We start from the raw sequence: 115,343 nt of genomic DNA on the forward strand, positions 1-115,343 counted from the left end.
TCTTTTTTAGTCTAAATCATTCCTTACGATATCCTCATAGGTTTCCCTTTTAACAACTAACCTTGAATTACCAGCCTTTAGCATTATCACTGCTGGTCTCGGTAATCTATTGTAATTACTGGACATCGAGTAGTTATAGGCTCCTGTAGTAAGCATTGCAAGTATATCACCTGTTTCCATTTTAGGAAGCTTTATATCGTGGATCAGCATATCACCCGATTCACAGCATCTTCCTGCAATAGTTACAAGGTCTTCATTTTCTTTATCAGCCTTATTCGCAACAATAGCTTCGTTTTCAGCTTGATATAGGGCAGGTCTTGGATTATCTGCCATACCACCATCTACACTAACATATTTTCTTATTCCCTCAATTTCTTTTATAGCTCCTATTGTATAAAGGGTTATACCGTTTTCTCCGACTAACCATCTTCCTGGTTCAATGAGAACTCTAGGAGTTTCTAATGAATATTTCTTGCAATCTCCATATATATTACCCATTATTACTTCTATAAACTCACTCATTTCAAGAGGTTTATCGCCATTAGAATAGTAGATTCCAAAGCCACCGCCCATATTTAGCTCTTCTGTTTTAAGGCCTAAGTTGTTCTTTAAATCAAGCATAAATTTTGTCATTATATGAACAGCTTCTTTATAAACATCCTTGTTAAACATTTGTGAACCTATATGACAATGTATACCGCTATATTTTATGTTTTCACATTTGCTTACCATTTCTATAGCCTCAAAAGCAACATTACCCTGTATAGGGAAGCCAAATTTTGAATCTAACTGTCCAGTAGAAATGTATTCATGTGTGTGACCTGAAATGCCAGGGGATATTCTTAAAATAGCCCTTACTACAACACCTTTCTTTTGGGCTATTTTTTGTAAAAGTTTCACTTCGTGAAAGCTATCGATAACAAAGCAGCCAACATTATTATCTATACCAAGTTCAATCTCTTCTTGCGATTTATTGTTGCCATGAAAATATACTTTTTCCATTGGAAAGCCAGATTTACATGCGGTATATAATTCGCCGCCTGATACAACATCTATGCCAAGACCTTCTTCTTTTATTATTTTGCACATGGCAATGTTGCTGAAAGCTTTGCTGGCATATAAAGCAAGCGTATTGGGGTATTTATCCATAAAATGCTCGCGCACCTGTTTACAACTCTGTCTTATTCCGTCTTCACTCATAACATAAAGAGGCGTCTTGAATTCTCCTGCCAATTTTACCGTATCGCATCCAAAAAACTCTAGATGTCCTTTTTCATTTACATTTATATAATTTCTTTTCATGAAAACACCTCCTGGTTGATTTTGTGAAATTACTTTATTATCGATTTAAAGTGTTATTGTATTTATAAATTAGCAATTATCATGCCAATACAGGAAAGTTATATAAATCAAAGATTTAGTTTGTTAATGCGTCCAAAATATTGGAAAAAAATCTGTTCTAAATTTTTGTGAACTCCGAAAAGTGTTATTTTCAGAATGAGTCCAATATTTTGGACTGATTCCACAGTTTTGGACTTGATTTGTTTATAAGTATGTTGTTCAAAATAAAATCAATGATCCATATCAATCATTGATTTTATTTTGAAGATTATACCTCTTAAGTTTTTCGTAAAAACCTGATTTGCTTATGTTAAGTATCCTCATAGCTTCGGTTTTATCTCCAGCTGTGATTTTTAGTGCATTTTCAATAGCTTTTCGCTCTGCAATTTCGATTGCACCCTTGAGAGAATATCCAAAGCTACAGCTTTCTGAGCCTTTCGCTGAGGTTATGATGCTTATATCCTTCGTAAAAATTGTATGCTCATCAGATACGTTTATTGCTCTTTCAAGAACATTTTCAACCTCTCTGACGTTTCCTGGCCAATCGTACATAAGCATTTTTTTTATAACACCCGCCGATATTCTTTTCTCTTCGCAGCCCGCTCTTTTGCAAATCTTAGGAGTCAAGTACATAATCAACGTATAAATATCTTCTTTTCTTAATCTTAACGGCGGTATAAAAATAGGGAAAACGTTAATCCTATAATATAAATCTCTTCTGAATTCTCCCTGATTGACAGCTATATCTAAATCCTTATTAGTTGCAGCTATAATTTTTACGTCAACTTCTATGTAGTGTGTACCACCGACTCTATTAAATCGTTTGCTTTGCAAGACGTGTAGTAGCTTTGCTTGCATATATAAAGGTATATCCCCTATTTCATCGAGAAAAATAGTCCCCTCATGAGCAACCTCAAATAGACCCTTTTTACCTTCTTTTTTTGAACCGGTGAACGCGCCACCTTCATATCCAAAGAGCTCACTTTCTATTAATTCCTTGGGTATAGAAGCGCAATTTACATATATGAATGGCTTATTAGTTCTTCTACTACCTTTATGTATGCACTCTGCTACGAGTCCCTTTCCTGTACCACTATCGCCTAACAGAAGTACTGTAGAATCTATTTCTGATGCCTTTCTGGCAAGCTTTCTTACAGCCTTTATGCTGTCACTTTGTCCAATAATCCTTCTGAATTCGTCATAATCTTTAAGTTTATTTTCAGCATCATTAAGAGATGCTATGGCATAGTCTCTTTCTTTAATTATATTTTCAAGCTCAGTTATGTCTTGAACCTTTAATAAGGCACCTATAATTTTGTTGTCATCTTTTAGCTGAACTAAAGAGCATCTTGTAGACCGGCCATTTATGTCCTTAACCTGATTAGTATAAGAAATATATTTACCGTTTGCGGCTTCTACAAAATCTACAATATTTATATTCGTTTCTTTAGGGTGAACATCAAAAATACTGTGTCCAACCACATCAATTGTATAGTTATAATCTCCCTTTGAAGCAAATATGGTTCCATTAAGGAGCTTTTTTATATCATCTCGCCTACTGGTGTAGCCTCTAGCCTGATAAAATTTTACCTTACCTGTATTGCCGCATAAAACTACCATATGTCCTATGGACCTCGTATAATTAAGTGTATATTTAATATCATTTATAGATATAATCGCCACCCTGTTACAAAAATCAATAGCTGCAGTTAGTTTATTTTTAGAATATATGTTTTCAAGATACAAAGTACTTTCTCTAGAAGAAGTGCATTCTATTACACCATTGTATGATTTATCTCCCATAATACCTATTGAAACAAAGGCATCTCCTTGTTTCAATTTTTGAGAGGATACCCCTATATTTTTTAAGTCTTCAAGAGTTAGCCCCCCATCATCCTCACCAAGCATTGTATCAGCGATTATTACAATATCATTTTCTACGATACTGCCAGCAGAATGCCCTATGCCCTGGTTATATATAATTCCAAAGATCTCTTTAGCCATTCTGTTATAACATTTAATTACTCCATTTGGGTCGACTACTATGAGGCCTTCCGAGACCTCATCAAATATAATATTAAAAGGATCCTTCATATTATTACCACCATTCTATACTCTTATTCTAGTATTTTTGCTTGGGTATACTAGATTATTTTGTATCGTTTATTTATTGTCATTCATAGCATTTCTTGCAATATGTTTTAGAAACATTATACCACTCTAATAAAAAGATAAAAATATATTACCTCTTTAAAGATACATTATAGAGTAGATAAATAAAAAAAAATCTACATTGAAGGGTAATTTTATGTATAATAAAGAAAAAAAGGAATAGTGAAAATTATTATTAATAATAATTTAAAGGAGGAAGATCATGAATAAACCTAAAATATACATTGCTCAGCGTATACCTAGAGAAGTAGAAAATTATATTGCACGATTTTGTGATTATGAAAAATGGGAGGGAGAAAAAGAAATTTCAAGAAGTGAACTATTAGATAAACTCTCTGATAAAGACGGTGTATTATTATCCGATTTTTGTATTAACCAAGAACTATTAAATAGGGCTCCTAAATTAAGAGCTATTAGCAATGTTACAGTTGGATATAATAACTTTGATTTACAAGTAATGAAAGAGAGGAACATTATAGGTACGAATACTCCAGGTGTTTTAGATGATACTGTTGCAGATTTAATATTTGGACTGATGTTATCTTGTGCAAGGAGAATTGCGAAATTAGACAGATATGTAAAGGAAGGTAAATGGACTAGAGATGATAACGAAACACTCTATGGAACAGATGTACACCACTCAACAGTAGGCATAATTGGTATGGGTAGAATAGGAGAAGCAGTAGCTAAAAGGGCAAAGCTTGGATTTGATATGGAAGTTTGCTACTACAACAGAAACAGAAAAAAAGATGTAGAAGAAAGACTAGGCATTAAATATTGCGATTTTAAATCACTTCTAGCTAAATCTGATTTCATTGTATTAATGACTCCACTTAATGATGAAACGCGCCACCTTATAGATTTTGAGGAATTCAATATAATGAAGAATACTGCTATATTTATCAATGCCTCTAGGGGTCAAACAGTAAATGAACAGGCCTTAATTGAAGCACTTCAAAGTAAAAAGATTTATGGCGCAGGTATGGATGTGTATGAAAAAGAGCCAGTTAATCCTGAAAATATACTGCTTAAAATGTCAAATGTAGTTACGGTTCCACACATAGGATCAGCAACGCAAAAGACCCGTTTTGATATGGCTATGATGGCTGCTCAAAATCTTGTTAAAGCACTGCAAGGAGAAATACCACCTAATATTGTACCAGAATTACAAAAATAGAAAATGTATTATAATTTGATCAGCAGCCAGTTTATAGTTTTTTATATATAAATTGGCTGCTATAATTTTTTGTGATAAGTGTAATTATTTTAGTACATTAGCTCATACAATTATATGTATTAGTATACTTTTAAGACATTCTCAATAAATAAAGTTATAAGTAGAAATTACTTTTTAGAAAGGGTAGATGAAAATGTTAAATGAGGTTATGGACTATTTACTAAGCCACATTGATAAATACTATGAAGCAGTGAGGATTCATATTAATATTAGTGTTACAGCAGTTTTAATAAGTATAATAATAGCGGTACCTTTGGGAATTATATGTGCTAAATTCACAAAAGCAACACAGCCTATAATGAATATATTTAATCTTTTTAGGATTATTCCAAGCCTTGCAATCTTAGTGCTAGTTATGCCAATACTTGGGACTGGATACTTGCCAGCACTATTGGCACTTGTGATTTTAGCTATACCACCAATACTTATAAATACATATTTAGGGATAAAAAATATTGATGCATCTGTTCTAGAAAGTGCTGAAGGTATGGGAATGGATTACAAGAAAATGCTTTATAAAATTGAAATTCCATTAGCACTTCCATTAATAATTACGGGAGTTAGAACATCTGCGGTTGAAGTAATTGCTAGTGCGACTTTAGCATCTTATATAGGAGCTGGAGGACTAGGAGATTTCATTTTCACGGGTCTTGGTATGAATGATTTTAGAATATTAATAATAGGGGGAGCAACAGTTGCACTGCTTTCGGTAATCGCAGAAATGTTGTTATTTATGTTAGAACAAAGTATAACAAAGTATCAAAGAGACTAAAGAATACTATGTAGGAGAGTGAGTAGTTATGAATAAGAGATTAAAAAGCTTAGTCGTAGTTTCTGTATTAACAGCCTTGGTTACAGTTTCAGTTTTAACTGGCTGTTCTAAAAAGAGTGTTTCATCTGGGGATATAAATACATCCCAAACTAAAAGTAAACCTACAATAAAAGTTGGATCTAAAGATTTTACAGAATCTTTAATTTTATCTGAATTATATGCAGTTGCTTTAGAAAAAGAAGGTTATAAAGTTTACAGAAAATTTAATCTTGGTAGTGCTGTGGTTCATACTTCACTTGTAAATGGAGATATTGATGTTTACCCTGAGTATACTGGTACAGGATTATTATCTGTTTTAAAGCAGCAGCCAAAGTTTGATTCAAAGGAAGTTTATAATGAGGTTTCAACGAAATACAAGGAGAAATTTAAATTGATTTGGCTTGATCCATCTTCTGCAAATGATGGGCAGGGATTAGTGATTTCCAAAAGGGCCTCTGATAAATATAATATACACACTATAACCGATCTTCAAAAAAGAGCAGGAAGTATAAGATTTGCATCGCAAGGTCAATTTGATGAAAGATTAGATGGACTGCAAGCTTTGACAATGGCTTATGGGGATTTTAAATTTAAAGATGAAAAGATCTATGATAATGGAATTAAATATGATGTGCTTCATAATGATAAAGCAGATGTTGCTGTAGCATATACAACAGAAGGACAATTAAGTAAAACTGAGTTTGCGATTCTCGAAGATGATAAGAATGCATGGCCACCGTACAACATAGCCCCAGTTATAAAGCAAGACCTTCTTGAAAAGAATCCTCAAATAAAAGATATTTTAAATAAGGTTACAAGCAAAATTGACAACGTGTCAATAATAAAATTAAATTCAGAAGTAGACATAGATAAAAAAGAATACTCAGAGGTAGCTAAGAATTTTTTTGAAAAGGAATTAGCAAAATAGAAAATGGATATACACGGAAGGAGGTAAATCTTTTGAAAAGGGTAGCGATTGAATTTGTAAAAGTAAGCAAAAAATTTAAGGGTTCAGAGCAATATGCTGTAACAGATGTAAGTGCCAGTATTGAAGAAGGTAGTTTTATAACAATACTGGGAACTTCGGGTTCAGGTAAAACTACATTTTTGAAAATGATAAATAGAATATATGAATCAACCTCAGGGGAAATATTATTTTTCAAAGAAAACATTAAAAATATTCCCGCTGAAAAACATAGGCAGAAAATTGGATATGTCATTCAACAAATTGGGCTATTTCCTCATATGACTGTGGAGGAAAATATTGCTACAGTTCCGAATATTTTAAGGTGGAAAAAGAAAGACATAGCGCAAAGAGTTGATATATTGTTAGATTTAGTGAGTATTCCTTCTAAGGATTTCAAAAAAAGATATCCAAGGCAATTATCAGGAGGCCAGCAGCAAAGGGTTGGAATAGCAAGAGCTATGGCTGCTGATCCTGAAATAATGCTTATGGATGAGCCTTTTGGAGCGATAGATGCTATAACTAGACTAAATCTTCAAGAGGAACTCCTAAGAATTCAAAAAAAGCTTAATAAGACAATTCTCTTTGTAACTCATGATGTTAATGAAGCTTTCAAATTGGGGGATAAAGTAATAATCATGGATAAAGGAAAAATTCAACAGTTCGATACACCGTACAATATATTATTTCATCCAGAAAATGAATTTGTTACCCGTTTGGTCTCTTCAGAGAATGTTATTCAAAAACTTAAGTTTGTACGTGCGAGTTCTGTAATGATTCCTTTGGATTCAAAAACAATGGAAGATGACACAAGAGTTAATGAAAATGAGGATTTGCAACATTTGTTAGCATATTTTCTTAAAAAAAATATCGATCATTTGATTGTTGAGAAGGATAATCATGAAGCTGTTGGCAAAATAACACTTGAGCAATTAAAAATAAGTCAGTGAACAGGGGGGATAGTGCATGATAGAGTATTTATATAAGTATCATGATAATATGTTAACTTTGCTGCTACAGCATCTTCAAATTGTATCACTAAGTATTTCAATATCACTCGTGATTGCAATCCCTCTATCACTTTTGATTTTAAGGTCAAAAGTTTTATCTGTAGTAGTTTTATCCTCTTTAGGGGTTATTTATTCTGTGCCTAGTCTAGCATTATTTGCTTTATTAATACCTCTATTAGGCCTTGGAAAAGGAACAGCGATTTTCGTTTTAGTAATTTATAATCAGTATATTTTAGTTAGAAATATATTCGCAGCATTTAAGTCCATAGATTCATCCATTATAGAAGCCGGGAAAGGGATGGGTTTTAACCCTTTTCAGTTATTTTTGAAAGTACAAATGCCGTTAGCTCTTCCAATAATAATTGGGGGAATAAGAATTGCTACTGTAACTACCATTTCCATAGCGACTATTGCCTCGGTAATAAACGCTGGTGGGTTAGGAGTTATTTTGTTTGATGGACTTAGGATGAATTACCTTCCTAAAATATTATGGGGAACTATAATGTCTGCAGGACTTGCAATAGTTGCAAATGAAATATTATTATATTTGGAAAAGTTGGCTAGTTTTAAAGCCAGTGGTAAATGCGAAGTTTGATGTTCTTATATTAAAATATATAGCTAGAAGTTTTATAGCAAAAGTTACCAAGGTGATATATTATAAAATACATTTGTATTTTTTGAATTTACAAGGGGGAGAAAAATGAATACAATATTTGATTATAGTAAGCTAGATACTATATTAGAAAATCATAAATTTAAATCTAGTAATATTATTGCAATATTGCAGGACACCCAAGAATGCTATAGGTATTTACCCAAGGAGGTATTCTCGTATCTTTCAGAAAAGCTTGGTATGAGCAGAGCAAAAATATATAGTGTGGCAACTTTTTATGAAAATTTTTCTTTACAACCTAAAGGTAAGTTTATAATAAAAATATGTGATGGTACTGCTTGTCACGTTAGAAAATCTGCTCCTATATTAGAAAAGCTAAGAGAACATTTAAAACTTTCGGAAACTAAAACTACAACAGATGATTTAACATTTACTTTAGAAACAGTTTCTTGTCTAGGTGTTTGTGGACTTGCACCAGCTATGAGTATTAATGATAAAGTACATGGTTCTATGACCCCAGAAAAAGCAATGGAGCTTTTAAATACTCTTAAGGAGGAAAAATAATATGCTTCATAATAGAAATGATCTAATTAATGCAAGAAATATTTATATAAATAGTTTTACAAAAGAAAAAAAGAAAATTCTTGTATGTGCTGGTACTGGCTGCGTTGCAGGTGGATCCCTAGATATTTATGATGAATTAATAAGGATTATAAAGGAAAAGGGCATAAATTGTGAAGTAAGCCTTGAGAAAGAGCCACATGAGGAAACTATTGGAGTGAAAAAAAGCGGATGTCATGGATTTTGTGAAATGGGTCCTCTTATAAGAATAGAACCATTTGGATATTTATATTTAAAAGTAAAGATGGAAGATTGCGCAGAAATCGTGGATAAAACTATAGTTAAAGATGAATGTGTTGAAAGACTTGTATATACCAAAAATGGACATATATTTAGGAAGCAGAATGAAATTTCTTTTTATAAAAAACAAACTAGAGTTGCACTTGAACATTGTGGACACATTGATGCAACTTCAATAGCAGAATATATCGCTATAGGCGGATATTCTGCATTTGAAAAAGTACTATTTGATATGAATTCAGATGAGGTTATTAACCAAATAAATGAATCAAATTTAAGAGGCCGTGGAGGCGGTGGATTCCCTACTGGTAGTAAATGGGGGCAGGTACAGCGCCAAAAGGAAAAGATAAAATATATTGTATGTAACGGTGACGAGGGTGACCCAGGGGCATTCATGGATAGGAGTCTAATGGAGGGAGACCCTCATAGGGTTATTGAAGGAATGATAATCGCCGCTGTTGCTTGTGGTGCACAAAAAGGTTTTTTATATGTTCGTGCAGAATATCCTATTGCTGTAGATAGACTTTCGAGTGCTATTAAACAAGCAAAAGAATATGGAATTATTGGGGAAAACATTCTTGGGACAAATTTTAGTTTTGATATCCAGATTAATAGAGGTGCAGGTGCTTTTGTATGTGGTGAGGGAAGTGCACTAACAGCTTCCATTGAAGGGAAAAGAGGTATGCCAAGGGTAAAACCTCCAAGAACTGTTGAGAATGGACTTTTTGGCAAGCCAACAGTTCTTAATAATGTTGAAACTTTTGCTAATGTGCCTGTAATAATTAATAAAGGCGTAGAATGGTATAAATCAATTGGAACTAAAAATAGTCCTGGTACAAAAGCGTTTGCTTTAACAGGAAATATTGAAAACACAGGACTTATTGAGGTGCCAATGGGCACAACTCTAAGAGAAATAATATTTGATATTGGTGGAGGAATAAAAAACGGCAAAAAGTTTAAGGCTGTACAAATAGGCGGGCCATCTGGTGGATGTCTTACAATAGATGATCTTGATTTGCCACTAGATTTCGACTCACTTAAAAAAGCAGGGGCAATGATAGGGTCGGGTGGACTTGTAGTTATGGATGAAGATACTTGTATGGTTGAGATTGCAAGATTCTTTATGAACTTTACAAAAAATGAATCCTGTGGCAAATGTGTTCCTTGCCGCGAAGGTACTAAAAGAATGCTTGAAATTCTTGAAGGAATAGTTGCAGGTAAAGGAAAGCTTGAAGATATAGATATGCTCTTAGAACTTGCAGATACCATATCTTCAACATCACTATGTGGACTTGGAAAGACAGCGCCATTACCAGTTGTCAGTACTATTAAGAATTTTCGTGATGAGTATGAAGCTCATATTACTTATAAAAAATGTCAATCTAAAACATGTCAGAAGCTTAAGACAATATTTATTGATTCAAAAATTTGCAAGGGATGTTCAAAGTGTTCAAAAATTTGTCCAGTTGGAGCAATCTCAGGTAAGATTAAAGGAACATTTACAATTGATAAAGACAAGTGCATAAGATGTGGTAGTTGTGTTGATACTTGTGCATTTAAAGCTATAAAGGAGGAGTAATAGAATGAATGGACAGTTTATGACTATAGATAATGTACCTGTAGAAATAAAGGGCGAAAAAAATATTCTTGAACTAGTTAGAAAAGCTGGTATCGAATTACCTACATTATGCTTCTATTCAGAGCTTTCAGTTTATGGAGCTTGTCGTATGTGTATGGTTGAAAACAAACATGGAGGCATTGAGGCCGCATGCTCTACTCCTCCTAAAGCTGGCATGGATATATATACAAATACGCCAAGACTTAGAAAGTATAGAAAGAATATTCTTGAGTTACTGCTTGCAAATCACTGCAGAGATTGTACAACCTGTGAAAAAAATACTTCATGTAAGCTACAGGAGTTAGCAAAACGTTTCGGAATAAAGAAAGTAAGATTTGAAAATACTGCTAAAGAACCTGAACCAGACAATTCATCTGTATGCATAGTAAGAAATCCAAGCAAGTGTATCTTATGTGGTGATTGTGTAAGAGTGTGTGCAGAAGTACAAAACGTTGGAGCAATTGATTTTGTTGGCAGAGGATCTAAAATGACTGTTTCAACGGCATTTAATGAACCTATAGGAGACTCTAATTGTGTTGGTTGCGGGCAGTGTGCAGCAGTATGTCCTACTGGTGCTATTGTAGTAAGGAGTACTACAGATAAACTTTGGAAGGAACTTAGTGATAAGAATACACAGGTGGTAGTTCAAATTGCTCCTGCTGTAAGGGTATCTATGAGCAAGGAATTAGGACAAGAAGATGGCAAAAATGCAATGGGAAAAATAGTAACTGTCCTTAGAAAAATGGGATTTGATAAGGTATTTGATACCTCAGTAGGGGCAGACCTTACAATTATAGAGGAAACAAATGAATTTATTTCAAAATTTAAAAATAATGAGAGCTTACCTCTATTCTCATCTTGCTGCCCTGCCTGGGTAAATTATGTTCAAAATACTTATCCAGATTTAATGAAAAATGTTTCCACTTGTAAATCTCCTATGCAAATGTTTGCTTCTGTATTGAAGGAACATTACAAAGATGATGATAAAAAACTTGTGAGCGTAGCAATTATGCCTTGTTCATCAAAAAAATTCGAAGCAAATAGGGATGAATTTAAAAAGAATGGTGTTCCTAATGTAGATTATGTAGTAACGACGCAAGAACTTATTAATATGATAAAAGAATCAGGAATTGCGTTCTCAGAATTAGAACCTGGGGCACTAGATATGCCATTTGAAATTAGTAGTGGAGCTGGGGTTATATTTGGAGTAACGGGTGGTGTTAGTGAAGCTGTTATACGTAAAGTTTTAGGGGATCAACCGATTGCAATATTACGTGCACTTGCTTTTGATGGTGTTAGAGGTATGAACGGCGTTAAAGAAGCCAGTATTAATGTAAATGAGCGCGTAATAAAATTCGCCATAGTAAGTGGACTCAAAAATGCAGATTACGTTATAAAGAAGATAAAATCCGGTGAAGCTCATTATGATTTTGTAGAAGTTATGGCATGCCCCGGTGGATGCGTTAGTGGCGCAGGACAACCATTCGTAAAAGCAGAAGGGAAATCTAAGCGTGGTACTGGATTATATAAAGCAGATAAAATGAATAGTATAAGTCGTACAGATGACAACCCATTAATGAATTCGTTATATTCAGGATTGTTAAAAGGCAAGGTTCATGAACTATTACATGTACACTACAATAAAAAAAGTTGAGTAATCAACACCCATCCATATACGGATGGTTTTTTTTTGTAAAATTGTATCATTATACATTTAAAATACATATTCTATGTTGACAACGTTAAAGTTCTAGTGTACTATTAGCATATGTCACTAGGACGTTAATGTACTTTCAGAAAGGAGATGAAATCATGGATTTGAAATTTAATGACAAAATGCCTATATATTTACAAATTATGGATCTTATAAAAATGGACATCGTTACAGGAAAGCTAAGATCAAAGGATAAATTACCATCAGTACGAGAAATGGCAACAAATTTGAAGGTGAACCCAAATACGCTTCAAAGATCTTATCAAGAGCTTGAAAGACTTGGAATTGTGTATACACAAAGAGGCACTGGAACATTTGTGGGGGAGGGAGAAAATATGGTAGATGATTTAAAAAAGGAAATGGCAAAGGAAGTTATAGATTTATTTATACTTAGAATGAAAAGCTTAGGATTTACTGCTAAGGAAATAATTAAATCTGTTTCAAAGGAAACTATGGAGGTGAAACAAGATGAATAGTATATTAAAATCAGAAAAAATATGTAAGTCATATTTAAATAAAAAGGCCCTACGGGGAGTAGACCTAGATATAATGCCAGGAAAAATTGTAGGACTTCTTGGTCCTAATGGTAGCGGTAAAACTACATTCTTAAAAATAGCAGCTGGAATACTGCATTCATCGAAAGGAGAAATACTAATAGATGGTCAAAAGCCTGGTGTTTATACAAAGTCCATAGTTTCATATTTACCTGATAATGAGTATCTTCTAAATTGGATGAAAATAAAGGATGCGGTGAAGTATTTCAAAGACTTTTATTCTGATTTTGATGAAAAAAAGTCAAAGGAAATGCTCCAGTTTATGAAACTTGATGAAAATAGCACTGTGAAAAGCCTATCAAAGGGAATGAAGGAAAAGTTAAAGCTTACATTGGTACTCTCAAGATCCGCAAAGCTTTATATACTTGACGAACCACTTGGTGGAGTAGACCCTACTACTAGAGAACAGATATTAAATGCTATAGTTAATAACTTTAGTGAAAATAGTTCCATGATAATTACTACACATCTTGTAAATGATATAGAACGAATTTTTGATGATGTAGTATTTATATCTGATGGAGAGATAGTACTTAAGGGTAACGCAGAAGAATTACGAATTAGTAAGAAAAAGTCAATCGATGAATTGTATAGGGAGGTATTTAAGTAATGTTTAAGCTTATAAAATATGAATTAAGATCAACTTTTTTAACCATAATTGGAATATGTATATCGGTTATAATTGCTAACTTATTTCTTATGACAAAGAAAGATACCTGGGGTGGTAATACAGTAACTGCATTATCTACATGCTTAATTATTGGCGCCATGATAGTAATATTTATATCTTCATTAAAAATTATGAGCAAATACTTATATGGAGATTCAGGCTACCTGTTGTTTACACTTCCGCAATCTGGGAGCGCGATAATGACTTCAAGGCTGATAAGTGCCTTAATTCAAATATCCATTGTTGCGTTTGTATCCATTTTGATGCTCTATTTGACTTCAATAGACAAAATAGATTTAAGTTTTTTTAAATATTTCAAGCTCAGTGTAGTATTATTTTTTATAATTCAATATATATGGGGCATTGTTTATTTATTAACATTTATATACTTTTGTATGGTTATTGGCAAAGTAGCCTTAAGAGGTAAAAAACTAGGTAAAATAGGTTCTTTTATAATTTTTATAATATTATCAATAGCAATTGGCTGGCTGTCAACTAAAATTACAACGCTATTACCTCAAAACTTGAACTTGAATAAATTTTCAATAAATACGACTAATAGTATATTAAATTCTGATTTAATGGGTTCAGGTGGAGAACTTAATCTTAATATTGCAGATACCATATTTCAGATAATTACTTTTGTAGGATTATTCATTAGCACTACCTATCTAATAGATAAAAAATTAGATTTATCATAAGATTTAATAATTTAAAACTCATATAAGGAGGTTCAACATGGAAACTATAGTACAAATCAAGAATGTTACAAAAAAAATCGGTAAAAAGGTAATAATAGATGATCTTACTTTTGACGTGCGTTCAGGGGAGGTGTTTGGATTCCTCGGACCAAATGGCGCAGGTAAAACTACTACTATTAAAATGCTTTTAGGACTGATGTCTATTACTAAAGGTGAAATGTATATTGATGGATTAAATGTTGAGAAGGATTTTGAAAAAGCCATTGTTAAAGTCGGTGGAATTATTGAAAATCCAGATTTATATAAATATTTAACTGGGTATCAAAATCTTGTTCATTTTTGGAGGATGTATCCAGACTTAAAGAAGGAACGTATTGATGAGGTTATAAAAATTGTGGGTCTTGAAAAAAGAATAAATGACAAAATAAAGACATATTCACTAGGTATGCGTCAAAGACTAGGGGTTGCACAAGCGCTCCTTAACTCTCCAAAGTTATTGGTATTAGATGAACCTACTAATGGATTAGATCCTGCTGGTATTCATGAATTGCGTAATCATTTACGGACACTTGCAAGAGAAGAAAATGTTGCAGTAATAGTATCAAGCCACTTGCTTTCAGAAATGGAGCTTATGTGCGATAGGGTAGGAATTCTGCAAAATGGAAAATTGGTTAGAATTCAGGATATGAAAGAAATGCTTGAGGATGAGTCGGATTCAGTTATAGCTCTAGATGTTTCGCCGATTGAAAGTGCAAAAGCATATTTAGAAAGTCTTAGTAGTAAATATAAACCAGAAATAAATGAAAAAGAAATTGAAATTAAGGAAAATATAGAAAATGTTCCTGGGTTAGTTGAAAAGCTTGTGCAGCAGGGAATTAAAATTTACGGTGTTCGTAAGGTGCAACAAAGCTTAGAGAAAAAATTCTTAGAAATGACAGGGGGTAATGGAATTGCGTAAAATAATAAATCTAGTTCGTAATGAAAATATGAAACTTGCTCATAGCGTTAGCACATGGATAATGATGGGTATATTAGTTCTTATTATAGTAGCAGTTGGGCTCTTATTTAGATTTACAGGTACCCAAGCGCCTAAAAGTGATTGGAAATCAGACATAACAATTCAAAACCAGGAAATTAAAAAATCATTAGCTAGGCCAGGGATATCTAAAATGGAAAAGGACGGAATTACAAAGCAGTTACAAACTAATGAATATCGTCTTAAAAATGACATACAACCTATACAGGATAAATCGTTATGGGGATTTGTAGAAGGAGCAAGTAGCCTAATATTTTTAATTTCTCTTTTTGCTATTATAATGGGTGGTGGAATAGTAGCCAATGAGTTTTCAGGAGGCACAATTAAACTATTACTAATTAGACCTTCAAAACGGTGGAAAATTCTACTTTCAAAATATATTTCTGTTTTAGGATACACTCTTTTCATGCTTTTAGTGCTTTTAGTAGTTTCATTTCTTATTGGAGGAACATTGTTTAGCTTTAAAGGGTCAGGTACACCATTCCTTACAAATGTTGCTGGCAAAATTACTGAAGTTAATATGATAGCACATATTGTGGAGGTTTATGGACTTCAGTGTATAAGCTTAGTTATGATGGTTACTTTAGCATTTATGATTTCTACAGTTTTCCGTAATAGTGCAATGGCCATAGGTATTGGAGTTTTTCTTTTAACTGTAGGGAATACCGTAACAATGCTACTCACTAGATTTAATTGGTCAAAATATATTCTATTTGCAAATACGAATTTGAATCAATATATTGATGGACAGCCATTGGTTAAAGGAATGACAATGAACTTTTCAATTACTGTACTGATAGCTTATTTTATAATTTTCAATGTTATTGCATACGCAGCTTTTATAAAAAGAGATATAGTAGCATAATATTATAAATAAAATATAGACCACCTGGATAAATATAAAATTTATCTAGGTGGTCTATATTTTCATATTGACACGATTAATGTTGCAGTGTACTATTAACATATGTCACTAGGAAATCGATGTATTTTCTGAAAGGAGATGGAATAATGAATTTAGAATTTAATGATAAAATGCCTATATATCTACAAATCATGGACCTTATAAAAATGGATATTGTTACAGGAAAGCTAAAATCAAAGGATAAGCTGCCCTCAGTACGAGAAATGGCAATGAATTTAAATGTGAATCCAAATACGCTTCAAAGATCCTATCAAGAGCTCGAAAGACTTGGAATTGTTTATACACAAAGAGGAACTGGAACATTTGTGGAGGAGAATGAAAATATGGTGGATAATTTAAAAAATGAAATGGCAAAGGAAGTTATAGATTCTTTTATACTTAGAATGAAAAGCTTAGGATTTACTACTAATGAAATAATTAAATCTGTTTCAAAGGAAACTATGGAGGTAATGCAAGATGAATAATATATTAAAATCAAAAAAAATATGCAAGTCGTATTTAACTAAAAAAGCCTTGCGCGGTGTAGACCTAGATATAATGCCAGGGAAAATTGTAGGACTTCTTGGTCCTAATGGTAGTGGTAAAACTACATTCTTAAAAATAGCAGCAGGAATACTTCATCCATCGAAAGGAGAAATACGCATAAATGGTCAAAAGCCTGGTGTTTATACAAAGTCTATAGTTTCATATTTGCCTGACAATGAGTATCTTCTAAAGTGGATGAAGGTAAAGGATACAGTGAAATATTTTAAGGACTTTTATTCTGATTTTGATGAAAAAAAAGCAAAGGAAATGCTCGTATTTATGAACCTTGATGAAAATAGCGCTGTGAAAAGCCTGTCAAAAGGAATGAAAGAAAAGTTAAAGCTTACATTGGTACTTTCGAGAGCTGCAAAGCTTTATATACTTGACGAACCGCTTGGGGGAGTAGATCCTACTACTAGAGAAAAGATATTAAATGCTATAGTTAATAACTTTAGTGAAAATAGTTCTATGATAATTACTACACACCTTGTAAATGATATAGAACGGATTTTTGATGATGTAGCATTTATATCTGATGGAGAGATAGTGCTTCAAGGTAATGCAGAAGAATTACGAACTAGTAAGAAAAAGTCAATCGATGAATTGTATAGGGAGGTATTTCAATAATGTTTAAGCTTATAAAATATGAATTAAGATCAACTTTTTTAACCATAATTGGAGTTTGTATATCTGTTATAATTGCTAACCTATTTCTTATGACAAAGAAAGATACCTGGGACGGTAATACAGTAATGGGATTATCTATATGCTTAATTATTGGCGCCATAATAGTAATATTTATATCTTCGTTAAAGATTATGAGTAAATACTTACACGGAGACTCAGGCTACCTATTATTTACACTTCCACAATCTGGAGTATCGATAATGGCATCCAGGCTGATAACCGCTTTAATACAAATATCCATTGTTGCTTTTGTATCCATTTTAATGTTCTATTTGACAATACCTGAAGAAATGGATTTAAACTTTTTAAAAGATATTAAGAGTGGTCTAATATTATTTTCTATAATTCAATATATATGGCGCATTGTTTATTCCCTAACAGTTATATACTTCTGTATGCTTATTGGCAAAGTAGCCTTAAAAGGCAAAAAACTAGGTAAAATAGGCTCTTTTATAAATTTTATAATACTAACAGTTGCAATAGGCTGGCTGTCAACTAAAATTACAACGCAATTCCCTCAAACAATTAACTTGAGCAATTTTTCAATAAATACGACTAATAATATATTGAATTCTGATTTCACGGTTTCAAGTGGAGCATTTAATATTAATATTGCGAGTGCCATATTTCAGGTAATTACTTTTGTAGGATTATTCATAACCTCTACCTATCTAATAGATAAAAAATTGGATCTATCATAGGGAAAATAATTAAAACCACCTGGATAAATATGAAATTTATCCAGGTGGTTTTAAAATACTTTTCTAAATTCTTTTTTTTCTTCTAAATATTTTATTTATATTTGAGAATAACCCTAAAAGAACTCCAATTAGCATAGATTGAATCGCATATGTAAAAGTGCTAGATATATGAAAAAGCATTGCTAAGGTTGCAACTATAAATGTGCTAAGCACCAAGGTTATTAATATGAAAAGATATAGTCCTAAAAAGTTATTTATCTTAAACTTTGTTTGTATTTTACTGCTAATTAATAGCTTTTTATCAAAGTATATAAATAGACCTGCTGGAACTAAGAGTAGTATTGCTATTAGTATATTCGTATCCATGATTCATCATCTCCTCTGATAATTGTACTTTCAGTTGTATACATATTGTTTTCCTATGATTTAAATACATGGTAAAATTATAACACATTTTTAGTGCTACTTTATTAGGTTATCTTACAAAATTGTAAGATAACCTTTTTTATTTGTAAGTGTAGAGATATGGAGTATGAGCGGTTACCACGGTATAATATGGTTATGGCGGTATAATATGTATACCGTGATGAGGAAAAGAGAAAAGGAGAGATATAAATGGAAATTTTAAAGGTTGAAAATTTAAATAAAACTTATGGTAAAGGCGAAAACAAGGTGGATGCACTTAAAAATATAAATTTATCAGTTGATAAGGGTGAGTTTGTAGCAATTGTGGGAGCATCAGGTTCTGGAAAAAGTACACTTCTTCATTTGCTCGGAGGACTAGATAGACCAACATCTGGCAATGTAGTTATTGATGGAGAAAGCATTTACGATTACAAGGAAGAAAAACTTGCAGTGTTTAGAAGAAGAAAAATAGGTTTTGTATTTCAGTTTTATAACTTACTACCTATTTTAGATGTACAGGAAAATATAGCACTTCCAGCACTTCTTGATAATGAGAAGGTGGATAAAATCTATTTAGAAGAGCTTATTAAAGTATTAGGACTTAGCAAGCGGAAAAATCATCTTCCATCAGAATTATCAGGGGGGCAACAGCAAAGGATATCAATTGGTAGAGCGGTATTTAATAAGCCGTCAATAATACTTGCAGATGAACCAACAGGAAATCTTGATACTAAGAATTCAAAAGATGTTATGGAATTATTAAAATTTACGACTAAAAAATATAACCAAACATTAATACTTATTACCCATGACGTTAATATAGCAAACATGGCAGATAGAGTTATCACCATTTACGATGGTGAAATAACTTCGAACAAAAACTTAAAAGTAAACTAGGAGGGAAAGAGATGATAACTAGTTATAAACAGCTCACAGGGAAATATTTAAAGAAAAATAAAAAAAGAACCACACTTACGATTATTGGAATAATGTTAGCAGTTGCACTTATAGCAACAATAGGACTTTTCCTTAAAGGAATTCAGGATACGAAGATACAGGATGCTAAAAATATGTATGGTTCTTCTCATTTAATTTTTACAAAAACCAATGAAAAGTTAATATCTAAAATAATTAATAATCCTAAAGTATCTAGAAGTGGATTGTATAATGAAAGCGAAAAAACAAAGCTAGGGGATAAATTGGCTGGTAAAATTATAACAGCAACAGACAAGGCTTTAGAACTTTTGCCATATAAAGCAAAGATAGGGAGATTGCCGGAAAAAGAAAATGAAGTAGCGATGGAAAAGTGGATATTACCATCTATTGATAAAAACGCTAAAGTAGGGAATAAAATTAAAGTTAGTAATAAGGAGTATACTCTTGTAGGAATACTTAAGGATAGTGTAATAAATCAAATAAATGGTAATGGAGTAATTTTATCTAAAAATAATAATATTGATAAACAAAATGCACAGTTACTTGTAGAAATAAGCTCAAAAACAAACTTAAAAACTGCCGTAGGCGAATTAAAGAAGTTAGGTGAGAAAGATACCGTTGAGGAAAACAGTTATTTGCTAAAAATGCAGGGAGCAGGAGATTCTGGTTCAGGTCTTAAAGGATTATATGTATCCTTAGCAATAACAATTGGAATAGTTTTAATAGCCACTGTAGCCGTAATATATAATTCATTTCAAATAAGTGTTGTGGAAAGGATTAAACAGTTTGGACTTTTAAGAGCAGTGGGAACTACTCCAATTCAAATTAGAAAAATTGTCCTAAGAGAGGCAACAATCCTCGCGGCAATAGCTATTCCATTAGGATTACTATGCAGCATTATAATTATATATGGAATAAATATTGCATTTAAATTAATTGGAGCAGATTCAGTTATACTTATGAAAATTTCTATATCACCTATGGTTTTATGCATAAGCGCAGCAGTAGGTCTTATAGCAATATACCTATCATCACTAGTGCCAGCATTCTTCGCAGGAAGAATTTCACCACTGAATGCTATAAGTGGTAGAACATCTATAACAAAGGAGAAAATAAAAAGAAGAAAGAATAGAGTTATTCAAAAAATATTTGGGTTTGAGGGAGCATTAGCAGCTAAAAATATTAAGCGAAATAGAAAAAGATATAGATTAACTATTTTTTCTATAGTAATAAGTGTGGTGTTATTTGTTGCTTTTAAATCTTTGATGGATATGTCACTCAAGATATCATCAAATCTTAATGAATCAAAAAACAGTCACTTCACAGTTTTTCAAAATACTGTTGGAGGTAACCCCGAAAACACAACTATAGATAATATTAAAGCATTAAAGTCTGTAGATAAGGTATATAAAGAATATAATCAATATTCTTTTGACATGGCAGTAAACAAAAATAGTGAAGTTAAAGAAATTCAGGACATGAAAAATATATATAAAAAAACAACTTTAGGTGGAGTGGAGAAAACCCTTATAGCGAGTTCTATCGCTATATATGACAAGGAGTCTCTAGAAGTTTCTAAAAAATATTTAAAGTCAGGAAATATTAATATAGAAAAACTAAATAGTGAAAATGGAGTAATCTTAATTAATAAAAATAGAATACATGACGAAGCTACAAAGAAAGATTATTTCGGACCAATAGCAAATATAAAAGTAGGAGATGAAATAGCTCTTCAATATGATGCTTCTGAGGAAGGGGAAGCCGCTAAGGCAAAGACTGTATTTGGTAAAGGCAAAGTTAATAAAGTAAAGGTTATGGCAATTCTTGAGAGTGAGCCTTTTGATTATTGGGGAACCTCTAATGGATTGAAAATAATCACAACAGAAGAAATGGGAAAGAAATTAACCGAGGGCAAGGACATTAAACCTGTAAACTTAAATATAGTTCTTAAAGATGTAAAAAATGAAGAAGCAGGAAAAATAGGAATAAAAAATGCCATAAAATCAAACCCCGCTTTAATGGTAATAAATAATATAGATAATAATAGAACTGAAAAATCCGGAATGTTAATGATCCAAATATTATTGTATGGATTTATACTAGTAGTGTCCTTAATAGGTAGTGTTAATATTGTAAATACATTAACAACAAATATTATTCTTAGAAAAAGAGAGTTTGCTACATTAAAGTCCATAGGGCTAACTCAGAAGGGTATAAAGAAAATGATTGTACTAGAAGGTCTTCTCTATGGAATTATTGGTACTATATATGGATCAATAATAGGCTGCGGCATATCATTTCTACTGTTCAAATCAATGAGTGCCTTTAGAGAGATGAGATGGATTATGCCATGGGAGGCAATAGCTATTGCGGGAATCGCCTCTATAGCAATAAGCTATATTTCAGTATTATCACCACTTTCAAGAATTAAAAAAGAGAATTTAATTGAAGCAGTTAGAGAAGATTATTAATCAAAATACGACTAATATTATATTGAATTCTGTTTTCACGGTTTCAGGTGGAGCATTTAATATTAATGGCTGTCGGCATTGGAGTTTTTATTTTAACTGTGGGGAATATCGTAGCAATGGTACTCGCTACATTTAATTGGTCAAAATATATGCATATTTGGCCTTTGTTAAAAGAGATATAGCATAATAGTATAAATAAAATATAAAACACCAGGTTGAATATGAAATTTATTCAGGTGTTTTTGTTTTTTGAGTTATTGGTTTTATTAGACTATCTTACGGTACTGTAAGATAACTTTTTTATTTGTAAGTTGAGTGACATGGAGTGAAAGTGGTGAGTGAAGTATAATATGGTTATAGTGATGAGAAAAGAAAAAAGGAGAGATATAAATGGAAATTTTAAAGGTTGAAAATTTAAATAAAACTTATGGAAAAGGCGAAAACAAGGTGGATGCACTTAAAAATATAAATTTATCAGTTGATAAGGGTGAGTTTGTAGCAATTGTGGGAGCATCAGGTTCTGGAAAAAGTACACTTCTTCATTTGCTCGGAGGACTAGATAGACCAACATCTGGCAATGTAGTTATTGATGGAGAAAGCATTTATGATTACAAGGAAGAAAAACTTGCAGTGTTTAGAAGAAGAAAAATAGGTTTTGTATTTCAGTTTTATAACTTACTACCTATTTTAGATGTAGAGGAAAATATAGCACTTCCAGCCTTACTTGATAATGATAAGGTGGATAAAATCTATTTAGAAGAGCTTATTAAAGTATTAGGACTTAGCGAGCGGAAAAATCATCTTCCATCAGAATTATCAGGGGGTCAACAGCAAAGGATATCAATTGGTAGAGCTGTATTTAATAAGCCGTCAATAATACTTGCAGATGAACCAACAGGAAATCTTGATACTAAGAATTCAAAAGATGTTATGGAATTATTAAAGTTTACTGCTAAAAAATATAATCAAACACTAATACTTATTACCCATGATGTTAATATAGCAAACATGGCAGATAGAGTTATTACCATTTACGATGGTGAAATAACTTCGGACAAAAACTTAAAAGTAAACTAGGGGAGGGAAAGAGATGATAACTAGTTATAAACAGCTCACAGGTAAATATTTAAAGAAAAACAAAAAAAGAACCGCACTTACGATTATTGGAATAATGCTATCAGTTGCACTTATATCAACAATAGGTCTTTTCTTTAAAGGAATGCAAGATGCGAAGATACAGGAGGCTATAAACAGGGGAGGTGCTTATCATTTAGCATTTCAAAAAACGAATGAAAAGTTAATCTCTAAAATAGTTAATAACCCTAAAGTGGCGAGGTCTGGATTGTATATTAAAAGTAAAGAAATAAAGATAGGTGATAAATTAGTTGTTAACGTAATAACAGCAACAGATAAGGCTTTAGAACTTTTTCCTTATAAAACAAAGATAGGGAGATTGCCAGAAAAAGAAAATGAAGTAGCAATGGAAAAGTGGGTTTTGTCACATATTGATAAGGATGTTAAAGTAGGAAATAAAATTAAAGTTGACAAGAAAGAATATACTCTTGTAGGAATACTCGGGGATAATGTACAAAATCAGTTAGATGGTAATGGATCAATTTTATCTAAAAATAATAATATTAACAAGCAAAATGCGGCGTTACTGGTAGAAATAAGCTCAAAAACAAACTTAAAAACTGCCGTGAATGAATTAAAGCAGTTAGGGGAGAAAGATACCGTTACGGAAAACGATAATTTGCTACGAATGCAAGGAGCGGGTGATTCAAATTCTAGAGAATTATTTGAAACCTTAGCAATAATAATTGGAATAGTTTTAATTTCAACAATAGCCGTAATATATAATTCATTTCAAATAAGCGTTGTGGAAAGAATTAAACAGTTTGGACTTTTAAGAGCAGTGGGAACTACTCCAATACAAATTAGAAAGATTGTCCTAAGAGAAGCAACAATCCTCGCAGTAATAGCTATTCCACTAGGTCTCATATGCAGTATTATAGCTATATATGGAATAAGCATTGCATTTAAATTAATTGATGTAGGTTCACTTATGCCTATGAAAATTTCTATATCACCTATGATTTTATGCATAAGTGTAGCTGTAGGTCTTATAGCGATATACCTATCAGCACTCGTGCCAGCATATTTCGCAGGCAGAATTTCACCACTGAATGATATAAGTGGTAGAACTTCTATAACAAAGGAGAAAATAAAAAGAAGAAAGAATAGAGTTATTCAAAAAATATTTGGGTTTGAAGGAGCATTGGCTGCTAAAAATATAAAGAGAAATAGAAAAAGATATAGGATAACTGTTTTTTCAATAGTAATAAGTGTGGTGTTATTTGTCACTTTTAAATCCTTCATGGATATGTCACTTAATATATCATCCGATCTTAATGAATTAAAAAACATTCATTTCACAGTTATAAGTAATAGGGATGCAACAGAAAACTTCATAAATAGTAAAATAGAAGATGATATTAAAGCACTGAATTCAGTTGATAAGGTATATGGATCGTTCAGTACCTATAATTTCGATATGACAATAAGTAAAAACAGTGAAGTTAAGAAAATTCAAGATATGAAAAATATATACAAAAAATCAACTTTAGATGGAGTGGAGAAAACCCTTATAGAAAGTTCCATTTCAATTTATGATAAGGATTCACTAGAAGTTTCTAAAAAATATCTAAAGTCAGGAAATATTGATATAGAAAAACTAAATAGTGAAAATGGAGTAATCTTAATTAACAAAAATACAGTATATGATGAAAATACAAAGAAAGTGTATGTTGGACCACTAGCAGATGTAAAAGTAGGAGATGAAATAGACCTACAATATGATGCTTCTTTTAATGAGCGTTTTTCTAATAAAGCAACAAAGGTTGAATTTGGCAAGGGCAAAGTTAATAAAGTAAAGGTTATGGCAATTATTAATGAACCTTTTGATTATTGGAGATCTTCAAATGGATTAAAAATAATCACAACAGAAGAAATGGGAAAGAAATTAACAGATATTAAGGAGATTAAACCTAAAAACTTAAAAATAGTTCTTAAAGATGTAAAAAATGAAGATGCAGCGAAAATATCAATAGAAGCTGCCATAAAATCAAATAATTCTTTAACGGTAATAAATAATATAAATGAAAATAGACAAGATAAATCTTCAATATTAATGATCAAAATATTATTGTATGGATTTGTACTAGTGGTTTCATTAATAGGAAGTGTTAATATTATAAATACATTAACAACAAATATTATCCTCAGAAAAAGAGAGTTTGCTACATTAAAATCCATAGGGCTAACTCAAAAGGGTTTAAAGAAAATGATTGTGCTAGAAGGACTTCTCTACGGCATTGTTGGTGCTATATATGGCTGTATAATAGGCTGCGGCATATCCTTTATGTTGTTCAAAGCAATGGGTGGATTTAGAGTGATGCGATGGATGGTGCCATGGGAGGCAATAGCTATTGCGGGAACTTTCTCTATAGTAATAAGTTATATTTCAGTATTATCACCACTTTCAAGAATTAAAAAAGAAAACTTAATAGAGGCAGTTAGAGAAGATTATTAATAATCTTCTCTGTTTTTTATTATATAGTAAATCATGAATTTTTTTTAACATGCCTTAAATTTGTACCGTAATATTATATAAGTACTTGTTTAATTATAGTTTATTTATATGTTAATTGTAACATGAATTCCAATGAAATAAGACAAGTTGGTAAGAAATTCTATATACATTAGCTTTAACTTAAGACATAATTGAGGTATTATTAATGTGTTACTTAACAATATTTAGGATGAGGTGAACGAGATGAATAGATTATTATTAGTTGAAGATGATGAATCACTAGCCCTTGGCATAGAGTTTTCTCTAAAAGATGGTGGCTACGAAGTTTCTAGAGCCGCAACAGTAGAAGGTGGAAAAAAATTATTCCATTTAGAAAAGTTTGATTTGATTTTATTAGATGTTAATTTACCTGATGGAAATGGATATGAATTATGTAAGTACATAAGGAGCAAAAGTGATGTGCTAATAATATTTTTAACAGCCTGTGATGATGAGGTTAATATAGTTCAGGGACTTGAAATAGGTGGGGATGATTATATAACAAAGCCATTTCGCGTAAGAGAACTTTTATCAAGAATAAAGGCACTAATAAGGCGCAACTCTAAAAATATATCTATAAAAAGTACAATGAAAAGTGAAAATATATTAGTTGATAATATAAAATCAGCAGTGTGGAAAAATGGTGAAGTCATAAATCTTACGGCGCAAGAATATAAACTTTTATTAATATTTATGAATAAACCTAATGTTCTAATGAAGAGGGATGAGATATTGTGTGAATTATTAGAAGGGGAAGATCCTTTCTTTGATGAAAATACACTATCTGTTTATATTAAGAGAATAAGAGATAAAATAGAAGATAACCCGAGGGAACCACAATATATAGTCAATAAACGTGGGCTAGGGTACAAGTGGAATAAGGAGATTATTAAGGGGTAGATTAGTATGAGAAGATATTTTGTTAATTCTGAGCTAAAAATAAGTACGGCGGTTCTTTTGTTTTTAATGACTTTATTTTTGATCATTACATCATTATGTTTAAAAGTGCATCATGATAACTTAAAGGCTGATTATATAAAAAGTTTAGGAGTAATTAGCGAAAGAATGATAGAGAAAAATCCGGAAATGGAAAAGGAAATTATACCTCTTATTACAAAAGAAATTTCTAGGAAAGAAGCTATAAAAGGAAGTGCTTTTTTAAGAGAGTATGGGTTAAGCGAGGATTTAGAGAATGAACTTTTCCCATATGTGAGCACAACTATTATAAAGAATAACTACACAGTTATTTTAATTTTTATTCTTATGGGTGCTATAGTACTTATACTTAATTATGTTCAATATAGTTTTTTTTATAAAAGGATAAGAAGAGTAACCTACGCCGCAAAGAGGGTAGTTGAAGGCGATTACGACATAGATATTAATGAAAACAGAGAAGGAGATTTTTCAAAATTAGCAATTTCTTTTAACTCTATGAGGGAAATCATTAGGAGTAATTTAAGCGATCTTAGGCGGGAGAAACAATTTCTAGTGGATTTATTATCAGATATATCCCACCAGCTAAAAACTCCACTTTCATCTGTAATTTTATATAATGATATTATGGGTACAAAGGAGCTACCTCGAGAGCAAAATGAGGCATTTTTATTAAATAATCAAAATCAACTAGAAAAGATGAATTGGCTCATAAAGAATATACTTAAGCTTGCTAAACTGGACGCTAAAGCAATAGAAATTGTAAAAGAAAAACAAAGCTTAAATGAAACATTGCAAGATTCAATAGAGGCTTTAGAAAGTAAGGCAAATGATTGCCAGGTTAAGATTATTTTTAATGAAAAAGAAGAGATAAATTTTGCACATGATAGGTTGTGGCTTCAAGAGGCACTTATTAATATTATTAAGAATGCTATAGAACACACTCAACCTGGCGGAATCATAAACTTGGAGCTTATGGAAAATGCTTTGTATGCAAGAATTATAATAGAAGATACAGGCGAAGGTATAAGTGATACGGATTTGCCTAATATATTTAAAAGGTTTTATAAAGCAAAAAACTCTAAGAAAAGCGAGTCTATTGGAATTGGGCTAGCCCTTTCAAAATCGATAGTTGAAGCACATAATGGAATAATAGAAGTTCGAAGTAAGGTTGACATAGGAACCAGATTTATTATTACATTTATTAAATGGTGAATACAAAGCAACAAAAAGTGGTAATGCCCATCATTATCCAGTGTTTTATGATATAATAATTTTTATTGGTATTTTGAGTCTTGGAGGATTAAAATGAAAAAGCTATATACAGACATATATGATAATATAAAAAAAAATATTGTTAAAGGTATTTATACACCAGGGGAAAAACTTCCCTCAGAGAATGATTTTTGCAAAGAGTATGGGGTAAGTCGTGGTACTGTTAGAAAAGCTTTGGAGATGCTTGCTGAGGAAGGCTTTGTTAATAGTCTTCATGGTAAAGGGGTATTTGTTTTAGAAAATAATTTTATTTCATTTTCTGTTGGTGGTCTAGTTAGTTTTAAGGAAGCTAGTGCAAGCAGTAACCAAAATTTTATTACTACAGTGCCTAAATTCCAGGAAGTTATAATAGATGAAGTAATAAATAAAAAAAGCAATTTAAATGTAGGAAAAGAAGCTTTTCAATTATATAGAGTGCGTAGTTTAGAAGGTGAACGAATAATTTTCGATATTAATTATTTCTTAAAAGATGAAGTGCAAGGATTAACAAAAAAAATTGCAGAGAAATCCATTTATGAATATATTGAAGAAAGCTTAAATTTAAAAATAGGTTTTGCTAATAAAATTATACAAGTTGAAACTGCTAATTCAAGAGATAAATTAAATTTAGATATGAAATCTTATAATTTTGTTGTTGTTGTTAAAAATTATGTATATTTAGCTGATGGAAATCAATTTGAATATACAGAATCTCGTCATCGCCCAGACCGTTTTGTATTTACTGATTTTGCACGTCGCCGATAGGGCGATTTTTTTTGCGATTTAATAATTCAAAACCGTTTACATTTTTTTCGCTTAAATCTATTGACTAACTTGTATATATAAGTTAATATAAGAACAAGAGAAACTTGTATAGACAAGCTGAGATGGAAATATAAAGAACTGGTGTATATAAGTTATAATGAATTCTTTAGGAGAGAAGTGAATTAAAGTTAAGGAATTATAATTGTAGGAGGAATTTATATGAGTAAATATACAGAAGATTCAAAACGATTATTAGAATACATCGGTGGGAAAGAAAATATTGTAGCGGTATCCCATTGTGCAACTCGAATGAGATTTGTATTAAAGGATGATAAAAAAGCAGATGGCAAAAAGATTAAAAGTATTAAATTAGTAAAAGGTACTTTTATGCAGGCTGGACAATTTCAGGTTATTATAGGAAATGAAGTACCTGATTTTTACAATGAATTTGTAAACGTTTCGGGAGTGGACGGGGTTAGTAAAGATAAGGCAAAGATAGAAGCAAAAGGTAATATGAATTTTATTCAAAGAATGCTTGCTAATTTGGCAGAAATATTTACACCTCTTATTCCAGCGCTTATAGTTGGAGGTTTGATATTGGGTTTTCGCAACGTAATAGGGGATATTAAATTTCTTGAAAATGGTACTAAAACAATAACTCAGATGTATCCATTTTGGGCTGGAGTTTATTCTTTCTTGTGGTTAATTGGTGAAGCTATATTTAACTTTTTACCAGTAGGAATAACCTGGGCTATTTCTAAAAAGATGGGAACGACTCAAATACTCGGAATTGTATTAGGTCTTACTCTAGTATCACCTCAACTATTAAATGCTTATGATGTAGCAGGTGCTGCTGCAGATAAGATTCCATTTTGGAATTTTGGAGCTTTTCACATTCAAATGATAGGTTATCAAGCACAAGTTATTCCAGCAATTATGGCAGGATTTCTTTTAGCGATATTCGAAAAAAATGTACGAAAAATTGTTCCAGAGTATATATCGATGATAGTGGTACCTTTTCTAGCGTTGGTGCCAACGGTAATAATAGCTCATACTGTTTTAGGCCCAATAGGTTGGGCAATAGGTTCAGTTATATCAAGTGTAGTATACACTGGGTTAACTTCTGCTTTTGGGTGGTTATTTGCGGCAGTGTTTGGATTCTTTTATGCACCACTCGTAATTACTGGATTACATCATATGTCAAATGCTATTGATCTACAACTTATGGCTGAATTTGGTGGAACAAATTTATGGCCAATGATTGCACTGTCAAATATAGCTCAAGGTTCTGCAGTTATGGCAATAATACGTATAAATAAAAAGGCTAAACCAGAAGAAGAACAAGTATCAATTCCGGCAGCTATTTCCTGTTACCTTGGAGTAACTGAGCCGGCTATATTTGGTATTAACTTAAAATACGTATATCCATTCTTAGCAGCTATGGTAGGTTCAGCAATTGCAGGCGTAATATCAGTTAGTTCAGGAGTCATGGCAAATTCAATTGGCGTTGGGGGAATTCCTGGTATACTATCTATTAAACCTAAATATATGTTGATTTTTTCATTGGCAATGATAGTGGCAATTGTGGTTTCATTTACATTAACGCTTATACTTTCTAAAACAAAATTTGCAGCAAAATTTGCACCAGAGGATTAATCGTGAATAACTAAAAAAATATAAAGTGATGATTTAATATAAATTCGTTTATATGCATTCATTTAAAGGAGTATTAAGAAGTATGAAAGATTTTAAAAAGAGTGTGGTTTATCAAATATATCCTAGATCATTTAAGGATTCAAATGGAGATGGAATTGGTGATTTAAAAGGTGTTACGCAAAAATTAAATTATTTAAAAGTCTTAGGAGTGGACTATATATGGATAACTCCATTTTATAGTTCTCCCCAAATAGACAATGGGTATGATGTAGCAGATTATTGTAGTATTGATAGTAGTTTTGGTACTATGGAAGATTTTGAGGAGATGGTTTTAGAAGCTAAAAAATTAGGAATCGACATTATGTTAGATATGGTATTTAACCATACGTCTACAGAGCATGAATGGTTTAAAAAGGCAATGAATGGTGATGAAAAGTATAAAAATTACTATATATTCAAAGAACCTAAGAATGGAAATGAGCCAACAAATTGGGTTTCAAAGTTTGGTGGTACGGCTTGGGAATATGTAAGAGAATTTGATGAGTATTATTTGCATTTGTTTGATAAAACTCAAGCAGATCTTAATTGGAAAAATGAAGAGTTAAAACAAGAAGTGTTTGATGTGGTTAATTTTTGGATGGAAAAAGGAGTAAATGGGTTTCGATTTGATGTGATTAATTTAATTTCGAAACCAGAAAAATATGAAGATGATTATAAAGGTGATGGTCGCCGTTTTTATACAGATGGTCCTAAAATTCACGAATATTTAAAGCAGCTTAACAAAGAAACATTTGGAAAATACGAAGATATTATTACAGTTGGAGAAATGTCATCCACGACTATAGAAAATTGTATCAAATATTCAAATCCGCATGAAAAAGAACTATCAATGGTATTTAATTTTCACCATCTTAAAGTTGATTATAAAAATGGCGATAAGTGGAGTTTAATGGATTTTGATTTTAAAAAGTTAAAACAGATTCTTGCTGAGTGGCAGGTTGGAATTGAGGAAAGTAATGGATGGAATGCTTTGTTTTGGTGTAATCATGATCAGCCACGTATTGTGTCTCGCTTTGGAGATGATAAAAAATACCATAGTAAATCTGCAAAAATGCTGGCAACAACAGTGCATTTATTAAGAGGAACACCTTATATTTATCAAGGGGAAGAGCTGGGCATGACAAACCCATACTTTGATAAAATTGAATTATATAAAGATGTAGAGTCAATTAATTATTACAATATCTTAAAAGAGAAAGGTATAGATGATAAAGAAATAATTAAAATATTGCAATCAAAATCAAGAGATAACGCGCGTACTCCGGTGCAATGGAATGATAATATGAATGCTGGTTTTACAACAGGCTCGCCACATATATCAATATGTAACAATTACAAAGAAATAAATGCCCAGAAGGCTTTGAAGGATGAAGATTCTATTTTTTATCACTATAAGAAACTTATACAACTTAGAAAAGAATATGATGTAATTGCTTATGGTGATTTCAAGATTATAATAAAGGATGATTCTCAGATATTCGCTTATATGCGTTCATGGAAGGCTGAGAAAATTTTAGTTATAAATAATTTTTATGGGAAAGAAACTACTTTTAATTTACCAGAAGATTTATTGCTTAAAGGGAAATCAACTATTTTGATATCTAACTATAAAGATACAATAAATAACATCAATGAATTAACTTTAAGACCATATGAATCTATTGTTTTTTATATAAAATAGAAGTTTAAAAAATAGAGAATTTTTAAAACGCTTTGCTCCATACATGGGCAAAGCGTTTATATTTTTATGTCGTGTTTACTGCAATTATTTATACTAAGAGAAGAACTAGTCGGCTAGTAGGACACCTAAAATGGGTGTGTGTTGTTTTGTAGTGTGTTTACTGCATTTATTCTCAGCATACTTGAGGCTGTAAGCGCTTGTGGTACTTCAGGAGTAGCTGGTGGTTCTATACTACTGGTTCCTCTAGCGGCTAGCTTATTTTCTTCTTTCTGTAAAGGAAATAAGAGTTGTACGTGTATAATTGTAACTGAGATGTGAAATATTAGTATGAAAATGTTAATAAGTTAGATGCATATAAAAGTGATTTATTGAGGTGACATATATATATAAAACGAAACCCTAAGACAGATTGGGATAACTGTGTAATATTAAGAGCAAATGATGAAAAACTTAAAAGCGAAGGCAAGAAGAGTGATACAAAAGATAATGGTGGCTATGGCCAAGATTGGTAAAAGGATGTATATTAGTATTATATAGCTCGCTATTATATAATGGAAGGAAAGTGGTAATTTGAAGGATTTTAAAATTCTTTTGGTGGAAGATGTCAAAACAATAGTAGGTTTAATGACAATAATTTTAGCAAGATTTATTCCCATAATTAGGACGTTCGCACCTTTTGTAGCTGGTATTTCAGAAATGAATTATTCGAAATTAGTTATAGCGTTCATAAAAGAAAATAGAAAAACAAGGAGAAATGCTGAAAATGATGAAAATAATATCTTTAATGCAGAAATTTGATAGTTCCATATTATTGTATATAAAAGGCAATATGCATGGAACTATTATGGATAAAGTAATGGTCGCTATTACATCACTAGGTGATAATGGAGCTATATGGATTATAATGGCAATTGCATTGATGGTTAACAAAAAATATAGGAAAATAGGTTTCATGGCTTTATTAGCGTTATTGCTAAGCGCAATTTTAGGAGAAGTAATATTAAAAAACGTAGTTCAACGTATAAGACCATCAGTAGATATACCAGCAGTTGACCTTTTAATTGTAAAGCCTTTATCCTATTCATTTCCTTCAGGGCACACTACGTCTTCATTTGCGGTTGCAGGTGTATTAGCAAAATATTTTAAAAATTATGCACTTGAGATTTTTAGTTTAGCTGCTTTAATAGCTTTTTCAAGATTATATTTATATGTTCATTATCCTACAGATGTTTTAGGGGGCGTACTTTTAGGGCTCATATGCAGTGGAATAATAGTTTACTTGTTTAACGGCATTTCAGAGGGGAAGTCTCCCACCTCTATAAGTTAAAGTCCAATATTATAACAAAGCGATTTAATTTATATCAGTAAGTAGAAAAAAATGGAGAGCTTGATCAACTTAAAACACCTTCATTATTTCCCGTTTTCTGGTGTGGTTCTGAATCAATTAAAATAGTCTTAATTTTGTAATCAATCATGGAGGTACTTTTCAATGTCTTTCTCAAGGGGTGTTCCTGTATCACTTTGTATTGGAATTAAATCTTCTAGAGTATTTTTAATTTTGGTTTCAGAGTCTTTCATTAGCATACTTATCATGGGTAAAACCTTCAATTATAATAGTTAAGATTCGCAATATTCTATACGTATATAGTCGAATCAAGAACTATTATACAGTATAATTCTATAAATCCATATTAAGTATAGTGACTAAGGGTTTATAAGATGAAATGAAAAAAAGGCAGCTAAGCGGTAGGGTTTATCCTATACTTATGCTGCGGTCTTCCTACCTTACCATACTCAATTAACATGTGTACTTTTCCTTCTTTATTCATATAGTCTAAATATTTTCTGCAAGTTACCCTTGCAATTCCTAATATTTCTCCTAGTTCTTCTGGTGTAGTATATATTTCTCCTATTTGCTGAACTTGTTGCCATATTGTTTTATATGTATACTTATTTAATCCCTTTGTTAAATCTAGATTCCTATTATTTTCTTCTTCCACTAAATCTTTGCTACTTAAAATATACTTGTCCAATTCGCTTTGCTCAATTTCATTTGCTTTTTTAAAATGATAATATCTATCTTTAAATTTAAGTAAAGATTCTTTAAACCTCTCCAAGGTGAAAGGTTTAATTAAATAATCTCTGGCCCCATAGCGAAAAGCCTCTTGAACCCTATTAATGGTTTTATCTGCAGTAATCAAAATAACATCCACTTCTATTTCTTTGGCTCGAAGTAACTTTAAAAAGTCAATTCCATTTTCCTTAGGAAGATAGATATCAAGTAAAATTAAATCTGGTTTTTGTTTTTCTATAAATCTCTGCGCCTGGGTAAGATTACTGACGGCCTTAGTTAACTGAAAGCCTTCCACTTTTTGCAAAAACTTTGTGTTGATATCACGTACCATAGGGTCATCTTCGATAATCATTACTTTAATCATTGATTTCAACTCCTTTTCATCGGTATACTTATATCCCACCAGGTTCCGTTTTCTACACTAAATTCAATTTTCCCATGCATATCATCAATAATTTTTTTAACAATATACATACCAATTCCACGCTGACCGATTTTCGTAGTGGCCCCAATTTCATATATTGTATTTTTTATTTCACATGAAATTCCAGGACCATTGTCGTTTATTTGAATTTTCAAATGATCATCTGCCTCAAAAATTTTAAAGTGTACGGTTCCGCTTCCATCTATGCTTACTTCCTCAAAAGAATTTTCAATCAAATTTCCAATGATAGACCCTAATTCATCTTCATTCATATATTGTGGCAATTCATTTAATTGACAATCTGCTGCAATTTCAAATACTATTCTAGATTCCTCTGCTTTATTATATTTTGAGAATAGCAATGCCGCAATAGATACATTCTTAATTTGATCTGTAAGGATACTATTGATTCCATTTCGATTTTTAGCAATATGTGATATGAATTTTACAGCTTCCACGTATTCTTCCAGCTGTATCATTCCGGATATAGTATGAAGTTTATTCATAAATTCATGATTTTGTGCTCTAAGTGACCAAGTCATTTTTTTTATTCCGGTGAGCTCTTCTGCCATTTTTTTAAATTCTGTTAAATCTCTAAAATTTATTACCCATCCAATTACTTCATCTTTATCATTTTTAAGGGGATTATATTTGCATAAGATTGTTAGACCTGGTCTTACTTTCATTTCTATATTTTCATAATACTTGCCTACTTTTAGGACTTCAGAAATTTTACTCCCATAAGAAAGGGTTGTGATTTGCTTACCGACATCTTCTTCTAATAGTTCCAAAATCTCTCCCGCTTCTTTATTAAATAAGGTGATTTTATCGTTCTTATCTACGGCTAAAATTCCTTCTTTCACACTTTCTATTACAGCTTCCTTTTCTTTTAAAATTAACGCTATTTCTTTTGGTTCTAAACCAAAGATGGTTTTTTTTATATTTGAGGACAAAAGAGTTGCGGCTATTGCTCCCAAAAACAATCCTAATACTATAAAGGGTAGAAAGTTACCTATCTTTGAATATATCTCATTATAAACTTCATTGATAGGACTTCCTACAGTCACTGCTCCAATTTGTTTCCCGTTTTTTAATATGGGTGTAAATGCTCTAAGGGAGACACCTAAGCTGCCCGTTGCTTCTGAAACATACTCTTCTCCATTTGTGAGAACGCGTTTTTCATCTGAACCCTGAATCTTTTCACCTATCTTTTCTTTTGTAGGATGGGAATGTCTTATTCCAGTCATATCCATTACTACTATAAATTCAACTTTAGTCTTACTTCGTATACTTTCTATTTCATCATTTAAGGTTTGTTCATTAATTTCATTGGTTCCTTGCAAGTAATTCTGTAAAATATAACTCGTGGAGACAGAATTGGCTATATCCAAAAGGTTACGTCCAGCTTGGTCTTTAAGCATTATCTTCATTTGATTAAAGGAAAGCAATGATATACTTCCAATGGTCAAAAGTAAAATTACTATTACAAAGCTTGTGATTTTTGTTTTCAATTTCATGTTTTTCGCCTTTTAAACCTTTCAAATTTCAGGATAACTTACATAAATTATACCATAGTTTTTTTTAACAATTGAATTGTTAAAAAAAATACAAAGTTTTCTTAATGACCACAAAACATTTTAAAGTTTCAGAATATTTAAAAATATCCAAGTTGTTGCTATAATAATGAAATAGAATATATTTTATTACAGTAGGGCAATTCTTCTATGTTTGAGGTCTTCATACATTATTTTATTTGCATCAGCATGAAAACGGTATCTTTTTCCTTGATTGCCTCAATAAATAATTGTTTCTAGGTTAGGTTTTGAATAAATAATTAAATATCATTAATATTAGAGGGGGATAATTATGTTAGCTGAGAAGAGGGTTAGTATGTTAAATGAAAAGAAAACACCTGAAATAATGGGTATTAAGGTTCAGTATTTTGCAATTATTACTATGGTCATGTTTGTAGGTGCATATATGGATGTGCTTCCACCTGGAATAGTAAGCGTATTGCCTTTAATGCTAGTTATTGGTACTGTTCTTTACCTTATTGGAGACAATCTACCTATAGTAAAAGATTATTTTGGAGGTGGTGCTATTGTAGTTATCTTTGGATCTTCTGCTTTAGCAACCTATAAGATTTTACCAGAGGGAGTAATAACTTCAGCTACTGCTTTTATGACCAGTGGTGGATTTTTAGATCTATTTATATGTGGTCTTATTGCTGGAAGCCTTTTAGGAATTAACAGAAAATTACTTCTGCAAGCTGTTGTTAGATATCTTCCATGTCTTTTAGGTGGAATCATAGCAGCTCTTGGATTAGTAGGATTATTTGGAATTATTTTAGGGTATGGCGCAAAGGAAGCTATTTTTTATATAGGAATACCTATTATGGGTGGTGGAATGGGTGCTGGTGCTGTTCCATTAGCTAAGATATTTGGTGCTACGCTTAATCAAGATCCTAAAATTATTATGTCTATAATGACTCCGGCAGTAGCTTTAGGTAATGCTTTTGCGATTGTGGCTGCGGGTATTTTAAATAAAATAGGTAAAGTTAAGCCGAGTTTAACAGGAAATGGAGAATTGATAATACCTAATTCAAAGACTAAGCTCGATGCGGAAAATGAGGTAGAAGATAAATCTAATGACTTGGAATTATATGCAATTGGTATATTATTATCTGGTGCATTTTTGACTGCAGGTTATATTGTAGGAAAATTTTTACCAACTATTCATGCTTATGCCTGGATGATTCTTATTGTCATTCTTGTTAAAATGACGGGTGCACTACCTGCTAAATGTGAATATGCTTGTAGTGTGTGGTACTCATTTGTAATGAAAAATTTTACGGTTGTTGTTTTGGTAGGTGTAGGAATTGCATACACTGATCTTAATGCGGTTATTTCAGCTTTAACATTTAAGTATATAATACTTGTTGGTATTACTATAATTGGTGCGGTAATTGGGTCTGGAGTTGTAGCTAGATTTGTTGGCTTCTACCCGGTAGAAACTTCTATTTCTGCTGGATTGTGTATGGCTAATATGGGTGGTTCAGGGGATGTTGCCGTATTAACTGCAGCTAAAAGAATGAAACTGATGCCCTTTGCTGCTATTTCATCACGCTTAGGAGGGGCACTTATTCTTATAATTGCTAGCGTTTTACTTAGATTGTTTTAACGACATTTCAAAAGGAAAGTCTACCTCTTCTATAAGAGGGGGTATCAGACTATAACAAAGAGAAAACTTCAGTGGGAGTTTAAATTTCCTTCTGAAGTCGTTAAGATTGCAACACCGCAGGTGATGATTTAACGACATTTAAATAATCCATAGTTAATTCTCAATTGTTGAAAATTAACTTTGCGTACTTTTGGCATAGTATATAAGAAAGAGAACAATTGATTTTATCTTACTGTTTTGTTAATACAGATATAAAACATTTTCGTAAATAAAACCCAGTGAATGTGGTTACTGGGTTTTGTTTTATTCTATATTTCAAATTTGAGGGGTGATTTATGACATTGGATGAAAAAATATTGCAAGAGAAGGAAGTTGGATATATAGAAATAGATTTACTAATAAAAAATGTTCAGGTAATGACGGCAGCTATCTATGAAATAGCAAATTAATAGATAGGAGCTAACGTTAAGTAATCTCCTACTACCACGGGTATTTATTTTACTTGGTTTAAAAATGCGGTAATAAGCATATTATATATAGTGTACCAATTTTAAGTAATTAATAAAACCAAAGCAACACAAGGGGGATTTATATGGATGGTTATGACTTAAAATCAAAAAGTAATAAGGAAATACGGCAAGAAGCAAGGGAGGATTTATCAGGTAATTGGATTGTAGCTATAATAGTTTGTGTATTAGCCTGGATTTTCACAGAAATGTTTATACAGGGACCGGATATTAAAGAAAGGGTAAATTGGGTTATTAATAATCCTATACATGAAATATTTAAATATAGCACTACAATTAGTGATGGTAGAATTCAAAATATATGGGGAGTTATAGTACTGATTATCGGAGGACCCATAACTTTTGGCGCTTCAATGTTTTTTCTAAATTTAATACGAAAGACTAATGCTAAAATCGAGGACGTTTTTATGGGGTTTAAGTATTTTGGGAAGACATTTTTGTTGAACTTATTAATGGGTATATTTATATTGTTATGGACTTTATTGCTTATAATACCGGGAATAATCGCTAGTTTTAGTTATTCTATGGCATACTATATACTAATCGATAATCCCGAATTAACCTCTTTGGAGGCTATAAACCGTAGCAAAGAGATGATGAATGGATATAAAGGGAAATTATTTTGTCTGTATCTAAGCTTTGCAGGGTGGTTTATATTATGTTTAGTCACTTTAGGAATAGGGTTCATATGGCTTGAACCGTATATACAGACATCCACAGCAGTTTTCTATCAAGGGTTAAAGAGTGATTCTAATGAAAAAAAACTACTTTAGTAGAAAAGATAGATAAATTAAGTGATTAATTCTAATGTATTTATATAATGAAATGGTTAGTAAACAGAAGTTGGAACAATGGGATATATTGAAATGAAATAACTAATTTCTGATTAATATGAAAGGAGCCAACAATTGTTGGCTCCTTTCATATAAAACTTTTAACGCTTTCATTGCTTTTCATCTTATACATACCAATTAGGAAAAATGCTAATGCGAAGGCTACAAGTATTCCAAGTAATGGCATAATTTCTAAAAAGGTTTTACCGTTTTGGAGCTGCCTAATAGCCTCTAATGCCCAAGTTTGTGGTAAAAAATTGGCTATCTGCTGCATAGTTTTAGACATAAGCTCAATTGGCCAAAAACACCCTGAAAGCATACATGTCGGCGTTATTATTAAGGTAGCCATCACCCCTACTTGATTTGTTGTCTTTGAAAAAGCAACTAATAGAATACCTAGTGTTACACAAACAAATCCAAATAAAGTGAGTATTGCAAGTAGCTGCAAATCAGGTACTCCAGTAGTCAGTTTTAAAATATACTTAGAAAAAAATATTACTAAAATTGATTGTGCTACCATTATACACATATTAGCCATTATATTGGCCCCAATATATATTCTACTGTTTACAGGAGTCGTAAATATTCTAAAGTAGGTTTTCTCTTTCTTCTCCTTTAAAATAAGCCCTGAAGTGGTAGTTGCGCCTTGAAGCATAAACATTATTAAAAATCCTATACTTTGAACAGTTTTTAATTTATCAAGGGATTCATCTTTAACTACATTTTTATGAAGAGTAAGAGTTTGAATCTTAAATCCTTCATAAAGTTTATTAAATATAACGTTATCCCCACCTGATGCTTTTCCTAGCATCATGAGACTTTTAACATAATAATTTACATAGTTTTGAACCCAAGTCGTAACTTCTTGCCCTTTAATTGCAGTAATCTGTATTTTACTTATTGCTCCATTATGAACACTTTCATCAAAGTTTGCAGGTATTGTAATTACACAATCAACCTTACCTTCTGCAACTAAATTATTTATTTCTTCATCTTTAATTTCTTGAATTTTAAATTTATCCTGTTTATTTAAAGCAGCAACAAAATCTTTAGCTATTACTCCGTTTGCAGCTTTATTGTTTATTCCTACTTTAATCTTTGAATCCATTGAGGAATAAACGGACATAACAAATATAACAATTACAACTGGAAGAATTAAGTATACTATAATATTAGACTTCTTTCTAAAAGTGATTTTTAATGTATTAAGTGCAAGCAAAAATAAATTTCTCATATTATGCATTCTCCTTTCTAAACAACAAGGAAGATATAGCAAGAAATATTACAGCTACGCCTATATTAATCAAAATTGCTGTGGAAACCTTGCTGTAATTATTATTATTATAAACCACGTCAAATATAGATCTATTAACCCATCTTACAGGTGATAAATAGGTTATTGATTGAAAAGTTTTGCTTCCAAAACCATCTACAGGCATATAACTTCCTCCAAGGAATACCATTACCGGTATTATAAAATTTAAAACTCCATTTGCCACATTTTCATTTTTGAAAATAAATCCAAGCCCAACACCTATGCTTATTGCCATGATTATTTGAGATGTAAATATTAGTAATACAGTAAAAATATCATTCCCCCAATTTGCATGAAGCACATATTTACTAAACAAAATAACAATAGCAATCTGAATAATTGTACCTATAACTCCACCTATTGTTTTTCCAATAAGAAACTCATATTTTTTAACAGGACTTATCAAAATCCTATCTCTAGTTTTTAAATTTTTCTCACTTGCAATTCCAAAGAGACCTGTCATTCCTGAATACATAATTATTAGAGCTATTTCTGCAATTGTATAATAATCTAAAGAGGAGGGCTGGATTGCTTTATTAAGAGAATTAATTGTAGAATAGTTGTCATTGCTATCACTTAGCAAACTATTTATTATATGTGGATTTACTTTGCTAATATCTACAATTACATTAAATTCTTGTACATAGGTAGATAGAATAGTTTCAACCACACCAGCCTTAAGGCTTTCTACATTGCTCTTGTAAAATTCTATCTTATTATTACTTTTCATTTCTATGATTGCATCGTACTCTTTAGAAATTAATTTTTTCTTAGCAGAATCCATATCCTTAGTTTTTGTAAATTCTATTTTAAAATCTTTACCTTTTTCAATAAAACTAGTTTTAAAATTATCCGAAACAACACCTGTAGCTTCAATGCTATATAAAACTTTAGGTGTACCAATATCAATAGTGTTAGTAAACTCTGATTTAAATGCTGCACTAATCACAACTATTAGCGCTATTGGAAATAATATCATCATTGCCATTGATTTTCTATCTCGGAAAGTATGTTTTACTTCCTTTATAATTATAGAAATAATGTTCATTTTTTCACCTCTAATCCCTTAATTTTCTACCGGTAAGTGTTAAAAATACAGTTTCAAGATCTGGTACTTTGTTCTCAATATTTTCAATTGGAATTCCATTATCCGTGAAATATAAAATTATCTTATCTAAATTGTTAATTTCCTTTAAACTGTCAATTTTAACTTTGTTTTCATTAATGAGGACATTCGTAACTCCCTTTAGTTCCTTTAATTGTTCTTCATTAATTACCGTACCATCGATAACCGTAACCTCAACAGTATTTTTATCTGTAACAATAGCTTTGAGTTCTTCCTTGGTACCTGTTACAATAACCTTCCCATGATCAATAATACTTATCATCGTTGAGATTGCTTCTACTTCTTCCATGTAATGAGTTGTATAAATAATGGTACATCCTCTTTCATTTAATTTCTTCACAGAGTCAAGTATATGATTTCTTGATTGTGGATCGATACCTACTGTAGGCTCATCCATTATTAAAAGCTTAGGGGTATGGGCAATTGCGCATGCTATATTTAATCTTCTTTTCATTCCTCCAGAGAAACTAGCTGGCATACTCTTAGCTTTATCACTAAGACCAACAAATTCTAGAGCATCGAAGGCTTTCTTTTTTAATTCTTCCCCTTTAAGACCATAGAGACTTGCAAAAAACTTTACGTTTTCGAGGCAAGTTAAATCTTCGTATACTGCTATGTCTTGAGGAACTACACCAATGTTTCTCTTTGCATTATTCGAATTTTTCTGATTATCTTTTCCAAGTATTTCAATAGAACCTTTTGTCGTTGTAATTAACCCACAAATCATATTTATAATGGTACTCTTACCTGCTCCATTAGGCCCAAGTAAGCCATAAATTTCTCCCTCTTTAATGGAAAAATCGATATTATCAACTGCAGTAAAGTCTCCAAATTTTTTAGTTAATCCTTTTATTTTAACAATATCCAAAATAATACCCCCTAAAACTTTTTTATTTTTGGTAATTTCTATGCTTTTATTATATAAAAAAAAGACTTCTACTGTGAGTGCAGAAAGTCACTTTTACAACATGACAAAGGTCACATTCTATTTATTACCACCTTTTAAATAATAAATAGCAATCTGTGTTCTATGTTCGAGGCCTGTTTTACTTAAAATTGAAGTAATGTAGTTTTTCACAGTACCCTCTGATATAAACAATCTTGCCGAAATCTTTCTATTGGATAATCCATCAGCTATTGCCTGAATTATCTCTAGCTCTCTCCCAGTAAACAAATCCCTATTTAATTTACTACTATTATTGTTATCTATTTTTTTTAACACTTTATCAATTATGCCTTCCTGCATAACAATATTCCCACTGTATACTACTTTTATTGCAGCTTTAATCTTATCTGGAGTATTATTTTTAAGAATATATCCCTTTGCTCCATAACGAATCGCTGCATTTATATATTCGTCTTCATCAAAGGTAGTCAGAATGAGGCATTTTGTTGAAGTCTTTATAGAGATTTCCTTTATGGCCTCCACGCCATTTAATACTGGCATTCTTATATCCAAAAGTGCAACATCTACGGAGTTGTTTAAACAATATTCTATTGCATCGAATCCATTTTCTACACAAGCCATCACAATAAATTCTTCGTCTAAACCAATTATTATTTTTAGACCTTCTCGAATAAGTGAATCATCATCAGCAATCAAAATCTTAATTGGCAATTCGGCACCACCCTTTTACTAAATTTGAATTATTCCTAAATAGGAAGTAAAATAATTACTGAAAACCCACTAGAACCATCTAAAATAACTTTTCCATTTAAATTCATAGTTCTTTCTTCTATTCCTGATAGGCCAAGATCTTTTTTTATGATGATGCACCCTATGCCATCATCCTTTATTTCTACTTTAAGTAAAGTATTAAGCACTTCCACATTTACTTTGACATTCTTAGCTTCAGAATATTTAATTATATTGGTAAAAGTTTCTTTTATATTGTCGCATATAACCTTCCATTCAATATAGGAAATCCTATCCAAATTATTGCTGTAATATAAATTTGCATTGATTTTAGTTTTATTGTTAAACTCATCTACAAGTAGCTTTATTTTGTTTATACCTAACTGTTCTGCTTCAGGTTTAATGTTCTTCAATGTATATCGTATACTATCCATTCCATCTCTAAGTACATTTATTGTAGTTTGAATAATAGCTTTGCTTTGATTACTATCCTTGTCCATAATAAGTTTCGCAGCCTCTAGTTGCATTAAACTTCCTGAGATACTATGGCCTAATTTATCATGTATTTCCTGAGCAATGTTATTTCTCTCTTGCAACTGTGAAGTATATATTATTTGGTTTTTGTATTCCATTTGATTATTTAAACTCATCAATAATCTATAGTTTTTCTCTTTAAGCTCATCATTTTTAATAGTAAGTTTTTTCATTTTATTTTCAATGATTAAAATAAAATAGTATGCTACGAGACTAAACAAGGAAGCGAATGAGTATTCGCATACTATAAAATGTTTATTAATAATAAAAATAGATATTAGTAAAACAAACAAAATAAATATGAGTTTTATTTTACCAACAAATATTTCGAAAAGATTTAGTGGTAACAATATAAAAAATATAGGAGTGACAAAAAAATTGCAAATCAAAAGCTCAAGAATTGATATGCTTAAAAATATGAGTTTGCATTTATTATTTGAAATCAATGATTTACTTACATTAATAATCACATAAAAAAGTAATGATATAATAACTATATAGTTGCTGCAAGGATAATCGAAATTGCCCTTTACTAGCAGACTACTCACATAAATTAGTAAAATTAATTTATTTAATATAATCCAATTTTCCATAAAAGCACCTCTACCTGTTACAAATTATGCAAATACTTAAGCTATTTTATTAATTTTTATAAATTTCTATAGAATATACCATTATTGTAATTCTACATTAAGATAATATTATCCTTCAATTGTATAAAAACAACTGTATTAGAGTTCTTCACAATAAGATGAAGAGAAGTACCGTAAGGGTGATGGCACACGATAAACACATAAGTTTGTTTCCAAGATTAATATTTAAAGACCATGATTTTGATTTGGATTATTGGAAAGAAATGTATTGACTCATCAGCAAATCGATGGCGTAGGGCATATAAAAAAGAGGGTATCCTTGGGTTAAGAGATATGAGGAAAGAATCATCAGGAAGGCACAGAGATAAAGAACTTTCGACACTGAATATATTGAAATTACCTATGAATACATAAAAACTTTTTCCTTTATGTTGCTAACTTAAAGGAAAAAGTTTTAGTTATAATTATAGTAATGATGAATTAGTTAATGTATATCATAAAAATTAACCACCGATATAATCTTTTCTAATCGTTTATAAATCTGTATTTTTTAAATCATCTACAATAACCACGCCACCTACAATACTGCCATCTTTTATAATCGAATAGATACCGCTTCTACTAAAGGTGGTATCTACTTTAACAGTTCCTTTTTTACCTTTAAAAGTAGTTATGTTGTTGCCAGTGTCTGTTGCAGCAATTTCAAAGGTTCCATCTGGATTGTCAAATCCAAATAAATCAAAGCTTAAAATGGTATTAACATTTTTAGCCGCAACTACAATCAAGGGTTCAAATTCATATCCTGTACCTTTAATTGAAAGAGCCTGATTGCTTCCTGAAATCACAGCTTTTTGGATCAATCTACTGGTTTCAACTTTACTCAAATCCGTACCATAAACACTTGGTTTTTCAGGTGTAGCAGGTGCGCTACCCATATTACAACCAGGCATTCCACTGGATGGAGCTGGCACAGAAGGATCAGGTTTTGAAGTGTCTACCGTTTCAACATTATCAACTACCTTAAACACGCCTCTAATCATGCCCATTCCACAACTGAAGTTTATATCTTTATCCTTTGGTGTAAATTCAATAACATTTTCACCGGGCTTCAAATTTTTCTGAATGTTTAAGGATGGAATAATTATTTGGCGGTTACAGGAATTTAATGATTTACCATCAATTATCCATTTTACAGGCATATTTTTCTGTATATATAAACCATTTGGTGTATAACCTGCACCGTCTGCGGTCATCTTAACTACCTGAACTCCATTCTCTATAGTTGCCTTAGCAGCTGGGGTAGCTGATTCCAATGGGTTATTACCAGATAAACTAGAAGCTAATGAAGATGTAGAAGGCACATTTACACCAGCTAAAGCTAGTCCTCTACTTCCCATTACAATACCTAAAACTACAACTAGTATTCCACTAAATTTTAAAAGGGTTTTTGTATATCCTTTAGTAAGGAGACCTGATAATGCGCCAAATGTTAACATTAAAGGTACTGTACCGAGAGAAAATATTAACATAGATAAGGCTCCATTAAAAGCACTTCCAGTTCCTAAAGCATATAGTTGCATTGTCTGAAGGGGCCCACAGGGCATAAGTCCATTTAAAACACCAACTAAAAAAGGAGTTTTTGGTTTCTTCTTAACTGAGCAAGCAGGCCTCGGAAGCTTTATGTTAAACCTTCTAAATAGGCTATATCCACTCATATTAAGTCCCATTATTATCATAAAGACACCGGCAAATATTTGGAGCCCAGCCTTTGCGGATAGAGAGAGTGAAAGCACGGAACCTAGAGCACCTACTATCCCACCAATTACTGTATATGCTATAACTCTACCTGCATTATATAGAAGTGCAGGTTTGATGGAATCGAATTTACTTTTGCTATCTTTATTTATACTTTGGGATAGCATTATTCCACCACACATTCCTACACAATGTATTGAAGTAAGGACTCCAACAATGAATAGAACAAAATATGTAGCGCCATTGAGTCTAGAGGTCATGTCAATTCCACCTGATGAATTTCCGATCAATATAATTGTCGCTACAATTATAAATATACCTACTATTTTGTGGTTATTTGAACCTTCTATGCTATAACCAGCTGCTTTTATGGCAGTTCTAATTTCTTCAGAATTACACAGGTCTGTATCGTATTCTATTGTTACAGATTGACTACTAAAGCTTGCTAGAGCTTTTTTCACACCATATAATTTTGTAACGGCTCTTTCTACTTTTGATTCACATGATGTACACGTCATATCGAAGACTTTTATTTTTTCCTTTTTAATGCTCACATTATTACCTCCTAAAAGTTCTTAATATAATATTTAATGTTGTATTCAATGAATATTTATCCTTAAATCATCGTCTGCGAAGCTGCATTAACGACTTCAGAAGGGGACTTTCCTTCTGAAATGTCGTTAAAGTTTCATAAAAAATAAGATTGTGATTTTAATTCTATGAATAGAAACGTATTATTTAAATTATATAAAAAAGATGTGTAGATTTTATAAAGATAAAAATAAAGATATATAGCTGATAGGTTTTAAAAAATAATTAAACCCAGATAAGTTACTTATCTGGATTTAATGTTAAGTTAGATTATTTATCTAGAGTTTTAATATATTCTTTCATCTGATCAATATTCATAGCACCATAGTGTTTAGAAATGATATTCCCGTCTACATCAATGAAATATGAAGTAGGAATTGATGCTATATTATATTGGGCGGCAACAATCTGATCAGGGTCTGAAAGAACTTTAAAATTATAATTATTACTATCAATAAAGGATTTAACAGTATCTAAAGGTTCACCAATTTCTATAGCTACTATAACCAAGTCGCTATCTTTTGTTTCTTGATATAATTTTTCGATTTCAGGCATTTCTGATCTGCAAGGTGGACACCAAGTTGCCCAAAAATTAAGAAAAACCTTTTTACCTTTTAAGTCACTTAAAGATAATTCCTTACCCTCTAGATCCTTTAATTTGAAATCCGTAGCCTTGGTTTTAGAAGCCTTAGGATTTATTCCAATGGGCTTAGTAGGAGCATTATTTTGATTGGGACTACTTTTGTCTGTATTTTCCACAGATAAGTTAGAGTTAGAACTTGATGCATTGTAGGTGTTTAAAGTATGGACAGAGACACCTACAATGATAGCAGCTACAAGTACTATTAGTAATTTTTTCATATTAATTATCTCCTTTAACTAAAAATTAATAAAATTCATATATTGACTTAATATGGCTAATTTGTTTGTGAAAATCATAACCCCCATTATTATCATTAAAACGCCACTTATTATAGAGATTATAGGAAGATATATTGAAAATTTTCTAAATTGTTTAGTAAAGCTTCCTATGGCCATGGCAGTTAAAATAAATGGAACAGCAAGTCCTAGGGAATACATTATCAAAAGTAAAACCCCTTTACCTATAGAGTTCATACTTGTAGCATAGATGAGTATTGAAGATAATATAGGACCAATGCAAGGTGTCCAACCTGTGGCAAAAGCCATTCCCATTATCACTGAGCTAAAAGGACCCTTGATTTTATCGAAATATAAAAATCTTTTCTCACGATAAAACAATTTTATTTTAAATAATCCAATAGTATGAAGACCAAAAACAACAATAATAGTTCCTCCTACTTTTCTAAACAAATTTTTATGGGTAATTAGTAATTTACCAAGGGATGTTATAGAAACTCCCATTAAAATAAAAATAATAGAAAAGCCTAATACAAATCCAAAGGATTTATATAAAACAGAAAGTTTAGCTTTGCCATCCTTTAATTCTTCTATGGAAGAACCAGTTAAATAGCTTATATATGCAGGAACCAGTGGAAGGACGCAAGGAGATAAAAATGATAGAAGACCTGCAGAGAAAGCTAGTAATATTGATATGTCATTCAAAAGTAAACACCTCCAATTTAGTATTAAAAAATGAGTTAATAAATCAAATAGGTCATTGAGCTTGAACGTAAAATACGAAATAATAAAAATTCCTTTCTATGAAAAAAATCATAACTATAAACATTATACTAAAAAGATGTGGAGATTTTATGTGCTTATGTAAAATAGATTTTTAAAATAGGGTTCTTCATAAAATCTACATAATAATTAGGTATTATGTGGTTATAGAAATGAAAAAGAGCTGTTTAAATATTAAAAATGCCAACAAAATTATGATATTAATGATCAATTAGTTATAAATTATGTTTATATTATATAATTTATGGTGTACAATACAACTAGATAGCACCCCCTATGGGGGGGGTAAGGAGATGTTTAAATGAATCAAGAAAAAGTAAGGGCATTACAATCGTTGAAAACTTCAAAAGGACAAATTGAAGGGATTATAAAGATGTTAGAAGGCGGAAGATATTGTGTAGATATATCTAACCAAATAATTGCAGCTCAATCTCTTTTAAAGAAAGCTAATTTATTAATATTAAAACAGCATTTAAGTCATTGTGTTAAGGATGCTGTACTTAGTGATAATGGGGATGAGAAGATTGAAGAGATAATTGATTTACTCTCAAAGATTATGGATAAATAATAAAGTTATAGGAGGCAATATAAATTGGAAACAAAATCATTGAAAATTGAAGGAATGACCTGTTCAGCATGTGCTAAGACTATAGAAAGGGTTTCAAAAAAATTACCAGGGGTTTACGATGCAAGTGTAAACTTTGCTACAGAAAAATTAAATATAAACTATGAAGAGTCAAAAATTAAATTATTAGATATACAAAGAGCAGTTGAAAAAGCTGGGTACAAAATAGTAGTGCAAACAACTAATAAAACCTTAAAGATAGAAGGAATGACTTGTTCGGCCTGCGCTAAGAATATAGAAAGAATAACTAGAAAAATTAATGGAGTTGTGGAATCAAATGTAAACTTTGCCACAGAAAAATTAACTATTTCTTTTGAACCATCATTAGTAAGGACAGTAGATATAAAGAAGGCAATCGAAAAATCAGGATATAAGGCTCTAGAGGATGAAAGTAATGTAGACGCTGATAAAGAAAAAAAAGAAAAAGAGATAAAGTCTTTATGGAATAGATTTTTAATGTCTGCAATATTTGGAGTTCCATTGTTACTAGTTGCAATGCTACCTATGATTATTACATTACCTGAAGCTATTAACCCGATGATGCATATGGAGACTTATGCTATTTTACAATTGATACTTGTTCTACCAATAATGTATACAGGTAAAAAATATTTTATAGTTGGCTTCAAATCATTATTTAGATTAAGTCCAAATATGGATTCACTTATATCTATTGGAACCTCTGCGGCATTTTTATATAGTTTATTTGCTGTATTTGAAATAACGATTATGGGAAATATGGATTATGAAATGTATTTTGAGTCAGCAGGAGTAATTTTGACACTTATAACTCTTGGGAAGTATTTAGAATCAGTAACTAAGGGGAAAACCTCCGAGGCAATTAAAAAGCTTATGGGGCTTGCTCCAAAAACTGCAATGATAATTCGCGGTAATAAAGAAATAGTGATTCCAATTGATGAAGTAGAAGTTGGAGATATAGTAGTAGTGAGGCCTGGCGAGAAAATGCCTGTGGATGGCGAGGTAATAGACGGAACTACATCAGTAGATGAGTCAATGCTTACAGGTGAGAGTATACCAGTTGAAAAAAGTATTGGACATAATATAATTGGTGCAAGTATAAATAAAAATGGATCTATTAAATATAAAGCAACTAAAGTTGGTAAGGATACGGCACTATCACAAATAATAACCTTAGTTGAAAATGCTCAAGGCTCAAAAGCTCCAATAGCTGCAATGGCAGATGTTATATCAGGTTACTTTGTGCCTGTGGTTATAGGACTTGCTCTAGTTTCGTCATTAGCTTGGTTTTTATCTGGAGAAACGGCAGTGTTTTCTCTAACAATATTCATTTCGGTGCTTGTAATAGCGTGCCCTTGTGCTCTGGGCCTTGCAACACCTACAGCAATAATGGTTGGAACAGGAAAAGGTGCAGAGTATGGAGTACTTATAAAAAGTGGTACAGCACTCGAAACTGCACATAAAATTCAAACTATAGTATTTGATAAGACTGGAACACTTACGCAAGGAAAACCAAAGGTAACTGATATAGTTACGGTGGAGGGTACTTCCGCGGAATTCTTGCTTCAAATAGCAGCCTCTGCTGAAAAAGGATCTGAACATCCACTAGGTGAGGCTATAGTTAAAGATGCAGAAGAAAAATTATTAGAATTTAAAAAAGTAGAAAGCTTTAAAGCTATACCTGGCTATGGAATAGAAGTTAGTATAGATGGTAATAAAATAATACTAGGAAACAGAAAACTTATGATAGAAAGTGAAATTTCTTTAGGAAAATTAGAAGATGTTTCAAACAAACTAGCTGAAGAAGGCAAGACTCCAATGTATGTTGCCATAGAAAATAAGTTAAGTGGAATCATTGCAGTTGCTGACACTGTTAAAGAAAATAGCAAAAAAGCTATAGAGAGACTCCATAGTATGGGAATAGAAGTTGCAATGATAACTGGTGATAATAAAAGGACTGCAGCAGCTATTGGAAGGCAAGTTGGCATTGATAGAATATACGCCGAAGTTCTGCCTGAGGATAAAGCAAATGAAGTTAAAAAGCTTCAATCAGAAGGTAAAAAGGTTGCTATGGTTGGAGATGGAATAAACGATGCTCCTGCACTTGCACAGGCTGATATTGGTATAGCTATAGGATCAGGTACAGACGTTGCAATGGAATCCGCAGATATAGTACTTATGAGAAGTGATTTAATGGATGTAGCTACAGCGCTACAGTTAAGTAAGAAAACTATAACAAATATAAAGGAAAATTTATTCTGGGCTTTTGGTTACAATGCATTAGGAATCCCAGTTGCGATGGGAGTACTGCATTTATTTGGAGGTCCACTTCTAAATCCTATTATTGCAGCACTTGCAATGAGCTTTAGTTCAGTTTCAGTATTAACAAATGCTTTACGATTAAAAGGATTTAAGCCATTAAGATAAAATTCAAGAGAAAAATATGAAAATACCCAAGTATTTTTTAATAAAACAAAACTCCTACTTATAAAAGTGGGAGTTTTATTTTAGAAGATGAGCAGCTTCGCAGAAGATGATTTAATTCTAGTGTATAAACAATTTTAAAAACAAACATCTATAACTGATATACAGCTACCTTATCAGAAACTGTAAAGTCAGCTTCTGTAATACTACGAATATCCTCAACATTTAGGCCTTCAAATATTTCAGTAAGTACCAGTCCAGTGGGCGTTACCTCAAATACTGCTTTTTCAGTAACGATAACATCGACTACGCCTTTACCTGTAATTGGAAGAAGGCATTTTTTTAGTATCTTAGATCCACTCTTACTAGAATGTTTCAATGTAGCAATAACTTTGCGAGCACCATTTACTAAATCCATAGCCCCCCCCATGCCTGGTGCAAATTTTCCTGGAGCAAGTGGCATAGCCCAGTTTGCAATGCTACCCTCTTGATCTACTTCAAGTGCGCCCAGTACTGTGGCGTCAACATGCCCTCCACGAATAATGCAAAATGATGTAGCCAAATCAAAAACCGCAGCTCCGGCTAGTAAGCTAATAGGTTGACCACCAGAGTTTGCGATATCCGGATCTTCCTTGCCTAGTTTTGGCGTAGGGCCAAACATTAAGCAACCGTTTTCGGATTGCAATATTACTTCCACACCCTCAGCTAAATAATTGGCAACTGCTGTAGGCATTCCAAACCCTAAATTCACTACTTGATCATTACTTAGTTCCTTAGCTGCCCTCCGAGCAATTATTTCTCTTGCTTCCATACTAATTACCTCCTTTGATTTATAAACAATCAATTATTTTAATTGATTAGAACGAACCCACAAATCAGTATATACTTGTTTATGTTCATCAAATGAATATCCTTGTACAACGGCTTGTACAAATACACTTGGTGTACCTACGCATTCAGGTTCAATACCACCAACATCAACTATTTCATTCACTTCGGCTACTGTATAGTCTGCACCCATTGCCATAATTGGATTGGTATTAATGGCTAATCCACGATATTGTATATTTCCTAATCTATCGCCTTTATAACCTTTAATAAATGCAAAATCAGCCTTCAGCGGCAATTCAATTAAATACATTTTACCCTCTATTATAAGTTTTTGTTTACCGTATTCAACTAATGTACCTACACCTGTAGGGGTAAGAACACCACCTAATCCAGAACCAGCTGCTCTAATTTTTTCAACAAGACTACCCATTGGAAAGTATTCAATTTCAATATCTCCGTTTTTAAATTGCTCCAACGCAAGCTGGCAAGTGCTAGAATGAGCAGTTATTAATTTTTTAACTTGCTTGTTTTTGTACAATCGTGCAATGTCAAAATCCTGACCGGGATAAGAGTTAACTACTGATATTATAGTTAACTCTTTAACGCCTTTTTCTACTAATTTGTCAATCGCTTTAAGAGGTGCACCCACCCCTAGAAAGCCACCAAACATAATTGTCGCTCCATCGTGAACCTTTTCAATTACTCCATCTAAATCCATAACTTTGTTCATGAAATTATCCCCTTTCACTAATAGCTTGATATATAAACTTATAATGTCTCGGTTAAATCATCTCCTACGGAGCTGAAATGTCGTTAAATTTATGGGGGTATATTTTTATTAGCGTACGAAATATCTGTTTTCGCGTACACGGCCCATAGTATATCTTTTCGGTATAGTTTTATTAGTAAGATTAGGTATGCATAACTAATTTTTATTGCATACCTAATCTTCTTCATCTACTAGGTGTCTAAAATTTATACTTTATAGTTCTGCATTTAAATTCTTTTGTACTTTTGTCATAGCTCTATGCACAAAAGGTTGGATCAATTACACATCTACTAACACATACTTAGCCATCCATTATTTCTATACATCTAAGCAATGTGGGTTACTGCTACAACTGTGTTGTAAGGAATTCACTTAAATGTACATATAAACTATATATATTTATAATACTATAAATGAACGAAAATTATTACATTAATTTCAATATAACAAAAAAACATCTATGAAATCTCCTGTTACAATTAAGTCATGACACAAAACATAACTTATGCTATCCAAAGGGAGCTTCTAAAAAGTATAAATCAGATATTAATAGAACAAAATCATGGGATATATTTAGTCCATATGAATTTGAACCAGTATCTCAAGTATCTATTGATGATGATTGGTCAGCAATGCGTTTCCGTCATGTTGATAATATAAAGACAATGAAAAGAAAAACTGCAGTTACTGAAAAGGGAAAGGAACGAATAAAGGACAATAAAGGTTGTAAATAGGTATTACTGTACACGATTTACATATATATTGTTAATATGTAATTGTTAGTTTAATAGCTGACATCATCTAGAAATGGATTATTTGTGAGCTACTACCACTTCTATAAGTGGTGGTAGTTCACAGAAATAGTTCTGAATTTCCTTTATAAGCTCCATAAAAATCTACATTTTCAGTATCTCCTGGATTTGCTTTTGGAAGAACAGGAATATTATAAATTTTGTCTATTGCAAGTGGAGTATTGCTTGAAGAATTATCGTATTCATCAGTAATATAATAATTATCAGCATGACCAGTACCGTTTCTAGTTACCGCCAGTTTTACAATTGCTTCATATATTGCCATTGGTGCAATTATTCCGGTAACTTTAACCTGTCTTGTTGTTGGTATTCCAGGATTTGGATTAGAATTGCAATTGCAGGGACAAGGATAATATATTACCTTCATTGAAGTATGATTTTCGATATTATGATTACATTCATCTTTACAACTAGTATGTTTTTCTTGTATTACGATAGTATTTTTTATACAATAAATTACTTTTATAAATGGAATTAAATTGCTATCATTACACATGGCCGAACCAAAGTTAGTGATAAAATCATTATTTTTTTTACACAGAATTATACCCTTGTTTGAATTTGAATTCTTGAACCATAGCGAAACAATCTTAGTAAGATTCGCTGTAACTGATATTTTAGAAGTTATGGGATATATGCTACCTTCAATAAGATGGTTAACTTTCGGAGGATTTTTATAGGTAGTGTAATTGCTAAAATAATCAAAAAGCGGATATATATTAATACATTTTTTTTTATTTTTATAAAAGTTATCAGTTTTAAATAATACAATTTCTGCATTGGTTATTTCAGCATTATTTGGTATTGTGGAGATATCAAAAAATAAAAGGCTTGAATAAGTATATACTCCATCATTTCCTACGGTTATATAATCTTTATTTATGTTTCCAGTAGGAATTTTATTTGTTAATGTAAGACTTTTAGTTGATGGTATTATAATACTTTCCACTTTTGTTACACTCCTTATCTTATAACACAAACAAAGCAAAGCCTGCCAAGGCTTTGTTTGTGTTTATTATTATGCTATTGGAATCATAGCTCCTTCAAAAGCTCCACCATCTCCAGAGATTAATAATGTCACTGGCTTTGGTGTTGATAAAAGCTCATTAGCTGTTAGTCTGGGGGTAATTGCCATATATACTTCGTCGGGTGTAGTCGAGAAGTCTGCACCAGCAAGATACTCCTTTGTTACATAAAAATATCTATGAGTAGGCGTAAGCGGAGTAGTAATATTATCTAGAACATCCAAAGTTATAGTTACTGCATAGGTTGGAGAATCAGTACCAATCTTACCAGTAAGCTGTATTTCTTGAACAGAAGCAGTTTTAGGGCTTCCAAAATCTAAAGTTAGTGCTGCCATATATAAAGACTCCTTATTTTTAATTTAAGCTTTTTATTGCTCAATACATAGTATCGCATTTATGGTATTTTGTGACTAAAAAGGAGTATTTATACTATTTTTTTCTTCGAGTATTGGGGAGTCTATAAGTGTAACAAATATTAATTTATGGGAATGGAAATCATTTACTGATGTAGTGATTTTTACTAAATGAACATGTTTTCCATTACCAACAGGTATCTGAAGGCCAGAAGTTGCTTCGAAATAATGTAAGTGATCAAAACAATCTGTTCTTGACTTAACTTTATGAATATGTCCACCTGAAACAGATATTGCAGGACTGGATACTCCAGCAAATCTATGATTAGGAGGTGTTTCCTCTAATTCAGCTATTGTAGTGCTACCTTCAAACTCATGGACATGAAATTGTTTTTTTTCGGAATCACAATGATCTTTATCATCGATATTGTCATTAAGTTTTTTTTCGAAATCACAATGATCTTTATCATCGATATTGTCATTAAGTTTTTTTTCGGAATCACAATGATCTTTATTATCGATATTGTCATCAAGTTTTTTTTCAAAATCACACTGGTCTTTAACGTCGACTATATCATCATGTTTTTCTTCAAAATCACACTGGTCTTCACAATCGTCTTTTTCGACACACCAATCTTCAGGATGATACTTTGTTTCCATATTTGGCATAACATCGCTCCTTAGCTTTATTTAGTATATAATACGTAGATTGATTAAAAACGACACTAAAAGTAAAAGCCCGTGGTAAAATAATGTTATAATCTTCATAAGAGTTGCTTCGCAAGTGTAGATTAGTGTGAAGAATAGCAAGGATTTAAATATATAAAACAAAGATAGTGTTTACACTATCCAAACATAGAAGGAGGTGTTGTCAATGAGTAGGAGGACTAAAAAAGTATTGTACTTTGTAATGTTGACATATATTATTACACTTTTATTTTATTTAATGCTTCAGGTTATTGGAGGGAAATCAAGTCCGATTGCTGTCGATTTATTAGGAGTACCAATGATTCTACCTTTTATCTCAGTTATTATTGTGCAAAAATTTATCTTCAAACAGAAATTAAAAGGTTGTCTTGGCATTTCTTTTAGACCTAATTCTTGGTTTTTATTTTCAATATTATTACCTATGTTAATGGCATTGGTTATCAATGTAATTAGCATTATCCAGTTTAACAACATAATTTTTTCGAAAAAAACATTTATAATAAATATAATAATTGGTCTGTCTATTTCAGCTGTTTCAGCATTAATAGAAGAATTAGCGTGGAGAGGTTTTTTGTTTAATGAGTTGAAACATGTAGGTATGATTAAATCATCATTACTTATAGGCTTTATATGGGCAGTGTGGCATACTCCTGTTAGCATATGGTATAAGTATCCCAATAATCCGATTAAAGGAGCAATTATTAATTTTATACAAATGTTTGTTATATCTATAATTATTACTTATATTCGTGAAAAGTCAGAATCTATATTTGCAGCGGCTATCATGCATGGAATGTTTAATACAATGATTTTATCAAGTAATATGGATGATTTTAAAGTTGTGGTAATAAAGATTTTATCGGGTATGTTGGTTATAACTGTATTGTTTACATACGATTTTTATAAAAAAAAACCGCATCTCTGCTGTTAGTAGCTTAGTGCAGGCCAGAAGTTCGAAAGCTATAAGAAAAATAAGCGTATAGATTTGCAACCTAATTACATATTAAAAAATTATTATACTTCTTTTATTAAGAGTGAATTTTATCCTATATTTAGGGTTAAAATCCACTCTTTATTTTTTTGAGGTAGTGAAAAAAATTGAAGCTGGATCAGTATCATATGCTAAACATCTTCCATAACTTAAAACATCAATTGCATAATCCATGTGTAAGGAATAAGAAAGGTATGGTTGTCAATATTTATGTATAATTATAGGTAAATATGTATTATATTCAATTTAATTTGCAAATTTTGATATAATATGTTATATTCTTAGAAAGAAGTTTATAATTTGCAATTAATAGAATTATTAGGTCGAAATATAAAATTGTAATCAAATGAGAATTTTCTAAAAAACATGAGTTACATAAGATTTAGAGTAGAAACAGACTTTTAGTTTCAGTCATAATATCACTCATTATAAAAGAAAGAGTGTTAATAAGTGAGGAGATATATATTAATGATAGAGGGTTTTGCAGTTAATATTAAAGATGAATTTTTAGATATTAATATAGAAAAGATAACAGAAGGACTGGATAATTATGGTCAAGACTTAAAACGTAGCTTTAAATATAAAGAAGATTTATTTAGAACATCAATTGGAGAAATGCTAACAAGAACAAAAATGTGTAGTATATTAGGTATTTCCAATAAAGACCTTAAGTTTTTTAAAAATAATTATGGTAAGCCATACATAATAAATAACAAAAATATATATTTTAATATATCTCATTCAGGAGAATGGGTTGTAGGGGTATTTTCAAATTATGAAGTCGGTATAGATATTGAAATAAATTTAGATTTACAAGTGGATATTGTAGATACATGTTTTACAAAAAACGAGAAAGAATATGTGTATTTTGGAAATAAGAATAGTAGTATAAGTAGATTTTATGAGATATGGACACTAAAGGAAAGTTTTATTAAAGCGCTTGGAAAAGGTTTATCTATTCCGCTAGATAGTTTTGAGATATCAAAAGACAAGCTTGAAAAGGACTTATGGATTAATTCTGATAATCCTAATAACATATATTATTTTGAAATATGTAAGTTTCATAATGAATATACAATATCAATAGCTACTCCTATGAAAATATTTCCAAACGAAATAAAAATAATTAAGGTTGCTGAACTTTTCAGTGAGTTTATTAGATTGTAAATTAACCGATGGATTTTGATGTAAATTAAGGGGGAGAAGAATATGAAGGTAAAGTTATTTTGTATTCCATATGCAGGAGCGTCAGCAACTGTATATTTAAAGTGGAAAAAACAATTAAATAAAAATATTGAGGTTCATGCAGTAGAATTACCAGGAAGAGGATTAAAAGCTAATGAACAACTATGTACAAACATTGATGACATTGTTGAAGAAGTATTTAAGGAAGTATCGCAAGAAATTGATGAATATTCGGAATATGCTATTTTAGGACATAGTATGGGAGGCTTGATTGCATATGAACTTTATTACAAATTAATGAAGTCTAATTTTAAAAGACCAGTACATATTTTTATATCTGGATCTAAAGCGCCACAGTTAAGAATAGAAAATAGGGATAGTTATAAACTACCATTAGATAAATTTAAAGAATTAATATTAAAATATGGACTAACTACATCAAATGAAATTTTTATAAATAATGAAGTAATGGATTTTTTTCTTCCTATTTTAAGGGCAGATTTTAAAATCGGAGATACATATAATTATATAAAAAAAGAAAAAAAAATAGAGAGTGATATGACAGTATTGGTAGGAACTAAGGATGAGAGTATGAGTATAGATGAAGCCAACGCATGGGAAGAACTTGTAACTTCCAATTTTAGATTGAAAAAATTTAACAGCGGTCATTTTTTTATAAACGATTATGAAGACGATGTCATAGAAGATATAAATAATACGTTACTTTCCAAAATGAATTAAAATATATGGCATATTTAAATTAATTCAGTACATTAATAATTTTTACTAGTACATATTTAAAAAGTTAATTATGTAGCAGAAATTTATAACTATAGTGTACTTAGGAGGAGGATACTGTAATGTTAAAAAAAATAACAGTACCTGGAAATATATACGAAGTTGATGGGTGTAAAATGCATTTATATTTAGTTAATAGAAAGAGTGTAGGAACTGCGATTCTTATTTCAGGAAGTGGAACTACTTCTCCATATGCAGACTTTTATCAACTGCTAGATGAATTATCGAAAAGTATTAGTACATGCGTTTATGAAAGACCAGGATATGGGTTTAGTGGAACAACTAATTCAATAAGAGACATAGATACAGTTGTAGAGCAATTGAGAAGTCTTTTAAAAAAAGCATCGATTACACCTCCATATATATTTATTGGGCATTCAATGGGATCATTAGAGAGTATTAGATTCTCGCAATTATATCCAAATGAGGTTATGTTTGTAGCAACAATTGATGGCATTAGCCCAATATATGCTAAGAACTTTAAGAGGAGTTTTATTCAAAAATTAGGCAGCAATTTAATTAATAGGTGCATTACTTCAGATTTAATGAAAAAAATGCGTTATACATCTTTAGCAAATAAAATTTTTGTAGATATAGATGGATTACCAAAAGAAGTACAGGATATAAAAATACAAATGGCAAATGAAAATGCTGGAAGCAATGAAATGAAAAGAGAACTTGATATGTTGAATAGTAATGGAGAGAAAATTAAATCAGGTATAAGACCTACAGAAATTGATTTAATCAGTTTTAGTTCTGTAAATAACGGATATGAAAATTGGGAGGCTGTTCAAAGTGATTTAGAGAGCTATTTTAGTCTGAAAAGCAAGGTTGTTTATAGTGATTGTGACCATTATATTCATCACAAAAAATATAAAGATATAGCAAAAACTGTAGTTGGATTTTATAAACAAGTTCTTAAGAAATAATATATTTTATAAAAATTTAAAAGGGGATATTTTAATGATAAATATAGTAGAGAGCAGAGAAAAGTGGGTTGATACATTAAAAAAATTTGAAAACAAGTCTGTTTTCAAAAATATTAAAAGCAAAGGAAGTATAACTTTAGAAAAAAAAACATTCCCCAATAAGTATTTAAATGTACTAAATTCAAATGAAAAAATTGAAGGTATGGGTAATATATTAAGTTTTTTTTCAGCTATAGTTTCAATTGTATTAAATAAGTACACTAATTCTAATGTTTTTATAGGAGTTAAATCTAACACTGGTAGATATGTACCTGTATTTGCAGACTTTGAAAATAACACACCATTTGTAACACTTGTAAGGCAAGTTGAAGATGATTATATAATGGCAGATAAGCATCAAAACTTTAACATAAAGAGTATTTCACGTAAATTGGGATTAAAAGTAAGTTGTATTGATGAACTCTTTGAAATAGGAATAACATCACAAGAGTATGATACAAGTGTTAATTTAGTAGAAACAAAGTGCAACTGTATTTTTAAAGTCAATAAATATAATTTTGAAATTTATTATAATAGCAACATATATAGTGAATATGATATTGAGGTAATAGGCAAGAGTATAATGGCAGTTTTTGAAACAGTAGTTAAGATACCTCAATTAGAAATAAATAGAATATCGATTATAGGTAAAAAACAAGAAGAAGAAATACTGCAAGTTTACAACCGGGAAATAGAACATAATAATGAAAATGTAATAGGTCTATTCAGTGAACAGGTGAAAAATTATCCATCAGCAGAAGCTGTAAGATTTGAGGAAAGTAAAATAAGCTATGAGGAGTTGAATGCACTATCAAATGGGGTAAGTGATTCTATTATAAAAAATGGAATAAAAGCTGGACAAACAGTGGCATTTATGTGCGACAGATCATTAAACATGGCTGTAGGAGTAATAGGGATAATGAAATCCGGTGCTGTGTATATCCCAATAGATACAAAACTTCCAAGTGACAGAATGAAATTTATGTTTGAAGACAGTGACGTTAAATTAGTAATAGCAGATAAAAATAATTTAAAAAAAGCAAAGGAAATTGGAGTTAAAGTAATAGAAATTGATAGTATAGAAGCTGCTGAAAACACAATAGGAGAAGTAGGAGAAAATGCATATATTATTTATACATCAGGAAGTACGGGAAAACCAAAAGGCGTATTAGTATCACATAATAACTTAGGTTCATCAATAAAGTGGAGAAAAGAGGAATATAAGTTAGATGCAAGTGATAATGTTATGCAGTTATTCTCATATGGTTTTGATGGGTTTATGACAAGCTTCTTAACACCAATAGTATCTGGCTCAACGGTGGTGTTAGTAACAGAGGAAAATGTAAAAGATGTAGTAGCCTTAAGAAAAATTATAAAAGAAACCAAAATAACTCACTTTATAGCAGTACCAGCTTTATGTTTAGCAATTTATGAAGATATTACAAAAGAGGAAGCTGAAACCGTAAGAATTATAACAACAGCTGGTGATAAGTTAATAATAGAGGTAATAAAAAAAATAAAGGAAGTAAATAAAAATACAGAATTGATAAATGAGTATGGACCGACAGAATGTAGTATAGTAGCAACGGCTAAGAGAAATGCAAACGATTGTGGGAATAGTTCAATTGGGAAACCAATAATAGGAGCGTTAATATATATAATGGACCAATATGGGAATCTATTGCCAGAAAATGTAGCGGGAGAGATTGTAATTGGTGGGAATGGAGTTGCAGTAGGATATTTAAATAGAGAAGACCTAACTAAAGAGAAGTTTGTGCAAAATCCATACAATAAGGGGAGAATGTATAAAACGGGAGATAAGGGTAGATGGTTAAGTAATGGAGAAATAGAATTTTTGGGAAGAATAGATAATCAGGTGAAAATAAGAGGGTATAGAATTGAGCTTCAGGAAATAGAAAATATATTAGAAACAATAGATGGAATAAAGACTGCAGCAATAAAGCTAGTAAATGGCGAATTATGTGGTTATTATACAAGCGATTCAATAATGCTCGAAGATAATATTGTTGAAGGAATAAGAAAGAATCTACCAGAATATATGGTTCCTAAAAACATTATAAAAATCAATGAAATGCCTTTAACAAGTAATGGTAAGATAGACTATAAAAATTTGCCTGAAATAGAAAAAAACATTATATCTGAACGCATTAAGCCAGAAACATTACAAGAAAAACAAATGTGGGATATATGGAAAGAAGTGTTGGGTAATGATGATTTTGGGACTAATGATAAATTTTTTGAGATTGGCGGTAACTCATTAAAAGGTATAATTATGGCATCTAAGGTTTCACAAAGAAGTGGTAAAAAGGTAACATTACCATTATTAATGAATAATGATTCTATTAAATTATTTGTTTGTGCTGTTGAAAAGTTAAGTAGTAACGAAGTTGTAAAAATAAAAAAAGCAGATGCACAAGATACTTATGAATTGACAGCATTACAACAAGGAATATATATGAGCTGTGAATTTGATGATACAGGAATTGGATATAATGTGCCATTGGTAATGAAAGTTGAAGGAGCATTAGATATATCGAGGGTACAAAAGGTAGCACAAAAGTTATTAAACCGTCATAAAATTTTACGTACAGTTTATATACGTACAAATGAGGGAATACATCAGCAAGTTAAAGAGAATATAAGTATTTCAGTTGATTTTGTAAAAAGTAACAAGTCTATTGAAGAGGAATTTACAAAATTTTTACGTGCTTTTAACTTTGAAAAAGCACCATTATTAAGAATGCAAATTGTTGAATGTAATAATATAAAGTATATTATGTTTGACTCACACCATATTGCTGTTGATGGAATATCTATGTCAATCTTATATGATGAGTTCTGTGCACTGTATGAGGGAAAGGAACTTGAAGTGCAGGATATAGAATTTATTGATTATTCAGTTTGGCAGAATGGCAAGGAAGGACAAAGTTTAGTTAAAAACAATATGAACTACTGGATTGAACGATTTAAAGACTGGAATGGTATAAGTAATATTACTACAGATTTCCCACGTGATTCAATAATTAGATTGAAGGGTAAAACACTGAATTTTGACATTGGTGTTGAACTAACAGATAAGGTGAATAAATTTTGCTCTCAAAATGCAGTTACTCCATATATGATGCTTTTAGGAGTGTATAGTATATTGTTAGGAAAGTATACCGGACAAAACGATGTCACTATAGGTTTACCAAGTTATGGTAGATACTCGGAACAGTTTGAAAAAATGGTAGGTATGTTTGTTAATAGTTTACCAGTTAGAGTTTATCCTAAATCAGAGAAAAATTTTATAGAATTATTAAATGAAATTAAGGATGATGTTCCGCTAGCACTAACTAATGAGGGATGTTCCATAGAAAAAATTGTATCAGGGCTGGGGTTAACATCCGAAAGCGGTACAAATCCATTGTTTTCAACAATGTTTGCATTACACGATATACCAATAAATGAGCATAAAATCCATGGCTTGAGATTAAGTAAAGTGAAAATAGAACAAAATAGTTCTAAGTTTGATATTACACTTGATGCACAAGAAGAAAATAAGATTATGAATTTTCAACTTAGGTATAACAGCAACCTTTTTAAACTTGAAACAATGGAAAAATTTATTAAACACTTTATAAATTTAATTGAAGAAACAACGAGTTCACCTAAAGCTCCGATATACAAACTTAATATGTTATCAATAGAAGAATATGATCAGATAGTGATACAGAATAATAATACACACGTAGAATACAAATACAAAAACTCAAATATTAAAGAACTTTTTGAGAGACAAGTGATTTTAAAACCAAATTCAATAGCTGTTTCATTTAATGGAGAAGGTTTAACATATAAAGAGGTAAATGACCGTGCCAATAATTTGGCGTATAAATTATTGGATTCAAATATATCAAGGGGTTGTGTAGTACCAATTATAGCTGATAGAAGCTTTGAAATGCTAATAATTGAAATTGCAATAATGAAGTCGGGAGCAACATTTTGTCCTCTTGATCCTAGCTGGCCATCAGCAAGAATAAATATGATTATTGATGAAATTGGCGCTGGATTTGTTATAACTAGCACTCAAAGTAAAGTTTTAGAAGAGGTATCAGTTGGAAAATGGGAAGTTACGCTTAAAGATATAGGTACAAAAAGTGAAAATCCTCATGTTGAGATTTTAAGTAGTGACGTAGTTTATATCATATATACTTCTGGATCAACAGGTAAGCCTAAAGGTGTGGTAGTTCCGTATAGAGGAATTATTAACCGTTTGATGTGGATGAACGAGAGATTAGGTATAAATGGAAGTAATAGTGTATTAAATACTACAAATTATGTATATGATAGTTCAGTGTGGCAAATGTTTTGGCCATTGATAAATGGTGGTAAAACAGTTATACCTGTTCCTAATGCAATTATGTCTGCTGAATATATAACAAAAGTTATCGCAGATGAAAAAATCACAATAACTGATTTTGTTCCATCAGTATTCAATGTAATTGTTAGTGAAATGAAAGAGTCAAAACATTCATTAGAAACATTAGATAGTTTAAATTGGATAATAATTGGTGGAGAAGAAATAAAACAAAACTCTGTTCATGATTTTATGAAGTTATTTCCAGATACTCAATGCATTAATTTATATGGCCCAACAGAGGCAAGTATAGGTTGTGTATATAAGGTTATTTCTAAAGAAGAAAATGGTGTGATTCCTATCGGAAAACCAATTAGCAATGTTAATATTTTATTACTTGATGACAATATGCAACCAGTTCCAAGAGGTGTTATAGGTGAAATTTATATAGCGGGAATATGTTTAGCAGATGGATATTATAAGGATAATGAGAAGACAAGTAAAGTTTTTATAAAAAATTCATTTAGTGAAATTGATAGTGAATATTTATATAAAACAGGTGATGTTGCAAAATGGGGAGAGAATTGGGATATTTATTTTCTCGGAAGACGTGATTATCAGGTGAAAATAAGAGGCTTTAGAATTGAGACTCAAGAAATAGAAGATAAAGTTTTAAAACTTGAAGGCGTTAATCAATGCACTGTAATTGACTATGAAAGTGATGAGGGAGATAAGTACCTTTGTGGATATTTTACTGCTAAAGAAGACATTGGACAAGAGGATGTTAGAAGCTACTTAGTAAGTCAACTACCCAATTATATGATACCAACATTTATTATTAAGCTTGATGAAATATATATAACAATGTCAGGAAAAGTGGATAGAAAAAGATTGCCTAAACCTCAATTTGATATTCTTGATAGGGAGATTATATTACCTAAAACTAAAGAAGAAAAATTATTAGCTATTGCATGGAAAGATGTATTAAATCTTAAGGGCGTAGGAATAAACGATAATTTTTTCGCAATAGGTGGTGATTCTATTAAGGCTTTACAGATAGCATCACACTTAAAGAAAGCTGGTTTAGAATTTACGATGCAACAGTTATTTAGTAATCCAACTATTGCACAACTTGCTAAAAAAGTTACATATGTTAATCAAAAAAAATATGATGTTGTAACTGGAGAGGTAGATTTATCACCAGTTCAAAAACGTTTCTTTGATACTTATGATTCAAGATTGTACTTTAATCAAGCTATTATGGTTTTCAGAGAAGAAGGCTTTAAATTAGATTTAGTAAGAAAATCATTTAAATATATAGTGAGTCAACATGATATGTTGAGAGCAAGATTTTCAACATGCAATGAAGTCGTTAAGCAAGTTATTGGAGAAGTTGAAGATGATTATTTTATAATAGAAGAGTTTAAAGTATTTAATGAAGTTAATGAGGAACAACTTATAGGTGAAATTGTTGAAAGTATTCATCAAAAGATTAATTTATCATCAGAGTTAATACGTCTTGCTGTAATAAAAACCAAGAGAGGCGATCATTTAATGATAGCTATGCATCATTTGATCGTAGACGGCGTGTCTTGGCGTATAATACTTAAAAATTTCATAGAGGCATATGAGAACATTTGTAAAGGAATTGTATATGAAGTAGATAATAAATCAAAATCATATAAAGAATATGTTGAATATCTAAAAAGGTATTCAAATAATGAAAAACTAAATAAACAGGTGAGATATTGGGAAAATATTAATTCTAAAAATAATGTAGATATTAAAGAAGAAGTTCTATTCGGCGATAGAGAACATATTACCATGGAAATTAATCCTCAAGTATCTAAAAAATTATTAAAAGATGTTAATAAGATTTATAATACACAACCAAATGACATACTGTTATCTGCATTAGCACTTGCTTTTAATAAGATAGATAGTAGTAAAAATTTATTAGTTGATCTTGAAAGTATAGGTAGGGTACTACCAGGACAAGGGTTTGATTATGCCCAAACAGTAGGATGGTTTACAGCGATTTATCCTGTAAATATAGAAATAGCTGAAAACAATATAGGTAAAACAATATGTTTAGTTAAAGATAACTTAAGATGTGTACCTGAAAACGGATTAGGATATCAAGTCTTGAGATATTATACACATAAGCTTAAAGGAGCCTTAGATAGTAGCATTAGTTTTAATTATTTAGGAGAAGTAGATTTTGAATCACAAAGCGATATTGGTACAAAATTATCTGATTATCCTGCAGGAAGCATGATTTCACCAGCAATGAAGACGAAATATATGTTAGATATTAATGTTAAATTTTACAATGATAAGCTGATGATCTCTTTTGATTATTCAAAATCAAAATACAACGAAGCCATTATTAATGATTTAGCAAATTCCTTTAAGGATGTATGTGAAGCTATTGTTCAACATTGTGAAGAAGAAACAAATATAATTAAAACTCCATCAGATTTTGGGGATAGTTCTTTAAATTTTAATGAACTTGATAAAATATATGAAAATGTAGGTCAGGATATTGAAAGGATATATAAACTATCACCTATGCAGTCAGGTATGCTTTTTCATTCACTTTTAGATAATGAATCTAAAAGTTACTTTGAGCAAAATTATATAACTCTTCAGGGGGAAATTGATGTTGAAGCATTAAAGAAGGCATATTGTATGCTTATTAAAAATTGTGATATTTTTAGAACAGTATTTATGTATGAAAATCTACAAGAGCCACGTCAAATTGTAAAAAATTACGAAAATACACAAATAAATTTTAAATTTGAAGATATTTCAACTGATAACACTTTTGATGAAAAAAATAGGATAGTTGATGAGTATTGTATAAAAGATAAAAAAGAAGGTTTTAATTTACAAGTAGGGCCTCTAATAAGGATGAAATTATTTAAACTTGATGAAATATCTTACCGTCTTATATTGAGTGATCATCATATATTAATGGATGGCTGGAGTATGTCTATTGTATTTAAAGAAATTTTTGAAAATTATGAATCAATAATTAATGGTAATATTTTAAATGAAAAACATCTGAATCAATACAATAAATACATTGATTGGGTATTAGATCAAGATGAAGATGCGGCAATGAATTTTTGGAAGGATAAAATTCAAACATGTGACACCAGTTCAAATTTAAAGGGTTCAGATAAAAAGTATAGTACATATAAACAAAAGAAACATAGGATTAAATTATCAAAAGAAATATCGAGTATGTTAATAAAAACTGCGGAAGATTGTGGAGTTACTTTAAATTCAGCTATGCAGTCAGTGTGGGCACTTGTTTTAATGAGTTATTGTAATACAAATGATGTAGTATTTGGAACTGTAGTTTCGGGACGTTCATCTGCTATAGATGGAATCGAAGATATGATAGGATTATTTATTAATACACTACCAGTAAGGGTTAATGTAAATGAAAATATAAAATTTGAAGAAGTTGTTAAAAACGTTCAGAGCGATTTTATTGACATGGAAGAGTTTAGTTATTATCCATTAGCATCAATACAAGCTTTATCGATTCTTGGTGATAATTTATTATCACATATATTTGTGTTTGAGAACCACCCTATGAAGCAAGTTATGGATAGTATGGGGGAAAACAATCTTTTGCCTGTTATAAAGGATATTGATGCATTTGAGCAAACAAATTATGACTTAAATATAATAATTGTACCTAGTGATGAGATTATAATAGACTTTGTATATAACTCAAATGAATATGAAGAATGGTTTATTAATCAACTCTCTAGGCATTATTTGAATGCTTTGGAAAGAGTTTCAAACAATTTTGATGTTTATTTAGATGAAATAGATATTTTAGATAAATTCGATTATTCAAAGATGCTAACTGAATTTAATCAACCATCTGTGGGGTATCCTCATAACAAAACTATTATAGATTTATTTATGGAGCAGGTAGAGAAGAATGGTAATAGAATGGCAATTAAATGCGAAGATAGAGAATTTACTTATAATGAAGTTAATAACATTTCAAGTGCTATTGCTAGAAAACTTGTAAATACAGGTGTTAAGTCTAACGATATAGTTGGACTGCTTATGGAACAAACAGAGTATATTGTAATATCTGCATTAGGGGTTTTAAAAGCAGGTGCAGCATATATGCCACTAGACAGATACTATCCAGTAGAGCGATTAGAATTTATGATTGAGGATAGTAATGCAAAAGCAGTTCTTTTTAAAGGTGATAAATATGGGGTTAAATCAGAGCGTATATTCGTTGACGTAACATTAGATAATCTAGAAGAGTCAGTTGAGAATTTAAATGTTTATATAAAACCATCGGATATGGCTTATGTAATTTATACATCAGGTACAACCGGTAAGCCTAAGGGAGTAATGATTGAACATAAAAATGTTGTGCGTTTGATGATTAATGATAATAACTTATATGATTTTAACAAGAATGATATCTGGACAATGTTCCATTCCTTTTGTTTTGATTTCTCAGTTTGGGAAATGTATGGCGCATTATTGTTTGGAGGAAAGCTAATTGTAGTACCACGTAATATAGCTAGAAATACTATTTCATTTGTAAAATTAGTAGAAAAAGAAAAAGTTACAGTGTTAAATCAAACTCCTACAGCATTTAATGCTTTTTCAGAGCAAGTTATATTAACTAATAACATTGGATTAAATTTAAGATATATTATTTTTGGTGGTGAAGCATTACAAACCACGCTGCTTAATAGTTTCCACAAAATGTATATTAATGTAAAGTTAATAAATATGTATGGAATTACCGAGACTACAGTTCATGTGTCTTATAAAGAAATTGGCCAATATGAAATAGATAACAATATATGTAATATTGGAGTTCCAATACCCACGCTTAGGGTAAACATAGTAGATAGAAACATGAAATTATTACCTATAGGTATGCCAGGAGAGATGATTGTAAGTGGTGAAGGAGTTGGAAGAGGATACATTAACCGTGATGAACTTAACTTGGAAAAATTTATTTCTCATACATACGAAAAAGTTGGAACTAGAACATATAGAAGTGGAGATTTGGCAAAATATCTTCCTAATGGAGAACTTGAATATTTAGGAAGAATTGATGAACAGGTTAAAATTCGTGGATACAGAATAGAACTAGGTGAAATTAAGGAAGCAATGCTTAAGCATGAATACATAAATGATTCGGTAGTTACTATTAAAAAAGACAAGTTAGGTACTAATAACCTAATTGCATACTATGTATCAGAAAAAAGTCTAGATATAGAAAAGCTAAGAGGATTTTTATCAACATTTTTACCTCAATATATGATACCAGCATATATTATTAAAATTGAGAAAGTACCAATAACATCAAGTGGTAAAACAGACATTAAAGCATTACCAAATTCAGATAGTCAAGTTAGTACAAATGAATATGTAGCTCCTAAAAATGAGTGTCAAGAAAAAATAGCTAATGTATGGTCTCAAGTTCTGGGTTTAGACAAAATTGGAATAAATGATAATTATTTTGTTAGTGGAGGAGACTCCATAAAGGCAATACAGATATATTCAAGATTAAATGCTTTAGGTATTCAATTTGAAATTAAAGATTTATTTAAATATCCAACTATTGAAAAAATAAGTGAAAGAGTAAAATTTAATATTGAAACTTATTCACAAGATGAAGTTTATGGGAATGTTAAATTGACAGCAATACAAAAATGGCTTTTAGAAACAGATGGAGCTGAGATATATAACTACAATCAGGCAGTTATGTTTTTTAATGCCAAGGGGTTCGATGTAAATGCTCTAAAAGAAACTATAAGAGAAATTGTTTCTTATCACGATTCACTTAGAATTCGGTTTGAGAGATGTAACGATGGTATTGTGCAGACGTATCAAACTATAGAAGATATTCAGGATATATGTGAAATTAATTATATAGATCTAACATCAGAAAAAGATTTGGAAGCAAAAATATTACAATATGCCAATGAAGCACAGAAAGATATTACATTGTTTTCTAAGAAATTATACAATGTTACATTATTCAAAACTAATAAAGGCGATCACTTATTATTTGTTATACACCATATGATTATAGACGGAGTATCTTGGAGAATTCTATCAGAGGATTTAGTACAAGTTTATAAATCTATAAGAGATGGTAAAAAAGTAGAATTATTAAATAAAACATTATCATTTAAAGAATGGTCAGAAGGTATCAATAGGTATGCACAATCTAAAAATGGGAAATCAAAGTTAAAATATTGGTCTGAAGTTCAAACAATAAATAATAGTGAGTTTATAGAAGAAAAGCACCGTTTTGGAACATATGAGCAGACTAATACAGTAAAAGCTGAAATTGAAGAAGAGAATACTAAAAAATTATTAACTGTTGCGAACATACCATATAATACAAAAGTTGAAGAAATTCTTTTAACAGCTTTAATTGAAGCTTTTCATCATACTATGAATATAAAAACAATAGGAATTGATATTGAGGGTCATGGACGTGAAAAACTATTCGAGCATAGTGATGTATCAAGAACATTAGGTTGGTTTACGTCAATATATCCAGTTGTTTTAAATATGGAAGAAACAATCGAAAAATCAATTTGTACAATTAAAGAAAGTATGAGGAAAATACCTAACAAGGGTATTGATTATTCCATTTTGAAATATTTAAATCCATATGAAGAACAGTTAAATAAAGTTTCTCAAATAAGCTTTAATTATTTAGGACAAATAGAAAAACTTAAAGGTGAGGAAATAACACTATCAGATATGGCTATAGGAGAAGCGGTAAATGGAAAAATTGCACGTAAATATGCTTTAGATATTAGTTGTAAAATTGAGAACTCAGTATTTAAGATTGCATTTGATTATTCAGCGCACTTATTTAATGATGAAGTTATTAATAAATTATCTGAAAATTACGTACAAGCACTTGAACGATTAATAAATCACTGCGCTTCAGTTAAAGAAATAAAAAAAACTCCTTCAGATTATGGATTAGATATTTCTATTAATGAGTTTAATACAATTGTAAGTAATAGACTGAAAAATATAGAGAATATATACCCATTAACACCAATGCAGCAAGGAATGTTATTTCATGCATTACTTAATACAGATTCGGATGCGTATTGTGAAAAAATGGTGATGGATTTAGAAGGCGAAATTGATTTGGAATTATTTAAAAATTCAGTTGATGCTGTAACTAGAAAATATGAGATTTTTAGAACAGCTATAATTAATAATGGATTAAGTAGTCCGATTCAAATGGTTTTAAAGGAAGTACCAAGTAGCTTTAATTATTTTGATTACAGTGAGGGTAACTATAGTGAGTTTGAAAAAGATTATTTAAGCAAATTTGATTTTGAAAATGCAAAATTAAGTAATATTACATTGGTTAAGTTAGGTAATGAGAAGTATAAATGTATATGGAACTTCCATCATATAATATTAGACGGTTGGTCAGTTGCAATTGTCCTTGAGGAGTTATTCCAATATTATATTAAGCAGCGTAAAGGTATTGTTATTGAGAGTAATTCAGAAGGAAATTATGTTGAATTACTTTCATGGCTTGGAAACAAGGATAAGGAACTTGCAAAAGAATATTGGAGTGATGTTTTTAATGGATATAATACAGCAGTTACAATTCCAAATGAGAAAGTGTCAAGTGAATATGATTTAGAAGAAATGGATTTTTATTTAAATGAACAACAAACTACTAGATTAAAAGAACTAGCTAGTAAAAATAATGTAACATTTAGTACTGTTGTGCAAGTACTATGGGGAATTATACTTCAAAAAATAAACAATACTAAAGATGCAGTCTTTGGTACAGTTATATCTGGTAGACCAAAAGATTTAAAAAATGCAGAAAAAATAGTTGGTATGTTTATTAATTCTATCCCGGTTCGTGTAGAGACTATGGAGAATGATAGTTTTACAGATTTAATAAGCTCATTCCAAGGACAGTTAGTTAAATCAGAGGAGTTTGGCTATTATCCACTTTATGAAATTCAACATTGTTCTGAGTTAAAGGATAACTTAATAAATCATGTTGTAGCATTTGAAAATTATCCTGTTAATGAGTTAATGAAAAATGAATTTAAAAAGGAAGTTTGTGGATTCGAAATTAAAGATATTGTTATGAGAGAACATACTAATTATCAATTTGGTGTAGTATTTACTCCAGGTAATAAGTTGAAAATTAATATAACATATAATAAGAATGCATTTGATGGTAACAGCATTAAAAACATTGGGGAGTATTATATGTATCTAGTTGAGACGGTAGTGAAGGCACCTAAAGCACCAATAAATAGAATATCAATAATGGATAAAAAAGGAGAAGAAAAAATACTGCAAGTTTTTAACCAAAAAGTAAAATCAAATAATGAAAATGTAATAGATTTATTCAGCGAACAGGTGAAAAACTTTCCATTAGCGGAAGCGGTAAGTTTTGAGGAAAGTAAAATAAGCTACGGGGAGTTGAATGCACTATCAAATGGGGTAAGTGATTCTATTATTAAAAGTGGAATAGAAATTGGAGAAACAGTGGCATTTATGTGCGACAGGTCATTAAATATGGCTGTAGGAGTAATAGGCATAATGAAATCTGGTGCTGTGTATATCCCAATAGATACAAAACTTCCAAGTGACAGAATACAATTTATGTTTGACGATAGTAAGGTTAAGTTAGTAGTTGCAGATAAAAACAATTTAGAAAAAGCAAAGAAACTTGGAGTTAAAGTAATAGAAATTGACAGTATAGAAGCTAAAGAAGATATGGTGGGAGAAGTAGGGCAAAATGCATATATTATTTATACATCTGGAAGTACAGGGAAACCAAAAGGTGTATTAGTATCACATAATAACTTAGGTTCATCAATAAAGTGGAGAAAAGAGGAATATAAGTTAGATGCAAGTGATAATGTTATGCAGCTATTCGCATACGGGTTCGATGGTTTTATGACAAGCTTTTACACACCAATAGTATCTGGCTCAACAGTGGTGTTAGTAACAGAGGAAAACGCAAAAGATGTAGTAGCTTTAAGAAAAATAATAAAAGAAACTAAAGTAACTCACTTTATAGCAGTACCAGCATTGTGTTTAGCAATATATGAAGATATTACAAAAGAGGAAGCTGAAACTGTAAGAATGATAACAACAGCTGGTGATAAGTTAATAGTAGATGTAATAAAGAATGTAAGGAAAGTAAATAGTAATACTGAATTAATAAATGAGTATGGACCAACAGAATGTAGTATAGTAGCTACTGCTAAGAGAAATGCACAGGATTGCGAATATAGCTCAATTGGAAAGCCAATAGTAGGAACAATGGTATATGTAATGGATAAAGATGGAAATTTAAACCCGGAAGGTATAGCTGGGGAAATTGTAATTGGTGGAAATGGAGTTGCCGTAGGATATTTAAATAGAGAAGAACTAACTAAAGAGAAGTTTGTGCAAAATCCATACTCCAAGGGAAAAATGTACAAAACAGGTGATAAAGGTAGATGGTTAAGTAATGGAGAAATAGAATTTTTGGGAAGAATAGATAATCAGGTAAAAATAAGAGGGTATAGAATTGAGCCACAAGAAATAGAGAATATATTAGAAACAATAGATGGAATAAAAACTGTGGCAATAAAGTTAATAAATGGTGAATTATGTGGCTATTACACAAGTGATTCAATAATGTCAGAGAGTAATATAAAAGAAAAAACAAGAAAATATCTACCAGAATATATGGTGCCTAAAAATATAATGGAAATCAATGAAATGCCTTTAACAAGCAATGGGAAGATAGACTACAAAAATTTGCCTGAAATAGAAAAAGGCATTGCAATTGAACGGTTAAAGCCAGAAACATTACAAGAAAAACAAATGTGGGACATATGGAAAGAGGTATTAAGTCATGATGATTTTGGAATCAATGATAACTTTTTTGATATTGGTGGTAACTCATTAAAAGTTATGTCATTACACTCTAAAATAGATAAGGTATATCCAGGAACAATGGAGTTGGCAGATTTATTTTCTTATTCTACAATTAAAAAAACATGCGAATATTTGTTTAATAAAGAAAAAGAAGAGGACCAGTATCGATTAGAGAGTAATATTGATGAAAAAGTAGATATGGAAAGTACAATTATGGATATGTTATTAAATGAAGAGAATATGGATACTGATGAGATGGTTAATAAAATTATGAGCTTAAAATAGAGTGAAAAGGAGAAGAATATGAAAGAGGAGATAAAATATTTAATTCAGTGTGCTTCTAAAAACATCTTAGATAAACGAATGGTAGCTAAAATAATATCTATAATGAGTAGTGCATTAAGTGAAAAAAATGAACAATTTGCAATTGTAGGAATTAGCGCGAATATGCCAAGAGCAGAGGATAAGAATAAATTTTGGGATGTTATAGCTAACTCTACGGATTGTATAGTAGACTTTCCAAAAGATAGAATGGATTTTGCAAAAAAATATCTTAACTATATAGGCTTTGATGATGACGTAATTTTTGCAAAAGGGGGGTACCTTGAAGGCATAGAAAACTTTGATTATTCGTTTTTTGGAATTACTCCTGCTGAAGCAAAATTAATGGATCCAAATCAAAGGTTATTTTTGCAAGAGGCTTTCAATTGTTTGGAAGATGCAGGGTATGGTAATAAGGTATTGTCAGGAAAAAATGTTGGCGTATTTGTAGGATATGATAATTCTACAGTAAATGAGTATCGTCAGATTATTTCTGATGTATCACCTGAAGCATTAACACTGGCACTTGCAGGGAATATAGTACCTGCGATTGCTAGTAGAATATCCCATATATTAGATTTTCATGGACCAGCAATGGTTATAGATACAGCTTGTTCATCAGCATTGCTTGCCGTTCATATGGCATGTATGTGTATACAAAGCAATCAATGTCAATCAGCAGTTGTAGGTAGTGTAAAGTTAAGTATGTTACCTATAGTGATAGGCGAAAAGTTGGGTGTAGAGGCAGGAGATTGGAAAACTAAAGCTTTTGATGACAGTGCAGATGGAACGGGTGTTGGTGAAGGTGTTGGTGCAATTTTTATTAAACCTTTAAAAAAGGCCATTAAAGATGGCGATGACATTTATGCTGTGATTAAGGGCGGGGTGAGTAATCATGATGGAAATTCAATAGGACTTACTGCTCCAAACCCATTAGCTCAAGAAAAAGCTATTTTAGGTGCTTGGGAAAATGCAGGAGTTAAGGGGGATACTATATCGTACATAGAGGCTCATGGAACAGGTACAAAGATAGGAGACCCAATAGAGATTCAGGGTTTAACAAAATCATTTTTAAAGTATACAGATAAAAAACAATTTTGCGCTATAGGTTCTGTAAAAACAAATATTGGGCATTTGGATCATGCATCTGGGATTGCATCTATAATAAAAGTTGCGTTAGCCTTAAAAAAAAGAAAATTACCACCTACATGTAACTTTAAATCACCAAATAGGATAATTAACTTTATTAACTCACCATTTTATGTTAATACAAAACTTAGAGAATGGGAGTGTGGTGAAACACCTCTAAGATGTGGTATAAATTCATTTGGATTAAGTGGAACTAATGTTCATTTAGTATTAGAGGAGGCTCCTAAAAAACAAAACTATAATAACAGTGGGATTTCAGTATTAGTGTTATCAGCAAAAAGTGAATTTTCATTAAAGAAATATCTAGGAAGTATGAGAATATTTCTTGAGGAAACACAAGAGAATTTTAATGATATATGTTATACAACGAATTGTTGTAGAGGGCATTATACATATCGGGTAGCAATTGTGGCTGATAGTTGCATGGACGCAGCTAAAAAAATAAATTATCTAGAAATGGAAAAGGATTTAGTAACACAAGGAGAACAGATTTACTATGGAATAGAAGATCAAACAAAGTATAAAAAAGAATTAATTGATGAAGATATTTTACAAACTACTGATGATATAAAAAAGAATATGCTTAGTGATTTAGCTAAAAAGTATTGTACAGGTATAGAAATAAATTGGGATAAGCTATATGAAAAACCTAGTAGAGTTCATCTACCACCTTATCCATTTGATATGAAGAAATGTGTAATTGAAATACCATATGTTGATAAGGATATAAGTAAAGTTAGAAAAGAAATATATGAGAAATCAGAAAAGAATATACTGGTTATTGGTAATTGTTCTGGTGTATCAGAAGAAGTTGTTTCAATAGTGGCAAATACTTGGGGAAATGTATTAGGAATTGATGAAGTAAATGTAAATGATAATTTATTCAAACTTGGAGGAGACTCCATTTTTGCAATGAAGGTCTTTAATATTTTAAAAAATCTTATTGGTGAGAAAGTGGAAATAAAAGATATAATGGGAAGCGGCGATTTTATAACTCTTGCAAAAACAATGGAAAGCAAGTTTGATAATAAAAACATAGGCGTGATTTCTCATAACAAAATTAATGAACATAGTTCAATTAATGAATATAAATTGACTCCGCAGCAAGAAAGGTTATTTTTAATTAATCTTATGGACAGTGATTCTAAAGCATATAATATGCCTACTGTTATGATAATTGAAGGTAAGATTGATATTAATAAGCTTGAAAATTCATTCAAAAAGCTTATTGCTTCTCAGGAAAGCCTTAGAACATCATTTAATGAAAATAATGGACAAGTATTTGCTAAAATACATAACAATGTTGACTTCTCTTTGGAAATTATTGAGTGTAATAATGGTGATTATGATAGTGCAATTGAAGAGTTCATTAAACCATTTGATTTTAATAAAGCACCTTTATTAAGAAATGGAATAATAAAGGTATTTGAAAATAAACATTTACTATTATTCGATATTCATCACATTATTTGTGATGGAATGTCAATAACTATATTAATTGAAGAATTAATGAAGTTTTATATTGGAGACAATGAAAGGGCAACTAAATTAAAATATAGTGATTATGCAATAGCTCTTAATAAGAAAAATGAAACAGGAGATTATAAGAAACAAGAAGAATTCTGGAAAAAGCAATTATCAGGAAAAATAACAAGGCTAAATATGCCAAATACTAAAATTCGTCCACAAGTACAACAATTTGAGGGGTTAAGAATATCAAAGGATTTGTCAAAAGAACTTACTGAATCAATTAAGGATTTAGCAAAAAATAATTTAACAACAACCTATAATGTGTTATTTGCAGCATTAAATATAATGATTAAAAAATACACAGATCAAGATGATATTATAATTGGTTCACCTGTGTCAGGTAGAAATGATTCACAACTTAACAATATAATTGGATTGTTTGTAAATACCGTAGTTATGCGTAATGAGGTTGTAGGTGAAGATACAGTATTAGATTTAATTAATAAAATAAAAAATAATACTATAAGTGTATATGAAAACCAAGAATTTCCCTTTGATAAAATGGTAGAATTATTAGATTTACCTAGGGATTTAAGCAGAAATCCGATATTTGATGTAATGTTTTCAATGCAAAATTTTTCACAAGCTTCAATGGATATAAAAGAATTAACAATTTCACCATATGCTTTTGAAAATAAAGTTTCTAAAGTAGACATTACAGTAAATGCTATTGAGAAAAGCGATATTATAAATTTAGAAATTGAATTTTCTACAGCTTTATTTGAAAGAAAAACAATAGAGAGAATGATGGGGAATTTATTCAACATATTAGATGAGATGGTGAAAAAACCCGAAACAACTATTGATAAACTAGATATGCTTACTAAAGAGGAATTAAAAGAATTAAAAGTGTTTGGAACTTGCATGACAAGTTATAATGAGACTTTAACAATAGACAGGCTAATAGAAACACAAGTAAATCTTACACCAAATAAGGTAGCATTAATCATCAACGACGAAAAAATAAGTTACATAGAGTTAAATGAAAGAGCTAATTCTCTTGGAAATGAACTTTTATTAAGAGGTGTTGATAAATCAGGGTTTATCGCCATAGTGGCAGAACGATCCATTGAGATGATCGTTGCGTTGTTAGCTATTATAAAAATTGGGGCAGCATATGTTCCAATAGATCCATACTATCCTAAAAAAAGAATAGAATTTATGATTAAGGATAGTGGAGCTACAAGTGTATTACATTATTGCAGTGATAAGAGTATTATTATTAATTTTGCTAATTCCATAGATCTTTCAAAAGAAAACAATTATTCCAAAAATTTCAATTCTCCAAATGTTAGTATTGATGAAAATAGTCCAATGTATATGATATATACATCAGGTTCAACAGGCGTACCTAAAGGTGTAATATTGACACATAAGAACGTAAATAATTTTATTAATGGTATTACACGGATTATAGACATTAATGAAAATAACAAAATATTGAGTGTTACAACTTTTGGTTTTGATATTTTTGTATTAGAAAGCTTTTTAATGTTGTCAAAAGGTGCCACTATTGTGTTAGCATCTGATGAACAAATAAATAGTCCTCAATTACTATGTCAGCTTATTGATAAAAATGATGTTAATATTTTACAGGCGACTCCTCTAAGAATGAAATTAATTTTAAATGAAGAGAATTCAACAGCATTTAGAAAACTTAGAACTATTTTAATTGGCGGAGAGGCATTTCCTTTAGAACTGTTAAAAAAATTAAATAAATATGATAAATTAAGAATATACAATATGTACGGACCTACTGAAACAACTGTATGGTCAACAGTTAAAGAACTAACAAACCTGGATTATATTACAGTTGGAAAGCCAATAGCAAACACAAATTGTTGCATAGTAGATACGAAGAATAAATTAGTACCTATTGGTTCAGTTGGAGAACTAATTATTGGCGGAGATGGAATTTCAAAGGGTTATCACAATAGATCACAATTAAATAAAGATCGGTTTATACATATGGATTCTCATAGTTTCGGAATGATGTATAAAACAGGGGATACTGCAAGATGGCGTAATGATGGTGAAATTGAAGTTTTAGGTAGAAATGATAATATGTTTAAAATTAATGGCTATCGAATAGAACTAGGCGAGATACAGAGTTGCATTGCACAACATGGAGCTATAAAAGAAGTTGGTGTTGTAACTGATGATAAAGATTATATTCTGGCATATTATGTAGAAAACTTTAAAGTTTCCTCAAAAGAGATTAGAGATTACGTATCAAATAAGTTACCAAATTATATGATTCCTAATAAATTTATCACATTAAATAGTTTACCACATACACCAAATGGAAAATTGGATTTGAAAGTTTTAAAAAGTATGAAAGTAGAGGGGGAAGAAATAAATAAGAAATCAATTTTACCACCTAATAATAAATTACAAAAATTATTGGTTGACTCATGGAAAAGAGTTTTAGAAGTAGATGAAGTAAGTGTTGACGATAATTTTTTTGAGCTTGGTGGTAATTCTATGAAGGTAATAATGTTTATTGCAGATATGAAAAAATTTAATATAGATATTATTATCAATAATGTATTTAGTCATAACACCATTTTAGATTTAGAATATTATTTAAATTCCTTAGTAAAGAAAAATCTAATTAGCAATGGTACGGAAGTAAAGAAAAAAATATTTGAGACATTAAATTTAAATATAAACATTGTAGAGACAATCATAGATAATGAACAGTACATAATTTATTGTGTTGATGATTATAGCGAGGACAATAAACAAAAACTTTTAGAAGCCTTAAATAAATATGTAGATAAGGAAATTTATCCTCATTATATTATTTCTAGCGATAAAGCATTAGCATTAGGTATTGATAGTTTTGAAGGGGAAAGGATAATAAATATTAATCTAAATGATTTTGAGTCGAATTTACATATGCTGAAAATTAATTGCGAGACTATAATAAATGAAATTAATAATAAACATAAAGAGTTTGAAAAGGCTGTATTAATTGGTGAGGTAGAAAAAGAATATAGATTAGCACCAATTCAATATTTTTTCTTAGATAGTGAAAGATACTCGGGCACACTGTTACATTTTGATGATGTATTAAATATCGATATATTTAATAAAGCAATACAGGCACTACTTATTAATCAAGGTATTTTTAGATCAACACTAGTAAAGAGAAATGATATATTGTTTTGGAGTCAACACGAATTAATAAATAATGTACAAGCTCCCTATATAGATATCAGTAATGTAACAAAAGAAAGTAAAGTAAATCTCATGAGAAATATTGCAAGTGACTATTATTTTAAAAGTTATGAACAAATTTCTAGATGTGTGCATAATACAGCAAACAGTAACTATGAAAATAGTTTGTTATATAGAACTTTGCTTGTTAAATCAACTGAAAGAGACTTCTATTTATTTTTACCAGTAAATCATGCAATATTTGATGCGATGAGTGGAGAAATTGTTAAGGGCAGTATTAATGAATTTTATAATAGAATTTTAGACGGTGAAGTAATTGGAATGGAAAATAGTAACCAATATCAGAATTTTATTGAACAGATAAGAAAAGGACCTGTAAATATAAGTGACGAAGAGTTAGTTAAAAAATTAGAAGTTGGTAAATATGTACAATACACTAATTTGCTAAATGAAAAGATAAATAAATATAATCGTGATAAAAGTACTTATATAAAGTTTGAAATTGAAAAACAAGAGGGTGTAAGTGAGGATAATGCATGGGAGGTTGCATTTGAAGTACTTAATATATTTATTCAAGATTATATGGGAGTGAAGAATCTTCCGATAATGTTTTATTATTATGGACGTAATTATGAGAATAAGGGGTATTTCGACACAGTTGGAGAATTTATTGATATGATACCAGTATTTATTGATGGAAAATTAGAGCTTTCTAATATGGTACAGGTAACTCAAGATGCAATAGCTCTTTCTGAAACCCATAATATTAATTTTTCAAATTTAGCAACTAATAAGTCACAACAAGTAAGGACACCTAAGATATGCCGATTTGTTACAGAAACAAATGAAAAATCATCTATAGTGTTTAATTTTCAAGGCAAGCTTGAAGAAAAAGAAATGAAATTATTTGAAGACGTATTATATGAAAGATTAATGCATGAGCTAAATATGGAGGAATCAGTAAATATACACTTTATGACTAGATATTCAAATAATAAAATACAAGTGGATATAAATATTCCATTTGATACGCAAGATAATACAATAATTGAGTTTTTTAAAAGCAATATAGAAAATATTAAAGAGTGCAAGGAGATTAAATATGGTAAATAAAACTGTTTCAAATGAAATTTATATTAAAAAATTTCCGAAAAAAAACATACCTATTTTGTTTTTAAGTAGATTTATTAGTGATTTGGGATCAGCCGTATTTAAATTTGCATTAAGTCTTTATATTTTAGACGCTACAGGATCACCAGCAATATATTCACTTATTTTGACACTGAGTATGATGCCAGGGATATTAATTAGTATAATTGCTGGAACAATTATAGATAAATATGACAAGAAAAAGATAATACTTTGGGCAGATATTATTAGCAGTATTTTAGTTTTGAGTATGTTTATATCATTAGAAATGATAGGAAATAATATTTTCATTCTAGGAATATGCGTTGTTAGTGTAAGTGTAGTTCAATCATTTTTGAATTTGGGTATTAATTCCTGTCTAGCGAACATTGTAGAAGAGGACGAGCTTCCAAAAGCAAATTCATTTTTTCAAGGTATGGGTGCTATTATAACAATTCTAGGCCCAGTAATTAGTGCACTGCTTTATAAGGTAATAGGAATTAAACTAATAATGTGTATAGATGGAGTTTCTTATATTATAGGAGCTATTCTTACATTTTCATTAGTATTTACAAGCAATAGAAATTATAACGAACATGAGACTGATAAATTTATCGATAATTTAAAATTTGTATTCAAATATGTTAAAGAAACAACTGGTATAAAGTTTTTTATGATTATATTAGCAATATTAACATTCGTGTATTCTCCACTTACAATGGTCGCAATTCAATATATTATGAGAATTGAGATAGTATCATCAGAATATCAGTTATCGTTTATACTTGCAGCATTAGGTATAGGAGTAATTGCAGGTGCAATTTCAGTAGGTATAATAAAAAATACTAACTCAGTCCTAAGAAAATTACCAATTTTATTTTTGCTTTTAGGTATTAGTGTAATTGCGTGGGTTATACCAGTTAGAATAGAGTATGCAATTAAGAATCAACAAACTATTTTAAACGTACCAAATTTTATTCAAGGTATTTTAAGTGGATGGAATACTTGGAACACTACTATAATTTTTTCTGTAATAATGTTTTTTATGGGTGTACTATACACAATGATAATTGTTCCAACCTATACTTATCTTCAATTAAATGTTCCGGAGAATATGAGAGGCAGGATTTTTGGAATAGCGACAACAGCATTGAGTATTTCTGGTCCACTAGGGGTTGTTATTTATGGACAACTTCTACAAAACTTTAATTCAATAATAGTAATCGTAGTGTCAGCAGTATCAATTTTAATGGCAATCTTAATATCGGTATTTAGTAAAGATTTCAATAGTTTTAGAAAGTCAGTAAATATTCAATAAATGGTGAATAATTAGGAGGGGAAAATGAAACTTATATTAAAATATTTTTTATACAACATATGGAATAAAAAGTTAAGATCTTTTATCATTATCTTTTCTATAATGATTACAACATTGTTGGTAATGGCTAATTTAGGTATAAATAATTATTTCATGGCCACATATGATACAAATGTTAAGTATTTATTAGGAAATATAGATATTGTTATAAGTGCATCAAAAAATAGTGATGAATTAATTAAGCAAGGTAGTATAAAACTTAATAGCAGCGATGTTAAAAATAGTTCAGAAATATTTGGTGGACTCGGAAAAATTAAAAATAAAGCTGGGAAAAATATAAAGATAAATATTATTGGTGCAGATACAAATGAACTTAAGAAATTAAAAGTTATTGATAATGAGGAAAATGATAATAATAACGGAATTGTAATATCTAAAAAGGCATTAAACTATTTAGGGGTCAATATAGGATCAGAACTTGAATTGGATGTGCTGGGACAAAAATATAGGAATACTGTAGTAAACGTAGCTGATAACAGTGGAGTGCTTGCTAAGGATGATGAAAATAACATTACTATGGTATTACCTAAAAAAATTGTAGAACAATTTTATCATTCGGAAAATAAAATAACCAACATATATGTAGCTGTAAAGGATGGTAAAGATATAAATAATGTTATGAAAAATATAGAGAATGATAACAGCGGTATAGATGCACAGGCTACACATTCAATTGAGGATTATAAAACTCAAACTGACTCTATATCATTAGCTTTATTATTTGTATTGGTAATTACAATATTTATAAGTGTATATTTAATTTCATTTCTATTTAAGGTAATGGGAGCAGAACGAATAAGCGTAATTGGGACTTTTCAAAGTGTAGGAGCAACTAAAGGTGAGATAAGCCTATTGTTTATTGGTGAAAGTTTAATTTATGGAATTTTAGGATTTATATTAGGGATAGGGGTAAGTAATTTTACACTATCAAATATATATTCTATGCTAAATCAATTTCAGACAAGTAATACAAATGCTATTCCTATAATGGAACCAGTTAATATACTAATAGCTTTTGCTGTTGCTGTAGGGATATCTTTGATTAGTAGTTTAACTATAACTTTCAATATTAATAAAATTCAAGTGAAAAATCAAATAATAAATACATTAAAGCTAACAAAAGATGTAAGCATTGCTCATGTAGCTTTTGGAATAATAAGTTTTGGCGTAAGTGCAGGATTGTATTTTTACAACAAAAACTACAATAGTATTATAGGTGCAATAAGCTTTTTATTTTTAATAATAGGGGGAATTTTAATTTCCTCAATTGTAGTTAATATTTTCACATTGCTTGTATCAAAGACATTAGGTAAGTTTAGTGGCACACTGAATTTGGCAATGAAGAATTTGGAAACGGATAAATTTTTACAAGGAAATATAACACTAATAACTGTTATGATAACGATGATATTAACTATATCCATAGTAATTACGAGTGTTCAATCGTCAATGGTGTCAATGCTTAATCAGAATGATTTTGACGTATCTATTACTAGCATTAGTTCAGATATTAAAACTTACGACAGGATCAGTAAAATAGATGGTGTTAATAAAATGTATTATGAATATTTAGCATTTCCTAAAGCTGAAGCAGCTGAAGCAGGTACACAAACTCTCGGAAATTTAAGTTTAATTGGAATGTCAAAAGATCAACAATTTAGTGATTTTCATAAGAATGGAGTAAAGTATGATAAGAAGTTGGCTGAAAAATTACAAGATGGCGATTATATAATGGTTGATTCTTTCTTTGCAGATAAAAACAATTTAAAAATTAGAGATAAATTATTGGTTACTTATGATTCTGAAAAACTAACAAAACGAAAAAGTAAATATGAGATCATAGGTTTTCTAGACTCTTCTGGGTTTGCAACAACAAGGGATGCAGCAATTATAAGCCTTGATAATATGAAGAGAAGCGTAACTAAAATACCATATCAAATACTTGTGAAATTATCAGATGATAAGAAGAAAAAGGCAACAAGTGATATTACTGATGAACTTATAGACACTCCTGCTGTTGTTAAAACAATTAATCAAAGTATAAATGATAGTATGCAAGGAGTAGATGGATTGATTTCGGTTTTAAGCGTATTAATGGCCCTAGTTTTTGTTTTAGTTGGATTCGGAGTTGTTAATAATTTGTTTATTAGTTTCTTGCAGAGAAAACGTCAAATTGCAGTTTTAAGTTCTGTTGCAATGAGTAATCTTCAAATTACTTGTATGTTTTTTTTAGAAACTATAGCATTGTTTATAATTTCTTTAGGTTCTAGTTGCATATTAAGTTATACAATTTGCATTATGCTTCCTAAAATGCTTTGGGGAACAGGGCTTGCATTTAAATTTTTGTATTCATGGAAAGTATTTGGTATTGTAGCAATTGTATTATTTATACTAATGATTTTGGGTACTATAATAACTTCACTAGGATTAATACGTATGAAAATTATTGATGAATTGAAATATGAATAGAATAATATATGTAGGAGATGGAGTGAATGAAAGACATAATATTAAAAACTGAAAATTTATTTAAAACAGTTACTATAGGAAAAGAAAATACCAATATATTAAATGATGTGAATTTAGAAGTTGAAAAAGGAGAATTCATTTCAATTATGGGCCCATCAGGGTGTGGGAAGAGTACATTACTATATTTATTAGGAGGATTAGATAAACCTTCCGAAGGGAACGTTATATTAAATAATCAAGATATTAATAAATTATCTAATTCTAAAAAGAGTAGATTACGTTGCTCAGAACTAGGTTTTGTATTTCAATTTTATAATCTTGTCCCAGGATTAACTGTAGAGGAAAATATATTACTTCCAGTAGTAATGGCAAGAGAAAAGAGAGCGGATGTGAAGGAAAAGTTAGAGGAATTACTTAAAATAGTTAACTTGACAGATAAAAAAAAGCTTCGTCCTCATCAGCTTTCAGGAGGACAGCAACAAAGAACAGCAATTGCACGTGCACTTATAACAAATCCTAGTGTACTTCTAGCAGACGAACCAATTGGAAATTTAGATAGTGTATCTGGAAACGAAGTAATGAAACTTTTTAAAAGGATAAATGATGAACAAAAAGTTACGATAATTCAAGTTACTCACTCAAATGAATCTGCAGAATATGGAAATAGAATAATTAGAATGCGTGATGGACGGATTATTAACCATAGAGATGGAGTTGTAACGAATGAATAATAAAAAGATAGCAGCACTGTTTCCAGGACAAGGTTCACAATATATTGGAATGTGTAATAAGTTTGCAGACAATAAATGTGTAAACTTAATATTAGAACAAGCATCGAATAAATTAAATATTGATATAAAGAAAATGTGTAATGAAGAAAATAAGGATATTTTCAAAACTGAATTTGCACAGCCAATTATATTAACTGTAAGTTATATTATGTACAAGCTTTATAGAGAACTTGGAGGGGACGTACCAGATATAGCATTAGGACATAGCTTGGGAGAGTTTTCAGCATTGACATGTGCAGGGTGTATAAGTTTTGAAGATGCATTGGAACTTGTGAGCATGAGAGGTAAATTAATGAGTACTGTAGACAATGGCTATGCTATGACTGCAGTAGTTAATGTTAGTTATGAAAATCTTGAAAAAGTAATAGCAAAAATGAATGAAAAAATATATATATCCAATTATAACTCTCCAACTCAAGTTGTTATATCTGCTAAGGCAGATATTATTGGAAAATTTGAAAAAGAAATTGAAATATTAGGTGGGAACACAAAAAGATTAAAGACATCTCAACCGTTTCATACTGAAATTATGCAGGGTGTTGCAATTAAATTTGAAGAGTATATAAATAAATGTAAATTTTCAGAGCCAGAGTTTCATGTAATATCTAATGTAACAGCGGAAGTACATAAGGAAGAATTAATTAAAAAAAGACTTATACAGCAAATATACAAGCCAGTAAATTTTACTCAATGTATGAAAACTTTGAGAAGGAGAGGCATAGAGAATGCCATAGAATTTGGGGCGGGGAATGTATTAACGAGGATAGCTATTCAAAATTACAATGAGATATCAGCATATGCAATGGATGAATATGCTGATAGAAAGCAGCTTAATGACTTAATTAAATTTAATAAGAATAAATCAGTATCATTATTATATATAGTAAATTTATGTTTAGCTGAAGTAACAGGAACAAAATTTGAAAATTATATAGTTGAAGCACATAGAGGGTTAAATGAAAATTATAAAAAACTTGAGTTAATTCGTAATAATTTAGAACAGTCCAATAGTTTAAGTCATGAAAATATAGAGGAAAAGTGTGTTGAGTTATTAAAAAAATGTTTAATGTTAAAAAATGTTCCTATGAACGAGCAAAATAGTATATTAACGAACATAACATCATCTTTTAATGTATATAAGGAGCGTGAATATGAATTATAAAACAATTACGGAAGCCGTACTTGATCTTGATAAATGTAGAGAAGAGTCAATAACCTTTATTCTCCATAATGATGAATATAAAGTTAAGTATTCAGATATTTTAGGAAAAGGTAAGCAAGTTTTACACATGATACAGAAGAACGGATTAGTTAAAGGAGATACACTAATTTTTCAGTTCGACGATAATGAACAATTCGTAGTTACATTTATAGCGTGTATTATAGGTGGAATTATTCCTGTGCCTATTGATAGAATACAAAATAAATTTAACATAGAAAGAATTAAAGGGATATTACAAAAGATGCCTAATTCATGGATTATTACAAGTGATTATGTATTAAATAGTGTCTTACAAATTATTGAACATACAGATGATAGTGCATTGATAGAAAAATTTGAAAAACAAGCCATTAGATACGAAAATTATACTGAATTTAATGAATCACAAAAAATTTGCAACCCTAAAGAAGATGATATTTGCTTAATACAATATTCATCAGGTTCAACTAGTCTACCAAAAGGAGTTCAAGTGACACATAAAGCGCTGATTTCAAATGTATCAGGCATTTATGAAGCCGTTGGCGGTACAAAAGAAAGTGAAATATTAACATGGACACCATTAACACATAATTTAGCGTTAATACCTTTTGTGGTACTGCCTTTAGTATATAAAGTTAACACTCATATAATGCAAACATCAATGTTTTTACAAAATCCACTTAATTGGTTACAAAAAATTGATGAGCACAAAATAACTTTTTCTGCAACACCAAACTTTGCATTTAAGTATGTATTACAAGCAATTCAAAAGCTAGGACTTCCTAAATTCGATTTATCATCATTAAAAGTTATTTTTAATGGTGGAGAGCAAATTTCTTTTGAGGCATGCGAAAGTTTTGTAAATATATTAAAACCGTTACAGTTATCACACAATTCAATTATTTCTGTGTATGGAATGTCAGAAGCAACGGTTTGCGTAACTATATCCCCTGTTAATGAACATATTTATGCAGGATATTATAAACGTGAAAGTTTAATTGGTGGAAAAAAGGTTGAGTTAGGTGATGAACAAAGTAATGACATCTGTCTGGTAGATGTTGGATATCCTTTGAATGGAATACAAATTAGAATCTGCGATAACAATAAAGTTTTAGTAGAAGAAGGAGTGGCGGGTGAAATTCAGTTGAGGGGAGACGCTTTGACTCCAGGATATTACGAGTTAGAAGAGGCTACGAAAAATCTTTATACTGATGATGACTGGTTAAAGACTGGAGATATTGGTTTTTTAAATAAGGGTAGATTAACTATTATAGGCCGTGAAAAGGATTTAATAATTGTTAATGGAAAAAATATCTACTGTCATGATGTTGAGAAATATGTAGAAGACTCAGGAGAATGTATAGAATTACAGGTAGTAGCTGTGGCAGCTTTTGATTCTATCTCACAGCGAGACAGAGCAGTTATATTTATTGAAAGTGATATAACATTTGATCAATTTAAAATTATGGCACTCCGAATAAAAGCATATATGGCATTAAACTATGGTTTAATAATTGATGATATTTTACCAGTGAGTAGTATACCTAAAACACTAAGTGGTAAGAAACAACGTTACAAATTAGCAGAGGATTATAAAAAAGGTGAATTTAACCAAATAAAGCAACAAATTAATACTATAGATTGCGGATCTAAATATTTAAAAAGTCCTAAAACTGGAACAGAAGAGATACTTTTTAATATATGGTGTGATGTTTTGAAAAATGATAAGTATGGAGTTGGTGATAATTTCTTTTTATTAGGTGGAAATTCTATTAAAGTTATTGCTATGGTTGGGTTAATAAAAGAAAGATTAAATAAGACGATCCCTGCATCTGTAATATTTAAAAATCCTACTATAGAAAGTTTATCTGTTATTATAGATAAAATGAATAGTGAAAATAATTTTACATTGAAGAATAATCCTAAAGAAGAGTATTATCCATTAAGTAAAGAACAACTTAGAATTTACATTAGTGCATGTCTTGCAGAAAATAATACTGTGTATAATATTCCTATAGCTGCAAGGATATACAATTGTTTGATTGATCCAGTAAAGGCTCAAAATATTATTAATATGTTAGTTCAAAAGTATGAAATTTTACGTACTAGCATAGAACTTGTGAATTTATCTCCTATGCAAAAGGTGCACAATAACGTTGAGATAAATGTTGGGTATAGGGAAATAGATGAAGAAGAGTTAAAGCTCGTTATTGAAACATTTGTAAGACCATTTAACTTAACAGAATCTCCTTTAATGCGTTTAGAAATAAATAATGTCGAAAATGATACGATTATTTTAATAGATATGCATCATATTATTAGCGATGGTACAACTATTTCACTTTTTTTAAATGAATTTTTAAATATATATTATGGAGGAGAACTTCAGCCACCAAGATTCCAATTTAAAGATTATGTAGATTATCAAAATAGTTCGGAATATGATTTAAAAATTCAAAAAATGGAAAAATATTGGATTGAACAATTTAACACAGAGGTATCACCAGTATATTTACCGGAGGATTTTGATAGATTAAAAGTTAAAAGATATAATGGTAAAAGAATAAGCTTTCAGTTAGATAAAGAAATTATAACAGAGGTATTAAATATAGGAAATAAATATAATGTAACTGAATTTATGACATTTTTATCTATATATAATATTTTTATAAATCTTTATACTGGAGAAAATGATATTGTAATTGGAACACCTGTGGCGGGGAGACATTTAAATGAAATTCAAGATATGTTAGGTGTGTTTATAAATATGGTTCCAATACGTAATAATTTTAATGATGAAGTGAAATTTAGTGAATTGTTAAAAATTGTATCAAATAACGTAATAAATGCACTTGATAAGGGAGAATATCCTTTTGATATGTTAATTAAAAAGTTAGGAATTAAGACGGATTCTAGTACAACGCCCTTATTTAATATAGCATTTGTTTATCAGAATTTTATGTATCCTGAAGTTCAAGGGATAAGATATACTTTAAAAGATGTTAATACATCTACATCACAATATGATTTATTATTAACAATTTATACGTTAGATGATGGATTTAAATTTGAATTTGAATATGATACTGATTTATTTAAAGATGAAACTATTGTTCAATTTATTAATTCATTTTATGACATTATTAATCAAATAACACAAAATCCAGAAATTAATATTAATAAAATACAAATCTATGGAAAACAAAATAGTAAAGTAACTATCCATATGTTAAAATAACATCTTGCTCTCATGTAATTTATTAAAGCAGGTTTTAAATTCATGAAGGGCATATGCGACCTGGTCATACGTTTTTATAACAGGAGTTAAATCAAAATGGACATTAATATATTAAAAAAAATTATTAATCAAATGGAACAGTCATCAATTTCATATTTAGAATATAAAGATAGTAACATAAGTTTAAAACTTGCAATGCAAAAAAAACATAACATAAATGACGAAATTGCATGCGCTATAAAAAATAAAGATATTTATTTAATAAAATCAAAGTACGTTGGAATTGTAAAAATCATAGATAATGAAAGCCATCAACCATTTGTTACTCTAGGACAAATGGTTGAAGTAGGTGATTTATTGTGCGTTATAGAATATCTAAACTTGTTTATTCAAATAAAATCTTGTGTATGTGGATATGTTAGTGAAATATGTGTTAGAAATCTATCAATGATTCAATATGGCGAAGTTCTATTTAAGATTGTTATGTAAGAGTCAAATTTAAGGGATTATATAAAGAAGTAACAAGATTATGTTGCTTCTTTATTTTTATGGACTTAAAGTAGTTACATTGGGCATAATATCGTTAATACATATTTGATAGGAGTTGTTGTAGCTATGACTAAACTAGGCACTATTAAACAAAACAAAAAACCTAACAGATTAATTAATGAAAAGTCTCCATACCTTCTGCAACATGCATATAACCCAGTAAGTTGGAATCCCTCGGGTGAGGACGCCCTTACCAAAGCAAAAGATAAACCAATCTTCCTTTCAATCGGTTATTCAACTTGCCATTGGTGTCATGTAACCTAAAGACTGCAATTTATGACAAAGAAGAAACCATTTAAAATCAATGTATTAAGATGCTTTTGCACTAAAACTTCAATTCCTATATAAGCACTAACTTAATTGTAGGTATTGTTTTTTTATGCCTTTTTAAATTGTTATTAAATAATATAGTTACAGAACAATTACTATTAACTAAAGCTGTGTATGTTATATATATGTAAGCGACAAATAACCCGTCACCTAAAATAATGTAATAATACTCCTATGAAGACGAGGAGTATTATTACATGAATAAAAGAAAATTTGAGGCACAATGGATGACATTAGTAGTAATTTGAAAAAAACTTGACATGCAACTAAAAGGTTGCTAATATAAAACTATGGATAAAATATTTAGTGCTCTTGCTGACAAGTCACGTCGTTACTTATTAGATCTGCTTTATGAAAAGAATGGTCAATCTCTTTCTGAACTATGTTCCCGGCTTGAAATGTCAAGACAGGCAGTATCAAAACATCTTTTAATACTAGAAAACGCCGATATTATAGTACCCATATGGAGGGGGAGAGAGAAGATTCATTATATTAATACTGTTCCATTAAGGCTAATTTCTTTGAGGTGGATAAATAAGTTTGATGAAATAAGAATTGAAGACTTGATGGAATTGAAAGGAAATCTTGAAAAATAAACTAAGGAGGATATTATGGAAGGATTTATGTATCAAATAGTTATATCGACCAGTGCGGAGAAAGTATGGGAAGCTCTTATTAAACCTGAATATACAAAAAAATATTGGTTCGGACGCAGTGTAATTTCTAAATGGAATGTTGGTTCCTCTGTATCAGTTATTACACCCGAAGGAAAAGAGGAAGTGAGAGGCGAAGTTATTGAATATAACCCAAACAAAAGACTTTCCTATACTTGGAAAAAGTTTCAAGAAAATACTGAAGAAAAGATCACAACAGTGGTTTTCGAAATACAAGAGATGGGACCCTTAACAAAATTAACGATTTTGCAAGATATAAATGCTGAAGATGCAAAATTCCAGCAAGCTGCTGCTGGATGGACTTTTATTCTTTGTGGAATAAAAACTCTATTAGAAACAGGAGAACCACTTCCGTCGCTTCCTTGGGAGCACTGATAAAGAAAATTGAATATAAAAAAATAACTTAGTATCTTGGATTAAAGAATGATACTAGGTTATTTTTATGGAAGGCTGGTTATATCTGACTGATAAAATGATGTTAATCGGGCGTTTGCATTAGAAATTATGAAATAAGATAAAACTTTCTTTACGGACGACACAAGTGTTTTTGTATTGATATAGGTATGCAACACAAAATTAAACCACTTGGATAAAATGTTATTCTTTATTTTTATGGACTTAAAGTAGTTACATTGGGCATAATATCGTTAATACATATTTGATAGGAGTTGTTGTAGCTATGACTAAACTAGACACTATTAAACAAAACAGAAAACCTAACAGATTAATTAATGAAAAGTCTCCATACCTTCTACAACATGCATATAACCCAGTAAGTTGGAATCCCTGGGGTGAAGACGCCTTTACCAAAGCAAAAGCAGAAGATAAACCAATCTTCCTTTCAATCGGTTATTCAACTTGCCATTGGTGTCATGTCATGGAGAAAGAATCTTTTGAAAATGAAGAAGTAGCAGCTATTTTAAATAAATATTTTGTATCAATAAAGGTAGATAGAGAGGAACGCCCAGATATAGACAGTATTTATATGACCGTATGCCAAACTTTAACTGGAAGTGGTGGATGGCCCTTAACTATTTTTATGACACCAGATAAAAAGCCATTTTATGCTGGTACGTATTTTCCAAGGGAAAGTAGACATAGAATGCCAGGCATAAAGGATGTACTGAATTCTATAGCACAGCAGTGGAATGAAGAAAGAGAGAATATTATAGCATCTAGTGAAAAAATAGTAGAGCATATAAAAAACATTGATAAAAAGGTTAATCTAGTAGAACTAGGAGAAGAAATAGGCGAGGATGAAATACATAATGCATATAATAGCTTCAAGGGTGTATTTGATTGTGATTATGGTGGATTTGGAAGGTCTCCAAAATTTCCAGCGCCTCATAACTTGCAATTTTTATTGAAATACTGGAGAAATTATAATGAGCCTAAAGCATTAGAGATGGTAGAAAAAACTTTGGAAGCTATGTATGAGGGCGGGATTTTCGACCATATAGGGTTTGGATTCTCAAGGTATTCCACAGATGGGAGATGGCTCATACCTCACTTCGAAAAAATGTTATATGACAATGCACTTTTAGCTACAGTATATATTGAGGCTTTTGAAGCTACAGGCAAAGTATTCTACAAACAAGTAGCTGAAAAAATATTTATTTATATCTTAAGGGATATGACCTCTCCAGAGGGTGGCTTTTACTCAGCAGAGGATGCAGATAGTGAGGGAGAAGAAGGCACATATTATTTATTAACATTAAAGGAAATAGGTTTAGTTTTAGGTGAGGAGCTTTATGAAACCTATTGTAAACGCTATAATATAACGGTTGAAGGTAATTTTGAAGGTAGGAATATTCCAAATCTTATTGGCAAAAAAAGTAGCTCTAAGATAGATGAAAAAATAGAACGCAAATTAGAAGAAATGAGACAAAAGTTATTTGAATATAGGGAAAAAAGAATTCATCCTTATAAGGATGACAAGATATTAACTTCCTGGAATGGGCTTATGATTGCGGCGCTCGCTTATGGTGGAAGAATTTTTGAAAATAGCGATTATATTACCCAGGCAGAAAAGGCTATGGATTTTATTTTAAGTAACATGATTAATGAAAAAGGAAGATTAATGGCTAGGTACAGAGAAGGCGAAATAGCCCATTTAGGCTATTTAGAAGATTACGCATTCCTTGTGCATGCTTTAATTGAGTTATATGAAGCTACTTTTAATGTAAAATACTTAGCTAGAGCAATAGAGTTTAATGAAAATATGCTTAAGTTGTTTAAAGATGAAGAGCAAGGTGGATTGTTTTTATATGGAGTTGACGGAGAAGAACTAATTGTTAGGCCAAAAGATATATATGATGGTGCTATGCCATCAGGTAATTCAGTGGCTACTTTAAATATGTTAAGGCTTGCTAGATTAAGTGGTAATAGTGAATTAGAAAATGAGGCATACGGGCAATTTGAGGCTTTTGCTTCAAAGGTTAAAACTATAGAAAGTGCTCATGCTTATTTTATGACGGCACTATTATATAGCAAGATACCAGGAAAGGATATTATTATCGCAGGAGAGGGGCAGGGTAGTGTTACTAAAGCTATGATTAAAGAGATTAATAGTAATTACCTCCCATTTGCTACAGTAGTAATAAACACTGGCGATGAAAGGTTAAATTCCATTAATAATGAGTTAAGAGCACATAAACCTTTGCAGGGAAAGACTACTGCCTATATTTGTGAGAATTTTACTTGCAAAGAGCCAATTACTGATTTGAAAAAATTCTCTGAGTATATTAAGATTTATTAATATGCAAAACAAATGGTAAGTTGTATAATGAAATGACCGAAGAGTAACAAAAAATAAAGACTCAAGAGAAATACTCTTGTATAATGTTAAGTGACTAAACCAACATATACGGGAGGATTTCAAATGAGTCAATTAGATTTTATCACACAGAGCAGAAAAGGTAAACACATAACATACGAGGAACGCATAAAGTTAGAAGCTTTACACAAAATGGGACTTAATTCAACTCGTATTGCGGAGCAAATAGGTGGGCGCTCAGAACGTACAATAAGGCGTGAAATTGCTAAAGGAATTGTAGAACTATTGAATAGTGACTTAACCACTCGAATGGAATATAGCGCAGAAATTGGGCAGTCAGAGCATGACAAACAAGGTACCGCTAAAGGTCCTGCATTAAAAATAGGAAAAGATCATAAATTGGTGAAGTACTTAGAAAAAGCTATTGGTATAGATGGCGAATCTCCGTATGCAGCTATTCAAAATATCACAAATAAAGATCTACAATTTGAAACAACTATTTGCTTCAAAACTGTGTATAACTATTTGGATAATAATTTGTTTTTAAATATAAGTAACAAAGATCTGCCTGTTAAAAAGAATGCTAAAAAGAGAAACTATAAAAAAATAAGATCAGCGTATAACAATACCAAAGGAACTAGCATATCGGAGAGACCTGCAGCGGTAGCTGCACGTGATGAGATAGGCCACTGGGAAATGGACACTGTAGTTGGCAAACAGGGTACAAAAACTGTCTTGATGGTGTTAAGTGAAAGAGTAACTCGTAAGGAGTTAGTCTTTAAAATACCATCTAAATCACAGGCGGCTGTCGTGAAAGAATTGGACAAATTGGAGCGTAAAATGGGAATGTTATTCTCGAAAACATTTAAAACAATCACCTGTGATAACGGCTGTGAGAACCTTGATTTCGAGGGTATTGAGAACTCAGTAAGAAATAAACGAAAGAGAACTAAAGTATATTATGCTCACCCATATAGTTCATGGGAGCGAGGCACAAACGAAAATATCAATAAAATGATACGACGATTTATCCCAAAAGGTGTGGATATTTCAGCATTCTCTAAAAAACAAATTATGCAAATACAGCACTGGATCAACAATTATCCAAGAAGGATTTTCAACGGTTTATCTGCCAATATGATGGAACAGAAAACCATTACAACTTAACATTATATTTTTCTTGAAAATTTCGGACATTTTATATTGCAATCTACAATATGCAAAACAAATTGTAAAAAAATTGACAAATATGTACTGTAGTGATATAATTTAAGCTATTATTGAGTAATTATATAATTATATAATCATTAAATTCCATGAAAAGGACAGTACTTTCTTATTAATCTTAAAGCGAGCAAGGGTAGAGTGTAAGCCTTGTAAGGTATAGGAAGTTAAGTGGGCAACTATTTAACAAAATTAGTATTAAATTAATTTTAGGAAGAGAACCTTGGAGAAGCTGCCTGAACTAGTTAAAAGTATTTTTGACTCTTATAGGGTAAGCCGCGAGTAGCGTTAACACATTGAGTGGACTTTATAGTCAACTAGAGTGGTACAGCGGAAGTATAACCCGTCTCTTTATTTAGAGATGGGTTTTTGTTATATTACAATATATATGGATTTTGAAATTAGGATTACAATTAATAAGTGTATCAAGTGAAATGCAGCGCAGGAGGGATAACAATTGTTATCTACCGCAGAGCAATACAGGAGGGAATTTTTATGGATTATAAAAAAATAGTTGCAGAAAGAATTAAACAATTGGTGGAGCTCGATATAGAAACAATAGAGAAGTTAATTGAAATACCCCCAAGACCTGAAATGGGAGAGTTTGCTTTTCCGTGTTTTCAATTAGCAAAAACTATGAAAAAAGCGCCTAATATGATAGCTAATGACCTAAAAGGAAAAATTGAAAATGAGGGTTTTGAAAAAATAGAGTGCTTTGGTCCTTACTTAAATTTCTTTCTAGACAAAGGAGTATTTATTAAAAATACTATAGAAAAAATATTAGAAGAGGGAGAAAGCTATGGTTCATCTAAAATAGGTGAAGGTAAGAATATGATAGTAGAGTATTCATCACCTAATATAGCAAAGCCATTTCACGTAGGACATTTATTCACTACAGTTATAGGTAACTCTTTATATAAGATACTTTCTTTTGAAGGATATAATTGTACTGGAATTAATCATCTTGGGGATTGGGGAACACAATTTGGTAAGCTTATTTACGCCTATAAAAACTGGGTAGACGAAGATGCATTAGAAAAAGAGCCTATTAATGAATTATTAAGAATTTATGTGAAATTCCATGAAGAGGCTGATATTGACCCAACACTTAATGATGAAGCAAAAATGTATTTTAGGAAATTAGAAGACGGTTGCGTTGATGAAGTTAAGCTTTGGACTAAATTTAGAGACTTAAGCCTAGTAGAGTTTAAGAAACTTTACAAAACTTTAAATGTTGAATTTGATTCTTATGCTGGGGAAAGTTTTTACTGTGATAAAATGGATGACATAATAAAAGACATAGATTCAAAGGGCCTACTTGTAGACAGTAATGGAGCTAAAGTTGTAATGCTCGATGAATACAATATACCACCTTGCATAATTAAAAAATCAGACGGTGCTACAATTTATGCTACTCGTGATTTAGCTGCAGCAACTTACAGAAAGAAGACTTATGATTTTCATAAAAATATTTATGTAGTTGGAAAAGATCAAGCTCTTCATTTTAAACAAGTATTTACTACTTTAAAGCTTATGGGCAATGAGTGGGCAGATGATTGTGTGCATGTACCTTTTGGCACAGTAAGATTTGCAGATAAAAAATTATCTACAAGAAAAGGCGATGTTATTTTCTTAGATGAATTATTAGATCAAGCAGTGGTTAAAACTCTTGAAGTAATAAATGAAAAAAATCCAGAGCTTGAAAACAAAGAAGATGTAGCTAAAAAAGTAGGAATAGGTGCTATTGTATTCACTTATTTAAAAAATCATAGAGAAAGAGATATTGTCTTCAATTGGGAAGAAATGCTTAGCTTTGATGGGGAAACAGGTCCTTATGTGCAATATACTTATGCAAGAGCAAAAAGCATATTAAGAAAAGTTGGAGAAAATAGCAATAAACCTGAAACTAATGAAGTTAGAACTAATGTAGAACCTGATTATAATAAATTAAATTCTAAAGAAGAATTTGAACTTGTTAAGCAGTTAGAAGGTTTCCAAAGTGCAATTATGGCTGCTATTGATAAATTAGAACCATCTATGGTTACAAGATATGTTATTGAGGTAGCAAAGGCATTTAATAAATTTTATAATCAGCACAATATATCAAATTTAGAAGATGAATCGAATAAAAAAGCAAAAATTAAAATGGTAGAATCTACTTGCCAAGTAATCAAGAACGCGTTAAACCTTATAGGGATAGAAGTTGTAGACAGAATGTAGCATATACTCGGTATTCCTTTGGATTTGCGTTATTGCAATTATTTGCAATAACGCTGTTTTTAATGTATTATTAGATTATAGAAAAATGTAAAACTTGTTTAGAATTATTTAGCAAATAAAAAACACATTTGTTGTAATAGATACTTTTCTTTTTTTATAGATTAGGGGGAACTATGTTTATCAAAAAATACAAAATTAAGGTTATTTTGCCTAACGAAATTTTCACCAAATATAAGATGGACACTATTGCGTATTTAGATATTGAAGCTACAGGGTTCGATATGGAATATGATAAAATAGTATTGATATCTTTAGGGTATTACTTAAACAAAGATGAATTTGAAATCGTTCAATATTTTGCGGAGGCGCCAAGCGACGAGGAGAGTCTTTTGAAAGAACTTAAGAAAGCGATGGGTAATTTTAAAAGATGGTGTTCTTATAATGGAACAGCCTTTGATGAGCCCTTCATAATTAGAAAGATGTACAGATATAATCTTGGGTTTAGAATGCCAAGGGAACATATAGATTTATTTAGGATTATAAGACCTTTTCATAAAAAAATGGGAATTAAAAATTGCAGTTTAAAAAGTGTAGAGCAGTTCACTGGTATTAACAGAAAAGATGAAATAAATGGGGCTATGTGGGTTGAACTATATAATGAATACCTAGTAAAACATGATGAAAAGTCTAAGGAAATTCTTATGCTTCATAATTATGAGGATGTTGTGAATTTGCCTAAAATTTTCAATGTAGTTGATATTATTGAAAATGATTTGGATCTTAAGAGAAAAGAAAAATTAGCTAAAAAACAAATAGCTTTTTTGAAAAGTAATAGAACCACTAATGAACCACTAAAAATGGTGAGTACCAGGTTATCTATATTAGCAAAATAGTGCAGAGTTAAGATTAAAAAAAACAGTGGTATAGTACAAAAATGTACTATACCACTGCTTTTTTTATTGAATTTTATTGGGGGGCTTTAGCTCACAGCTATGGCTACAGCCTTTACAGCCATTTCCACAACCACAATCACCACTTGCTTGCTTTTTTATATTAGAATACAAGATATATCCAGCTACAACTATAATCACACCAACAATAATAAATTCCACGCTAGCATCACCTCTTTATATTTTATACTATATATTTTATGCTATAAATTTTTTATTATCCAATTATAACACTACCTACATTAAATATTATAAAAGAAACTATCCAAGCTAATAGCAATTGATATGTTAAAGAAAAAATTGCCATTTTATTTCCATATTCCTTTTTCATAGTTGCGATTACCGATACACAGGGAGTATATAATAATACGAAAACTAAGAAACTATAAGCCGATAGTGGCGTAAAATAATTAGCTAAAATATGTTTTAAATTACCTCCATATATAACACCCATTGTACCTACAACTACTTCCTTAGCCATAAGACCAGTTAAAAGTGCTACCGAATTTTGCCATGAAGCAAATCCAAGTGGTATAAATACTGGATTTATAAATTTTCCTATTGAAGCTAAAAAGCTAATGTTTATATCAACCATACCTGTAGTATTGAAATTTGATAAAAACCATATTATTACGGAAATTGAGAAAATTATAGTGCCGGCTTTCTTTAAGAAGCCTTTACCTTTTTGCCAAGTGTGTATTAATAAGCTTTTTGGTTCTGGTAATTTATATACAGGTAATTCTATAATAAAAGGTTCTTCATCCTTTTTGAATAAAGTATTTTTAAATAGTAGGCCAATTCCAAAGGCTAAACCAATACCTAGTAAGTATAATGAAAATACCATGAAGGTTTCTCTTCCAGGAAAAAATATTGATGCAAACAATGCATAAACTGGAAGCCTGGCATTGCAGGACATAAGAGGAACTAAAAGTGCTGTTAATTTTCTGTCTTTATCACTCTCTAGAGTTCTAGCAGACATTATAGCTGGAACAGAGCAACCGAAACCAACAATTAAAGGAATAAAAGCTTTACCTGATAAGCCCATTTTTCTCATTAACTTATCCATTATAAAAGCAGCTCTTGCCATGTATCCACTGTCTTCTAAAAATGAAATACCTAAGAATAATGTCAATATAACAGGTAAAAATACTATTACGGAACCAACTCCGCCTACGATACCATCAATTAGTAGAGAAGAAAACCAAGCGCTGTTACTCGCAAGTACAATACGTAAAAATGGAACGAAAAAATCATTAAGCAAACTATCTAGAAGATCAGCTAAAGGTTGTCCAACCCAGGTAAATGTAAACATAAAAATTAAAAATAAACTTCCGAAAAATAGCGGATAAGCAAGTATTCTATTAAGCACAATTTTATCTATTTTTTCTGTAATAGAAGCTTTATTATCAGTGTTTTTATTAGTAATTGATTTTAATAAACATTCAATGTAATCATAAGTTTCTTTTTCATCTTTAAATTTTAGACTGTTTGTAGAAGTGGTAATATAATCCTTTTTGAGGAGGCAATCGCGAACATCAGAAATACCTTTACCTTTTGAAGCTACTATAGGTATTATTTTTACCCCTAGTTTTTGTTCTAAAAGTTTTAAATTAATGTCTATTCCCTTAGATATTGCTACGTCTATCATGTTTAATACTAAAATTATCGGTTTGTTAAATTGTTTTAATTGAGTTGTAAGGTATAAATTTCTATCAAGGCTCGATGCATCAACAATATTTACAATTACATCTACGTTACTGCTTTGCAAAAATTCCTTGGAAACTTTTTCTTCGTTTGAATAAGTGTCCATGGCATAAATACCAGGCAAGTCAACAATTTTAATTTTATTAGCTATAAAGCCTTCTTTTTTTTCTACGGTCACTCCAGCCCAATTACCTACATATTGGTTAGAACCTGTAAGTGCATTAAATAGAGTTGTTTTGCCAACATTAGGATTACCTAGTAAAGCAGCAGTAATCATTCAAATCCTCCTTATTATATCTCGCTATAATAATTATGCAATTTTTATAGATATATTTTTAGCGTCATTTTTTCTAATGGCTAAATTGAAACCGCGTAAATTTATAATTATAGGATCCCCTAGAGGTGCGGTAGCTACTAATTTAACTTCAGTACCTTCTATGAAGCCTAATGCGAGTAATCTTTTAGCAAATTTATCATCCCCGCAAACGGAGTCAATGAGCGCTTTATCTCCTGGCTTTAAATCGTAAATACTTATAATAATCACTCCTTAATGAAAACAATTCTCAATTGTAATTTTAACATGTTTATCTATTAGTGTCAATATGAAGTAACAAGAAAAATCATTAAATTTTAAAAATGATTTTATAAAATAGTGGAAATGTGATAACATATAAATAGAGCAGAGGTTTAAATTAGACATGTGCAAATTTACGGTTTTGCTTTTTAGAAAACTTAGTAGAAAAGAGTGATATTGTGATTACAAAACTTAGTAGTATTAAGGTAGGGGAAATTTCAGTGGAAGGGGCCCTTACTATAGACGGAAATAAGCAACTCTTTAAAGATGCATTGTTTTTTGATTTAGAACATTACATTTATAAAAAGCCCATATGTATAGGAGTTTTTGGGTGCTGCTATTATGATGAAATTTCAAATGAGTTAAAGGTTACCCAATATATGGCGGAAAATAAAAAAGATGCTATAGAAATATTATCTTTAGCTAAAAATTATTTTGAAGAAATGAAGATGAAGTATAATAAAAAATTCATCGTTACATTTTCAGGGAATAATGATTTTACAGTTATAAACTATTTGTTAAAAGCTCATAAAATAGATTTTATACTAGAAGGGTATTTTGGCGAAGTAGATTTGCAGAAATGTTATGAAAAAGCTGAAGGAACATGTATTGGGCTTAAAGCTCTAGAAAAGATATTTGAGATTGATCGCGAAAGTGAGGTAATTAGTGGCTCTAATTTAGCTAAAACCTTTGGTAAAATAGTAAAAGATGCTGAGTATATAAATAGAATGCCTAAAGAAAAAAAAGAAAAAATATTATTATATAATCAACAAGATGTTGTTAGTTTATTTTATATATATGTTGATTGGTACAATAAAATACAGTTAAAAACTGAGGAAAGCATAGCACATCAATAGCTGTGTTTTTTTATTTGCTAAAAAATTTTAGATTAACTTAGTAATGAGGAATACTGTAAGCATTTCCATAATAATTTAATAGAAGGGTGTTTTAAAATTATTAGAGGAGGGAAGCATATGGAGCAGACTCGGAGAAACATTGATGCAGCGATGGGAAGGGTTAAAGCAGATTTAGTGCTAAAGAATGCGAATTTTATAAATGTGTTTACTGAAAATATAGATAGAGGGGATATTGCTATACTAGGCGATACTATTATAGGAATTGGTGAATACGATGGAACCGCTGAAATTGATTGCTCAGATTTATATGTTTCGCCGGGATTCATTGATTCGCATGTACACATAGAATCCTCCATGATTATGCCCAAGCAGTTTGCGGAGGTGATAATTAAAAAAGGTGTAACTACAATAATAGCAGATCCACATGAAATAGCTAATGTAGAAGGAATGAACGGTATTAACTTTATGATAAATAATAGTAAAAAAGCACCTATAGATGTTTTTTTTATGCTACCTTCTTGTGTTCCGGCAACAAACTTTGAGGATAGTGGATTCGTTCTTAATGCTAATAATTTTGATAAATTAATCAATAATAAGCTAGTTTTAGGTCTCGGTGAAGTAATGGATGTGACCGCAGTTACAAATAAGGATGAAAATATATTAAAAAAAATAGATATAGCAAAGCACAAACATATAGATGGTCACTGTCCTAATATATCGCCTAGGGAGTTAAATGCATACTTAAGCTGCGGTGTAAGAACAGATCATGAAAGCGAAAATGCCAAAGAAGCCTTACTAAAAGTTAGTAGGGGAATGTACGTAATGCTGCGAGAAGGATCAGCTGCAAGAAATTTAAAGGAAATTCTTCCCGCTGTTACCAAGAATAACTTCGGAAGATTTTTATTTTGCACGGATGATAGACATGTAGACGATTTACTAGAGAGTGGCTCCATAGATAACTGTATTAGAATTTCTATAAAGCAGGGAATTAATCCTATAAATGCGTTTATAATGGCCTCATTTAATGCAGCTAAATGTTATGGTTTGTTGGATAGAGGAGCTATAGCACCAGGATATAAAGCAGATTTAGTGCTATTTGAAGACTTAAAGGGCGTAAATATAATGAAAGTTATAAAAAATGGTAAAGAGTATAAAGAATTACCGGGCACAAAACATGTAGACTTAAAAATAAAATCGTCCATGCATATGGATTTTATAGATAGTGAAATTTTCAAAGTTAAAAGTAATGCTAAAGCTGTAAATGTGATAAAATTAATTCCGAATTCCTTGCGAACTAAATTGGTACAGAGGAAAACAGAAAGTGAACTTGGTTATATAAAGAGAGTGGCAGAAAGAGATGTTTTAAAAATAGCAGTAATTGAAAGACATCATAATACAGGTAAGCATTTTGTTGGATTTATAGAAGGATTAGGATTAAAACATTGCTCCATAGCACAAACTATAGTCCATGATTCTCACAACCTTATAGTCGTTGGAGATAATGATAAGGACATGGAGGTGGCAGTTAATACTCTTGTTTCGATTGGTGGAGGTATAGCTATGGTGTCTGAGGGGAAAGTTATTGCTCAGCTAAGCTTGCCAATTGCGGGGCTAATGACCTTTGAGTCCCCATATATGGTGTCAGAGCACCTAAATAGGCTTAGTAGAATTGCCAGAGGCTTTGGAGTACGAGAGGAATATGACCCTTTTGTAAGCTTATCTTTTATGGCACTTCCAGTAATACCTGAAGTTAAAATTACTACTAGAGGATTGTTTGACTATAATAAGCATGCATTTATAAAGCTTATTGTCGAATAATAGCGGAAATAAAAATCTTACAATAATAATTAATATTATTGTAAGATTTTTTTTAAACCCATTTCTAAATGATGAACATATTAATTAATAAAGTATATTTATGAAAAGGAGATATAGGGATATTTATTTATCCCACAAAATTAACGTTTTCTTTATAATTATGTTGAATATTCATAAAAAACTATGCATATAATTTGCAAAATAAGGGGTGCACTGATGGCGGGTATTGTGATTGGATTTAAAAAAAATAAAAAATCCGTAAATATTTTTGATATGAGTACATATACTGTCAGAGGGGTATTTAAATTTAGCGTACTAAATATTATATAATGTGTTATGAAGCTATTAATGAGAAATTTAATAACAGTGAAAACATGATTAGGAGTGGGGAAATATGAGTCTTCAAAATAAACAGAAATTAGGATATATACTTGTTCAAACCAAGAAAATAACTGAAGAACAGTTGAAATCAGTTTTGAAAAAACAAAGAATATCTGGGAAAAGACTTGGAGAACAACTTATAGAGGACAATATTTTAACGGAAGATGTAATAATAGATGTACTTGAAATACAACTAGGAATTATGAGAGTAGATTTAGAAAGAACTGTTGTAAATATGGAAGCAGTTAAATGTATATCTGAAAGTCTAGCTCTTAGATACAATTTGATTCCTATAGATATAGAAGACAATAAAATCAAAGTTGCTATGGCAGACCCATTAAATGTGTTTGCAATCGATGATGTGGGCATATCATCAGGTTACGAGGTAGAACCTTTAATTACAACTCAAACAGCCATTAAAAAGTCTATAGATAGATATTACTCGTCGCAATATGTTCAAAAGGCAGCAAATGAACTAGTAAAATCTCAAACTCAAAGTGATATAAAGGGACTTAGCGTGGAGGAATCTGATAGTCTTGAAAACATTAAGAATGCTCCTGCGGTAAGGCTTGTAGATTCTCTAGTTAAAAATGCAGTAAAAAGCAGGGCTAGTGACATTCACATAGAACCCTTTGATGAGTATGTTAGGGTTAGATATAGAATCGATGGTGAGCTTCATGAAGTATTGAAGTCTCCCAAGGAAACCTTAGCTGCATTGGTAACAAGAATAAAAATACTTGGTAACATGAATATAGCAGAGAAAAGACTTCCTCAAGATGGAAGAATACTAATGAATATAGAGAAAAAAGATTACGATCTTCGCGTATCTATTCTTCCTACGGTTTATGGAGAGAAAGTGGTTATTAGAGTGCTTGACAGAGAAAACTTTCTTAAATCTAAGAAGCAACTAGGATTAAGTAAAGATGACTTAGAAAAGGTAGAGGGTATAATTAAAAGCCCTTACGGTATTATTTTAGTAACGGGGCCTACAGGAAGTGGTAAGTCTACCACGTTATATAGTATTTTAAGTGATTTGAATAAGGAAAATACTAATATTATAACTGTAGAAGACCCAGTAGAATACTTAATAGATGATATAAATCAAGTTAATGTGAATATTAAGGCGGGACTAACCTTTGCGTCAGGCCTTAGATCTATTTTAAGACAAGATCCAGATATAATAATGATAGGTGAAATCAGAGATAGTGAAACAGCAGAAATAGCGATTAGGTCCGCTATTACAGGACATTTGGTTTTAAGCACTATTCATACCAACGATGCGGCCTCAGCAGTAGTAAGACTTTCGGACATGGGAATAGAACCATACCTAGTGGCAACTTCGGTAAGTGGAGTTATTTCACAAAGACTTGTGCGGAGGATATGTAAGCACTGTAAAACTTCTTTCGAAGCTAGTAGTTATGAAAAAACAATATTAGGATTAGAAGAGCAAGAGACGCTAAAGCTTTATAAAGGCGAGGGTTGTACCTACTGTAATAACAGTGGGTTTTCGGGCAGAACAGGTGTCTATGAGATTATGGAAATTACTAGAGAAATAAGGGAAAGCATTCTACTTAACAAAAGCATAGATCAAATTAAAGATATAAGCATTAGAAATGGAATGAAAACCCTTAAAAAGTCCTGTGAGGAGCTGGTTTATAGTGGTGAAACTACAATAGATGAATTAATAAAAATAGCTTTTTCAAAGGATAGTTAGCAGTCGTGCTAACTATAAAGGGGGTGTACGAGTGCCGGTTTTCGTATATGAGGCAAAAAACGTTCAAGGTGTTTCATTAAAAGGTAAAATGGAGGCCTCAAATGAAAGAGCTGTAAGTATGATGCTTAGAGAGAAAAGCTATTATCCTGTTAGAATAAAAGAATATAAGAAATCCTTAAATGTAGATTTAAGCTCTCTTAAAATGGTTAGTACAAAGGATATATCAATATTTTGCAGACAGTTTTCAGTTATAGTTTCTGCGGGAATCAGTATAGTTAAGGCTGTAGATATAGTTAAAGAACAGACAGAAAATCCAAAGCTTAAAAAAGTTTTATATGTTGTGAGCGAAGAGATACAAAAGGGCAAAACTTTTTCAATATCCCTTAGAGAACACAAAGATATTCCAGATATGCTAGTAAATATGGTTGAGGTTGGAGAAACTAGCGGGAATTTGGACACAATTTTGGGAACATTAGCTAAGTATTATGAGAATGAGCATAAACTACAGCAAAAAATAAAGCAGGCCATAACATATCCAAAGGTTATTGTTATTTTTTCATTTATTGTTGTAACTGGGATTGTAATCTTTGTGGTGCCTACATTTACAAATATGATTATAGACGCAGGAGGAAAAATTCCACTTCCTACTAAAATTGTTATGGGCATCAGTAATTTTTTTAGAGAAAATATAATAGCTGTAACTTTAATTATGTTATTTACTTTTCTATTGTTTAAAATTTTGGGCAATAAGGGTAAGAGAAAATTGAGAAATGATAGATATACTATGAAAATGCCTATATTTGGGAAGCTATATTTGAAGATTGTAACAGCTAGATTTGCTAGAACATTTGGAATACTTTTATCTAGTGGAGTACCAATGATTGAAAGTTTAGAAACCTGCGCGAAGGTCCTTAATAGTAGAACAATTAGTGATATACTTTTTTCTATTAAAGAAGAAGTTAAAAAAGGGATAGGTCTTGGTGATGCTTTGTCAACTAGGGAAATCTTTCCACTGATGCTTACTCAAATGATTAAAATAGGTGAAGAATCTGGTAATATGGATGAGGTCTTAAAGAAAACGGCTGATTTTTATGATGATGAGGTAGCGAGCGCTACAGCACAAATGACTGCTTTAATAGAACCCCTTATAATAATAGGATTAGCAATGGTAGTCGGATTTATAGTGGTATCAATAATACTACCTATCTTTGGCATGTATGATGCAGTAGGGGTCTAAAGGGTCTAAATTTGATAATTATCAAAGCTAATACTTTGATGAATATAAATATTATATGAAAAGGGAGGAATTATAAAATGATTGAAACGATTATTAAAAAGAAGAAAAAAGGATTTACACTTATCGAGCTTATTGCAGTTATAGCAATACTTGCTATACTAGGTGCTATTTTGGTGCCAAAAATTACAGGCTATTCCGACAGTGCTAAGAAAGCTAAGGCTATATCGGATGCTAAAATTATAGTGAATGCAGCAGCAGCCTACAATGCTGATCATGAAACTGCACAAATTGCAGATACAGGTACTTTTAAACTTGGATTAGATGCAATTATAGGAACTGGAACTGGAAAAGTTATAGAGGTAAAACCTAGTGAATTTTCTGAGGTCACAACATTAGCACAATTAAAGGTGATTGCAGCTGCTGGCAAAGATCATATAATTCTTGATAGTAATGGAATGGTAACATCTAACTAATAATTTAAGGTTTTTAGCTTAATCAAGGTGATTCAATGCTTTGGTTAAGCTTATTATTGAATGAAATTTTATTACTAAACATGAGGTGAATTAAGTGTTTGAAAAGGATAGAATTGCTCTAGACTTAGGTTCTACCAGTATGAAAATAATGATAGGTAATAAAAAACAAGTTAAGTTATTTGAAACTATAAAAACCTCAGAGGGTAGCATTAAAGATGATAAAATAGTGAATCTTGAAGAAATCAAGGATTCACTTGGAGTGTTTTTAAAGAAGAACAACATTAGAACAAAGGAGATTGCCTTTACTATCCATGGACAAGAGGTTATATCAAGACATACAGAAATGCCAATAATGGATGATAGAGGAATAAAAACTTCACTTGAATGGGAAATGAATCAGTATCTCCCAAGAGATATAAGCGAATACACTATCGATTATGAAATTATAGAGAAAATAGATACCTCAGAAAAAAAAGCATTAAGACTTTTAGTTTCGGCTGTACCTAAAGAAAAAATCAACCAATTAGTTAAAATTTCTCAAATGTTAAATTTAGAGATTGTAGCAATAGATATTTCTTCTAACTGTGCACGAAGAGTGTTTAAAGATGCTTCAAAAAAGAGTACTTCATCAGAGAATATTGGAGTTATAGATATTGGTAGTAACAATACCAATATAATAATATTAGATAAAGGAAAACTTTTTATTGAAAGAGAAATTCCATTTGGTGTAAATAATATACTCAAGGAAATTATTAAAAAAGAAAACATTGAGCACATTAGTGCATTTGAATATTTAGAAAAAAATATTAATTTTATAGAAAATAAAGATGATAATGAACTTGAAGGCAGAATAAAAGCACTTTTTAATAATGTTTTATTATCTTTAGAAAAAATAGTCACTTTCTTTACAATAGGTAAAACTAAGGGTAATTTGGATAGTATATATTTAATTGGCGGAGGTTGTGTAATTAATGGTTTAAGTGAATACGTTAGTAATTATTTTAACTGCTCTGTATATATTTTAGATGATGCTAAGAGTATTGGAGTGAAGACAATAATTCCTACTGAATGCAATATAAAACATTTTATTGGCACCCTAGGCCTTTTACTTAGAAAGGAGTAACTCATGTCTGAATTAAATTTAATACCCTACGAACTAAAGGTTAAAAGAGAGAGGAAATTAAAAGCCAAGAACTATATTTCCATGGGAATTATAGTTCTTGCAATACTCTTTACAATTGTATATGTCCCGAAGCTTTATTTGAATAAGCTTATTTCAGATGAATCGGATTTTAAAACTGAAATTGCTGACAATTACGAAGTCGTTCAAGAAAACAAAAAGATTTTGTCAGATATTAAAAACTATAACTTATATAATAATGAAGTAGATTTATTAATAAAGCAAAAGGTAAGTGTCACAAACAAAATTAAAAATCTTGAAAAATATATTCCGGTTGATGTATCACTTACAGATATTAATTATTCAAAGGGAACAATAATGATAGGTGGAGCTTCAACAAATTATGCTTCAATTAGCACTTTTGCTGCAAATCTTCAAATGTCAGTTGAGTATCCAATAGCTAAAATTGGTAACATAAATAACTCTGATATTAAGACAAAAGGGTATACATTTACTATAGAGATAAGTGAATAGAAATATTTAGAATTTTGAGGTGATTTTATTGAGCAGTTTTAGTAAGAGAGAGAAACTTCTGGTTATAGTAGGAACCATTTTAGTAATCTTGTATCCATATTACAATCTTTTTCTAAAACCAATAAGTCAAAAAATAAAGATTGTAAATCAAAGCATAAGCGATAAAAAGATAGAATGTGATTCGATTGAAAAATTTAATGGTTCAAATATAAGTAATACTGAAAAGCTAGAAGATATTAAAAATATATATAATGAATCAGTAAAGGTGCTTCCTGAAAATGAAAGAAATCCTGAGATATCTTATAGCATAAATACTTTTGCCGCTAAGAATAAAATTAAACTAATTTCTGTTGCCTTTGGGCAAAGTGTAAATTATTCTTCCAAAAATAGTGTGAATAATTCTGCAAACATCACTGCAAATGCCAATGAAGTAGATAGTTCTATTGACAGTACAAATCATAAATTAATGTTTGTGCCAGTAACAGTTATAATTAACGGTGATTATTCATCTGTTTTAAGTTTCATTAGTGACATAGAAGGGGATAGTAGATTGGCTGAGATAGTTGATATAAGTATGTCTTCAACACAGGGAGAAAGCAAGGGGACACAAGCAACTATTGTTTTGAACTACTATTCTACTGAAGGTACTATTAAAAACAAACCAAGCTATGATTTTAAGGATGATAATGTTGGGAAAAGTAATTTGTTTAATTAAGGGGCTTGATATTAGTGTCTAGGAGCAGAAATATAAAGTTACAAAGGCATAAGGGATCTTCTTTATTACTGGTAATTGCTATAGTTGGTGTTTTACTTATCTTGTGTTCGGCTTTAGGAACTAGTGTAGTTTGGGAAGCTAACAATGCAAGAAATCAAGAAAAAAAGACACAAGCATATTATATAGCAAGAGCGGGGGCGGAAGCCGCGGCTAAATATATAGAATCTATGAACAGTAAGGATGTGAGTACATTGGTATCTCAACTTCCACTCCATTCTGATAATACTATTTTTGGTAATGGTAATTTCAACATAACAATACCGGCTATAACAAATGGAAAATTACTAATTAAATCAACAGGTAAAGTTAATAATGGTAAAGACTCCGGTGGAAGTCCAAAATATATTACAGATACAGTTACAGTTGTTCTTAAAAATACTATATCACCTACAATCATTACTACAGCTATTTTTGCTAATAGTAGTATTATTCTTAATGGCGGTAGTGTGGATGGAGATATTGGGACCAACTCTATAGCTGCTAATTCAATTAAGTATTATAAGGATGTAATTACGAGCGGTCATAAAATTATAATTCCTAATACTGGGAACAATGGTGAATTAGAAGGTGCAGTAGTTAAAAAGCAAGGAAATTGGATTAAACTTGTACCCGTAGAGAATTCACCTAACACTGTTGTTGGAAATTACCCAACGCCAGTTATGCCAAGATTCCCAAATGGTCTTGCAAATATGGGTAATATTACGATTAATGGTGCTAGTAGCGTAAATATTAGCACTGATGGATGTTATGAAAAAATTGAAATATTAGATGACACTACTCTAACTATTAATACAAGTACAGGGGATAGAAATATAAGAATAAAAAATTTAAACATGAAACAAGGTAAAATTGTAATTACTGGAGGTAATAAAGTTAATCTATATGTGGACTATTGTACTAACCTAAAAGGATATGTTAACAGCGATGGAAAATCAAATGGAGATAAAAACAAATTACAATTTTATTGTAACAATACTACTCCATTTACTATGGATGCTGAAACTCATATTTATGGTTCTGTTACATGGGGCACAGGGGAGATTATATTAACTGGATCAGGTGCGATTATAGGAAATTTGACCTCCATAGGAACATCCATTCTTTTTGATGGTGGAAGCTTTTTAGGTTCACAAATTTTATATGCACCTAATGCAGATATTACTTTAAATAGTGGAAAGATTACAGGCGCTGTTATTGGAAATACAGTTACCGTCACTAATAGCGGATTTGTAATAAAGTTACCTAGCGACCTGCCACCTTTATCTGTTAATTCAGATAGATACAAAATCTCCTATTGGAAATAAAAAAAAATTATTTTTAGGAAGTGAGTTTATGAAAACTGTTTCAAAACAAAGCGGGGTTACATTAGTAGAAGAAATCGCTTCGCTTGCAATAATTTCAATAGTATTAGTTGCATTTTTACCAGTTATTACAGGTAGCTTAAAAAACATTCATGTTAATGGTAATAGGACTATAAATGTTTCTTCTGCTGAAAATATAATTGGGAATGCAATAAAAGGTAATTCGACTACAGGTGTAGTTCAAACAAGCAAGATGATTCCAATGACGTTGAAAAATTCTGAGGGCATAATGATACTAACACCTGGAAGCATTAAAGGTACGGTGTTTACTTTTGATAAAAGTGGCGACAACCAAACAACGCTATCTACCTTTGTTCCGTTGGATGAAGTGCTTAGAGGAGAGTAATATTAAATGAATCAAAATAAGGGCTTTCATAAAAAGGGATTTACACTATTGGAATTGGTTGTAACAATTCCAATAATGATAATGGCTATAGCTTTAATTTTTTCTATTGGAGATTTTGGAAATAGATATTTCAAAAAAATTAATATACAAATGAATAATCAACAAGTTGTTAGACTAGTTGGAGATTATATTAAAAAAGATATTAGAAGTGCTAAAATAATAAATAGTGACAAAACAATTGTTAAAGAACAAAATGTGAATGTTAATTATTATGTATTAGCATACACAGGTAATCACTTAGTAAAGCAAGTAAGGAAAAATAGTGATGAAACTTTAGTTAGTGAAATAACCATAGGTGATATGCTAACAGATTTATCTTTTTTGACTGCTACGGATAAGGGGATGCTAAAGTATAAAGTAACAAATAATGCTAACGGACAAAATTATAGTGTAACATATGAAGTTGTACTTGATAACATAAGTACGGTTGTGTTACCTAGTGCCAGTACACCAACTATATATTATGCAAATAATTAAAGTAATAAATAATAAAAATAGTTTAACATTTTAAAGACATGTCAACACTTTCAAAAGAGGTGATGGCATGTCTTTTAAAATTACGTGGAAAACGCATGTAATATGCATTTTAATAACATTTATAACCGTAAAGCTCCTGGGGAGTAGCGCAAATAACATACTAGATAATTTCTTTCTAAAACCTTTTATTTTTTACCCAACGTCAAACTTAATCATTAATTTTTACATATATGTGTTGCTTCTTATGATTCCTATATCAATTGTCCATGAGAGTATACATGGATTAGCATTTTTAGCTTTTGGTGGTAAAGTTAGGTATGGATTCAAAGGCATTTATGCATATACCCAGGAAATATCTGAGCTACCTATAGATCGCACTAAATTTCTAATCATCCTTATGGCACCTTTAACAGTACTGTCCATTATAACATTATTGCTACCTATTTGGCTGGGAGGTATAATATTCCTGATTAATTTACTAGGAGCTTCAGGGGACTTGTATATGTCTTTTAAGCTAATAAGGTATGACTTTAATAGTAAAATAGTTGATAAAAAATATGGATTTGATGTAGTGTAGGAAAGCCATGGGTTGAAATAGCAGTCCATAGCGTTCCTATTTTTTTAATAGCATCTAGATTTCTTTTACTTAACTAATGTGAGCAGAAACTGATGCATGCAAATATGTATATAAATAATAAATAAGGATAACATTGTAAATATAACCATGGTAGTCAGTTTATAGTTCTTCTATAAATTGGCTACTTATTTATGGAAGAAATACAGAGTCCTATAAAACGGGTCTCACATGTAAAACTCAACTCAATTAAAAGTTATTAGCTCTCAAAAGGAGTTAAAATAAAAAGATAACAAAAGGGGAAACAAAGAATGATGAAAAATGTTAAAAAGAAAAAAGGATTTACCCTAATTGAACTAATAATTGTAATTTCAATTATTGGGATTTTAGCGGCGATTGCGGTGCCTAAGTTTAGTGGGGTACAAAAGGATGCTAAAGCAAAAGTTGATGTAGCTAGCGCAAAGGTTATTGGTGATGCCACAAATACTCTTATTGCTAAGGATGGCATAACAAAAGCAACTTACTTTAAACCAAGTCATTTAGGCAAAGAAATAACGGATTATCTTCAAGTAGAGCCTGATGTTAAGGCAGTTACTGATGGTGAGTTTTTTGTTGAAATCGATGGTAATGACAATGTTTTTGTTACAGTTGGCGGCGCCCAGTTGTATCCTAAACAAAAGGGAGTTTATCCTCCCGCAAAATAATAAGCATATCTGTAGTCTTATTTATTTGTCCAAAGTTTTAATGACTTTGGACTTTGAATTATTAGACATTCACAAGATTACGTTGCATTAATATTTGAAAAAACTTTATATTAAAGTAATCCTCCTAAAACATCTCATTTTGTGGATTTAATTATCATTAATTTATATTTTGAATGTTATTATTTGCTTATATATGTTAAAGTAATAATGAAAATAAATACAATAGAGTTAAAAACTTATATTAAAATAGATTAATATAAATGCTTCTTTGTATTTAAATATAAAAGCAAATTCAAGGAGGTTCTACCTATGGAAAGTATTTTCGGAATAATTATTTTTATCTTAGGATTATTAATAGGAAGTTTTTTAAATGTATGTATATATAGAATTCCAAAAGGAGAAAATATAGCATACCCAGCATCGCACTGTACTTCTTGTGGCAGTGATATTAAACCTTATGATCTTATACCAGTATTCAGTTGGATTTTTTTAAGGGGCAAATGTAGAAATTGCGGAGAGAGGATATCTAGCAGATATGCACTGGTAGAAATTACAACAGCTATATTTTTTTTATTAACTTATTTTCAATATGGAGCCAGTATTTATCTAGCACGGTATTTAATACTTATACCTTTTTTAATAGTTATAGCTATGATAGATTATGATACTATGGAAGTATATACCACTACAACATGGTTGGCTGTTGCTATGGGTATTGTTTTACTAGGAGTGAATATCTACATGGGACAATCAATAGTTACCTACATTTATGGAGGGATACTCGGAGCAGGTACAATTACCTTTATTATATTATTGTCAAAACTTATTCTTGGGACAGAGGGTATGGGTTGGGGAGATGCAGAGATTTGCGGGCTTTGTGGTTTGTTTTTAGGGTTTAAACTAACCATTGCGATGATGTTCTTTTCTTTTATAATTGGGGGAATCATTGGTGTTTATTTAATGAGATTCAAGAAAAAGAATGGTAGAGCAGAAATGCCATTTGGTCCATCTATTATAATAGCCGCTTTTTTAATGATAATTTGGGGTGATAAAATTTTAAACTGGTACTTGAATTTAATTTTATAATTAACTGTAAAATTTCAAATATTTGCAAATGACAGTCTAAACATAAGGACTTTAATGAAAACTAGAGGATTACTCGAATAGTTTAGGTAATCGCTAAACTACCTAGAATGGCGACCTTTGGCTCTTGTGAATAAAAGTTGTATAATAAGTCATAACTGAATCGGTTATGGAAGGTTGATAATATGCAAAACATTTTGCAGAACATGAATAATAGAGGAAAGGAAAAACCCATGAAAGCTAAAAAAAGTGATTATCTTCAAAAAATTTACGAGAAAAATACTAGTACAGGAAATTATGTTATACAGGTAGCTATAGATAAATACACTGACATATTTAATGAATGGGATCGTGCTCCTTTTAGAAAAAGAGATATGGATCCGGATTTAGCACTTTTTCTTGAAAACTGTTTTGAAGATATTCCGGCTAAACATGGAGTAGATATATGTTTCTACTTACCTAAAGAGGGAAAAGATGTA

At 30.8% G+C, this 115,343-nt stretch carries 86 protein-coding genes and 1 pseudogene (1 of these 87 cut by a window edge); 65 read left to right on the top strand and 22 right to left on the bottom strand.

What is annotated here, in order from left to right:
* Positions 1 to 6: 6 nt before the first annotated feature.
* Both lysA and KTC94_RS16130 read right to left on the bottom strand, forming a co-directional pair.
* Positions 7 to 1,302, bottom strand: a complete 1,296-nt coding sequence (lysA, locus tag KTC94_RS16125) for a diaminopimelate decarboxylase (RefSeq protein ID WP_220286683.1) — start codon at positions 1,300 to 1,302, stop codon at positions 7 to 9.
* A gap of 282 nt (positions 1,303 to 1,584) precedes the next feature.
* Complete coding sequence (locus KTC94_RS16130; protein ID WP_220286684.1) at positions 1,585 to 3,435, bottom strand: sigma 54-interacting transcriptional regulator; 1,851 nt, start codon at positions 3,433 to 3,435, stop codon at positions 1,585 to 1,587.
* Between the two features lie 280 nt (positions 3,436 to 3,715).
* Here KTC94_RS16130 and KTC94_RS16135 point away from each other — a divergent pair, with 280 nt between their 5' ends.
* The 16 genes from KTC94_RS16135 (at position 3,716) to KTC94_RS16210 (ending at position 18,140) form a co-directional block, all read left to right on the top strand.
* Entirely contained in the window at positions 3,716 to 4,690 is a 975-nt protein-coding gene (locus KTC94_RS16135; RefSeq protein ID WP_220286685.1) for a D-glycerate dehydrogenase, read from the top strand.
* A gap of 187 nt (positions 4,691 to 4,877) precedes the next feature.
* Positions 4,878 to 5,522 (top strand): ABC transporter permease, encoded by a 645-nt coding sequence (locus tag KTC94_RS16140; protein WP_253198047.1) that lies wholly within the window; start codon positions 4,878 to 4,880, stop codon positions 5,520 to 5,522.
* A gap of 28 nt (positions 5,523 to 5,550) precedes the next feature.
* Positions 5,551 to 6,489 carry a glycine betaine ABC transporter substrate-binding protein gene (locus tag KTC94_RS16145; protein WP_220286686.1) on the top strand — a complete coding sequence of 313 codons (939 nt, stop codon included), beginning with the start codon at positions 5,551 to 5,553 and terminating at the stop codon, positions 6,487 to 6,489.
* A gap of 32 nt (positions 6,490 to 6,521) precedes the next feature.
* Positions 6,522 to 7,475 carry an ABC transporter ATP-binding protein gene (locus KTC94_RS16150; protein WP_220286687.1) on the top strand — a complete coding sequence of 318 codons (954 nt, stop codon included), beginning with the start codon at positions 6,522 to 6,524 and terminating at the stop codon, positions 7,473 to 7,475.
* Positions 7,476 to 7,491: 16 nt separating this feature from the next.
* Complete coding sequence (locus KTC94_RS16155; protein ID WP_165413177.1) at positions 7,492 to 8,130, top strand: ABC transporter permease; 639 nt, start codon at positions 7,492 to 7,494, stop codon at positions 8,128 to 8,130.
* Positions 8,131 to 8,235: 105 nt separating this feature from the next.
* A complete protein-coding gene (locus tag KTC94_RS16160) occupies positions 8,236 to 8,712 on the top strand; it encodes an NAD(P)H-dependent oxidoreductase subunit E (RefSeq protein WP_220286688.1) in 477 nt (158 codons plus the stop codon).
* A 1-nt stretch (position 8,713) separates the two neighbouring features.
* Complete coding sequence (nuoF, locus tag KTC94_RS16165) at positions 8,714 to 10,588, top strand: NADH-quinone oxidoreductase subunit NuoF (RefSeq protein WP_216301632.1); 1,875 nt, start codon at positions 8,714 to 8,716, stop codon at positions 10,586 to 10,588.
* 4 nt (positions 10,589 to 10,592) lie between these two features.
* Entirely contained in the window at positions 10,593 to 12,281 is a 1,689-nt protein-coding gene (locus KTC94_RS16170) for a [FeFe] hydrogenase, group A (RefSeq protein WP_220286689.1), read from the top strand.
* Between the two features lie 158 nt (positions 12,282 to 12,439).
* Complete coding sequence (locus KTC94_RS16175) at positions 12,440 to 12,817, top strand: GntR family transcriptional regulator (RefSeq protein ID WP_216301634.1); 378 nt, start codon at positions 12,440 to 12,442, stop codon at positions 12,815 to 12,817.
* Positions 12,810 to 13,505, top strand: coding sequence for an ABC transporter ATP-binding protein (locus KTC94_RS16180; protein ID WP_216301635.1), 696 nt, complete (start codon positions 12,810 to 12,812; stop codon positions 13,503 to 13,505). Before KTC94_RS16175 ends, KTC94_RS16180 begins: the two co-directional genes overlap by 8 nt.
* A complete protein-coding gene (locus KTC94_RS16185; RefSeq protein WP_220286690.1) occupies positions 13,505 to 14,266 on the top strand; it encodes a hypothetical protein in 762 nt (253 codons plus the stop codon). The genes KTC94_RS16180 and KTC94_RS16185 overlap by 1 nt, the downstream gene beginning before the upstream one ends.
* Before the next feature lie 37 nt (positions 14,267 to 14,303).
* Positions 14,304 to 15,224 (top strand): ABC transporter ATP-binding protein, encoded by a 921-nt coding sequence (locus KTC94_RS16190; RefSeq protein ID WP_216301637.1) that lies wholly within the window; start codon positions 14,304 to 14,306, stop codon positions 15,222 to 15,224.
* Complete coding sequence (locus KTC94_RS16195; protein WP_220286691.1) at positions 15,217 to 16,167, top strand: ABC transporter permease; 951 nt, start codon at positions 15,217 to 15,219, stop codon at positions 16,165 to 16,167. The genes KTC94_RS16190 and KTC94_RS16195 overlap by 8 nt, the downstream gene beginning before the upstream one ends.
* A gap of 146 nt (positions 16,168 to 16,313) precedes the next feature.
* Entirely contained in the window at positions 16,314 to 16,691 is a 378-nt protein-coding gene (locus KTC94_RS16200) for a GntR family transcriptional regulator (protein WP_216301639.1), read from the top strand.
* The gene (locus tag KTC94_RS16205; protein ID WP_216301640.1) at positions 16,684 to 17,379 is read left to right on the top strand and encodes an ABC transporter ATP-binding protein; all 696 of its coding nucleotides are present in this window, start codon (positions 16,684 to 16,686) and stop codon (positions 17,377 to 17,379) included. The genes KTC94_RS16200 and KTC94_RS16205 overlap by 8 nt, the downstream gene beginning before the upstream one ends.
* Complete coding sequence (locus tag KTC94_RS16210) at positions 17,379 to 18,140, top strand: hypothetical protein (protein ID WP_220286692.1); 762 nt, start codon at positions 17,379 to 17,381, stop codon at positions 18,138 to 18,140. The genes KTC94_RS16205 and KTC94_RS16210 overlap by 1 nt, the downstream gene beginning before the upstream one ends.
* Positions 18,141 to 18,203: 63 nt before the next feature.
* Here the strand turns inward: KTC94_RS16210 and KTC94_RS16215 are convergent, their stop codons facing one another.
* Complete coding sequence (locus KTC94_RS16215; protein ID WP_220286693.1) at positions 18,204 to 18,506, bottom strand: hypothetical protein; 303 nt, start codon at positions 18,504 to 18,506, stop codon at positions 18,204 to 18,206.
* A gap of 249 nt (positions 18,507 to 18,755) precedes the next feature.
* Between KTC94_RS16215 and KTC94_RS16220 the strand changes: the two genes are divergently transcribed.
* The 11 genes from KTC94_RS16220 (at position 18,756) to KTC94_RS16270 (ending at position 33,259) form a co-directional block, all read left to right on the top strand.
* Positions 18,756 to 19,442: an ABC transporter ATP-binding protein gene (locus tag KTC94_RS16220; RefSeq protein ID WP_216301643.1), complete on the top strand. Its 687-nt coding sequence runs from the start codon at positions 18,756 to 18,758 to the stop codon at positions 19,440 to 19,442.
* An 11-nt stretch (positions 19,443 to 19,453) separates the two neighbouring features.
* On the top strand, positions 19,454 to 21,952 hold the full coding sequence (locus KTC94_RS16225) for an FtsX-like permease family protein (RefSeq protein ID WP_220286694.1): 2,499 nt from the start codon (positions 19,454 to 19,456) through the stop codon (positions 21,950 to 21,952).
* A gap of 390 nt (positions 21,953 to 22,342) precedes the next feature.
* A complete protein-coding gene (locus KTC94_RS16230; RefSeq protein WP_216301645.1) occupies positions 22,343 to 23,029 on the top strand; it encodes an ABC transporter ATP-binding protein in 687 nt (228 codons plus the stop codon).
* Between the two features lie 13 nt (positions 23,030 to 23,042).
* Positions 23,043 to 25,544 (top strand): ABC transporter permease, encoded by a 2,502-nt coding sequence (locus tag KTC94_RS16235; protein ID WP_220320210.1) that lies wholly within the window; start codon positions 23,043 to 23,045, stop codon positions 25,542 to 25,544.
* Between the two features lie 243 nt (positions 25,545 to 25,787).
* Entirely contained in the window at positions 25,788 to 26,483 is a 696-nt protein-coding gene (locus tag KTC94_RS16240) for a response regulator transcription factor (protein ID WP_216301647.1), read from the top strand.
* A 6-nt stretch (positions 26,484 to 26,489) separates the two neighbouring features.
* Entirely contained in the window at positions 26,490 to 27,731 is a 1,242-nt protein-coding gene (locus KTC94_RS16245) for a HAMP domain-containing sensor histidine kinase (RefSeq protein WP_220286696.1), read from the top strand.
* Positions 27,732 to 27,824: 93 nt separating this feature from the next.
* Entirely contained in the window at positions 27,825 to 28,535 is a 711-nt protein-coding gene (gene treR / locus KTC94_RS16250) for a trehalose operon repressor (RefSeq protein ID WP_216301649.1), read from the top strand.
* Between the two features lie 219 nt (positions 28,536 to 28,754).
* Positions 28,755 to 30,191, top strand: a complete 1,437-nt coding sequence (treP, locus tag KTC94_RS16255) for a PTS system trehalose-specific EIIBC component (RefSeq protein ID WP_220286697.1) — start codon at positions 28,755 to 28,757, stop codon at positions 30,189 to 30,191.
* 82 nt (positions 30,192 to 30,273) lie between these two features.
* Positions 30,274 to 31,932, top strand: a complete 1,659-nt coding sequence (gene treC, locus KTC94_RS16260; protein WP_220286698.1) for an alpha,alpha-phosphotrehalase — start codon at positions 30,274 to 30,276, stop codon at positions 31,930 to 31,932.
* Positions 31,933 to 32,502: 570 nt separating this feature from the next.
* The gene (locus tag KTC94_RS16265; RefSeq protein ID WP_220286729.1) at positions 32,503 to 32,730 is read left to right on the top strand and encodes a DedA family protein; all 228 of its coding nucleotides are present in this window, start codon (positions 32,503 to 32,505) and stop codon (positions 32,728 to 32,730) included.
* The gene (locus tag KTC94_RS16270; protein WP_369811906.1) at positions 32,699 to 33,259 is read left to right on the top strand and encodes a phosphatase PAP2 family protein; all 561 of its coding nucleotides are present in this window, start codon (positions 32,699 to 32,701) and stop codon (positions 33,257 to 33,259) included. Before KTC94_RS16265 ends, KTC94_RS16270 begins: the two co-directional genes overlap by 32 nt.
* A 140-nt stretch (positions 33,260 to 33,399) precedes the next feature.
* On the opposite strand, the gene KTC94_RS16275 is transcribed toward KTC94_RS16270, so the two are convergent.
* The 3 genes from KTC94_RS16275 to KTC94_RS16285 form a co-directional block, all read right to left on the bottom strand.
* Entirely contained in the window at positions 33,400 to 33,525 is a 126-nt protein-coding gene (locus KTC94_RS16275; protein ID WP_258280645.1) for a hypothetical protein, read from the bottom strand.
* A 146-nt stretch (positions 33,526 to 33,671) separates the two neighbouring features.
* Positions 33,672 to 34,370 (bottom strand): response regulator, encoded by a 699-nt coding sequence (locus KTC94_RS16280; protein ID WP_216301654.1) that lies wholly within the window; start codon positions 34,368 to 34,370, stop codon positions 33,672 to 33,674.
* Positions 34,371 to 34,375: 5 nt separating this feature from the next.
* Positions 34,376 to 35,947, bottom strand: coding sequence for a sensor histidine kinase (locus KTC94_RS16285; protein WP_220286699.1), 1,572 nt, complete (start codon positions 35,945 to 35,947; stop codon positions 34,376 to 34,378).
* A gap of 349 nt (positions 35,948 to 36,296) precedes the next feature.
* On the opposite strand from KTC94_RS16285, the gene KTC94_RS16290 reads away from it, so the two are divergent.
* Positions 36,297 to 37,610, top strand: a complete 1,314-nt coding sequence (locus KTC94_RS16290; protein ID WP_220286700.1) for a 2-hydroxycarboxylate transporter family protein — start codon at positions 36,297 to 36,299, stop codon at positions 37,608 to 37,610.
* A 592-nt stretch (positions 37,611 to 38,202) separates the two neighbouring features.
* On the top strand, positions 38,203 to 38,910 hold the full coding sequence (locus KTC94_RS16295; RefSeq protein ID WP_220286701.1) for a DUF975 family protein: 708 nt from the start codon (positions 38,203 to 38,205) through the stop codon (positions 38,908 to 38,910).
* Between the two features lie 148 nt (positions 38,911 to 39,058).
* Here the strand turns inward: KTC94_RS16295 and KTC94_RS16300 are convergent, their stop codons facing one another.
* The 8 genes from KTC94_RS16300 to KTC94_RS16335 form a co-directional block, all read right to left on the bottom strand.
* Positions 39,059 to 40,204, bottom strand: a complete 1,146-nt coding sequence (locus tag KTC94_RS16300; protein WP_220286702.1) for an ABC transporter permease — start codon at positions 40,202 to 40,204, stop codon at positions 39,059 to 39,061.
* A 1-nt stretch (position 40,205) separates the two neighbouring features.
* Positions 40,206 to 41,333, bottom strand: coding sequence for an ABC transporter permease (locus KTC94_RS16305; RefSeq protein ID WP_220286703.1), 1,128 nt, complete (start codon positions 41,331 to 41,333; stop codon positions 40,206 to 40,208).
* A 10-nt stretch (positions 41,334 to 41,343) separates the two neighbouring features.
* Positions 41,344 to 42,279, bottom strand: coding sequence for an ABC transporter ATP-binding protein (locus KTC94_RS16310; protein ID WP_220286704.1), 936 nt, complete (start codon positions 42,277 to 42,279; stop codon positions 41,344 to 41,346).
* A gap of 117 nt (positions 42,280 to 42,396) precedes the next feature.
* The gene (locus tag KTC94_RS16315; RefSeq protein WP_220286705.1) at positions 42,397 to 43,029 is read right to left on the bottom strand and encodes a response regulator transcription factor; all 633 of its coding nucleotides are present in this window, start codon (positions 43,027 to 43,029) and stop codon (positions 42,397 to 42,399) included.
* 35 nt (positions 43,030 to 43,064) lie between these two features.
* On the bottom strand, positions 43,065 to 44,174 hold the full coding sequence (locus tag KTC94_RS16320; protein ID WP_220320211.1) for a sensor histidine kinase: 1,110 nt from the start codon (positions 44,172 to 44,174) through the stop codon (positions 43,065 to 43,067).
* A gap of 533 nt (positions 44,175 to 44,707) precedes the next feature.
* Complete coding sequence (locus KTC94_RS16325; protein ID WP_220286709.1) at positions 44,708 to 46,483, bottom strand: sulfite exporter TauE/SafE family protein; 1,776 nt, start codon at positions 46,481 to 46,483, stop codon at positions 44,708 to 44,710.
* A gap of 307 nt (positions 46,484 to 46,790) precedes the next feature.
* A complete protein-coding gene (locus KTC94_RS16330; protein WP_220286710.1) occupies positions 46,791 to 47,381 on the bottom strand; it encodes a TlpA disulfide reductase family protein in 591 nt (196 codons plus the stop codon).
* A gap of 18 nt (positions 47,382 to 47,399) precedes the next feature.
* Entirely contained in the window at positions 47,400 to 48,104 is a 705-nt protein-coding gene (locus tag KTC94_RS16335; RefSeq protein ID WP_220286711.1) for a cytochrome c biogenesis CcdA family protein, read from the bottom strand.
* Positions 48,105 to 48,483: 379 nt separating this feature from the next.
* Between KTC94_RS16335 and KTC94_RS16340 the strand changes: the two genes are divergently transcribed.
* Together KTC94_RS16340 and KTC94_RS16345 are read left to right on the top strand one after the other, a co-directional pair.
* Positions 48,484 to 48,750 (top strand): metal-sensing transcriptional repressor, encoded by a 267-nt coding sequence (locus KTC94_RS16340; protein ID WP_165414088.1) that lies wholly within the window; start codon positions 48,484 to 48,486, stop codon positions 48,748 to 48,750.
* A 24-nt stretch (positions 48,751 to 48,774) separates the two neighbouring features.
* Positions 48,775 to 51,213, top strand: coding sequence for a heavy metal translocating P-type ATPase (locus KTC94_RS16345; RefSeq protein WP_220286712.1), 2,439 nt, complete (start codon positions 48,775 to 48,777; stop codon positions 51,211 to 51,213).
* A gap of 148 nt (positions 51,214 to 51,361) precedes the next feature.
* Here KTC94_RS16345 and KTC94_RS16350 read toward each other — a convergent pair whose 3' ends face one another.
* From KTC94_RS16350 to KTC94_RS16370, 5 genes are all read right to left on the bottom strand, one after another.
* Positions 51,362 to 52,021, bottom strand: a complete 660-nt coding sequence (locus tag KTC94_RS16350) for a 3-oxoacid CoA-transferase subunit B (protein ID WP_216301667.1) — start codon at positions 52,019 to 52,021, stop codon at positions 51,362 to 51,364.
* Positions 52,022 to 52,054: 33 nt separating this feature from the next.
* Positions 52,055 to 52,771: a CoA transferase subunit A gene (locus tag KTC94_RS16355; protein ID WP_220286713.1), complete on the bottom strand. Its 717-nt coding sequence runs from the start codon at positions 52,769 to 52,771 to the stop codon at positions 52,055 to 52,057.
* 891 nt (positions 52,772 to 53,662) lie between these two features.
* Positions 53,663 to 54,571 carry a DNRLRE domain-containing protein gene (locus KTC94_RS16360; protein WP_220286714.1) on the bottom strand — a complete coding sequence of 303 codons (909 nt, stop codon included), beginning with the start codon at positions 54,569 to 54,571 and terminating at the stop codon, positions 53,663 to 53,665.
* Positions 54,572 to 54,640: 69 nt separating this feature from the next.
* Positions 54,641 to 54,982, bottom strand: a complete 342-nt coding sequence (locus KTC94_RS16365) for a hypothetical protein (protein ID WP_216301670.1) — start codon at positions 54,980 to 54,982, stop codon at positions 54,641 to 54,643.
* Positions 54,983 to 55,057: 75 nt separating this feature from the next.
* Entirely contained in the window at positions 55,058 to 55,426 is a 369-nt protein-coding gene (locus tag KTC94_RS16370; RefSeq protein WP_258280786.1) for a YmaF family protein, read from the bottom strand.
* 448 nt (positions 55,427 to 55,874) lie between these two features.
* Between KTC94_RS16370 and KTC94_RS16375 the strand changes: the two genes are divergently transcribed.
* The 19 genes and pseudogenes from KTC94_RS16375 (at position 55,875) to KTC94_RS16465 (ending at position 99,015) form a co-directional block, all read left to right on the top strand.
* On the top strand, positions 55,875 to 56,639 hold the full coding sequence (locus KTC94_RS16375) for a CPBP family intramembrane glutamic endopeptidase (RefSeq protein WP_220286715.1): 765 nt from the start codon (positions 55,875 to 55,877) through the stop codon (positions 56,637 to 56,639).
* A 528-nt stretch (positions 56,640 to 57,167) separates the two neighbouring features.
* Complete coding sequence (locus KTC94_RS16380) at positions 57,168 to 57,866, top strand: 4'-phosphopantetheinyl transferase superfamily protein (protein ID WP_220286716.1); 699 nt, start codon at positions 57,168 to 57,170, stop codon at positions 57,864 to 57,866.
* A gap of 42 nt (positions 57,867 to 57,908) precedes the next feature.
* Positions 57,909 to 58,625 (top strand): thioesterase II family protein, encoded by a 717-nt coding sequence (locus tag KTC94_RS16385; protein WP_220286717.1) that lies wholly within the window; start codon positions 57,909 to 57,911, stop codon positions 58,623 to 58,625.
* Between the two features lie 119 nt (positions 58,626 to 58,744).
* Entirely contained in the window at positions 58,745 to 59,611 is an 867-nt protein-coding gene (locus KTC94_RS16390) for an alpha/beta fold hydrolase (protein WP_220286718.1), read from the top strand.
* Between the two features lie 34 nt (positions 59,612 to 59,645).
* Positions 59,646 to 74,246 carry a non-ribosomal peptide synthetase gene (locus KTC94_RS16395; protein ID WP_220286719.1) on the top strand — a complete coding sequence of 4,867 codons (14,601 nt, stop codon included), beginning with the start codon at positions 59,646 to 59,648 and terminating at the stop codon, positions 74,244 to 74,246.
* A gap of 18 nt (positions 74,247 to 74,264) precedes the next feature.
* A complete protein-coding gene (locus tag KTC94_RS16400) occupies positions 74,265 to 81,257 on the top strand; it encodes a non-ribosomal peptide synthetase (protein ID WP_220286720.1) in 6,993 nt (2,330 codons plus the stop codon).
* The gene (locus KTC94_RS16405) at positions 81,247 to 82,590 is read left to right on the top strand and encodes an MFS transporter (protein WP_220286721.1); all 1,344 of its coding nucleotides are present in this window, start codon (positions 81,247 to 81,249) and stop codon (positions 82,588 to 82,590) included. The genes KTC94_RS16400 and KTC94_RS16405 overlap by 11 nt, the downstream gene beginning before the upstream one ends.
* A 24-nt stretch (positions 82,591 to 82,614) precedes the next feature.
* On the top strand, positions 82,615 to 85,119 hold the full coding sequence (locus tag KTC94_RS16410; RefSeq protein ID WP_220286722.1) for an ABC transporter permease: 2,505 nt from the start codon (positions 82,615 to 82,617) through the stop codon (positions 85,117 to 85,119).
* Positions 85,120 to 85,145: 26 nt separating this feature from the next.
* Entirely contained in the window at positions 85,146 to 85,850 is a 705-nt protein-coding gene (locus tag KTC94_RS16415; RefSeq protein ID WP_216301680.1) for an ABC transporter ATP-binding protein, read from the top strand.
* A complete protein-coding gene (gene fabD, locus KTC94_RS16420; RefSeq protein WP_220286723.1) occupies positions 85,843 to 87,072 on the top strand; it encodes an ACP S-malonyltransferase in 1,230 nt (409 codons plus the stop codon). The genes KTC94_RS16415 and fabD overlap by 8 nt, the downstream gene beginning before the upstream one ends.
* Complete coding sequence (locus KTC94_RS16425) at positions 87,062 to 90,349, top strand: condensation domain-containing protein (protein ID WP_220286724.1); 3,288 nt, start codon at positions 87,062 to 87,064, stop codon at positions 90,347 to 90,349. The genes fabD and KTC94_RS16425 overlap by 11 nt, the downstream gene beginning before the upstream one ends.
* A gap of 96 nt (positions 90,350 to 90,445) precedes the next feature.
* Positions 90,446 to 90,838 (top strand): biotin/lipoyl-containing protein, encoded by a 393-nt coding sequence (locus tag KTC94_RS16430; protein WP_216301683.1) that lies wholly within the window; start codon positions 90,446 to 90,448, stop codon positions 90,836 to 90,838.
* Between the two features lie 126 nt (positions 90,839 to 90,964).
* Positions 90,965 to 91,156: pseudogene (locus KTC94_RS16435) on the top strand (DUF255 domain-containing protein); the annotation flags it as partial.
* A gap of 362 nt (positions 91,157 to 91,518) precedes the next feature.
* Positions 91,519 to 91,824: a helix-turn-helix transcriptional regulator gene (locus KTC94_RS16440; protein ID WP_216301684.1), complete on the top strand. Its 306-nt coding sequence runs from the start codon at positions 91,519 to 91,521 to the stop codon at positions 91,822 to 91,824.
* A gap of 15 nt (positions 91,825 to 91,839) precedes the next feature.
* Positions 91,840 to 92,277, top strand: a complete 438-nt coding sequence (locus tag KTC94_RS16445) for an SRPBCC domain-containing protein (RefSeq protein WP_220286725.1) — start codon at positions 91,840 to 91,842, stop codon at positions 92,275 to 92,277.
* A gap of 304 nt (positions 92,278 to 92,581) precedes the next feature.
* Positions 92,582 to 94,660, top strand: coding sequence for a thioredoxin domain-containing protein (locus tag KTC94_RS16450; RefSeq protein WP_220286727.1), 2,079 nt, complete (start codon positions 92,582 to 92,584; stop codon positions 94,658 to 94,660).
* 123 nt (positions 94,661 to 94,783) lie between these two features.
* Positions 94,784 to 95,845 (top strand): IS30 family transposase, encoded by a 1,062-nt coding sequence (locus KTC94_RS16455; protein ID WP_220320590.1) that lies wholly within the window; start codon positions 94,784 to 94,786, stop codon positions 95,843 to 95,845.
* Positions 95,846 to 96,397: 552 nt separating this feature from the next.
* On the top strand, positions 96,398 to 98,122 hold the full coding sequence (gene argS / locus KTC94_RS16460; protein WP_216301686.1) for an arginine--tRNA ligase: 1,725 nt from the start codon (positions 96,398 to 96,400) through the stop codon (positions 98,120 to 98,122).
* A gap of 173 nt (positions 98,123 to 98,295) precedes the next feature.
* Positions 98,296 to 99,015 carry a ribonuclease H-like domain-containing protein gene (locus KTC94_RS16465; RefSeq protein ID WP_216301687.1) on the top strand — a complete coding sequence of 240 codons (720 nt, stop codon included), beginning with the start codon at positions 98,296 to 98,298 and terminating at the stop codon, positions 99,013 to 99,015.
* Positions 99,016 to 99,078: 63 nt separating this feature from the next.
* On the opposite strand, the gene KTC94_RS16470 is transcribed toward KTC94_RS16465, so the two are convergent.
* From KTC94_RS16470 to KTC94_RS16480, 3 genes are read right to left on the bottom strand one after another with little or no spacing between them, the layout of a single operon-like run.
* Positions 99,079 to 99,234, bottom strand: a complete 156-nt coding sequence (locus tag KTC94_RS16470) for a FeoB-associated Cys-rich membrane protein (RefSeq protein ID WP_220286014.1) — start codon at positions 99,232 to 99,234, stop codon at positions 99,079 to 99,081.
* A 55-nt stretch (positions 99,235 to 99,289) separates the two neighbouring features.
* Positions 99,290 to 101,053, bottom strand: a complete 1,764-nt coding sequence (gene feoB, locus KTC94_RS16475) for a ferrous iron transport protein B (protein WP_216301688.1) — start codon at positions 101,051 to 101,053, stop codon at positions 99,290 to 99,292.
* 33 nt (positions 101,054 to 101,086) lie between these two features.
* Positions 101,087 to 101,311, bottom strand: coding sequence for a ferrous iron transport protein A (locus KTC94_RS16480; RefSeq protein WP_165414912.1), 225 nt, complete (start codon positions 101,309 to 101,311; stop codon positions 101,087 to 101,089).
* Positions 101,312 to 101,529: 218 nt separating this feature from the next.
* On the opposite strand from KTC94_RS16480, the gene KTC94_RS16485 reads away from it, so the two are divergent.
* The 15 genes from KTC94_RS16485 to KTC94_RS16555 form a co-directional block, all read left to right on the top strand.
* Positions 101,530 to 102,207: a ribonuclease H-like domain-containing protein gene (locus KTC94_RS16485; protein ID WP_216301689.1), complete on the top strand. Its 678-nt coding sequence runs from the start codon at positions 101,530 to 101,532 to the stop codon at positions 102,205 to 102,207.
* 117 nt (positions 102,208 to 102,324) lie between these two features.
* Positions 102,325 to 104,025, top strand: a complete 1,701-nt coding sequence (ade, locus tag KTC94_RS16490) for an adenine deaminase (RefSeq protein ID WP_220286013.1) — start codon at positions 102,325 to 102,327, stop codon at positions 104,023 to 104,025.
* Positions 104,026 to 104,419: 394 nt separating this feature from the next.
* The gene (locus KTC94_RS16495; RefSeq protein ID WP_220286012.1) at positions 104,420 to 106,120 is read left to right on the top strand and encodes a GspE/PulE family protein; all 1,701 of its coding nucleotides are present in this window, start codon (positions 104,420 to 104,422) and stop codon (positions 106,118 to 106,120) included.
* Positions 106,121 to 106,151: 31 nt separating this feature from the next.
* Entirely contained in the window at positions 106,152 to 107,357 is a 1,206-nt protein-coding gene (locus KTC94_RS16500) for a type II secretion system F family protein (RefSeq protein WP_220286011.1), read from the top strand.
* Between the two features lie 77 nt (positions 107,358 to 107,434).
* Positions 107,435 to 107,830, top strand: a complete 396-nt coding sequence (locus KTC94_RS16505; protein ID WP_220286010.1) for a type II secretion system protein — start codon at positions 107,435 to 107,437, stop codon at positions 107,828 to 107,830.
* A gap of 94 nt (positions 107,831 to 107,924) precedes the next feature.
* Positions 107,925 to 108,953, top strand: a complete 1,029-nt coding sequence (gene pilM, locus KTC94_RS16510; protein ID WP_216301694.1) for a type IV pilus assembly protein PilM — start codon at positions 107,925 to 107,927, stop codon at positions 108,951 to 108,953.
* A gap of 3 nt (positions 108,954 to 108,956) precedes the next feature.
* Positions 108,957 to 109,484, top strand: coding sequence for a PilN domain-containing protein (locus tag KTC94_RS16515; protein ID WP_220286009.1), 528 nt, complete (start codon positions 108,957 to 108,959; stop codon positions 109,482 to 109,484).
* 28 nt (positions 109,485 to 109,512) lie between these two features.
* Positions 109,513 to 110,199 (top strand): hypothetical protein, encoded by a 687-nt coding sequence (locus KTC94_RS16520; RefSeq protein ID WP_220286008.1) that lies wholly within the window; start codon positions 109,513 to 109,515, stop codon positions 110,197 to 110,199.
* A gap of 14 nt (positions 110,200 to 110,213) precedes the next feature.
* Positions 110,214 to 111,563, top strand: a complete 1,350-nt coding sequence (locus KTC94_RS16525; protein WP_220286007.1) for a hypothetical protein — start codon at positions 110,214 to 110,216, stop codon at positions 111,561 to 111,563.
* A 28-nt stretch (positions 111,564 to 111,591) separates the two neighbouring features.
* Positions 111,592 to 111,966: a type II secretion system protein gene (locus KTC94_RS16530; RefSeq protein ID WP_220286006.1), complete on the top strand. Its 375-nt coding sequence runs from the start codon at positions 111,592 to 111,594 to the stop codon at positions 111,964 to 111,966.
* Positions 111,967 to 111,972: 6 nt separating this feature from the next.
* Positions 111,973 to 112,503, top strand: a complete 531-nt coding sequence (locus KTC94_RS16535) for a type II secretion system protein J (protein WP_220286005.1) — start codon at positions 111,973 to 111,975, stop codon at positions 112,501 to 112,503.
* Positions 112,504 to 112,570: 67 nt separating this feature from the next.
* Positions 112,571 to 113,080: a DUF3267 domain-containing protein gene (locus KTC94_RS16540; protein WP_220320153.1), complete on the top strand. Its 510-nt coding sequence runs from the start codon at positions 112,571 to 112,573 to the stop codon at positions 113,078 to 113,080.
* Positions 113,081 to 113,388: 308 nt separating this feature from the next.
* Complete coding sequence (locus KTC94_RS16545; RefSeq protein WP_290441233.1) at positions 113,389 to 113,781, top strand: prepilin-type N-terminal cleavage/methylation domain-containing protein; 393 nt, start codon at positions 113,389 to 113,391, stop codon at positions 113,779 to 113,781.
* A gap of 309 nt (positions 113,782 to 114,090) precedes the next feature.
* Complete coding sequence (locus KTC94_RS16550) at positions 114,091 to 114,867, top strand: A24 family peptidase (protein ID WP_216301701.1); 777 nt, start codon at positions 114,091 to 114,093, stop codon at positions 114,865 to 114,867.
* Between the two features lie 182 nt (positions 114,868 to 115,049).
* On the top strand, positions 115,050 to 115,343 hold the start of the coding sequence (locus tag KTC94_RS16555; RefSeq protein ID WP_165411984.1) for a hypothetical protein. Its footprint extends 345 nt past the window's final position; only the first 294 of its 639 coding nucleotides appear in the window; it begins with the start codon at positions 115,050 to 115,052; its stop codon lies off the right edge, out of view.

Source organism: Clostridium sp. CM028, from assembly GCF_030585565.1.
GTDB classification, from domain to species: domain Bacteria; phylum Bacillota; class Clostridia; order Clostridiales; family Clostridiaceae; genus Clostridium_AD; species Clostridium_AD estertheticum_B.

Bases quoted from the DNA above. Each gene is read 5' to 3' on its own strand.
- KTC94_RS16545 (WP_290441233.1), top strand. From the start codon at position 113,389: ATGATGAAAAATGTTAAAAAGAAAAAAGGATTTACCCTAATTGAACTA.
- KTC94_RS16530 (WP_220286006.1), top strand. From the start codon at position 111,592: ATGAAAACTGTTTCAAAACAAAGCGGGGTTACATTAGTAGAAGAAATC.
- KTC94_RS16140 (WP_253198047.1), top strand. From the start codon at position 4,878: ATGAAAATGTTAAATGAGGTTATGGACTATTTACTAAGCCACATTGAT.
- KTC94_RS16235 (WP_220320210.1), top strand. From the start codon at position 23,043: ATGATAACTAGTTATAAACAGCTCACAGGTAAATATTTAAAGAAAAAC.
- KTC94_RS16275 (WP_258280645.1), bottom strand. From the start codon at position 33,525: ATGATAAGTATGCTAATGAAAGACTCTGAAACCAAAATTAAAAATACT.
- KTC94_RS16185 (WP_220286690.1), top strand. From the start codon at position 13,505: ATGTTTAAGCTTATAAAATATGAATTAAGATCAACTTTTTTAACCATA.
- KTC94_RS16320 (WP_220320211.1), bottom strand. From the start codon at position 44,174: ATGGAAAATTGGATTATATTAAATAAATTAATTTTACTAATTTATGTG.
- KTC94_RS16515 (WP_220286009.1), top strand. From the start codon at position 108,957: ATGTCTGAATTAAATTTAATACCCTACGAACTAAAGGTTAAAAGAGAG.
- KTC94_RS16200 (WP_216301639.1), top strand. From the start codon at position 16,314: ATGAATTTAGAATTTAATGATAAAATGCCTATATATCTACAAATCATG.
- KTC94_RS16400 (WP_220286720.1), top strand. From the start codon at position 74,265: ATGAAAGAGGAGATAAAATATTTAATTCAGTGTGCTTCTAAAAACATC.
- KTC94_RS16540 (WP_220320153.1), top strand. From the start codon at position 112,571: ATGTCTTTTAAAATTACGTGGAAAACGCATGTAATATGCATTTTAATA.
- KTC94_RS16170 (WP_220286689.1), top strand. From the start codon at position 10,593: ATGAATGGACAGTTTATGACTATAGATAATGTACCTGTAGAAATAAAG.
- KTC94_RS16415 (WP_216301680.1), top strand. From the start codon at position 85,146: ATGAAAGACATAATATTAAAAACTGAAAATTTATTTAAAACAGTTACT.
- feoB (WP_216301688.1), bottom strand. From the start codon at position 101,053: ATGATTACTGCTGCTTTACTAGGTAATCCTAATGTTGGCAAAACAACT.
- KTC94_RS16505 (WP_220286010.1), top strand. From the start codon at position 107,435: ATGATTGAAACGATTATTAAAAAGAAGAAAAAAGGATTTACACTTATC.
- KTC94_RS16180 (WP_216301635.1), top strand. From the start codon at position 12,810: ATGAATAGTATATTAAAATCAGAAAAAATATGTAAGTCATATTTAAAT.
- treP (WP_220286697.1), top strand. From the start codon at position 28,755: ATGAGTAAATATACAGAAGATTCAAAACGATTATTAGAATACATCGGT.
- nuoF (WP_216301632.1), top strand. From the start codon at position 8,714: ATGCTTCATAATAGAAATGATCTAATTAATGCAAGAAATATTTATATA.
- KTC94_RS16375 (WP_220286715.1), top strand. From the start codon at position 55,875: ATGAGTAGGAGGACTAAAAAAGTATTGTACTTTGTAATGTTGACATAT.
- KTC94_RS16365 (WP_216301670.1), bottom strand. From the start codon at position 54,982: ATGGCAGCACTAACTTTAGATTTTGGAAGCCCTAAAACTGCTTCTGTT.
- KTC94_RS16495 (WP_220286012.1), top strand. From the start codon at position 104,420: ATGAGTCTTCAAAATAAACAGAAATTAGGATATATACTTGTTCAAACC.
- KTC94_RS16210 (WP_220286692.1), top strand. From the start codon at position 17,379: ATGTTTAAGCTTATAAAATATGAATTAAGATCAACTTTTTTAACCATA.
- KTC94_RS16130 (WP_220286684.1), bottom strand. From the start codon at position 3,435: ATGAAGGATCCTTTTAATATTATATTTGATGAGGTCTCGGAAGGCCTC.
- KTC94_RS16455 (WP_220320590.1), top strand. From the start codon at position 94,784: ATGAGTCAATTAGATTTTATCACACAGAGCAGAAAAGGTAAACACATA.
- KTC94_RS16430 (WP_216301683.1), top strand. From the start codon at position 90,446: ATGGACATTAATATATTAAAAAAAATTATTAATCAAATGGAACAGTCA.
- KTC94_RS16175 (WP_216301634.1), top strand. From the start codon at position 12,440: ATGGATTTGAAATTTAATGACAAAATGCCTATATATTTACAAATTATG.
- KTC94_RS16190 (WP_216301637.1), top strand. From the start codon at position 14,304: ATGGAAACTATAGTACAAATCAAGAATGTTACAAAAAAAATCGGTAAA.
- KTC94_RS16155 (WP_165413177.1), top strand. From the start codon at position 7,492: ATGATAGAGTATTTATATAAGTATCATGATAATATGTTAACTTTGCTG.
- KTC94_RS16350 (WP_216301667.1), bottom strand. From the start codon at position 52,021: ATGGAAGCAAGAGAAATAATTGCTCGGAGGGCAGCTAAGGAACTAAGT.
- KTC94_RS16330 (WP_220286710.1), bottom strand. From the start codon at position 47,381: ATGAAAAAATTACTAATAGTACTTGTAGCTGCTATCATTGTAGGTGTC.
- KTC94_RS16445 (WP_220286725.1), top strand. From the start codon at position 91,840: ATGGAAGGATTTATGTATCAAATAGTTATATCGACCAGTGCGGAGAAA.
- KTC94_RS16160 (WP_220286688.1), top strand. From the start codon at position 8,236: ATGAATACAATATTTGATTATAGTAAGCTAGATACTATATTAGAAAAT.
- KTC94_RS16380 (WP_220286716.1), top strand. From the start codon at position 57,168: ATGATAGAGGGTTTTGCAGTTAATATTAAAGATGAATTTTTAGATATT.
- KTC94_RS16395 (WP_220286719.1), top strand. From the start codon at position 59,646: ATGATAAATATAGTAGAGAGCAGAGAAAAGTGGGTTGATACATTAAAA.
- KTC94_RS16295 (WP_220286701.1), top strand. From the start codon at position 38,203: ATGGATGGTTATGACTTAAAATCAAAAAGTAATAAGGAAATACGGCAA.
- KTC94_RS16240 (WP_216301647.1), top strand. From the start codon at position 25,788: ATGAATAGATTATTATTAGTTGAAGATGATGAATCACTAGCCCTTGGC.
- KTC94_RS16280 (WP_216301654.1), bottom strand. From the start codon at position 34,370: ATGATTAAAGTAATGATTATCGAAGATGACCCTATGGTACGTGATATC.
- KTC94_RS16285 (WP_220286699.1), bottom strand. From the start codon at position 35,947: ATGAAATTGAAAACAAAAATCACAAGCTTTGTAATAGTAATTTTACTT.
- ade (WP_220286013.1), top strand. From the start codon at position 102,325: ATGGAGCAGACTCGGAGAAACATTGATGCAGCGATGGGAAGGGTTAAA.
- lysA (WP_220286683.1), bottom strand. From the start codon at position 1,302: ATGAAAAGAAATTATATAAATGTAAATGAAAAAGGACATCTAGAGTTT.
- KTC94_RS16390 (WP_220286718.1), top strand. From the start codon at position 58,745: ATGTTAAAAAAAATAACAGTACCTGGAAATATATACGAAGTTGATGGG.
- KTC94_RS16225 (WP_220286694.1), top strand. From the start codon at position 19,454: ATGATAACTAGTTATAAACAGCTCACAGGGAAATATTTAAAGAAAAAT.
- fabD (WP_220286723.1), top strand. From the start codon at position 85,843: ATGAATAATAAAAAGATAGCAGCACTGTTTCCAGGACAAGGTTCACAA.
- KTC94_RS16340 (WP_165414088.1), top strand. From the start codon at position 48,484: ATGAATCAAGAAAAAGTAAGGGCATTACAATCGTTGAAAACTTCAAAA.
- KTC94_RS16410 (WP_220286722.1), top strand. From the start codon at position 82,615: ATGAAACTTATATTAAAATATTTTTTATACAACATATGGAATAAAAAG.
- KTC94_RS16270 (WP_369811906.1), top strand. From the start codon at position 32,699: ATGAAAATAATATCTTTAATGCAGAAATTTGATAGTTCCATATTATTG.
- KTC94_RS16465 (WP_216301687.1), top strand. From the start codon at position 98,296: ATGTTTATCAAAAAATACAAAATTAAGGTTATTTTGCCTAACGAAATT.
- KTC94_RS16230 (WP_216301645.1), top strand. From the start codon at position 22,343: ATGGAAATTTTAAAGGTTGAAAATTTAAATAAAACTTATGGAAAAGGC.
- argS (WP_216301686.1), top strand. From the start codon at position 96,398: ATGGATTATAAAAAAATAGTTGCAGAAAGAATTAAACAATTGGTGGAG.
- treR (WP_216301649.1), top strand. From the start codon at position 27,825: ATGAAAAAGCTATATACAGACATATATGATAATATAAAAAAAAATATT.
- KTC94_RS16355 (WP_220286713.1), bottom strand. From the start codon at position 52,771: ATGAACAAAGTTATGGATTTAGATGGAGTAATTGAAAAGGTTCACGAT.
- KTC94_RS16535 (WP_220286005.1), top strand. From the start codon at position 111,973: ATGAATCAAAATAAGGGCTTTCATAAAAAGGGATTTACACTATTGGAA.
- KTC94_RS16245 (WP_220286696.1), top strand. From the start codon at position 26,490: ATGAGAAGATATTTTGTTAATTCTGAGCTAAAAATAAGTACGGCGGTT.
- KTC94_RS16450 (WP_220286727.1), top strand. From the start codon at position 92,582: ATGACTAAACTAGACACTATTAAACAAAACAGAAAACCTAACAGATTA.
- KTC94_RS16220 (WP_216301643.1), top strand. From the start codon at position 18,756: ATGGAAATTTTAAAGGTTGAAAATTTAAATAAAACTTATGGTAAAGGC.
- KTC94_RS16145 (WP_220286686.1), top strand. From the start codon at position 5,551: ATGAATAAGAGATTAAAAAGCTTAGTCGTAGTTTCTGTATTAACAGCC.
- KTC94_RS16550 (WP_216301701.1), top strand. From the start codon at position 114,091: ATGGAAAGTATTTTCGGAATAATTATTTTTATCTTAGGATTATTAATA.
- KTC94_RS16405 (WP_220286721.1), top strand. From the start codon at position 81,247: ATGGTAAATAAAACTGTTTCAAATGAAATTTATATTAAAAAATTTCCG.
- KTC94_RS16425 (WP_220286724.1), top strand. From the start codon at position 87,062: ATGAATTATAAAACAATTACGGAAGCCGTACTTGATCTTGATAAATGT.
- KTC94_RS16205 (WP_216301640.1), top strand. From the start codon at position 16,684: ATGAATAATATATTAAAATCAAAAAAAATATGCAAGTCGTATTTAACT.
- KTC94_RS16300 (WP_220286702.1), bottom strand. From the start codon at position 40,204: ATGAGAAATTTATTTTTGCTTGCACTTAATACATTAAAAATCACTTTT.
- KTC94_RS16440 (WP_216301684.1), top strand. From the start codon at position 91,519: ATGGATAAAATATTTAGTGCTCTTGCTGACAAGTCACGTCGTTACTTA.
- KTC94_RS16290 (WP_220286700.1), top strand. From the start codon at position 36,297: ATGTTAGCTGAGAAGAGGGTTAGTATGTTAAATGAAAAGAAAACACCT.
- KTC94_RS16135 (WP_220286685.1), top strand. From the start codon at position 3,716: ATGAATAAACCTAAAATATACATTGCTCAGCGTATACCTAGAGAAGTA.
- KTC94_RS16385 (WP_220286717.1), top strand. From the start codon at position 57,909: ATGAAGGTAAAGTTATTTTGTATTCCATATGCAGGAGCGTCAGCAACT.
- treC (WP_220286698.1), top strand. From the start codon at position 30,274: ATGAAAGATTTTAAAAAGAGTGTGGTTTATCAAATATATCCTAGATCA.
- KTC94_RS16305 (WP_220286703.1), bottom strand. From the start codon at position 41,333: ATGAACATTATTTCTATAATTATAAAGGAAGTAAAACATACTTTCCGA.
- KTC94_RS16215 (WP_220286693.1), bottom strand. From the start codon at position 18,506: ATGGATACGAATATACTAATAGCAATACTACTCTTAGTTCCAGCAGGT.